Genomic DNA, 115,312 nt, shown 5'->3' on the forward strand with positions numbered 1-115,312 from the left:
AAAAGGAAATCCCGGCTTTAAAGCCGAGAAAATGGAAGATAAAATGGCGCTAAGAATTGTACAAAACGCCCTTATCACCCTAACCGATTGTAAAGTGCCCGAAAACGATAGGCTGCAGAAAGCAGATTCATTTAAAGACACCGCAAAAGTACTTCGTATGACGAGGGCCGGTGTAGCCTGGCAAGCTGTTGGTTGTGCTCGTGGCGCTTACGAGAGTGCTTTAAAATATACCAGGAAAAGAGAACAATTTGGAAGACCAATTGCTTCTTATCAATTAATCCAAAATCATTTAGTAGAAATGGTTTCTAATCTTACCGCGATGCAAACTTTGGTTTTCAGACTTTCTGAAATGCAGGATGCCGACTTACTTACAGATGAACACGCTTCTCTGGCCAAGGTATTTTGTAGTATGCGAACCAGAGACGTGGTAAGCCGGGCCCGTGAGGTTCTTGGCGGTAACGGTATTTTATTAGAACACGATGTAGCGCGATTTGTTGCAGATGCAGAAGCCATTTATAGTTACGAAGGAACAAAAGAAATAAATTCACTCATTGTAGGCCGTGCAATTACCGGTTACAGTGCATTTGTGAGTTAATATTAACCATACAAAAAATAGAAAAAGAATGTCATTATTAGTAGTTAGTCCGGGCAAAGACCCGAAAGCCTGGGTTGAAGCCTTAAAAGAACAACATCCAGGTTTAAATATCTATGTTTACCCAGAAGACCACGACAAAGAAGAAGTGGAATTCGCCTTAACCTGGAACCATCCCCGCGGAATTTTTCAAAATTACCCAAATCTAAAAGTTATTGCTTCTATGGGTGCTGGTGTAGACCATATTACAAGTGATGAAGAGCTTCCGGAAAACGTAAAGATTACCAAAGTGGTAGATGAGCGTTTGGAAGAAGATATGGGAACTTTTGTACTAAGCCTTGTTTTGGCTCACCAAAGAAACCTATTACACTACCGTGAAAGCCAAATAAATGAAAAATGGGATCCTATTTCCTATACTCGTAATAACGACGTTAAAGTTGGAATCTTAGGGATAGGTAATCTTGGACAAAGTGTAGCCAATAGTTTACTAAAAAACGGATTCCAGGTTATAGGGTTTTCCAACCATAAAAAGGAATTTGAAAATGTAGAAAGCTTTGCCGGAGAAGATGAATTAGATGATTTTCTAGCACAGTCAGATATTTTGGTAAATATGCTACCCCTAACTCCTAAAACTGAGAAAATTCTCAACAAAGAATTATTCGAAAAATTACCCGAAGGAGCTTATGTAGTAAATGTTGCCCGAGGTGAACATTTAGTAGAACAGGATCTACTGGCTAAAGTAGACGACGGTCATCTCTCTGGTGCAGCATTAGATGTATTTTGGGAAGAACCTATTAGAGATGAACATCCATTTTGGAAACATCCAAAAATTAGAGTAACCCCACACATTGCCAGTGTTACCCATCCAAATTCTGTAGTCCCTCAAATTATTGAGAACTATGAAAGATTACAGGAGGATGAAGAGCTTAAAAATGTAGTTGAAAGAGATAGAGGTTATTAATTAAAAAATTCAGCGTATGAAAATCTTCAAAAATATTCTTGTAGCAGTAGATTTTAACGATGCTGTGGGAGAACTGATGGCTTATGCTGAAAGTATTGCTGAAAAATTCGGGGCAAAGGTCTGGGTGGTCCATGTGGCTGCCCCAGATCCCGATTTTGTAGGTTATGATACCGGCCCGCAATACATTAGAGATATGCGCGCCGATGAACTTAAGGCTGAACATAAGGAATTGCAGCAAATTTGCGAAATGTTTCTTAGCAACGAGATTGACTCTGATGCGCTCTTAATTCAGGGGTCTACAGTAGAAACAGTGCTTGAAGAAGCCAAAAAATTAAAAGCAGATATGTTGATTGTAGGTACTCACAAACACAGCTTTTTCTATAATCTTTTTGCAGAAAGTGTAGCGGTAGAACTATTTAAAAATGCTGAAATTCCGGTGCTTTCCGTTCCTATTGAAGAGGAAAAATAAGTGATTATTCAAGCTTACATTTTAATTTTTACTCGATAATCGAGATTAAATGCTCCCGGGCTTGCCTCGAAATTATATTTTTCAATAATAATGCTTCGTGAGCTTGTTCCGAAGTTGTTTACTGAATAATTTGCATTAATTTTATTAGCAGAAACCGGTTATAATGATAAGTAAAGAGGAATTCACAAAACTACACTCAAAAATTGCAACCTATATTAAGCGCACGCCTATAATGCGATCACGTTTATTAAATGGTCTTGCCGAAACCGAAGTGTATTTTAAGTGTGAGAATTTTCAAAGAATGGGCGCATTTAAAATGCGTGGTGCTACTGCCGCAATCTTAGCGCTAAGCGCAGAAGAGCGAGCAAAAGGCGTGGTTACACATTCTTCGGGCAACTTTGCGCAGGCGGTTTCCCTTTCAGCAAAAAGCCTGGGAATTCCGGCCTATATCGTGATGCCTTCCTCTGCTCCACAAGTTAAAAAAGATGCCGTAAAAACTTATGGCGGCCAGATTACCGAGTGTGAACCCAATATAAAAGCCCGGGAAGCGGCCGCGGCAAAAATAGAAGAAGAAACCGGTGCTACTTTTTTACATCCTTCCAACGATCTTAATGTGATCTATGGCCAGGGAACTGCGGCAAAAGAATTTCTTGAAGATTTCCCCGAATTTGATGTGATCATTACTCCGGTTGGCGGTGGCGGGCTTTTAGCCGGAACTGCACTGGCAGTAGATTTTTATGCTGAAAACTGTAAAACCATAGGCGCAGAACCTTTTGAAGTTGATGATGCTTATCGCTCCCTGGAAAGCGGAAAAATTGAGTTCAATAAAACTACCAATACCATCGCAGATGGTTTAAAAACAAATTTGGGCGATAAGAATTTTCCTATTATTCAAGATAAAGTTTCCGAAATTATTCGTGTGGAGGAAGAAGAAATCATTACGGCTATGAAACTCATTTGGGAACGAATGAAGATTGTAGTTGAACCCTCTGCCGCTGTAGCTTTTGCGGCAGTGTTACGGGAAAAAGAAAAATTTCACGGAAAAAGAGTGGGAATAATCATCTCTGGAGGTAATGTAGATCTAAGCAATTTACCTTTTTAATTTTCCCTGTTCTCCATTAAAAAACTCACCGTTACCAAAAGTTGCCCCACGTGCCGCTGACTATGCTCTGCCGCGTGAAAAAGCAAGCCGATTACCGTTGAAGGCAGTTCCTTTCTGCCTACCGGTCTATATTCGGTTAAAATATTTTCAGGTGTATTTTTTAGAAAATCAATCGCCTCATCTACTTTTTCCCAGAAATTTTTTACAAGAAATGCACCCGATATTTCTTGATCTGGCTTTCCTTCATTTTTTAAATACTGAAACTGATTTTCCGATAATTTTTCGGCTTGCGCGTAAGTCAGCATTCTATCCATCACTCCGGTTAAATGTTGCAGGTGAAATCCTACTGAAGCACGACCGGCAGGCTTTTCCCAAAGCAATTCTTCTGGAAAATCCTGCATATATTTTTGCACCTCTTCGCCAGATTGTAATAGCGCGTGAGCGGCGGGCTGCAGCAAATTGGGTACACCTTCTACTTTTCCCCGCAACCAGACTTCGGGTTTATTAGTTTTCATTTTCAACAAATTTTATTCAGTAAAACATTCAAATCAAACTTAATAGAAAAGATAGTTTTAAGGGATAACATCTTCACAAAATCCTGGGAAAATTTAATTAAATAATCACTATTCTACTTTTTAAGCATTTCATAGTATATTTAGCCTCGTTAAAAAAGTATCTGATTAAGCATCTTTTACGGGTACGTCAGTTCGAGTAGATTTTTTAGCGATAGCATTAAAAAACCGTATCGAGAACAGATTGAAAGCAATTAACACTTCTCGATACGGTTCCGATTATCATCGGAAACCACTCGAAGTGACAGTTATTACACCTAATTAGCATAATTACAAATATTCATTAAAAACCACACTATGCTTAGAAAATTCCTCCCGGCTATTATTTTTCTACTGGCCACTCCAAACCTATTTTCTCAAGAAAAAGAAGAAGAAAAGAAATGGGATGTAAATGATCCCTATTCCGACGATTGGAACATTAAAGAAGTACCTCTAAAAACCGATGAAGGCACCTGGATAAACCTCGATGTTTCCCCAGATGGAAAAACTATTGTTTTTGACCTTTTGGGTGATATTTATAAAATGCCAATTAGTGGCGGAAATGCAGAACTTTTAAGAAGCGGAATGGCTTATGAAGTCCAACCACGATTTAGCCCAGATGGTTCTAAGATCTCTTTTACCAGCGATGCCGGAGGAGGCGATAACATCTGGATAATGGACACCGAAGGAGAAAATGCAAAGCAGCTTACCAAAGAAGATTTTAGATTATTAAATAATGCGGTTTGGACACCGGACGGAAATGCCGTTGTAGCCAGGAAACATTTTACTTCTGGTCGTTCCCTTGGGGCCGGCGAAATGTGGCTATACCACATTGGCGGCGAGGGAGGCTTACAACTTACCGAGCGTAAAAATGACCAACAGGATGTAAACGAACCGAGTATTTCTCCCGATGGACGCTATCTTTATTACAGCGAAGATATGTACCCTGGAGGAATGTTTCAGTACAATAAAGATCCCAATAAACAAATCTATGTTATAAAAAGATATGATTTTGAAACCGGTGAGAACAAGACTATTACCGGTGGTCCCGGCGGAGCAGCGAGACCTCAGGTTTCACCTGATGGAAAGAAGCTTGCTTTTATAAAACGTGTTAGAACAAAATCGGTTTTATTTATTCACGACCTGGAAACTGGCGAGGAATGGCCGGTGTATGACAAATTGAGCAAAGATCAGCAGGAAGCATGGGCTATTTTTGGGGTTTACCCCGGATTTAGTTGGATGCCCTCGGGAGAAGAAATTGTGTTTTGGAGTGAAGGAAAAATCAATAAGGTAAATATTGAAGATTATTCCTCTGAAATTATTCCTTTTGAAGTTCAAAACACCATAGAGATTGCAGAAACCCATAGAAGCGAACACCAGGTATTTTCGGAAGAATTCAACCCTAAAGTGATTCGTCACGCGGTGACTTCCCCTAACGGAAAAACTCTTGTTTTTAACGCGGTAGGTTATTTATGGAAAAAATCTTTACCAAACGGGAAACCTCAGCGAATCACCAATGGCGAAGACTTTGAATTTGAACCTGCATTTTCACCTGACGGCAAAGAAATAGTTTATGTAACCTGGAGTGATTCAAAAATGGGTGCATTAATGAAAGTAGGTTTAAATGGAAGAAATCCGCAAAAACTTACTTCAGAAAAAGGTATTTATAGAAATCCGGTGTTTTCAAACGATGGTAACCAAATTGTGTTTGTAAAAGAGGAAGGAAACAGCGACCAGGGGCAAACCTTTAGTAAAGAACCCGGGATTTATACGATTAGTGCTTCCGGAGAAAATAAAAAGAAGATCCACGATTCCGGAGATTTCCCAATGTTCAGTAAAGATGATTCCCGAATTTTCTTTCAAACCGGTGGCGCGCTTATGGGCAGCCTGGAAAAGAGTTTAAAGAGTATCGATCTAAGCGGAAATGACGAGCGTACACATATCAATTCAAAACACGCTAATCGTTTAGTGCCAAGTCCTGATAATAAATGGGTAGCATTTAGTCATTTGCACCAGGGGTATTTGGCTCCACTAACTTTAACCGGCAGGCCGCTGGATTTAGATAATAACACTAAAAGTATTCCGGTAACACAAATTACTAAAGACGCGGGAATGAACCTGCATTGGTCTAAAAACAGCCAAAATGTACACTGGACTTTAGGTGACGAATATTTTACTAATAAAGTTTCAGAGCGTTTTACTTTCCTGGAAAGTTCTCCCGATTCTATTCCCGATATTACTGAGGAAGGAACCAAAATAGGATTAAAACTAAAAACAGATGTTCCGGAAGGGCAAATTGCTTTCACAAACGCCAGGATTATCACTATGAATGGCGATAAGGTAATTGAAAATGGAAGTATTCTAATTAAAGAAAATAAAATTGTTTCAGTAGGTGAAGCTTCCGAAGTTAATATTCCCAATAGCGCGAAAGTTTATGACCTGGAAGGAAAAACAATAATGCCGGGGATTGTTGATGCCCACGCTCATATTGGCGCTTTTAGATATGGTTTAACACCTGAAAAGAACTGGCCTTTATATGCAAATATGGCTTTTGGAGTTACCACTGTTCACGATCCTTCGGCATTAAGTGAAAGCATTTTTAGCATGGCAGAAATGGTGAAAGCCGGTGAAATGGTAGGACCAAGAATTTACTCTACCGGAATTATTTTATACGGTGCCGAAGGCGATTTTAAAGCAGTAATTAATAGCCTTGACGATGCTAAATCGGCTTTAAGGAGAACAAAAGCCTTTGGAGCGACTTCGGTAAAAAGTTACAACCAGCCGCGCCGTGAACAGCGCCAGCAAATAATGCAGGCCGCAAAAGAACTGGAGATGAATGTAGTTCCTGAAGGTGGAAGTACCTTTTTGCATAATATGAATATGATTGTAGACGGGCATACCGGGATAGAACATAATATTCCCGTTGCCCCCGTTTACAAAGATGTGAAAACACTTTGGGGAAATAGCAATACGGGATATACGCCAACATTGATTGTAAATTATGGCGGGATAAACGGTGAATATTACTTCTATCAAAAAGATAATGTGTGGGAAAATGAACGTTTGCTGAATTTCACTCCGCGACAAATTGTAGATTCCAGATCAAGACACCGTACTAAACTTCCTGAAGAAGAATATAAAAACGGACCTATTTTGGTTTCAGAAACGGCCAAAGAACTTTCAGATCTTGGCGTAAAGGTCAATCTTGGGGCGCACGGACAATTACAGGGACTTGGCGCTCACTGGGAACTTTGGTTACTGCAAATGGGCGGAATGACCAATATGGAAGCTTTACAGGCGGCTACAATTAATGGTGCCGAATATATAGGAATGGGCAGCGAAATTGGATCTTTGGAAGAAGGCAAACTAGCCGACCTGATTGTTCTGGAGGAAAATCCGTTAGAAGATATTCGTAATTCTGAATCGGTTATTTACACGATGGTAAACGGCAGATTATATGATGCTGAAACGATGAACGAAATTGGAAATAACCCGAAAGAACGCGGTGATTTTTACTGGGAAGACAATAAATACAATGCAGCTTTCCCATGGCACGAAAGTACACAAAGCTTTACAGCACCCGGTTGTACCTGCCATAGGTTGACTAATTAAAAAACCAAAAGCACAAACTGGATAGTTGAAGTTAAGTTCTTGCTTAAACAAACCGAATTTGGTAACTTTTAAAGCAAATTAACTATCCAGTTTCCATGCTGAAATATGAAATTTTATGAGAAGGGTTAAATTTGGAAAGCTTTTCACTCACAGAAAGATAGATGAAAGCATTATTCGTGAACATCTTGCGCTAGAAAGAACTAAGCTCGCCAATGAACGTACGTTGTTGTCCTACACTCAAGCGGCTATGTATTTTCTGCTGGGGGGTTTGGCTTTAATTCAGCTTAAGGAATACCAGGAGATGCATTATATTGGCTACCTGGCGCTGGTTATTTCTGTATTGTTCCTTACTATTGGAATTTGGCGATTCATTGTACTAAAAAATAAAATGAAGGATCTTTTAAAGGGCAAAATAGAATCTTCAGCGGAAGAGGAAGAAGAGCCTGGAAACAATTAATAAATTTATTGAGATCCAGAGTTGGAAATTCTTTAGAAGCTTCATTTTATAAAAACTTCAATTGCAAACATTCACCCATTATTTTCTTCATTTTATAGCTATTGGTGCTATTGCCTGGTTTTATGATAAAAAGAACTGGAAAAGGAACTGGCTTATTTTACTCGCCACTATGGCCGTAGATCTTGATCATGTTTTTGCCACTCCATTATTTGATCCCATGCGCTGTGGAATTGGCTACCATCCCTTACATTCTCATTTTGCAATTATCGGATATGTTTTAGGGGTTCTTTTTATTAAAAATAAGCTTCTGAAGTTGATATTCATCGGTTTGCTCTTTCATATGCTTACCGATTTTATAGATTGTCTCTGGATGTTTTCTAAATGCGGTGAATGCTATACTTCTTCTGAAATCTATAAGTGGTTTAATTAAATTTTTCAGAGAAATTAAAACATCAAATTTTAGAGTCAAGCCTCGGAGCATTAAATCTCGATTATCGTGTAAAAAAACCTGAAAAACTGAATATTTAGGGTATAAACAGTTTTCAGGCATTGCTTAAGCAATAATTTAAGGGTTTAGATTTTTGTTCTCTTCGTCATTCAACATTCTCGATTTTATTAAAAAGCGATAACCGGTAGGAATATCTAGCGAGAAACTGCCACCCCTACCTTTTATAATATTTACGGTTAAGTGAGTATGTTTCCAATACTCAAATTGGTCGTGGCTCATATAAAAATTTACACCACCAACTTCCCCAAGTAGAATATCATTATCATCAATATAAAAATCCTCTTTTGGCAACAACATGGGCGAAGAACCGTCGCAACAGCCACCGCTTTGGTGAAAAATCACCTCGCCGTGCTGTTGCTTAAGTTCTTGCAGCAGTTTTTCTGCCTCAGGAGTTATTTCTACTCTTTTATAGTCCATTTCTAAAAGAATCCCAGTTTATTCTTATCATAAGAAATTAGCATATTCTTACTTTGCCTGTAGTGATTCAGCATCATTAAATGGTTTTCTCTTCCGAAACCAGATTTTTTATAACCTCCAAATGGTGCGTGCGCAGGATAATCGTGGTAGCAATTTACCCAAACCCGTCCTGCTTTTATTGCCCGTGGAATTTGATATAATTGATGCGCATCTCGCGTCCAAACTCCGGCGCCAAGACCATACATCGTATCATTTGCAATTTCAATAGCTTCGGCTTCATCTTTAAAAGTACAAACCGCTACCACAGGTCCAAAAATTTCTTCCTGAAAAACCCTCATTTTATTATGGCCTTTTAAAATAGTTGGCTGAATGTAAAATCCGTTAGCTAAATCTCCATCAAGTTTTGCTGCACCACCGCCGGCTAAAACCTCAGCGCCTTCATCCTTTCCTATCTTAATATATTCCAGAATCTTTTGGTGCTGATCACTGGAAGCCTGTGCGCCCATCATCGTAGACTCCTCAAAGGGATTACCCATCTTTATAGCTTTAGTGCGCTCTATCACCCGCTTAATGAATTCATCATAAATATCTTCCTGAATTAAGATCCTGGATGGTGCGGTACAAACTTCGCCCTGGTTAAATGCAAAAAGCACAGCGCCTTCAATACATTTATCAAGGAAAGCATCGTCGTGATCCATAATACTATTAAAGAAGACATTAGGCGATTTTCCACCAAGTTCCATGGTTACCGGATGCAGGTTTTTAGAAGCATATTGCATAATTAATTGTCCGGTAGTGGTTTCTCCGGTAAAGGCCACTTTATCTACATTTGGGCTGGAAGCCAAAGGCTTTCCTGCTTCAGGTCCAAAGCCATGAATAACATTAAAAACTCCCGGAGGTAAAAGATCTGCAATCTTTTCAGCTAAAAATGTTGCGGAAGCTGGCGTTTGTTCCGCAGGTTTTAATACCACGCAGTTGCCTGAAGCTAAAGCCGGAGCAACTTTCCAGGCAAGCATTAATAACGGAAAATTCCACGGAATAATTTGAGCAACCACGCCAAGTGGCTCGTTAATAATTAAGGAAAGAGTATTTTCGTTAAGTTCTGTAGCCGATCCTTCTTCTGCCCTAATCGCTGAAGCGAAATATCTAAAATGATCTACCGCCAGGGGAACATCGGCATTCATTGTTTCACGAATGGATTTCCCATTATCGGCGGTTTCCATTTGCGCAAAGGTTTCCAGGTTTTCGTGAATAACATCGGCTATCTTATGCAAAATCGCAGCCCGTTCTGAGGCCGAAGTTTTTCCCCATTCATGCTTTGCGTTATTAGCAGCTTCAATGGCGCTTTTTACATCTTTCTCGTTAGATCTTGGATATTTGGCTAATAACTTATTATCTACCGGCGAATGGTTTTCAAAATAAGCCCCATCAATAGGATCCTGAAATTTGCCGTTAATAAAGTTGCCATATTTTTCTTTAAATTTTGGTGCTGAGTAGCTCATAGAAATAATTTTTATAATTTACCATTCCAATATCTTCAATTTTAAGATTAATTAATTGAACTTTTCTATAAATAAATACTACATTACTACTATCTTATTAAATTAATCAGGTTTTGAATACTAATTTATCAAACTACAATCGCAATTTGAAGTTAAATACTTCAATAGAAAACAGGACGATCTATAGTGCTGATTATGCTGAATTGAATGTTTTTGAAACCCGGCAGGTAGCAGAAAGTGTAAACCTTCAGTTTAGTTTTCCTATTATTGCAAGTATGCTTACCGGTAAAAAAATAATGCACCTGGAAGGGATGAAATCTTTTGATTTTTTCCCGGGAGAATCTGTAGTGCTACCTTCAGATAAAAAGATGGTCATAGATTTTCCGCTGGCCAATTCAAAAAATCCTACGCGGTGCCTGGCCCTGGGAATTGATCCCGATAAAATAAAAGAAACCGTAGAAATCTTTAATGAAAATACGCGTATAGATTTTGAAAACGATCAACATAGCTTTGATGCCAGTGCAGTACACCTGGCCAATAACCAGCAGGTAAAATTTGTGTTAGATCGTATTTTTAGTACTTTCCTGGAAGATGGTAAAGCTAAAGATGCGTTGTTAGATTTAATGGTAAAGGAACTTATTATAAGGTTACTTCAAACTAAAGCAAAAGTAATGCTTCTGGACAATGAAACGCTTTTTGATAATAATAGAATGGCGTTTATCGTAAAGTATATGCGAGAACATCTTACCGAAAATATTCAGGTAGATAAGCTCGCAGATAAAGCCTGTATGAGTACTTCAAATTTTTACCGAAGTTTTAAAAATACGCTTGGTGAGAGCCCTATAGATTACCTAAATGGAGAACGTATAAAATTTGCAAAAAAACTTATTCAGAGAACAAACAGTAAGTTTGCCGATATCGCTTACAAGAGCGGGTTTAATAATACCAGCTATTTTAACCGCCAATTTAAACGCTTTGAAAAAATCACCCCAAATCAATACAGAAAGTTAGTTAATGATAATATTTCCTAATATTTTGAAGCATTCCTACTAAGGTTCTCCAAAGCATTTTTCATTGTTTCCAGCTCAGGAATATTATTGGTGAGTTTAAACCTTTCTGCTAAAAATGCTGGATCGTTATAAGAAATTTTCACCACGCCGGCCTCATCACGCCATACCAGAAATTTAACCGGCAACTCTAAGGCTATCTTTGCATTTTGCTGCATAATTGGAGTACCAATTTTTGGGTTTCCGAAAATTATTAATCGGGTTGGGCGCAATCCTAAATTTATCTCTTCAGCATTTTTAAAATGATCTATTTCTGAAAAAATTTTTAGATTAGGATTAGTTTCAATCGCAGATACCAGCCGCTCGTAGGTAGTATTGAAATCAAACTCACTTATTTCTGAAATAATCCCCTGGTGCTTCTCCAGCTTAAACTTGCCAGACTTTTTAACCCTGTTTCCTGAAGCTTTTGAGGCAATTTTTTTTAGCCCCTTATTGATCAGTCTAAGATTCTTTGCTTTTTTAAGCTCGTATCTTTTTTTTAAATAGTTAATACTACTATAGGTAATGTGCGTTTCATCATCTTTTGAATAAACCAAAATTTTAAGCGGAAGATCCAGACCTGATAATTGATCACATTGCATCAACAAAGTGCCCTGCTTTGGATTTCCGAAGATAAACAGGCTTTTTTCTGAAAGTTCTAGCCCGGCTTTTTCAGCTTGTTCTGAGTGCCGAATTTCTGTAAAAAGGCTAAGAGAATTATTTTGTTTCAAAGTTTGTCCCAGTCGTGAAGTTGTCTCATCAAAACTATAATCACTGCGGGTGAGCATCAGGTGGTCTTTATCTTTTTCCTGCGCCATTCCAAATTGAATTCCGCAGAAAAAAAACCAGAAAAAATATTTTAACAGGGATTTCATAGCCTTAAATTCTACTTTAAGTTAATCAATTTTAGGGAGATATAGAATCAAAAGCTTTAGCTTTTCAAGATTTATGACTAATTTGACAAGGTGTAAAAATTCAGAGAATCTTAATTCATGTATCTTTACATCCTCGCTTTTTAAAGCGGCCCTAACAACTATCTAATTATAACGAATTTATGCACGTAGCGATTGCAGGGAACATTGGCGCCGGAAAAACCACCCTCACCAAATTATTAGCAAAACATTACAACTGGGAAGCACAGTATGAAGATGTCTTGGAAAATCCCTATCTCGAAGACTTCTATAATAAAATGGAACGTTGGTCTTTTAACCTCCAGATTTACTTTTTAAATAGTAGGTTTCGGCAAATACTCCAAATTCGTGAGAGCGGAAAGAAAATTATCCAGGATAGAACGATCTACGAAGATGCGCACATTTTTGCACCTAACCTACACGCGATGGGATTAATGACCAATCGTGACTTTGAGAATTACAGCTCTCTTTTTGACCTTATGGAAAGCGTTGTGCAGGGACCAGATCTTCTTATTTATTTGAGAAGTAGTATTCCAAACCTGGTTTCCCAAATTCATAAAAGAGGGCGCGATTACGAAAACTCTATTTCTATAGATTATTTAAGTAGGTTAAATGAACGCTATGAAGCCTGGGTACATAATTATAACAAAGGCAATTTATTGATCATAGATGTAGATAATATTAACTTTGTAGATGATCCTGAAGATCTGGGAAATATTATAAATCGTATTGACGCTGAGATTCACGGGTTGTTTTAAAAAAACGAGAAGATGGAATCAACAAAACTTAAACGGCCAAAGCATAAGGGTTCTCCAAAGTTATTTGAAAACCCAATTTTAGAAAAACTTACGCATACGCATATTTCTTTTCCGCTGATTATTTTTGGAGTAATTGCAGTAGCATTAATTTATTACGGAATTATTGAAAAAGGTTTTGAAGCACCAATAATGGTAGGGCTCTTCGTAGCCGGACTTTTCTTTTTCACTTTTGTAGAATATATTATGCACCGTTACCTGTACCATATTCCTGCTACCAGCGAAAGAAAGAAAAAGATCTCTTACACCATGCACGGCGTGCATCACGATTACCCAAAAGATAAATCGCGATTAGCAATGCCACCGGTTTTGAGTTTAGTTGTGGCTACCGTATTATTTATATTATACCGGGCGGTTTTAGGGGATTATGTTTTTGGATTCCTGGCGGGATTTTTAATAGGATATGCTGCTTACCTGGCGGTACATTACTCGGTACACGCCTTTAAAGTTCCCAACAACTTTCTAAAGGTTTTATGGCAACATCACAGCATTCACCATTATCGAGAATCAGACAGAGCTTTTGGTGTTTCTTCACCACTCTGGGATCATATATTTAGAACAATGCCCAGAAAAACCACTGCCAGCAGAAAAACTGCCGTTGGGAATAGCATTGATGATTAAATAAATCCATGTTCCTTTGCGTGGGCCACAGCTTCCTGTGAAGTTTCCACCATAAGCACCGGCGTGGTTTCAAAATTATCTATAATACTTCGCACACGGTTCATTTGCTTTTTATGCTTTACACTTCGTAGGTAGATGGCCATAATCCTATCTGGATATTGTGCTGCAATTTCAGTATAAATTGAGGCATCGTGCTCCCCACTGTCTCCAATAAGGATAAAGTCCATATTCGGATACGTTTGTAAAATATTGGTGATCTCCTTCTGCTTATGCGGCTTTTCCGGTTTTATACTTCCATCAAATGGGGTTCTGAATTTCCGAAGTAAAATTGGCCCTTTCGGGAAAGCATTGTGATCTAAAAATAATTTGAGATATTCATATAAATTCCACGGACTGTTACTTAAATAAAAAATTGGATTATTAGGCGTACCGTCCCGGCCTTCGTGCAATTTCTGATAAAACTCAGCCGCTCCTTTTAACGGAATTCTATCATATGCATTGGTTAACAATGAATTTTTGAGCAATCTAAGTTTTAAAAATGAAGTAACACCGGTATGTAAAATGGTATCGTCTATATCGCTAATCACACCATATTCTGCTTCTGGATGCGGAATTAAAAAACTACCGGTAAAAGGATCTTCCAATAATTCAGTTTTCTTCCCCATTGGGCCTTTATAATAAAGATCGTAATCTAACCAGCCTTCTTCATCTGAGTGTTCTCCCAGGTTTTCCTTTATTTTATCTTCAAATAAAAAATAACCTTCAGCATTGGTTTCTGTACTCGTTTGTACTTTTCCGGGCAGGCTTAAATCTATTTTTGCTTCAGGGATTTCAAACGTATCAAACTGCTTATAAGTGGTTTTTATGGTTTTAAAAAAATTAGCATCCTGGGTAATTTTTAGCGGTTCATTATCCAATACACGTCCCTTAATATAAAGGTGAGAATGCGTGCCATAACTTCTATAAGGAGTAATTAAGACCTGATCTATTAATTTATACCTACCGGCAAGTTTGCGTATTCTTTTCTTCATTAATTTCCGCTTTTGGTCAAGTTAAAAATTATCAGGAAGTCGCGCCTTGCTTTTAATTAAACTTTAGGAAGATTCTAAGCTTTGCATAGCCTGCTCCATATCAATTCCTTTTTGGAGCACTTGTTTAAATAGATCACCTTTTTTCTGAATTCGTTGCGACATATTTTTAATGTTGAAATCCAGAATTTTGAGTCCGCTTTTTACTTCTTTCCATTCTAATGGAGCGGAAACAGGCGCACCAGGCTTTGGACGTGCACAATAGGCTGAAGCCAGGGTTTGTCCTCTTCGATTTTGTAAATAATCCAGGTAGATCTTGTCTTTTCGTTTCTTTTTAGCGCGATCCATACTGGTTATTTTTGGGACTTTATCTGCAATATAATAACACAGCAATTTGGTGAAATCGCGCGCCTCATCATAACTATAATTTCCGCCTAGCGGAATATAAATATGAAGTCCGCTGGAACCGGAAGTTTTACAGAAACCATCAACTTTGGCTAAATCCATTACCTCTTTCGCAGCCTGGGCAACTTCAATCACTTCATCAAAAGTATTTTTATCTGAAGGATCTAAATCTATCACCGTATAATCTGGATTATCCAGGTTATCAATTCTCGAATTCCATGGATTGATCTCTATACAACCCAAATTCGCCATATATAAAAGCGTAGCTTCGTTCTGGCAAAGTAAATATTCGATATCTTTTTCTGAAGATTCCGAATAAATCTCAGTAGTTGCTACCCAATCTGGTAAATTCCCCTCGTTATCTTTCTGGTAAAAGCCTTGTTTTTTAATTCCATTAGGATGCCGGTGTAAATTTTGTGGCCTGTCTTTTAAATAAGGCAACATCACTTCTGAAACCTGGATGTAATAATCTATTAAATCGTATTTCCTAAACCCGGAATCTGGCCAATACATCTTGTCCAAATTGGTAAACGGCACTTCTATACCATCTATCTCCAGGCTTTCGCCAGATTTCTTTGACGAAGCTTTTTTAGTTTTCTTTTCTTCGGAAGTTTTATTTTCAATAATTTCTTCAGCTGAAATTTCTTCGGGATCTTTATCTTTTCTAAGAGCTTTAAAAACGGGATGTCGCAGTTTTCCTGTTTTTGTAATTTCCGAATACTTTACCTCAGCAATCAAATCGGGGCGCATCCAAACCGGTTCTCTCCCTTTTAAATTTATTTTTTCTGAAAAAGGAGAGGTTTTACGTTCTCGGCTTTTAAACTTTTTCAACAATGCTTTCTGTTCATCATTTGAAAAACCGGTCCCGCAGTTCCCTATATATTTTAGTTCCTCATCCTCGTAAGCGCCCATAATCAAAGAACCAAAAACAGCGCCTTCTGAAGTGGTGTATCCGCAAATAAGCACTTCCCGGGAATTATCGGCCTTTATTTTTAGCCATTTTTCAGTTCTATAGCCGGGAGAATAGGTAGCATCGGCTTTCTTCGCAATCACACCTTCCATCCCTGAATCTATGGCTTTCTTATAAAAAGCGGTGCCCATACCTTCAATATGGTCGCAATAGTCAACCATGTCCAGGTCTTCCAATACTTCAGGGATTAAACTTTTTCGTTCTAAAAGCGGCAGATCTAACATAGAATGACCGTTAAGAAAAAGCATATCGAAGACATAGAAACGCAGGCTTCCGGGAGTATTTTCATCGTAATTTTGTAAAGCCTGAAATTGTGAAATTCCATCTTTATTTAAAACCACAATTTCGCCGTCTAAAATCACATTATTTTCTACCTTTTCTAAATCCTTTACCAGTTTTGGAAATTTAGAATTAAAGGAAATCCCATTGCGGGAATAGAGATCAACCTTGCCGTCTTCAATATGCGCCAGGGCGCGATAACCATCCCATTTTAACTCGTAAATCCAATCTGGATCGTTAAATATTTTCTTGCCGGTGGTAGCGAGCATCGGTTTTATAAATTCTGAAGGATTTATTTTTCTAACTTTTCCTTCAGGTTTTTTATCGGCTTTATTTTGGCTCTTTTTTTCAGTAAAAACTTCCGCATCATAATCCAGATCGGTAGAGTAATCATCGTTCTTTTTAATAAGTAGCCACTGGTTCTTTTTATCACCTCGCTTAGTTTTAACCAAAGCAAATTCACCTTTAATCTTGCTGCCGGTAAAAACGATTTTCAGGTTACCATCTTCCCATTGTGCTTCAAGGTTATCTTTGGTTTTTGCAGCGGCTTTAAAAGTGCCTTTATCCCAAATCTGCATCTCCCCTGCTCCATAATTTCCTTTTGGGATTGTACCTTCAAAATCTAAATATTTAACGGGATGATCTTCAGTTTCAATTGCCAGGCGTTTATCTTTAGGATTCATTGAAGGGCCTTTTGGCACGGCCCAACTTTTAAGAACGCCTTCCATTTCCAGACGTAGGTCATAATGCAATCGCGTGGCTTCGTGCCGCTGAATTACAAACCGCCCACGATTTTCGGTAGAAAAATCGGCGCCGGGTTCTGGCGTGTTTTTAAAGTTTCGCTTTTTTTTATAATCGGCTAAACTCATCTTTTAGGATGCTTTAGACTTTTTCTTTTTATCAAGACTGGCCTTTAATTTTGCCATAAGATCTTTTGCCTCTGTAGGCTCATCTCTAAATTTCTGTGGTTTAGGTTTTTTTCCGGTACTTTTAGATTCAATAATTTTCATTAATTGATCATTATAAACATCTTTATATTTATCTGGATCAAACTTCGTCGTGTATTGATCTATTAACGAAATAGCCATATCTACTTCTTTCTTGGCAACTTTGGCTTTGGGAAGTTTTATATCTTTTGTCTCCCTAATTTCTTCTGCAAACCTAATTACGTGTAAGACCAGGGCTTTATCGTAAACACCAACCAAACTCAAGTGTTCTTTTTGCCGCATTACAAAAGTAGCCACACCTAATTTTCCGGTTTTTTTAAGCGCATCACGAAGCAGATTATAGGATTTCCCACCCTCTTTTTGCGGCTCCAGGAAGTAAGGCTTTTTATAAAGAACTTCTGCCACTTCATCCTCTTCCACAAATTCTTCAATATCTATGGTTTTACTTTTTTTGAGGTTGGCATTTTCAAAATCTTCTTTCTCTAAAACCACGTAATCCTCATCGTCCCGCTTAAAGCCTTTTACGATGTCTTTCCATTCCACTTCTTTCCCGGTATCTTCATTTACCCTTTTGTAACGAATACGGGCGTTATCGTGCCGATCTAACATATCTAGATCGAGTTTTCTGCTTTCGGAAGCAGAATATAATTTTACCGGGATAGAAACCAGTCCGAAGCTAATAGAGCCATTCCATATAGATCTCATTCTAGTGGTTTCTAAGGGCTTTAATCAATTCATCCTTACTCATATCGCTTCTGCCTTCAATCCCAATTTCCTGGGCTTTCTCATACAGTTCCTCTTTGGTGCGCTCTTCATATTTATCGGCCTTTCCACCTTTCTTGCCAGATTTAGAATCATTGGCAATTCTTGCAGCTTTAGATTTGCTCATTCCCTCATCCCGAAGTTCCTCGTACTGTTCATCGTTTTTAATTGATGGTCCATGATCTTTAGCCATAATATTCAATTTTAATTTATGTTTCTTTTCTACTTAAAATTAAAGCAATTACCGCGGAAGCTTAGTTGTAGCTTTGTTAAAATTGAAAAGGCCTTCAGCTTCAAAACTTTAAGGAATAATCAACAAAGCTTTATCACTCATTTAACTTGGCTTAAACCACTTTGCACATAAATTTATCTAACAATTTTAACCATTAAATATCTAAATATGAAAAAGTTAGAAGATCTATTTGAACACCAATTAAAAGACCTTTACAGTGCCGAAAGCCAGTTAGTAAAAGCTTTACCTAAAATGGTGAAAGCTGCCAATGATGAAAAGTTAAAAAAAGCTTTTGAAGACCATTTGGAAGAAACCAAAGAGCACAAAAAGCGTTTGGAAGAAATTAGTAAAGAATTGGGCTTTAAGCCTACCGGCCAAGAATGTAAAGCTATGAAAGGTCTTATAGAAGAGGCTGAAGCTTTCTTAAAAGAAGATGCCGAAGATGATGTAAGAGATGCAGGAATTATTGCAGACGCCCAACGGGTTGAGCATTATGAAATATCAGGCTACGGTACTGTGGTAAGATACGCCAAAAAATTAGGCCATAAGGATGCAGCAAAAACATTGCAAAAAACCCTTGATGAAGAATATACCGCCGATGAAAACCTGAATAAACTTGCAGAAAAACGCGTAAATAAAAAGGCTAAATAACTCCTTTTTTAATAAGAAAAGAGGCTGTTTGAATCTTTGTGAAATCGTAATCCTGAACTTGTTTCAGGATCTAACATGATTATAAATTATTTCAAGTTAGAAGCTGAAACAAGTTCAGCTTGACGAAGACAAGAATAATCAAACAGCCTCTTTTATTTTTTAAAACCTGAAACTATCAGGCTTTATCTTTTAAGTCCTGTACCTGTTTTTCAACTTCAGCTTCAGTACCGATAAAGGTTTTTTGCTGAACTGTGGTTTTTCCTTTTTTAGTAGTGGTAATTCTTACTTTAGCAATAGTTTCACCTCCTTCGGAAGTCATATTCACCTGAACTTCTTTTGAAATATCTTCAGCTATAACTTCTGTATTTATAGTGTTTTCCATTCCTACAGAAATCTCCTCGTTAGGAATATCACCTTCGGTATGACCACCTAAAATTGGGGCGATCACTAAACCAATTAAACAGGTTAATTTTATTAAAATGTTCATCGAAGGGCCTGAAGTATCTTTAAAAGGATCACCAACTGTATCTCCGGTTACTGCCGCTTTATGGGCCTCAGAACCTTTGTAAGTCATTTCCCCATTAATCATTACTCCTGCTTCAAAAGATTTTTTAGCATTATCCCAGGCACCACCTGCGTTATTTTGGAAAATTGCCCAAAGCACTCCGCTTACCGTAACCCCGGCCATATAACCTCCAAGCATTTCAGCGATCAATACATTTTCATATCCAAAAAGCATTGGGATCAGGGCGATCGCGATAGGAAAACCAATGGTTAAAACTCCCGGCAACAACATTTCTTTTAAGGCTGCTTCGGTAGAAATAGCGACACATTTATCATATTCAGGTTTCGCAGTTCCTTCCATAATTCCGGGAATACTTTTAAACTGTCGTCTAACTTCTTCCACCATTTTCATCGCTGCTTTCCCAACAGATTTCATTGCTAATGCCGAAAAAACAACCGGCACCATTCCGCCAATAAACAACATCGCTAAAACAGGAGCTTTAAAAATATTGATCCCGTCAATCCCAGTAAAAGTTACGTATGCAGCAAAAAGCGCTAAAGAAGTAAGTGCTGCTGAAGCGATGGCAAAACCTTTACCGGTAGCTGCTGTGGTGTTTCCTACGGAATCCAGGATATCTGTACGTTCTCTAACTTCAGCTGGAAGTTCGCTCATTTCAGCAATCCCTCCTGCATTATCTGCAATAGGTCCAAAGGCATCAATTGCCAATTGCATGGCAGTAGTCGCCATCATTGCTGAAGCTGCAAGCGCAACCCCATAGAATCCGGCGAAAGCGTAAGAAGCCCAAATTGCGAACGCAAACAATAAAACCGAAAGAAATGTTGAAATCATCCCGGTAGCTAAGCCGGCAATAATATTTGTTCCGGCTCCCGTACTGGAATTTTGAACGATAGAAAGCACCGGTTTTTTCCCTAGTCCTGTATAGTATTCTGTTACTGCTGAAATTACACCACCAACAACAATTCCTACTAAACATGCATAAAACACTCTGATTGATGCGATATCCATATATTCAAAACCTTCGGCTCCTCCAACAAAAAAGCCCATAGTTAGGGTTTCTTTGGGAAGCATCCAGGTTACCAGAAAATAACTGGCCACCGCAACAAGAGCTATAGCCGTCCAGTTTCCAATATTTAATGCTTTTTGAACCTCGGCTTCTTTAGCCGAGTTACTGCTAATTTTCACTAATAAGGTTCCGATTATGGAGATTATAATTCCGGCGCCGGCAATAGCCATAGGCAGTAAAATAGGTCCAATTCCGCCAAATCCGGCATCGACGATATTTCCGCCCATATCTTCAATAATATAGTTTCCTAAAACCATCGCGGCAAGAACGGTCGCTACATAACTTCCAAAGAGATCGGCACCCATTCCGGCAACATCCCCAACATTATCCCCCACGTTATCGGCAATGGTTGCAGGGTTACGAGGATCGTCTTCAGGAATTCCTGCTTCAACTTTACCAACCAGATCGGCTCCAACATCGGCCGCTTTGGTGTAGATTCCTCCACCCACACGGGCAAACAAAGCTATAGATTCAGCTCCAAGGGAAAAACCGGCAAGGGTTTCCAGGACTACCGTCATTTGTGTAGTATTGGTCCATTCGCCCCCCATAAAATAATGAAAGAAAAGAATAAAAAAACCGGTAAGTCCCAATACTGCAAGACCGGCAACGCCAAGCCCCATAACGGTTCCGCCACCAAAAGAAACTTTTAATGCCTGTGGCAAACTTGTTCTGGCCGCCTGTGTGGTTCTAACATTAGTTTTTGTGGCGATTTTCATTCCCATGTTTCCGGCAAGGGCAGAGAAAAACGCGCCAAAGATAAAAGCAACGATAATCAGGTAATGCGTGGTTGGCACTACATAAGCAATAGCAGCTAGCGCAATACTGGCTCCTACCACAAAAAAACTAAGCAATTTATATTCTGCATTTAAAAAGGCGAGCGCCCCTTCGTAGATGTGTGAAGAAATATCTTTCATCTTGCCGTCTCCGGCATCCTGTTTAAGTACCCAGGAACGTTTGGCCCACATAAAAGCGAGGCCAACGACTGCAAGTATTGCAGGCATATAAATCATCATTGATTCCATATTAATTGTTAAGTTTTAGTTAATATGGCTAATGTAGTAAATCAATGATAATTAAAAAAGCAATAACTTTTTAAGGTTATTGCTTTTAAATCATCAAAATTATATGATTGAAATTATGGTTGTATTCCAAACTGGCCTTTATCACCATCAAAATTCTCAAATCGCTCTACACATTGTTTTATAATTTCACGAGCTTCTGATGCATCTCCCCAACCACCAACATCAACTTTCTTCTTTTCAAGATCTTTATAAACCTTAAAGAAGTGTTCAATTTCTTTAATCATGTGGCCATTTAATTCTTTTAGATCATTCAATCTATTCCAGATAGGATCTGAAATTGGCACACAAATAATTTTTTCATCCGGTCCTTTTTCATCGGCCATGTGGAAAACGCCAATTGGCTTTACTTCCATCACAACACCAGGGAAAGTTGGCTCACTTACCAATACCAAAACATCTAATGGATCGCTATCCTGCGCAAGGGTATTTGGAATAAAACCGTAATCGGCCGGGTACATCATTGAAGAAAAGATCATCCTATCGTAACGGACTTTCTTCAATTTAAAATCGTACTCATATTTGTTTCTACTCCCTTTCGGGATCTCTATTAATACATCAAAACTATCTGACATTTTCTTTCTTTTTTCTCATTTAAGGGCGGCAAATATAGTGAAAATCAATATTAATTCGGTGTATTTAGAAGTGAAAACCAAAGGAAGCTGTTACCGCAAAAGACCGCGACTCTGGAACATCGAAATAATTCCCTCTAAAATGGGCTTCAATACTTAAAAATTTAAGAATATTTCCTACTCCTACGCTATACTCGTAATAAGGTGCTTTACTTGGTGCCCGCAACGGAATTCCAGACGCATTTAAAGCTTTATTTTCTTCTGAAATCTCTCCCCAAACCGCTCTGGCACCTACCAATTCCCGTAAATTTAATTCTCGCAAAAGCGGAATTCTGGCAAATAACCGTCCGTTGAAATTATGATCAAAATGCGCTGAAATATAAGTATCGGTCACAAATTCATAGAAATTAAGCACCGGAAATGAATTATACATAGCGAAATAAGTTTGGTTCCCAGGCACCACGTTTAACAGTCCCAGCGGAACTTCGCCAAAAGTTTTTCCAGCTTCCAAACTGGCATTCGCTCTTCCAAATCCACCAATTCTAAGCGGCTGATCGTAAAAAAACTGCACTTTCTTATAATTGAAATCGCTATTTAATACGTTTTTTAAGCCCAAGGTGTAATTAAAGAAAAAGGTAGGAAATTCCTCTTCGTTTACTACATTTCGTTCAACTCCAAAACCAGAAGTTTGCCTGCCGGGAGTATAAGTTAAAATAGTAGAAATTTCTGTTTGATGTATGGTTGAAGCAGTTTCGGTTTGAGCTTCATTAGTATAATAATCTAAACTAAATGCCGGGGATGCCGAACTTAACTCGCGGTAAGAAGCACCAAACCGAACATTTAAATTATACCAGGGCTCAATTTCAAGATTTACGGTACTTAAATCTAAATTACTTAATTTATCATTATCGCCCACGCTTACCAAACCAGATGATGCCAAACTTCGACCTAAAACATCTGTAGTATTATTGGTTAAACTAGCCCCCAGTTGTTCTATATCACGCCTTTTTCCGCCAGAAATAATTAAACGTGACCTGGAATCTAAAAGCCATTTCCCAGAAATTCCATATTTAAATTTATCATCTTTAAAACCATAGGCTAAATAACCTTCAATTCGCCAGGGATCGTGCTGCCCAAAATAAGTTCTACCACCCACACGGGTTCTAAATCCTTCTACCTGATTATAGTCGAATAAAGAATACACAGGGCCAAAATCCCAGCCGTCAAATTCTACATAACCAGATTCTGCAATGGTGGCAATATCGTAAATTCTATTAAAGGCGGGGACGTTTGTTAAGCTATCCAGCATCACATAAATATCTTCCTCTTCCTTATTTAGCTCTTCCAAACGATTTTCTTTCCAAAATTCTTTGTCCCGTTTATAGACCTCTTCGTTGAATTTATAAGCTCGCTTATCGTAAAAATCTTCTGCTTTCTTTATGTTGAATTGATATTCATCAAAAACCCGGGTGCGTTTTGCATAAACTCCTTTTGAACTTTCTTTTTTGGTTAATGAGAAATTAGCCTGGAAATAATCTTTGGAAATCAGAAAAACCGAATCGTTAAGCACTTCAAATTCTTGTTCTATATACAGTTCTTTCACCCAATTTATATTGGCATCACGGGAAGCTTCCAGATTTATTTTCTTCACCGCCCAGGTAGTATCGTTTACCCAAAAATCTCCTTTAAAAGTTAATTCGTTCTCGCGACGCGGATAATAAATTATATTGTAACACCATTTATCTTCTATATACGTACTGTCGCTCAATACATAATTGTAGTTGTTGATGCCTGTTGTAGAAAGCGGACTTACAAAGCTCTTATCAAAAACCTTGATATAGTTGTTGTAGACATTATATTCATCATACACATCTTTTACCGCAGCAATTAGGTTTTGATTTTGCTCAAAACCGGAATTCTTATTTCCTAAGAGATCTTCCCGTTTTTCATTTTCAATATTATCGCCATAAACCTTAGAAACCGATTCATTAATAAAAACAGGCAGAATGGTTTTCCCCGAAATCCTATTGGTATCAGAATAGTCAAAAATGAATTCCATACCATGAAAAACCGGGTTTTTCACTACAGAGCTATCAATCCCATCTAAATCGAATTCCAGCTTTTCGTATTTTTTATACTGATATTGTTTAAAAGCAGAAACTCCATTATCGCGTTTATTTTCCCAGATCTTCTTTAGAATATCTATAGCGGGATTGCTCTTTTTTGAAGTTTTGCCCCTAACAATTTTAACCTCATCAAGACTGGAAGCTTCTTCCTGTAATTCGATTTCAAGAGATAGATTGGTTTTTTGCTGAAGCGGGATTATTTCAGTTTTATAACCGATAAAAGAAATTTTGAGTTCGGTATGGTTGTTTTCACTTTGCAAATAGAACTTCCCATTTTCACCCGAAGTTGTTCCTTCCGAAGAATTATTAAAGATCACATTTACAAATGGAAGCGCTTGGCCGTTTTGGTCTTTAACCACGCCGCCAACTTTGGTTTGTGCCATAAGCATGGTACAGCACATTAATAAGAATAGGGAAAGAAAATTTGCTTTCGTCATCTTCATTCTTCAGGGCAAAAAAAAACTTCATCGAATCAGCATCCGATGAAGTTTCAAATTTATAAGGATTTTCTATCTATTTGCAAGTTTGTCCCAATAATGGAATTACTCACAGACTTATAATTAACTGACTGTTTATTACTAATTTTTGCGTCCAGCATCATGCTGGTTTAGTCAATATACATAACCTGCTTCACTGCTTTAATAACATCGTCGCTGTTTGGCAACCATTCTTTAAGCAATACAGGAGAATAAGGTGCCGGAGTATCGGCAGTGTTTATTTTTACAATTGGTGCATCTAAATAGTCAAAAGCTTTAGACTGTACCTGGTAAGTAATTTCAGTAGAAATATTTCCAAAAGGCCATGCTTCTTCTAAAATCACCAAACGATTGGTTTTCTTAACCGATTCGATAATGGCTTCGTGATCCATTGGACGAATTGTTCTAAGATCTATAATCTCACAAGAAATATCGTCTTCCGCTAATTTATCAGCTGCCTTGTAAGCTTCTTTTATAATTTTTCCGAAGGAAACAATTGTTACATCACTACCTTCTCTTTTAATATCGGCTTTCCCAATTTCAATTACATACTCTTCTTCTGGCACTTCACCTTTATCACCATACATTTGCTCGCTTTCCATAAAGATCACAGGATCGTCATCTCTAATTGCAGCTTTAAGCAAACCTTTAGCATCGTAAGGATTAGAAGGAACAATAACTTTTAAACCCGGGCAGTTGGCAAACCAGCTCTCAAAAGCTTGTGAGTGCGTTGCACCTAACTGACCTGCTGAAGCGGTTGGCCCTCTAAAAACAATAGGAATATTAAATTGCCCACCACTCATTTGGCGCATTTTCGCCGCATTGTTTATTATCTGGTCAATTCCAACTAAAGAGAAGTTAAAGGTCATAAATTCAATGATTGGTCTGTTACCATTCATTGCTGAACCCACACCAATTCCAGAAAAACCAAGTTCTGCAATTGGAGTATCTATTACACGATCAGGGCCAAATTCGTCCAACATACCTTTAGAGGCTTTGTAAGCACCATTATATTCTGCTACTTCCTCGCCCATTAGATAAATAGACTCGTCTTTTCGCATCTCTTCGCTCATCGCTTGCTGAACGGCTTCCCTAAATTGAATTGTCTTCATTATATGCTATACTATTTAATATATCTTGAAAGAACAAAAATAGTAATTCAATAAAGTTTTCCCCACTAATAATCCACAAAAATTTACAGGTGAGCTACAGCCGCAGCATAAAGCGCTATTACAATTAATAAATAATCAATTTTTGGCATTATTTCGGGATTTCAATTGTGATTATTACGGTTTAATTAAGGATTCAATAAAATTTAAGGAAATAAAAAACCTGAATTTTATTATGCGTGCATAGCATTTTTTGAATTAAATTATGTAACTTCGTGAACGAAATCGTTATAAATTTTAAAAACTCGCTATAATGAAAATATTAGTATGTATTAGTCACGTTCCTGATACTACCTCAAAAATCAATTTTACCGACGGCGATTCGAAATTCGATACCAACGGAGTGAATTTTGTAATTAATCCAAATGATGAATTTGGACTTACCCGTGCCATGTGGTTTAAAGAAAAACAAGGCGCAAGTGTAGATGTGGTAAATGTAGGTGGTGCTGAAACTGAACCAACTTTAAGAAAAGCCCTGGCTATTGGAGCCGATAATGCTATAAGAGTAAATACTCCTGCAACCGATGGTTTCCAGGTAGCAAAACAATTAGCAAAAGTTGCTAAAGATGGTGGTTACGATCTTATAATTGCCGGCCGTGAATCTATTGACTATAATGGTGGAATGGTACCGGGAATGCTCGCCGGGATTCTTGACGCTAACTTCATTAATACCTGCATTAGTTTAGAGGTTGAAGGTGATAAGGCTACAGCAATTAGAGAAATAGATGGTGGTAAAGAAACCTTAACCGCATCCCTTCCATTAGTAATTGGAGGACAAAAAGGTTTGGTTGAAGAGAGCGATCTTAAGATCCCAAATATGAGAGGAATTATGCAGGCTCGTAAAAAGCCGCTTAATGTTGTAGAACCAGATGAGGCAGCTACTCATACCGAAGCTGTGAAGTTTGAAAAACCAGCTCCAAAAGGAGATGTAAAACTGGTTGATCCAGAAAATCTAGATGAATTAATAGATTTACTTCACAACGAAGCCAAAGCGATATAAATTAAAAAAAAAGATTTCCGCCTTTACTGAAATAAATGTGGGAATGAATAAAAAATAGATTTCCGCCTTCGCGGAAATGACACTTAAAAATTTAAAAATATGTCAGTTTTAGTATATACAGAAACCGAAGATGGCAAGTTTAAAAAAGCTGCTTTTGAAGTTGCTTCTTACGCAAAAGAAGTAGCCGGCGGCGATGAAGTAGTTGCAGTAAGCTTTAACGCTACTGATGCTTCTGAACTTGGAAAATATGGTGTTAGCAAAGTGCTGAACATCCAAAACGATAAACTAAGCAAATTCAACGCTGAAGCTTATGCTGATGCCTTGACACAAGCTGCAAAGAAAGAAGGAAGCAAAATAGTTGTGGTAAGCCAAAGCGCGAACAGCAAATATGTGGCTCCACTTTTAGCTGTGCATTTAAAAGCCGGTTATGCTTCAAACGTAATGGCAGCACCAGAAAGCACAGATCCTTTTACAGTAAAAAGAAGCGCTTTCACCAATAAAGCTTTTAATTTCACTAAGATCACTACCGATGTGAAAATTGTGGGATTATCTCAAAATGCTTTCGGCTTAAAAGAAAATGAAGGCGAGGCTACTGTAGAAGATTTCTCTCCTGAATTAAAAGATGAAGATTTTTCAGTAAATGTAGAATCTGTAGATAAAGCCAAAGATAAAGTAACTATCGCCGATGCTGAAGTTGTTGTTTCTGGTGGTCGCGGACTTAAAGGTCCGGAGAACTGGGGAATGATCGAAGAAATGGCCGATATTCTTGGCGCAGCTACCGCTTGTTCTAAACCTGTTAGTGATATGGGCTGGAGACCGCACAGCGAACACGTTGGGCAAACAGGAAAACCCGTAGCATCTAACCTATATATCGCTGTAGGTATTTCGGGAGCTATTCAGCACCTTGCAGGAATCAACGCTGCCAAGACTAAAGTTGTAATAAACAATGACCCTGAAGCGCCTTTCTTTAAAGCCGCAGATTACGGTGTAGTAGGCGATGCTTTTGAAATCGTTCCTAAGTTAAACGAAAAACTAAAGGAATTTAAAGCGAAAAACGCATAATTTTTATAACTTGCACCCCTTAAAAGGGCTGTCTAAAATACGGTGAAAGTCCTGCTTTAGACAGCCCTTTTTAATTGATGATATATGAGTTTAGTGCGCCTTAATATAAAAGGAATTTCTTATAGTCAAACCCAAAACGGAGCCTACGCTTTAATCTTAAGCGAGGCAGATGGAGAACGTAAACTTCCCATAGTTATTGGAGCTTTTGAAGCACAATCTATTGCCATTGCTTTAGAAAAAGAGATCAAACCTCCACGCCCGTTAACCCACGACCTTTTTAAAAATTTTGCCGATAGGTTTGAGATCACTGTTAAACAAGTGATTATTCATAAACTTGTAGATGGTGTTTTTTATTCCAGTCTTATTTGCGAACGCGATAAGATTGAGGAAATTGTAGATGCTCGTACCAGTGATGCTATTGCACTTGCCTTAAGGTTTGATGCTCCTATTTTCACTTACAAGAACATTCTTGATAAAGCAGGAATTTTCCTGAAAGGAGACGAAGGAGAACAGGCACCTTCAGAAAAACACGAAGAAGAAATAATTTCAGAAGAATTACTTCCTGACGATATTGATATAAAATCTGACGACACCAATTACAAAAAATTGTCTTTAGACGAACTAAAAACTTTGCTCTCCCAGGCCGTAAATAATGAAGATTACGAGAAAGCGGCACGCATAAGGGACGAAATTTCCAAACGCAAATAATGCCCCCATTTATGAATAAAACCTGGTTTTGCCTGATTTTAGTTCTATTAAGTGTTACCAGCACTTTTTCTCAAAACATTTCAAAAACCTGGACCTTAGACGAAGAAAAGGGAAATCCTGATCAAGAAATTTTTTCCGACGGAAATACCTTAAGTTTAAATGAGGGACTTTTTAGTATTAGCAAGGCCGAAGATACCCTGGCTAAGGGAGATTATATCTTCCAGAATAAGCTTCTTGTACTTTTCTATAACACTCCGCAAGACAGCATAGTAAACTACCGGGTTTCTGCACTTACAGATTCCAGCATGGCTATAATGCAGGCTAATCGGAAATTTCACTTTAAAGCCGAGGCTTTTAACGATCCCGAAGAAGTTATCCCGGCACCTATAGTAAAAGAAATGATACCCAGTGCAGGAATTTCTTTTAGCAGTATTTGGCGGGGAGCCCTGGGAATGTCCACTTTGCTACTTATCGCATTTTTATTTAGCAGTAACCGCAAAGCGATTAATTGGAAAACAATTGGAATTGGTCTTAGCGCTCAGTTATTACTAGCTGTAGGGGTTTTAAAGATCACTTTTATTCAGAAAATATTTGAATTTGTAGGAAATATATTCGTTTTAATCCTGGATTTCACCGCAGCGGGAAGCGAATTTCTACTTGGCGGAATGATGGATGTAGAAAGCTTCGGCTTTATCTTCCTATTCCAGGTACTACCCACAATAATTTTCTTTTCTGCCCTAACTTCGGTTTTGTTTTACCTGGGGGTGATACAAATTGTAGTAAAAGGTTTGGCTTGGGTTCTAACCAAATTATTAGGAATATCTGGTGCGGAAAGTTTAAGTGTAGCAGGAAATATTTTTCTTGGCCAAACAGAAGCTCCACTTATGATTAAAGCTTACCTGGAACGTATGACTCGTTCTGAAATCCTTCTGGTTATGATTGGCGGAATGGCCACGGTTGCCGGTGGTGTTTTGGCGGCATATATAGGATTTTTGGGTGGTGATGATCCCGAACTAAGACTTCAATTCGCGAAACACCTTCTGGCAGCATCAGTAATGGCTGCACCCGGCGCAATTGTAGTTTCAAAAATATTATACCCGCAACAGAATAAGATCAACACTAATGTTGATGTTTCTTCAGATAAAATTGGCTCGAACATTCTTGACGCCATTGCTAATGGTACTACCGAAGGTTTAAAACTTGCAGCCAATGTAGCGGCAATGCTTTTAGTATTTATCGCATTTATCGCAATGATCAATTACGTGCTAAACTGGACAGGATCCTGGACAGGGCTAAACGCAATTTTAGCCGAAAACACACCATATTCAGGTTTCTCTCTGGAATCTATTCTTGGGATCATTTTCGCTCCACTTATGTGGCTTATTGGCGTTGCAAAAGAAGATATGATGCTTATGGGGCAACTGCTGGGAATTAAACTGGCAGCCAGTGAATTTGTAGGATACGTTCAATTGGCCGATCTTAAAAATACTGCAAACGCACTTAGCCTTAATTATGAAAAATCGGTAATTATGGCTACTTACATGCTTTGCGGATTTGCGAATTTTGCATCAATAGGAATCCAAATTGGAGGAATTGGATCCCTGGCTCCCGGCCAGAGAAAAACGTTATCTGAATTTGGAATGAAGGCTTTAATTGGCGGAACTATTGCTTCTTTGCTTTCTGCAACCCTTGCTGGAATGATAATTGGATAATTTATAAAAGTTCGGTTCCGAATTTTATTTAAGAAGCTTATTTTAGCAAAACTAATCTTCTGCACCTTAGACTTATGAAACAATACCACGAACTTTTACAACATATTTTAGACAACGGTACCGACAAAGGCGATAGAACCGGCACGGGCACCAGGAGTATTTTTGGTCATCAGTTAAGATTTGACCTTAGCGAAGGTTTCCCAATGGTTACTACCAAAAAACTGCATTTAAAATCTATTATTTATGAATTGCTGTGGTTTTTAAAAGGTGATACTAACGTACAGTACCTAAAGGAAAACGGGGTTAGAATCTGGAATGAATGGGCCGACGAAAATGGGGATCTTGGTCCTGTTTACGGTAAACAATGGCGCAACTGGAATAACGAAGATATAGACCAGATCAAAGAAATCATTGAAACTCTTAAGAAGAACCCGAATAGCCGCAGAATGTTGGTTTCTGCCTGGAATCCTTCGGTATTACCTGATTCTTCTAAATCCTTTTCAGAGAATGTAGCTAATGGAAAAGCGGCACTTCCGCCCTGTCACGCATTTTTTCAATTCTATGTGAGCCCCCCAACCCCCAATGGGGGAGGAAAACCTAAATTATCCCTTCAGCTCTATCAAAGAAGTGCAGATGTTTTTCTTGGCGTGCCTTTCAATATCGCTTCTTATGCATTATTAACTATGATGATGGCCCAGGTTTGCGGCTACGAAGCGGGAGATTTCATTCACACATTTGGTGATGTTCATATTTACAGCAACCATATGGAGCAGGTAAAACTGCAGCTTTCCAGGGAACCCAGAGCTTTACCAAAAATGACCATCAACCCTGAAATAAAAAATATTTTTGATTTCGACTATAAAGATTTTAAATTAGAAGATTATAATCCGCATCCCGGAATAAAGGCCAAGGTTGCGGTCTAAATTAAATCAATAATTAAAAATTAAAGTTTATGAAAAAGTTAATGCTTATCGCATGTTTTGTAGTTGGAGGATTTGCAACCGCACAAGCTCAGCAAACTTCACCGGTTTGGCCAGGTTGTGAAGATGCCGAAGACGTAAAAGCCTGTTTTAATCAGAAACTATCTCAACACGTAAGAGAAAATTACGAATACCCACAAACCGAAGACGGTGATTATGTTCGCGGAAAAGTAGAAATTTCTTTTACAATTACTGAAGAAGGAAAAGCTGTAGTGAATTCGGTTGAGGGTCCTGAGCCAAAAGTAAATGCGGCAGCTAAGGAAATGATTCAGAAAATTCCTGATATGAAGCCTGGAACTTTACAAGGCGAGCCAGACGATCGTAACTTTACCGTTCCCTTCAATTTCTAGAGAACACGCCTAAACACCCTAACACCCCAGCTATGAAAAAATTAATGTTTTGTTTTTTTCTTTTAACCGGCACTTTTGCTTTTGCGCAAGAGGATGACGTTACTATTGAAGGAAACACGGTTACTGTAAAAGAGAAAGCACCGGTATGGCCGGGATGTGAATCCAGTGGAAATACAAAAAACTGTTTCGATCAAAAATTGATGGAACACGTTAAGAACAATTATAAATACCCTCGTAATGATAAAGGGGAATTTATAAGAGGAAAGGTAGTGGTGAAAATGCATATAGACGAAGACGGTAAAACAGTAGTGACCTCGGTAAAAGGAGATCAAAAACCTGTTATTGCTGCGGTAGAAAATATGCTGAAAAAAATGCCAAAAATGAAACCCGGCACTCGTGGTGGAAAACCCACAAAAATAAGTTATACCCTTCCCTTAAATCTATAGGAAGCAAGCTATACTTTAACTTGCCGTTAACTACCTAAGGTTTCAGACCGAACGAAAAAATTGTAAATTTGAGTGGTACCCAAAAAAGTACCACTCTTTTTTTATGCAATCACAAGAACAACTACTCGATTTTTTTAATGAAACCAGGGCGCATTCTGAACTTATTTGTTCGTTTCTGGAAACTGAAGATTATGTGGTTCAGCCAATAGAAGATGTTTCACCCCCAAAATGGCATCTTGGCCACACCACCTGGTTCTTTGAAGAATTCGTGCTAAAACCTAATGTAAATAACTACAAACTTTTTGATGAAAACTCGGCTTACATTTTCAACAGTTATTATGAAAGCGTAGGCGATAAAGTGATTAGAACCAATCGCGGTAATTTATCGCGTCCAACGGTAGCCTGGGTTTACGAATACCGAAATTATGTTTCTAAAGCGATGCACGAATTTTTGAAAAATGAAAAGATTTCAGAAGATCTATGCGGCGTTGTAGAAATTGGTTGTCACCACGAGAAACAACACCAGGAACTTCTTTTAACCGATATTAAATATATCCTGGGGAATAATCCTTTATTTCCTGAATATAACGATCAATTTAAAGAAAACCCTATCCAGGATTTTAAACAGGAATGGATTTCTATTTCTGAAGGCGTTTACGAGGTTGGCCATAAATCTGATGACTTTTGTTATGATAATGAGCAGGGCATCCATAAGGTTTACCTCAATGATTATAAAATTTCCAATAAACTGATCACTAATGCCGAGTTTATAGAATTTATTGAAGCCGGCTCTTATCAAGATGTATTACTGTGGCACGCTGAAGGCTGGGATTGGGTAAATTCTAATAATATTGAAGCGCCATTTTACTGGCATAAAGTTGATGGAAAATGGCATCAATACACACTAAACGGACTTAAGAAACTAATTCCTGAAGCCCCGCTAAGCCATATTTCTTATTTTGAAGCTTTTGCTTTTGCACAATGGAAAGGTTTAAGATTACCTACAGAATTTGAATGGGAAACAGCGCAGCAATATTTTAAATGGGGAGACCGCTGGGAATGGACAGAAAGTGCATATTCCCCCTACCCTAATTACACTAAACCAGAGGGCGCGCTTGGCGAATATAACGGCAAATTTATGGTTAATCAAAAAGTTCTGCGGGGAGCTTCAGTAGCCACTTCTCAAAACCATACTCGCCCAACCTATCGCAATTTTTTTCATCCACATTTACGCTGGCAGTTCACAGGATTAAGACTGGCCAAATAACCAATATACTTAAATGAAAACCACACCAACTACGTTTCAAACGGCTTTTGAGGAAGACGTTTATAAAGGCCTAACCAGCTTTCCTAAATATCTGCTTTCCAAATATATTTATGATCAAAAAGGCGATAAGCTTTTTCAGCAAATTATGGCCATGCCGGAATATTACCTCACCAATTGTGAGTTAATTATCTTAAAACACCATAAAGCAGCAATTGCCGATATTATTAACAAAGAAGGCGGCTTTGACCTTATTGAACTTGGCGCCGGGGATGGTAAAAAGACCAAGGTCCTTCTACAACATTTGGTAGATAAAAAGTACGACTTTAATTATTTACCCATTGATATTAGTCAGCACGTTTTGGAAGAGCTGGAAAGCTCTTTAAAGGATGAAATACCCGAAGTAAATGTGAAAATTCAACAGGGAACTTATTTTAAAACCCTGGAAAACCTGGCAGATTATAGCAACCGTAGAAAAGTGATCTTAGTTTTGGGTTCTAATATTGGTAATCTTTTACATGAAAATGCTATTGAATTTCTTAGGAATATTCAGGAAGCCATGACTGCGGAAGACAAGCTATTCATGGGCTTTGACCAGAAAAAAGATCCGCAAAAGATCCTTGACGCTTACAATGATAAAACGGGTATTACCGAAGCTTTTAATAAGAATTTACTGGCTAGAATAAATAAAGAACTAGATGCCGATTTTAATTTAGACAATTTTAAACACTGGGAAGTTTACGATCCCGAAAGTGGAACTGCCAAAAGCTACCTGGTAAGCAAGGTTCAGCAAAAAGTAGCGATCAATAAGTTAGAATTAGAAGTGAATTTTGATGCCTGGGAAAGCATACATACCGAAATTTCGCAGAAATACGATGATGCCGTGGTAGAATGGCTTGCGGAAGAAGCCGGTTTAGAGATTCAAACCAGTTTTCAGGATAATGAGAACTGCTATAAGAATTATATTTTCAGGAAGAAAAATTAAACCCCGAATTTCTTTAATTCCGTTATCAGGAAATCCAGTTCCTTTTCAGTATTGAAATAGTGAAAACTAACCCGTATACCCTCGCCCCGCTGGGATGCTATAATTTGTTTGCTTTTTAAATACTGGAATAATTTGTCCCCTCCTTTAATATTAAAGATAGAAGAATGTGTTTTTCGATTTACTACGCTTTCCTCCAGCAAATCCATTTTTGTGAATTCACTTTTCGCCATGGCACTTAAAGATTCAATTCTTGAGGAAATCTCGCTTATTCCAATTTTTTTGATCAATTTTAAGGCTTCAGCTAAGCTCCCGTAGTTTAAAGTGTCCTGGTGCCCGGGTTCAAATTTTCCTATAAAATTACCTTCGTGCGCTTTATATTTTCCCTGCAACGAACCAAATCCGAGCGCTTTTGGTGCGATTTTGCCTTCCACTTCTTTTTTAAACAGTATAAAGGCATTTCCGTAACCGGCATTCAACCACTTATAAGTACTGCAAATAAGCACATCAAGCCCACTTTCTTCAAAATTGAATTCTTCTGTTCCGCAAAACTGGGTTCCATCAGCAAAAAACAAAGTTTCGGGATATTTTTGTTTTAGTTTTTTTATAAAATCAAGGTCTATTTTTATCCCGTTAATATACTGCACAATGCTAAAAGCAAAAAAATCGGGTTGTTGTTTTTCAAAAGCTTCAGCTATATTTTTTTCCAGGTTTTGGTCAATTTCAGCATAAGAAATTTCAAAATTTTTGGATTCTACGGCCCAGTTTAGCGAGGGATAATCATTTTTTAGCAATAGTGCTTTTTGAGGTTTATCAAGTCCTTCCAAAAGCGTATTAAATCCGTAGGAAAAATTGGGCACCAAAGCCACCTGCGAAGGGGCACACTTAAAGAATTCGCCCACCAATTCCCGTGTATCGGTTAAAATATCTGCTTGTTTTTCTTTAAACACACTCCCACCAAGTAGAAAATCCAGGTCGTGATTTTGTCTAAACTCCCAAACCGCCTCCGGCAGTAAACCCGAAGCAGCCGTATTTAAGTAGGTATATTGCTCTAGAACCGGAAAGCCTTTTCTTAAAATCTCCATATTTCTCTGCTAATTGTTAACAAAAACTGTAAATTTGGAATAGACACTAAAGTACTTCTAATTATGTTTTCTAAAAAGAAAAACACTTCCAAACTCGATGCAGAGCAGCGTGAACTCTATGAAAATGCTCGCAAACGCACCCTCCAAAAAAAGAGGTTATTTCAGCATTTTATTATTTTTCTTATTGGCGCCGTATTCTTTATTGTTTTAAACGTAGTGATTGGTTACCAGGAAAATTTTATGCCACTGGGCTATAATTGGTTCGTTTGGGCAATCTTAATTTGGGCCTTTATACTGTTGGCACACGTTTTTAATGTTTTTGTTACCAATAAATTTTTAGGAAAAGAATGGAAAGACAGGCAAATGACTAAACTGGTACAGAAGCAAAAAGAAAAAATTGCTGAAATGCAGACTCAGGTAGAGAAAGATTTTCCTGCAAATACACCTCAGAAAAAAACTACGCCACAACCGGAAAGCAATCCTGAATTGAAAGCAGAAAACGACCGATTTAAACCGAAAACCAACGATCCAGAAAAACCGGATCAACCTTACAATACTTAGATATATGATTACAATGATTGCCGCTGCAGCGGAAAATAATGCCCTTGGAAAAGACCAGGATCTGGTTTGGCACTTACCGGACGATTTTAAACGTTTTAAAAAATTTACCACAGGGCATCATATAATTATGGGGAGGAAAACCTTTGAAACTTTCCCAAAACCACTTCCAAACCGTACACATATTGTAATTACAAGGAAAGATAATTACCTGAAAAAGGACGCCACGGTTGTTTCTTCGTTAGAAAAAGCACTGGAATTTGCTAAGAATGATGAGCAGCCTTTTATTATTGGCGGCGGAGAAATTTATGATTTAGGGATGGAAGTAGCCGACAAAATTGAGCTTACCAGGGTTCACGGGACTTTTGATGCCGATACCTTTTTTCCTGAAATAGATAAGGAAAAATGGGAATTAGTAGCCGAAGACTTTCACCCGAAAGACGAAAAACACGATTACGCTTTTACTTATCTCACCTATGTTAGAAAATAACATTCTAAATAAAATAGCTGAAGAACATAACCTAAACAAAGCGAAATTTAGCCGACTTACAGGTGGAGATATCAATGATGTTTTCCTAATTACTTCGGAAGAGAAAAAGCAGGTAGTAAAAATAAATAATACTGAAAAGTTCCCCGGAATGTTTGAAGCAGAAAAAGCCGGCCTGGAAGCTCTTCAAAAACCAAAAGTAATTGATGTTCCCAATATTCTGGGAATTGGTAAAATTGAAAATACTTCATATTTACTTTTGGAATACAAAGAGAGTACCGCCAAATCCTCTACTTTCTGGGAAGATTTTGGAAAGCAAATGGCCGCTTTGCATAGAACCACTTCAGAAGCATTCGGGTTTCACCAGGATAATTATATTGGTAGCCTTCCACAACAAAATAATGCTTCAGTCTCTGCAGCCGAATTTTATATTTCTAAACGTTTGGATCCACAGTTAAAAATGGCAAAAGACAAAGGCTATGATCTTGGTGTCACTAGATCGTTTTTCAGCAATATTTCAGCAATAATTCCAGATGAAAAACCAGCTTTGATTCACGGTGATCTTTGGGGCGGTAATTATCTGGTAAATGGAAATGGCGATCCCTGCCTTATAGATCCTGCCACAGCTTTTGCTCCGCGAGAAATGGATCTTTCTATGATGCAACTTTTTGGCGGATTTGATAAGGAGTTATTTAAAACCTACGAAAAAGAATTTCCTTTAGATTCAGGATTTGAAGAACGAATTCCGCTTTGGCAACTTTACTATTTATTGGTTCATCTTAACCTCTTTGGTGCCGGTTATAAAGCTCAGGTTACCAGTATTATTAAGCAATTCAGCTAATTTCACAATTCTTAACAGGAGACTTTATTCTTTTAGGAGTTTATTAGCGCAGATAGGCGTGGATACTCATTAAATTCAAACTTCCAACTTAAACTAAAAACAAATGAGTACTGAAAATTTGAATAAAGACGAGGCTTTAGATAAAATGAAGTCAATGGTAAAAGACATTAAAACCTGTATGTTCGTTACAGACTTTGGCAACAAACCCTTAAGTGCCGTACCAATGACCACCAAAGAGGTAGATAAAGAAGGAAATATCTGGTTCTTTAGCAGGTTGGATAGCGACCATAATGGGGATATCGCTAAAGATAACGATGTACAACTTTTATATAGTGACACCTCAGATATGGAATTTATAAGTATCTACGGTAAAGCAAGCATTGAAACCAATGAAGGAGTTTTGAAAGAATTCTATCATAAAATGGATGATGCCTGGTTTGACGGAGTAGATGACCCTAACTTAACCGCTATAAAAGTAGTTCCTAAAGAAGCTTATTTTTGGGATAACAAACAGAACAAATTTGTGACCTTCTTAAAAATAGGAGCTTCAGCAGTAACCGGAGATAAAAAAGATATTGGAGAAAAAGGTAAACTAAATCTTTAAAATCCTGTATTTGTTAGTGAAAAGACCTCGTAATAATTCATTTGTTATGAGGTCTTTTTTATTATTTCTATTTTAGCCGAATCTAAATTGAAAAATTATGAAAGCATATATTTTCCCAGGTCAGGGAGCGCAGTTTTCAGGAATGGGGTTAGACCTTTTCGAAAATTCTGCTAAAGCACAGGAACTTTTTAAGAAAGCCAATGCAATTTTAGGCTTTTCAATTACCGATATTATGTTTGAAGGCTCTGCCGAAGATCTAAAACAAACCAAAGTTACTCAACCGGCCGTTTTTCTTCATTCGGTTATATTGAGTAAAGTTATGGGCGAAGATTTTAAGCCCGATATGGTAGCAGGCCATTCGCTGGGTGAATTTTCAGCGCTTGTAGCAAATAATACGCTTTCTTTTGAAGATGGCTTGAAATTAGTTTATAAACGTGCTATGGCTATGCAGCAGGCTTGCGAATTAGAACCTTCTACAATGGCCGCAGTGTTAGGCCTGGAAGATGAAGTTGTGGAAGCTGTTTGTGCTGAAACAGAGGGAACCGTTGTAGCAGCAAACTACAACTGCCCCGGGCAATTAGTAATTTCGGGAGACGTAAAAGCTGTGGAAGCTGCATGCGAAACCTTGAAAGAACGGGGTGCTAAACGTGCTATGATCCTGCCGGTTGGAGGTGCGTTTCATTCTCCTTTAATGGAACCTGCAAGGAAAGAATTAGCTGCAGCTATAGAGAATACTACATTCAATACACCTACCTGCCCTATTTACCAAAACGTAAGTATGTTTGCTGTAACCGATCCAGAGGAAATAAAGAAAAATCTTGTTTTTCAATTAACAGCACCGGTAAAATGGACACAAAGTGTTCAAAATATGATAAAAGATGGAGCTACAAGTTTTACTGAAGTAGGTCCCGGAAAAGTTTTACAGGGTCTCGTGAAGAAAATAGACCGAAAAATGGAAACCGCTTCAGCTTCTATATAGGACTAAAAAAAATCATAATTAGAAGAGGTTTTTTGAAAAACCAGCTTTCGTCAAGCTGAACTCGTTTTAGCTTCTAATACTTTAGATCCTGAAATAAATTCAGGATGACGTTTAAAACACCCTGGATTTCAATAGACCGAAGAAATTCCTAAAAATAAAAAATCCTGAAGCTATGAACTTCAGGATTTTTTATTTCTATGTGTTTACAGACAAACTTCTCGAGTCCGCTCGAAGTGACAAGGAGATTTACTTTTTATATATCTTTCCTTCTTTCATCACAAATTTCACGTTTTTTAAAGTCTCTATATTTCCGGTTGGATCTTCATCTACTGCAATAATATCGGCATAAAAACCTTCAGCGATCTGGCCGATTTGATTTTTTTTCCTTAAAATCTTAGCAGCGGTAATTGTAGCACTCTGAATAGCTTCCATTGGCGGCATTCCGGCTTCGGTCATATAAACAAATTCCCGTGCATTCTCTCCGTGTTTAAAAACACCGGCATCGGTACCAAAAGCAATTCCTACACCGCTTTTATAAGCGCGCTCAAACATACCCTGAATTTGTGGACCAATTTCTCTGGCTTTCGGCACTACGAGTGCCGGATAATAGTTTTCAATTTCAGCATTTTGGGTCACTTCTTTCCCTGCTGTAATTGTAGGCACCAAATAAGCATCATATTCTTTCATCAAATCCATGGTTTCTGCGCTCATTTTGGTTCCGTGCTCAATAGTTTTTACGCCGGCTCTAATAGCACGCTGCATTCCCTCATCACCGTGAGCGTGGGCAGCTACGTGAAAATCATAATCATTAGCTGTTTTTACAATAGCTCTTATCTCTTCTTCGGTAAACTGTGGATTAGAGCTACTTTTCGCTACACTTAAAACTCCGCCCGTAGCTGTAATTTTTATTAAATCGGCTCCGTTTTTATAACGCTGGCGTACCGCTTTAGCCGCATCTTCCGGCCCGTTCACCACACCTTCTTTTGGCCCCGGATTCCCGGTTAGCTCACTATTCATCCCGTTCGTAGGATCGGCGTGACCTCCGGTTGTAGCGAGAGATTTTCCGGCAGTAAAAATTCTAGGTCCGGGGACTTTTCCCTGATCAATTGCATCTCGAAGCGCAATATTTACGCCGCTACCGCCTAATTCCCTAACGGTGGTAAAACCAGCCATTAAAGTTGTTTTAGCAAAACCTACCGAGTTAAATGCAGCGTCTGCCGGATCATTTATAAACCGTTCCATATATTTCTGGGGATTGGTTTCACTTTCCAGGTGAACGTGCATATCTGTCAATCCCGGTAGCACTGTTTTATCACGAAGATCAATTACAGAATCTTTTTCGCTTTCTGGATTTACAAAACCATTCTCCACACTTTTAATCCTTTCTTCGGAAACGATAATAGTTTTTTCAGTTAAGACTTTTCCAGATTTGGTATCTACCAACTTCCCGGCCTGTATGTATAAATCCTGTGCCTGAAGCCCCGCAGATAAAAATATTCCGAAGCAAAAGATTAAAAGTTTTTTCATTTTTAAAATTTATGAGTTTAAAAATTCTTTGATTGTTCCCGTAATATAATCAATTTGTTCACTATCAAGTTCGGTATGCATAGGAAGGGAAAGTACTTCCTGAACCAGTTGATTAGTTACCGGGAAATCGGCTTCATTATACCTGGAATCTACATAAGCCTTCTGCTGGTGTAATGGGATTGGATAGTATATTCCAAAAGGGATTCCTTTCTCCTGCAGGTGTTTTGCCAAAGCATCACGCTTTCCATTTTTAATCTTTAAAGTATATTGATGATAAACGTGCGTATCACAATCTCCTACTCTGTATGGAGTTTCTAAATGAGTTTCACCTTTGAAAGCATCATTATAAAGATTAGCCGCTTTTTTACGGGCCTCGTTGTATAAGTCTAATTTTGGAAGTTTCGCTCGTAAAACAGCTGCCTGTAAACTGTCTAATCGAGAATTAACACCAACAACATCGTGATGGTAACGCTCGTACATTCCGTGGTTTACAATACCTCGAATGGTATGCGCCAGTTTATCATCATTGGTAAAGATCGCACCCCCATCACCGTAACAACCTAAATTTTTAGAAGGAAAAAATGAAGTTGCACCAATATGGCCAACAGCTCCCGTTTTATAAGTTTTTCCATTTTTGGAATGATAATCTCCGCCAATGGCCTGCGCGTTGTCCTCTATTACAAACAAGTTATGTTCTTCGGCAATTTCCATGATCGCATCCATATTAGCAACCTGACCAAAAAGATGAACAGGAACAATTGCTTTGGTTTTAGGAGTAATTGCTTTTTTGATCGCTTCAGGATCTATATTAAAGGTATCTGGTTCTACATCTACCAAAACCGGTGTTAGTTGAAGAAGCGCTATCACCTCAACGGTCGCCGCAAAAGTAAAATCGGCGGTTATAACTTCGTCTCCCGGTTTTAAACCAAGACCCATCATTGCTATTTGCAGGGCATCGGTACCATTTGCACAGGGAATAACATTTTTAACCTGTAGATAATCTTCTAAATCTTTCTGAAATTGCTGAACTTCAGGACCATTAATAAATGCTGCATTCTCTATAACTTCCTGAAAAGAAGTATTCACCTGATCTTTTATCCCCTCATATTGACCCTTAAGGTCAACCATTTGTATCTTTTTCATCTGTTTTTTTTGAGTAGCACGAAAATACGAAATAAGCTTCCTATTGCCAATCAATTTTAATTAAAGGCCTATTTTCGCAATAGAAATCACTTAGTTTGAAACCACTTTACAACATAGCGACCAAAATTGCCGAAAAAGCACTCCCTTTGGCAGGCAGATTTAATGAAAAGCTCAAATTATTTACCGAAGGCCGCAAATCGGTTTTTAATGAACTGGAAGAGAAAATTAATCCTAACGAAGAATACCTTTGGTTTCACGCTGCATCTTTAGGAGAGTTTGAGCAGGCTTTGCCTATTATTGAAGAGATTAAAAAGGAATTCCCTAAATATAAGATCCTGGTGACTTTCTTTTCTCCTTCAGGATACGAAAACAAGAAGAACCACCCGCTGGCAGATGTGATAACCTATCTTCCGCTGGATACCAGGAAGAACGCAAAACGATTTCTGAAACTGGTAAAACCAAAAATTTTATTTTTTATTAAATATGAAATCTGGCCAAATTTTATGGCGGAAATAAAGAAACGAAACATACAAAGCTTATTGATCTCGGGAGCTTTTAGAGAAAACCAGATCTATTTTAAGCCTTATGGCGGTTTTATGCGGAAAGCGCTTCAAACTTTTGATCATATTTTTGTGCAAAATGAAGCATCAATCGCACTTCTTAAAAATATTGGGTTCAACAATACTACACTAAGCGGTGATACGCGGTTTGATAGGGTATCGAGGCAAATTCAGTATGACAATAAACTGGAATTTGCTGAAAATTTTATTGATAAAAAAACCTGTTTAGTGGCCGGAAGTACCTGGCCGGAAGATGAAGAACTTTTAATTCCTTTTATAAATGAGACTTCAGAAAAATTAAAAGTTATCATCGCTCCACACGAAATAAAAGAAGAAAAGATAAATGCGCTGGAGCATAAAATCAAAAAGAAATCTATTCGATATTCTCAGAGGGAAAGTCGTGATCTGAAAAGCTATGATGTATTAATATTAGATACTATTGGGCTGTTGGGGAAAATATACAGTTATGCGAATATTGCCTATGTAGGCGGTGCTGCCGGCACTACCGGTCTTCATAATATTTTGGAACCTGCTACCTTTGGGATTCCGGTGGTCATAGGAGAAAATTATACAAAATTCCCTGAGGCTGGGAAGCTTCGTCAACTAGCCGGTTTATATTCGGTAGCTAATGCCGAAGAATTCTCTAACATCACTAATAAACTAATTACCGATAAAGACTTTAGAGAAAAAACAGGGATGATTGCCGGACATTTTATAAATAGTAATACCGGGGCCACCCGAAGCGTAATGAATTACTTAAAGACTTTACCTGATTTTGCTAAAGTTTCTTAAAAAAGAAATATGGCCAGACTTTATATTGTAATTTCGATCTTCTAAATCAATAATAATTAAGATATGAAACGAGTATTTATTACAGGGATATTTATGTTGAGCATTCTAAGCTTAACCTCTTGCAGGGAAACCGTGGAAGAAAAAACCGTGGTAAAGGAAGTTGAAGTAGAGAAAGAAGAACCGGAAGTTGAAGAAAAGGAAGAAAAAGGACTTTTAGAACGCACCGGGGAAAAAGTAGATGAAAAAGTAAACAAAGAGATTGACGAAGAGATCGATAAAATTGACGATAATTAAATTTCACTCAGTCAATTAGCGCTTATTACAATCGAATCATTTGTTTTTTAAGAAAATTTTAATGCTATTTGTGTTAAAATACACATTTACATCTGTAATTTTGTTTTAGCAAACTAGAAACAACCAAATTATGAAAAGATCAATTTTAATGCTCGCTATGTTTTTTACCCTTAGTACAGCTTTTACTTCTTGCCGTGAGGTAAACGAAGAAGAAGACGAAATGGAAATGGAGGGCGAAGAAATGGAACGTGAGATGGAAGGCGAAATGCACGAAATGGATGATGATATGGATAATGTTGAAGAAGACATTGAAGATGCAGCTAACGATGCCGGTGATGCTGTAGAAAACGCAGCCAATGAAACCGGTGAAGCAGTTGAAGATGCTGCAAACGAAGTTGAGGAAGAAGTTGAAGGAGACGACGACTATTAATCCTTTTTTATCACTAAACTTAGAACTATGAAAAAATTAATTTTAATGCTGGCTCTTACCTTTAGTACCGCCGCGGTTTTCACTTCTTGTAGAGAAGAAAAATCTGGTGTGGAACAAGCAGCCGACGATGTAGAAGATGCGGCTGAAGATGCAGGCGATGAAATTGAAGATGCTGTAGATTAAACAGTAGACTTAAGAATTAACCAACCAAAGAAAAAATCCTTTTTGATTAGTTTCAAAAAGGATTTTTTTATTTATGCTTGTTTTTTAAATGTTCTAAGCTCACGTTTAAGATCTTCCATAGACTGTTTTAACTCTCTGAAAAGTCCGCTTTCTGAAGGATTATCCAGATTAAAAGTAAGCTTGGAATTTACCTGCCAGATCTCCTGAATTTCGTTAATGTTCACTTCAATAGGAAGATATTCTTCATTTAGAGAGATCAACAAAACTTTCGAAGAATCGGGTAATTTCTGAAGTTTTTTCACCAATACAGAATCCTGTAAAACCACTACATAGATCTTATTATTACTGGCCTGGTCAAGATCTGGCACAGCTTTAGCCAAAACCCATTCATTATGGTAATAATTTGGCAACATACTATCTCCTTCAATTTGAAAACCACGATAAGTAGCATTTCTAAATTCGGGAAGCGGAATATCAAAAGCCGGTAATTGCTGGTACCATTCTACATCCTGCACATTGTGAGGGTAACCGGCAGCGGCTTTCTGGTTTACCATTACCATATTTTCGTTATCTGAAGAATCTACGGTAACTACCTTTGGGCTAACATCGCCCTTGCTAAGTTGTAAAAACTTTTGCCCGCTTTGCCCAAACAGCCATAAAGGATTAATTCCAAATTGACTTAAGAGTTCGGCCACTACTTTTCCGGAAAGCTTTGTACGGCCACGTTCTATATCTGCCGTAGAATTTTTAATTCCTAAAAGATCGGCGAATTCAGCTTGGGTGAAGTTATTTTCCTCCCTAACTTCTTTAAAATGCTTAATTTCAATAGACGGTGGTTGCCCCATAATTTCTAATGTTTAGGAATTTATCCAATGATAGTCAAATTTATTGGATTATTTCCATATTCACAAAAGATTTATGTAGCTATTCTTTATCGGCAAGGATTTTTTCTATTCTCTCGGTAAGATCTTCCACCTCAAAAGGTTTTGCTATAAAATCGTTGGCCCCTGCTTTTTTACATTTTGGCCCGGCATCGTGAAGTGCTGACATCATTAGGACAGGTGTTTCTGAAATTTCAGGATTTTGCCTAATCCCGGCACAAACATCGGTGCCATCAACACCTGAAATGAGCATATCTAAAAGCACGATATCTATATTTTTCTCTTGAATTAATTCTTCTGCTTTAAGTGGCTTTTCGGTAACATATACTTCATACCCGTAAAATTCCAGTAATGTTTTTAACATTTCACCAATTCCCGAATCATCATCTACCACCAGAATCTTTGTAGTTTTCTCCATATAATTAAATTAAGAAGTAATTTGAGTTGCGTTCAAAATAAATGAAAATTCTGAGCCCTCACCCAATTCACTGTTCAGTTGTATTTCTCCGTTATGTCTCTCTATAATTTCGTTGGCCAAATATAAGCCTATTCCAAAACCTGAGTAGGTTTCTTCGCTTTTAACCCCAACACGATAAAATCTTTTAAAGATCTTTTTGTGGTTTTCCTGCCCTATTCCTATTCCAAAATCTTTTACGCTTACGCGCACCCTGTCTTCATCTTCCCTGGTAATTTTCACGTTTATCTCGTGACTACCGGGGGAATATTTAATAGCATTCATCACAAAATTGATAATTACCTGCCCAATACGATCACGATCTGCTACAACGTGAGCCTGCACCTTACTTTCTAAAGCTATTTTGTGTTGAGTATTGGTGTAATTTATATCCTGAATAGTTTCGGCAAGTAACTCGTTTAAATTGAATTCTTCACTCTGCAATTCCAATTGATTTTCCCTAATCCTGGATAGATCAAGTATTTCTGAAATTAAGCGGGTTAACCTGGTAACCTGGTGATTTATGCGTTCTAAAGAAGGCTGTAAAGGAAGCTTAGAAGCTTCTGCCGCTTCTTGTTGCTTCTTTAGTAAGCTCAACAAGAGTTGAACATAGCCTTTTATGGAGGTCACAGGTGTTTTTAACTCGTGACTAATCATTTTTAGAAATTCCTCTTTGCGTTTTTCTTCTTCCTTTATTTTATCGATCTCAGTATTGGCCGCAATCCACATTTTTACCGAACCATCATCTTCTTTTACAGCTTCACACCTGCTTAAATGCCATATATATTTGCCTTCTTTATTTTTAAGACGTAATTGCATTTCCAGATTGCAACCGGTATTTAAACAATCTTCCCAGGCTTTTAGGAAAGTTTCTTTTTCCTCGGGATGAATATATTCTACCCAACCAATTTCTTTTAGATGTTCGCTTCCTTTTCCCGTAAAATCAAGCCAGTTTTTATTGAAATAAATATCATCACCCTTGCCATCGGTTTTAGATACCATTCCCGGCATTAAATCTGCCATTTGCCTAAAATGGAATTCGCTTTCCTTAAGTAACATCTTAGAAGTAACAGATTCAGTAACATCTATGGCCATATTTAAAATTCCGTAGATTTCTCCGTTCTTATCTCTAAGAGGTTTGTATGTAAAGTTATAATAACCGGTTTGCATTTCACCGTCTATCATTAGATCTACCTTATCTTCTTTACCCCAGTATATTTCGCCTGTTTCCAGAACGTTTCTAAGCAAATCCAGAAAAGGCTGGCCATCTAACTCTGGCAAGGCTTTATGAAGCGGGGTTCCTATAACCGAATCGTCTTTACCCCAAAGCTTGATCATCGCATCATTAGCCAATTCGATATTCATCTCCCGGCCTGTGTAGATAGCTGTAGCTACAGTGGCTTCTTTTACAATTCCCTGTAAACGGTGGTCTTTTTCGCGAACCAGGTTTTCTTTTAGTCTTTCTTCGTGAACATCCATCACGGTACCAATCATCCCTTCGTAGTTGCCATCGGCATCAAATTTAGGACTGGCTTTATCTAAAACCCAGCGATAGCCGCCTTGTTTATTGCGCAACCTAAAACTTATACTATACGATTTTCTTTGGTTGTGTCCCTCCAGGAAAGCAAATTCCGCCATTTTCCTATCGTCAGGATGCGTGGCATTTAGCCATCCCATTCCTTTTGCATCTTCATTATCCTGGCCGGTATAGCTATACCAGTTTTTATTTAGGAAAACACTTTGCCCATCGGTATCTGTAATCCAAATAATAGCGGGTACCGTGTTGATCACAGATCGCAATCTTGCTTCACTGTCTTCTACATTTTTGCGGGCTGCCACCTGCTCACTTACATCTACAACGTGAACAAAAATTCCATCTATTTTTCCTTTCTTATCACGCGTAGGCTGATAAACAAAATTTAGATGAGAGTTTTTAAACTGCTCTTCGCCTACCTTAAGCTTTAAAGGCGTTTCATTCCCTATGTAAGGTTCCCCCGTAGAATAAACATGATCTAAAAGTTCTATAAACCCCTGGCTTTCTGCCTCGGGTATAGCCTCTATTACTGTTTTACCAATAATATCTCTATGCCCAATTAACTTTAAGTAATGCTCATTAGCAACCTCAAAAGTATGCTCTGGCCCTCTTAAAATGCAAATTGCCGCAGGAGCATTGGAGAGTATATTCTCTACTAATCTATTATAGACTTTTTCCTGCTGGGAAAGATCTCTAATATTTTTTAACTTTTTAAAGCTTAAAAGGATTATTGAATTTTCATCGGGTAACGGAAGTACAGATGCGTTCACCTTAAACCCTCTTTTTCCTTTCTGCGGAAGAGCTACCTGAATATTTCTTTCTGAAATGGAATTGCCTTCGGTTTGTAAATCATCAAGAATTTCCCGGAATTCCGGAGTATCAAGTTGCTCATTATTAAATTCAAATACGGAAACCCCCGCTTCAGGCTCCCCATTAACCTTGAATTTTTTCTTGAAATTACTATTTAAACCCACAACATTCTTATGCCGATCTAACACCAACAATGGCTCCCTAACAGTTTTAAAAAGACCTTCTGTGTAATTCTGAATAATATTTAATTCCTTTTTGGAAAGTTTTGATGTGTCAGATTCTAACATAAATGTGTAATAAATTCCCTGGAACGAGTCCACTAATTTGAGGGCACTAAAATACTATTTTTAAACAGTAATTTACTTTTCATTTTCTTATGAAAATCATAAAGTTATGATTGTAAAAAGGAATGCACATTTAAATAACAAAGCCGATAAATTTTCATTTTATCGGCTTGATCTATTCAAAGTTAAAAATTGTAATTCTACTGAGCCAGATAACCTCCATCTATTGGATAATAGGCACCTGTTGCAAAAGAAGCTCTTTCGCTAGCTAGCCAAACAAAAAGCTGAGCAACCTCATCTGCTTCGCCTAAACGGCCAATAGGATGAACATTTACCAACTGAGACAACAGCTCTTCATCAAGTCCTTTTAACAAAGGCGTTTTTATAAAAGCAGGGCCAACCGAATTCACCCTTATTCCTTTTGCTGAATATTCTAACGCAGCAGATTTTGTTAAGCCCACCACCCCATGTTTAGCTGCTACATAGGCTGCCGAATTTGCGAATCCTACACTCCCTAAGATGGAAGCTACATTTATTATACTTCCGGCACCATTTTTAAGCATCGCGGGAATCTGGTAGCGCATTCCGTAAAAAACCCCAGAAAGATTGATACTTATCACGTTATCCCAGGCTTCAATTTCATATTCACCCACGGGTTTCTGTGGCCCTCCAATACCGGCATTATTTACTGCGATGTCTAATTTCTCGAACTTTTTTATGCTTCAGCCACACTTTTTTCAGAATCCTTGGGTTGCGAAGTATCAGCTTTTAGGAAAGCAGCTTCTCCTCCAGATCCTTCGATTTTCTTTACCAGTGCTTTTCCATCTTTTTCATTGATATCGGTTAAAAAAACCTTTGCTCCTTCTTTTGCGAAAAGTAAGGCTGTACTCTCTCCAATTCCAGATGCTGCGCCCGTAATAAGAGCTACTTTCCCTTTTAATTCCATGACCTTTTTCTTTAGATTAATCATCTCAAAACTAATGCTTTACCGATCGATAAAATATGATGAAAATCAGAGAATAATATTTTAAGTAACTTGGCTTAAAATTTAGTAGAAATGAAAAGCTTAACCTACCTTTTACTTTTTCTAATTAGCCTAAATATAGGCCTGGCCCAGGAAAAAAATCTTCCCAAGGGCTTTGTTTATATTAAAGAACAGATCCCCGATATAAAACTTGATATTCGATATGCAGGCAGTAATAATTTTATAGGAAAACCCGTGAGTTCTTATCAGAAATCCGTGGGTATTTTAAGCAAACCTGCCACCGATGCTCTGGAGAAGATACAAAACGACCTGATGTCACAGGGATATTGTCTCAAAATTTTTGATGCATACCGTCCTCAAACCGCGGTAAACCACTTTATTGAATGGGCCAGGAATCCAGCAGATACCCTCACCAAAGCAAAGTTTTACCCAAAAATTGCTAAAAAAGATCTTTTTCAGCTAGGTTATATAGCCAGTAAATCTGGGCATTCTCGGGGAAGCACAGTAGACTTAACGATTATAGATGCTAAAACCGGAAAGGAATTAGATATGGGAAGTGGGTATGATTTCTTTGGGAATATTTCTCACCACAATACAGATAAGATCACAAAAGAACAAAAGGCAAATCGTTCTTTATTAAAACGAATAATGATTAAAAATGGCTTTAGGCCCTATCCAGAAGAATGGTGGCATTACACCTTGAGAAATGAACCTTACCCTGAAACCTATTTTGATTTTCCGGTACGATAAGTGTTAAGAGATCAAATCTAAAGTTTGATCGCAAGAGGTGTTTTCACCTTCTTCTAATTCTTCTTTAAATTCAAAATTAAAGGTGTTTCTTAAAACCTCCTGGTCCAAAATTTCGGAAAGTTCCTGAGTATCTAGAAATTTATCATAGTAACCAATAACGCGGCTGTATTTTAAAGCTCGCTCCTGGTCTGGTTCATACATAGAAGCACTTAGTATAATTACATAAATCGAATTTTTATATTCAAAATTTTCAAGAAAATCCAAAACATCCCAGCCATTTACACGTGGCATATTTAGATCTAAAAAAATAAGTTTTAGATGCTCTGAGTTTGCGGTTTGTTTTAGGTGATCTATTAATTCGCCACCTTGCCAGAAGCCTTTTATTGGGCAATTCACTAATTTCTTTAAACTTCTTAATTCCAACTTTAAAATAAGTGAATTGTCTTCAGCTAGTAAAATCTCATACTTGGGGGGCTTCTGCATATGCTCGCTTTTGGAGCTAAAGTTTATGGGTGACTTTAACGCCATAAAGATAAGCTGTAAAGCTTTCGCCACAATAATAAAACCGCAATATTTATGAGATTAACCACAAGAAAAGTCATTGTGAATTCTACAAAATAAAAACTCACTATGAAATTTAGTATTTTCACTAAAATTCTATTAAATCAATGAAGATAAAATTAGACGAGGAGAACAAGCAGCTAAAAATTGATGATAATATTAAAATCACCTATTGGATGCTGAAATTTGTAATGGTTTCAAATATATTTCAAATGGGACTCCGGGTTTTTAACACTCCGGTAGCTAACTGGGATTTTCTCACCTGGCTTTGGATTCCCATTGGTCTCGCATCCCTTCCTATATTATATTATTTTACTAAACTTAGCACTGAAGAGGTGATTCCTTTGGATGAAATTTAACATCCTATTCTAAAAAATTTCTTCGGAAGAAAACGCTTAAGCCTGAAACTTAAAAACGGCAAAACAAGACATATTCCAACCAATTTGATTAAAGAAATGGAACAAATTCAGAATTTTATAAACTCACCACAGACAGCAACAACTTAAATTCTGAAAATGATCCCGAAACGTCGGGACAGAATGATGAGTAAAAAATAAAACCCCGAAAAACGTTTATGCTTTTCGGGGTTTCTATTGATTTTCTGCTAAAAATTAAGATTCTACATCTAAGGCAGCATTGATCCTCGCAATTAAATCTTCCCAGTGATATTGGGTCAACGAATGGTTTGTTCCAGATTTTCTACGATTTATCTCACGCTTTAATGTTTGCATTTCACCGCGCATCAACGGCATAATATCAGATTTCAATAAAGCTTCGTTATCTTCAGCATTTAATTTTTGAAGATATTCTGAAGCAATATCTACATAAGAACGCTGAAGATTTCTCCGGTAAGCATCAACCTTATTTCTATTATAAAGTTCACTAAAAATACCTTTTCGTAAATCTTGCATTAAATTAACCGCCGTATAAGCCTTATTCCCATTTACCTCCTCGTTAGCGATCATTCGGTTTAAACGATCTTCATCCAGCAAACTACTTAAGGCACGAGTTTGTAAATTCCGCACTCGTTCAATAGCTCCCGAAGCTTCAATTCGGTTTAAAATTCCCTGGTTAAGCAACCAATCGGGAGTGGTAAAAGCTTTTTCTACCAGGAACTCAACTGCTTCTTCCTGCTTTTTCTTCGGTACATTTTCATAAACCACGCCATCCTGATTGGAGGTTTTACGGGTTTCATAAACCCCGCCAACATTGGTGACCACATGAGAAACATAACCTCGCCACATATAAGTCAGCTCTCTGTACACTTCTTCAAGATCGTCATAAGCATAACCGTCTTTAGAAGTCCATTCAATTAAGTTTGGAACTACTTTTTTAAGATTCGCCAATCCATATTCACTGGCTTTCACCTGGTCGGCACCCAAACTCTCTCGTTGGGATTGTGGATCTACTCCGCCATAACCGTTTCCAAATTCATACCACGGATTTCCAGCTTTTTCCAAAATCCATTCATCTAATTTTTCTTTCTCTGCTTCGGCAGACTCAGCTTCAGGCAAATATCGGTAACCCCAGTTGATGGCGTATAAATCGTATGGCCCCATCATTCTAATATATCTCACTCCTTCATCTTCCGGTTGCGCAACGTAATTTACACGTGCATAATCCATGATTGAGGGCGTTAAACCATATTTCTGGGTAAATTCTGCCGACCTTAAAGAATCTGTTGGGTAAGCTGAACTTGCTTTCATATTATGGGGTAAACCCAGCGCGTGGCCAACTTCGTGAGCAATTACCATACGCATCATTTCTCCAATTTCAGATTCGGGGGTGTTTAAAGTCCTGGCATCTTTGGTTTGCGCCCCGGCTTCAATCATATACCGGTTTCGGTAAGAACGCAAATGATTATGATACCAGATAATATCACTTTCAATAATCTCACCGGTCCGCGGATCGGTTACCGAAGGCCCCACCGCATTCCTGGTGGTACTGGCTACGTAACGAACCACGGAGTAACGCACATCTTCAGGGCTAAACTCTGGATCTTCTTCCTTTGTTGGTGGATCTTTAGCGATTATCGCATTTTTAAATCCTGCTTCTTCAAAAGCAACATTCCAGTCTTCAATTCCCTGCTTAAAATAAGGGCGCCATTTTTCAGGCGTGGCGGGATCTAAATAATAAACTATAGGCTCTTCAGGCTCTACCAGTTCACCACGCTTGTAAGCTTCAATATCTTTAGGCACTAATTGCCAACGACGAATCAATTCATAATCATCAGCTTTTAATTCATCTGAATTATAATCGTATTTATCTATGGTAAACCATCCCACTCGATGATCTGCAATTCTAGGTTGCATTTTATCGTCTGGCAACAGGATCATAGACTGGTTCATCATAATAGAAATTGTCCCGGCCTGGTCTCGTGTTGGCGGCTCTTCAGCCTCATATGTCATTACGTGTTTTACCTCCACGTTCTTTGGATAGGAACTTGCAGACTCGATATAAGATCTGCTCTGGTCTAGTTTCTTTACTTTATAACGTTTCCGAAGTGAAGAAGAAAGTCCGTTAATGGCTTGCACCTCGTTTTCAAACAAATCACTCACCTCAATTACCACACTTGTGGAATCTGCATTATAAGTTTTAATTTCTGAACTAAACAGAATTGGAAAATAATTATTGGCCTGTACCGATTTGTAAATAGGCGATTCTTCATCGCTCATATTTTCAAAACTAATCACCTTTACATCGATATTTCCTTTTCGTTTCGTCCATCGCACCACCTGTTCATTTACTTTAGAACCGGCATTCACATAACCGCCGCCATAACCATCTGGCACACCGGCAATACGGCTTACCAAAAGCATATCTTTATCCAGCAAATCTACCGGAATTTCAAAGTAAAGTTTATCATCCACAAAATGCGTAGTAAAAAGTCCTTCATCAGATTCAGCTTCTGATGTGATGACCTCATCGTAGGATTTGAGTCCGTTTGTAGATTTTTTTGAAGTGTTTTCAGCCGACTTCTCTTTGCTGCCAAAAACAGATTTCTCACTTCCGCAGCCAGCTGCAAGTATTGCGGCCAACCCCAGAATAGGTAATTTTTTTATCATGAATTTTTTATTTTGGCTTCAAGATAAGGAAACCTGATAAATGGTTGAAATAATCAGAAGGGAAGAATCTAAATTAGCAATACCGTCAAGCTGTCCCGAAACTTCGGGATTGTTTCAGCTTCTAACATACTTAAAATGTTCACATCTTAGATCCTGAAACAAGTTCAGGATGACGTATAAAAGCTTTCAAAATTAGCTTTTCTTACTCAGAAGAAATCTTAGACCTGCTTTCAGTATTCATCCATCTATCCCAGAAGGTGAAATAAAGTCCGAAATTGGTTTTGAACTCGGCGTGGTGAAAATGATGATGCGTAGCACCAATAAACATTTTTCCGAAGCGGCTTTTCATAAAAGCTTTTGGGTAAATCTCAATATCCAAATGATTTATCACACTGCTAAGCGTCATAAAAATTAAATAAAAGCCAATTACAATTGGATGAACAGGCAGGAAGAGCAGAATTACCGGAACTACTATAGCTTCGACCAGTGATTCCCAGGGATGAAAGGAAAAAGCCGTCCATGGGCTGGGCACTAAACTATCGTGATGTACTTTATGAATTTTCCTAAAAACCTTTGGATTATGCATCCAGCGATGCACCCAATAATAATAAGTTTCGTGAAGCAGAGAGAGTAAAATGAAGCTCACTAGTAAATACCATAATCCAAATTTATCAAGATCCAGATAAATTGCGGTAAAGCCTTTTTGCCATAGGAAATAAGTGATCGCGCCAAAAAACCCAAAAATTACCGAAGACCACATACTCCAGTAAATCTCCTTTTTTAACTGCCCTTTTCTAAAACCGCGTTTACTTAATCTTTTACTGCTGAATTTTTCACTTTTCAGTCTGTAATAATACCAGTAGAATATTCCTGCAGAAACCAGGTACCTGAGAAAAACTGCTGCAAAAAAGATAAGCACACAAACAAAGAAAAGCCCCGGATTATTAATTTCAAAGAAAATCATAGTCTACTAAAATAGTAAAGATAAAATATGCGTGAATTTAAATCTTTCAATTTTTTATAAAAACTACCTCCAGAGCTACTTTTCCATGATTTTTCTCTATTGATCGTCTAAAGTTACTGCATCTGGATCTACCCCTAACTTTTCTAAAATATCTCCTATCTCTTCCGTCATTTTAGGAGGACCACATACATAGAATTTTTCATCAAAATCTTCTATATGTTTCTTTAAGAAATCTTCATCAATATAAGCATTGGTAAACTGGGTGTCTTTCTGGTCGGTAATTACATACGTGGCATTTTTTCCTAACATAGCATCTAATTCCTCTTTCAGAATAATATCTTTATCAGATTTATTAGAGTAAAATAATTTAATGCCATCTAATTTATTCTTTTTCTTTAGCTCACGAAGCATCGCGATATAAGGTGTTATTCCTGCACCTCCAGCGATAATATATCCGGGCCCTTTATATTCTATGGCGCCCCAGGTATCGCGAACAATCAATTCGTCTCCCGGTTTTAATTTACCTAACTGTTCAGTTACTCCATCGTGATCTGGGTAGATCTTAATAGTAAATTCTAAAAAATCGTCTTCATTTAAACTGGTAAATGTAAACGGTCTTTTTTCATTTTTCCATTTTTCGGTATTTATAGAAACCTCGGTAGCGTGCCCCGGCGTAAATTTATAACCATCTGGCTTTTCTACGATAAACTGTTTCACATCGTGAGTTACCGGCTTAACTTCTTTAATTTTTACTGTCTTTTCCATTTCCTCTTTTTAAATTCTTTATGTTGAATTTACCGGTTTATAAAGTTGGTTTCAAGACATTTAACCTTCTTTAAAGAGTTTAAGCTCCAGTTTTAAGGAAGCTTTATAAATCTCAACCTGCAAAAGCCTTTAAAGAAAACTAATAAGCCCGGGCGATAAAAACAATTTCTTATATTCGACTTTAGTTTGAAATCGTGAATCCATGAAGCCAACCATCCCAATTAACAAGGTTTTTATTATTTTTTTGCTTTTGCTTTCCGGCTCAAGTATTCAAGCCCAGTTTCCTTTATCAACTAATCAGGATAAGGAACAGGAAACAGAAAAAATTCCTGACGATCCATTGGGAAGAAGAACTCCCCGTGGCACCGTAAATGGATTTATAGATGCTATGGCAGGGTTAAATTATAATAGGGCAGCCAGGTTTCTAAATTTTCCGGTCGGTATCTCCACACAGGAAGAAAAAGAGAAAATTATACAAATCCTGCAGCGTTTATTTGATCAAAAAGGAAACATTGAGCCTTATTATGCCATTAGCAATAAGCCTAGCGGAGAAATAGATGACGGTATAAATGAAGACCTGGAAAAAATTGGAAGTGTAAAATCCGAGGATGGTGAAAAAATAGATATTTTTCTTGAAAAATACGACGACGAAGAGGGCTACCCCATTTGGCTTTTTTCTGACGAAACTACACGGGCCATCAGCACTCTTAACACTGCAAACCCGGCATTAATTGACCAAATATTACCTGATAGCTTTAAAAAATATCTTTGGGGTGGGGTTCCCGCGGGACAATGGATAATTGCCCTGGTACTACTCGCTCTAAGTTATTTTATTTCTCTATTAATAGTTTCAATTATAATCTTTCTACTGAGAAAATTATGGAAGAAAGCGAGGCATTCACCAGTTTCAGGAATTATCACGACCTTAAAACTACCTGTAAAGCTTTATTTAGCAGTATGGATATTCGTATCGCTTTCAAGAAATCTTGAACTCTCCATTATTTTAAGGCAAAAATTTAGTGCCATTACCATAACCGTAGGAATAGCGGCCATCCTTATTCTTTTGTGGAGGTTATCAGATTTTATTGGTAAAATAACCCAGGAAAAAATGGTGTTAAGGGGTAATCCCGCCGGAGTTTCCATAGTTCTTTTTCTACAGCGTGCCGCTAAGATCGCAATTGTGGCTTTTGGTATTATCGCTATTTTGGGAGCAGTGGGAATTGACGTAACTACTGGGCTTGCTGCATTAGGAATTGGTGGTATTGCGCTGGCTCTTGGCGCCCAGAAAACTATAGAAAATTTTGTTGGAAGCGTTACTTTAATAGCCGACAGGCCTATTAGGGTTGGGGATTTTTGTAAGGTAGGAGAAGTTACGGGTCACATTGAAAAAATAGGCATTCGTTCTACCCGAATTCGCACTTTAGACCGAACGGTAGTAACGATTCCCAATGGTGCTTTTTCATCTGATACTATTGAAAATTATGCACATCGCGATAGGTTCAGATTTGTAAGCGTTTTAAATTTTAGATACGAAACCTCATCAGATCAATTGCGTTTTTTACTTACAGAACTTCGAAAAGTACTTTATGCGCATCCAAAAGTATACGAAGAGCCGGCAAGAATAAGATTTATAGGTTTTGGCGCACATTCATTAGACCTGGAAGTTTTTGCCTATTTAGATGCGCGTAATTATGACGAATTCCTGGAAATACGTGAAGATCTTATGCTAAGAATGATGGAAGTTGTAGACCGCAGTGGCACCGACTTCGCCTTCCCTTCTCAAACTATTTACTTCGGAAAAGACAAGGGGCTTTCTAAAGAGAAATCGGCTGAAGCTGAGGCCGAAGTTGAAAACTGGAAAAAGGAGTGGGAAATGCCACTTCCGCAATTTACCCGGGAACAAATTGACGCACTTAGAAACAAAAGCAGTTATCCTCCCGAAGGTTCGAGTACGGGAATTGAAAAAAGTAAAACCTAAATAAATTAAAATATTTTTCAATATATATTCATTGAATATAGAAGCATTTTTAAATACCCAGAGCCATTAGAGATGAGTGAAACGAAGAAAAAAAGAAAATACCGTGGAGAAGAAGCAAAATGGCCTCATCAAATTCCGTTTTCTGGGTGGATAGATATTGGAAAACGTGTTTACAAGGAAATGAAATTTGATCATGTGCAGATAATTTCGGCAGGAGTTGCCTTTTATTTCTTTCTTGCTATTTTTCCCACTATCGTCGCCGCCATCTCAATTTATAGTCTTGTACTGGAACCTGCCCGAATTGAAGAACAAATTTCATACTTAAATTTAATTTTACCCGACCAGGCTTTTGGGATGATGACCGATTTCCTGGAACCCGTTCTGGAACGTTCCAAAAAGGAAATTGGCTGGGGATTATTCATAAGTATTATGATAAGTATTTGGAGTGCCAATAAGGGAACAAGTGCACTTTTGCAAGGTATTAATATTGCTTACGATGAAATTGATGGCCGGGGAATTATCATGAAAAATCTGCTTAGCCTGCTTTTTACCCTGGGAGGTTTAGTGATAGGACTTATTAGCTTATTAATTGTGATCTTCTTTCCGTTACTCGTAAAAAACCTGGGCTTAACTCCTCAATTAGAAAACATGTTAAACTGGTTACGCTGGGTTTTCCTGGGACTCATTTTAATTTTTAATTTAAGCATGATCTATAAAATTGCTCCTTACAGAACAAACCCAAGATTTGGTTGGGTAAGCTGGGGCGCAGTAATTGGCTCTTTGTTCTGGCTGGCCGGTTCTATATTATTTTCGTGGTATGTAGCGAATTTTGGAAGTTATGACGATCTCTACGGAAGTTTTGCCGCGGTAGCAATTTTAATGCTATGGTTATTTCTTACTGCTTTTATCATCTTAATGGGAGCCGAAATAAATTCAGAAATGGAACATCAAACCCGTTACGACACCACAATAGGATTAGAAAGACCAATGGGAGAAAGAAACGCCTACCACGCAGATCATTGCGCGGTAGAAAACCCCGATGAGGATTGTTAATGAATCAGAGAAAAATCACAAGTCAAATCCAAAATCCTCTTCCTCTAATTCCTCTGCTTTTGCAAGGTCTTGAATAAATTCGTCAATTTGGTTTTTAGTAACATTAGGCATACAGATAATATGTGACACCTCACCCTCGGTAGCCAATTGCCATTTTTGCTTTACCGCATCAGGCGTTCTTGGCATCACAACGGTTAGCGACCCCGGATTGCTCCATGCTTCCACTCCTATTTCTTTAAGCTGATTTTTGCAATATTCCGCAACTTCAAGTCCGTGTAGGTAACGGGCTTTCATCCCTTCTTCCCCCAACTGCTTAAGGGCATACCAAAGAAACAAAGGACTATGTCCATATCGTCGTATCTAAAGAACCTATATAAGAAATACCTTTCGCAATACGATCTCTATGACCTCTTTTGGTGATGATTACTCCGCAAGGAATAGGTGAACCTACGAATTTATGGCCGCTAATAGATATACTATCTGCGCCATCTTTAAAATCAAAAGGCACTCTTGGCTCCATAAAAGCGCCATAACTTCCGGAAAGGGCCGCATCACAATGAATGTAGTGATCTTGTACCGCAAGATTTCTTAGAATACCTTTTATTCGAGAAACATCATCTTTAGCCTCTTTCATCGTGGTTCCAAAAGTGGTAAGCACTATAGCAGGTTTATGCCGATTCATTCTCAAGGTATTCTCAAAATCTTCATAATCTATCTCCCCATTCTCCTGCGACCTTATCACAATACTCGGAATATTTAGCAGATGAATATTCTTGCGCACACTGTAATGAGTAGATTCTGAATAATACACCATTGCCTTAGGATACATTTCCCGGGCCAGGTAAAGACCATACAAGTTACTTTCAGATCCTCCATTGGTAACATAACCCCAATAGTCTTTTGGGTGAGCTCGAAAAAGTTTGGCAAAGAAAGCCACTACTTCCTTCTCCATTTCGTGTGTTTGCACTTTCCAGGTTCCCTCTTCAAAAGGATCGCCAAGGTTATTAATTGGATATTGTAAAAATGGGGTAAGCTCAGAATAATCGAAGTCTTTAGAAACCGGATATCCAAGGAAAGTGTCTCTCGATTTCCCTAAGCTTTCCTTTAAATTTTCTAATCTTTCTCTGTCTTTTTCTGCTAAATTTCGCTTGGTCACCACTATTTTACTGTTTTTGAAAATTTGCGTGAAAGTAGCTATTCTTTAAGAGTTCCCGTAAATTTTGGAATTAAATTTAACTGAAAGAAAGTTAGAAACCGATAAAAATACGGCATCAATGTTTTAAAAACAAAAAAGCCTTGAAAATCAAAGGATTAACAAGGCTTTAAGTACTCGGGACGGGACTTTAACCTAAATATATTCAAGCGATCTTATTCCACTACAATATTCATAATAAACTGATTTACAGTATATAATATCTCATTCTATTTAAGGTTTCGTATTGCATTAGATTGTTATCGGTTGACTAAAGTTGTCGATTGGTTGACTAGAAGTTGACTAAGCTATATATTTGCTAATCAAAATTGATTATTATGGCATCACTCAAATTTCAAATCCAAAGCAAATCTACCTCAGCACCAATTTACGCTAGACTATCTTTAGGAAGAAAACAAGTTTTCAAGCGTAAAACAGGACTTTTTATTAGCGCTAAAGATTGGAGTAAGTCAACCGGGTTTCCAAAAGCAAAAGACAAACAAGGAAAAGAATTAAAGAACCAACTAAAACAATTAGAGGCTTTTCTTCTAGAAAAGATTACAAAAGATAGCGCAAAGGGTATTGAAATAAATAGTGATTGGGTTTTTCACAATATTAATCTTCATTTTAAAAGGGTTTCTGATAACGAGGGAAAATCTGAGTTACTTATTGATGCGGTACAAGAATTTATTGATTCAGCTCCTTTACGAAGCAATTCGAAGGGTGGCACCGGGCTTTCAGATAGCCGAATAAAAGCTATAAAACGTTTTAAGAGCATACTACAGGAATTTCTAGGAAAAAGAAAATGCAAGGTCTCCGAGGTAGATCTCAACTTCGCGAGAGAATTTTCAACCTGGCTGCATAATAAAAAGCAATTTTCCAAAAGCTATACCCTCAAAACAATTGACAACTTAAAAACGATTTGTAATGATGCTGAGGTAAACGGAATTAACGTAAACCCTCAATTAAAAAACGTAAAAGGTGGCAAGGTGAAAAGCGAAACCATCCTCTACTTATCAAAAACAGAACTTAAAAAGATTAAAGAAGTTGATCTTAAATCAAAAGCTTTGATGAACGCTCGAAAGTGGTTGATACTAGGCTGTAATATAGGGCAACGCGGTAGTGATCTTCTAAACCTTAATGAAAGTAATTTAGGTTCTAAGGGCGATATAGTCCTAATCGAATTGACTCAGCAAAAAACCGGGAAACATGTTTACATCCCTTTAAATAGAGATGCAAAAGAAGTTATCCAAGACGGCTTCCCTACCAAAATTTCAATGCAAAAATTTAATGACTATATAAAGCTTATTGGTAAAGAAGCTGAAATAAATGAAAAAGTTATAGCAGGAAAGGTTTCCATGGTTCCCGAATCAAAAAATTCGGATGTTAAGATTAAAAGAAAAGTTATTAAGGAATACGAAAAATGGGAAGTGATGGCATCCCATATTTGCAGAAGATCCTTCGCTACAAATTTATATGGCGAATTACCTGCATCATTGATAATGAGTATTACTGGACATAGTACTGAGAAAATGTTTTTAAATTATATTGGCAAGACCTCGGTTGACCATATAGCCTCAATTAATGCTTTTTATAACAAACAAGACAAGGAACAGAACAAGGAAATAAAACTTCAAGTTATATCCAACAAGGCTGCCAATGGATAATTAACGAGTTATATGAATCTTAAGGACTACCTCATACAATACACTCAAGAACCTGACAGAAATTTTCGAAATTTTCCTAAGGAAAAAACCGAGAAATTATTTCTGGAATTCAAGTCTCTATGTTATAATCCGCAAACTTATAAATGGAGTAGAATTAAAGATTGTACCGCCTATATCAAAAGCGAAAACATTGACCCTGAAATTTTCATTCGATTCTCTCACTACCTCATCAATCGGTATTATAAACTAGTTCATGTGCATAATAGCAAAGGAAAGAACGCCGCATTCACATTCCTGAAAAAGCTTCAAGCATCTAAAAAATTAACTTCTAGAAATGGCAAGAAAATAAAACTATCTGAAGGAGTAAATAAGATTGACTTTTTGCTTGAAATGAAAACTCTAAATAAATTTCTAGATCTCACTAATGAGGAATGGGTGGATTTTATACTTTCAAATTTTGAATTAAACCTTTCAAAAGCAACACTCCTCAAATATTATTACACAAAATAGTTGAATTTTTTCACGAAATTTTCTTCAGAAAAAAGCAAAAATAGGTTAACCTAATATAACCTGATATAACCTAAATAAGCCTAAATCAACCTTACACCATCATTCAGCTCCTTGTTATACGCCTAGATCAACGTAAATAAGTTTCTATCCACCTCTACACTTCACTTTAGCTTTGGCGTTCAAATAGGAGAAAGACTCCTATCAACGTTAAAAATGAGATCTAGCTCAAATAGATCTAAATATTCTTTTTATGAAAAAAGTTCAATTAGTAGAAATTACTCCCGAACAATTTCAAAAAATGCTAGCAGTAGAAATAGCCGAAAAGATAGAGGAACTAAAAGAAGTACTAAAGCCTGTGGAAAAGACAGAATACCTTACAAGAACCGAAGTAAGTGAGCTTTTGAAAATTAATTTATCCACTGTCCACAAATGGACAAAACAAAACTATCTCCATGCCTACTATTTAGGCAACCGCGTATATTATAAACGGAGTGAAATTGAAAACACTCTTTGTAGTGTTTAAACTAAACAAGCCCTTAATCTAAGCTCTATCAACATAAAAAAATAAACTTTGGTTGACTACACCAAATTTGAACTTCCCTCATATTTTGAGAAAATCCTCAAAGAAAATAGCCTCCTTGAATTTCAAGCGAAGGTTGATTTGAATGGCGGTTTAATTGGTGATCGTTCAATCGCCTATTATAGAGGTTTAACTTTCACGATTTATGAGTCTAAACGAATTACAGTAGCCGGTAGCTTGCATAAATATTGGAACAAAGGAAAACATAATTTCAATGACTTCAGTACAGAAAACCTATTGGAAGTTTTAAATGATCTCAAGAATAAGTTTAAAATTACTCCTGATGTTTGCGATATAAAACAACTAGAAATTGGAATAAACTTTCGACCTCCCTATACAACAAAAGAAATCTTAGCCTCTTGTCTCCTTCATAAAACCTCACAACTTAAATGGATTTTCACTCCTGATGAGGGAAACTATAAGCAGGTTATGCACAGGAATTACTATATTAAAGTATACGACAAACAAAAGCATTATACTCAACAAGGCTACAAAATTCCTTCTGAGCTGATGAGGTTCGAAATAAAGTATAGACGTAACAAGTTAAATAATCAACTCGGCATAACTGGTAAAATAATCCTTCAAGATATTCTTGATTATAACTTTAAATATTTTACAGACGCATTAATTAAAGAGTGGAGAAATATTCTTTTTTACGACTGGACTTCTTTAGAAAATAGCTCCTATAAGGATCGTTATAGTAATGACGAGTATTGGCTCAATCTCAAGCAAGAAAACTTCAAATATCATCGTAATAAGCTCAATAAAATTATATCCGCGAACCCCAACAACCTTAAGAAGGATATTGAAGCAAGAATAGAAGCTAAATGCAAGCTTCTAACAGCTCCGACTACCCGAATTAGCACTTTATATATAGAGACAGTTTAGGTAGTGCTATTCCGCCTATATTAAACTGTAAGCTTCTCAACTCACCTCAATTTATATCAGCAGCACTTAAAAGTCAGTATAATTTTTTATTTCGATCCCATTTGTAAAAACCGAAACTTTTTTAAACCTTTTGGATATAAAGCCAGCCCATACCTCTCGACAATTAATTTACACCTGGAGACAATCACGTCTGAAAACCATAACAGACTCAAACCCCCGACCACAGAAAAATTTTCAGTTCTTTTTAGTAATTTCCCGATAGTAAGATGACCTATACTATAACATCGAGAATCCTCTTCACTATTCCATATTTATAAAATACACACTACTATCACACAGTAACCTACTACTACTGACCACAGCTATTCGATTGTGTTATTTTAGTTTGCGCGTAAAGAAAAACCAGCCAGTTACTAACCAGAGAAAGAACACACAAAGAAGAAGTGAATTTTTAAACAAAAACTTCCTATAAAGAACTTGAGCTTTTATTGACCCATTTGCAGAGACATTTCTATCTTTAAGGAAATTTTAACCAAATAAACAGTATGCCTCTTAGCTGGAATGAAATTAAATCCCGATCAATTACCTTCTCTAAAGAATGGGAAGGAGAAACAAGAGAACGAGCCGAAAAAGATACCTTCTGGAATGAATTTCTTAACATCTTCGGTATAAGTAGAAGACGTGTTGCTACCTTTGAAAAGGCGGTTAAAAAGCTTAATGAAAATCAAGGTTACATAGACCTATTCTGGCCGGGCACACTATTGGTTGAGCATAAATCTGCAGGTAAAGACCTAGACAGCGCTTTTTCCCAAGCTCTGGACTACTTTCCCGGATTAAAAGAACACGAACTTCCACGTTACATTATAACGTCTGATTTTACTCAGTTTAAAGTATATGATCTGGATAAAAGTCAGGAACACTTTTTTTCCCTGTCTGATTTAACGAAAAATATTCATCTCTTTGGATTCGTTGCTGGCTATGAAAAGAAAACATTCAAGGAAGAAGATCCAGTAAACATTGATGCAGCTTATTTGATGGGGAGACTTCATGACCGATTAGAAGAGGTTGGTTATAAGGATCATGATTTAGAAGTTTATTTAGTACGCATTTTATTCTGTCTCTTTGCAGAGGACACGAATATTTTTGAAAAAGGAATTTTTCAGGAATATATAGAACTACATACTAAAGAAGATGGTTCAGACCTAGCAATTCATCTTGCCCACATCTTTCAAACTCTTAATACAAGAAAAGAAGAAAGGCTTACTAATCTAGATGAAGCCTTAGATCAATTTCCTTATGTAAATGGTCAACTATTTTCGGAATCCTTAAAATTAGCTTCCTTTGATAGCGGCATGAGAGATATGTTACTAGATGCATGTGGATTAGGTTGGGGAAAGATTTCACCAGCTATTTTCGGCTCAATGTTTCAGGCGGCGATGAATCAAGAAGAAAGAAGAAATTTAGGAGCTCATTACACCTCTGAAAAGAACATTCAAAAACTCATAAAACCCCTTTTTTTAGATGAACTACACAAAGAGTTTAAAAAAGCAAAGGGGAGCACAAAAAAGCTGAAAGAACTTCATGAAAAAATTGCCAGTCTTAAATTTTTAGATCCCGCTTGCGGCTGTGGTAATTTTTTGATTATAACATATAGAGAGTTAAGAGAACTGGAAATTCAGATCCTAAGAGAGCTGAACAAGAAAGGTTTGGGATATTTAAACATTGGAGATATTATAAAAGTAGACATTGATCAATTTTACGGTATCGAATATGATGAATTTCCTGTTAGAATTGCTGAGGTTGCTATGTGGCTGATTGATCATCAAATGAATATGAAGGTTTCTGAGGAATTTGGACAATATTTTGTTAGACTGCCTCTGAAAAAATCAGCAACTATATTGCATGGCAACGCTCTCAAAACAGACTGGAAGAACCTCATATCGAATAATGAATTAAGTTTCATCTTAGGAAATCCACCTTTTTATGGTTCCAAATTACAATCAGAAGAGCAGCGACAAGATTTAGAGGAAGTATTTGGCAGCGATGTCAAAGATGCTAAAATAATGGATTATGTTTCGGCGTGGTACATTAAAGCAGCCCGATACATACAAGATACAGGAATTACCGTTGGTTACGTTTCTACTAATTCCATAACTCAAGGAGAACAAGTAGGGGTTCTATGGACAGAACTTCTGGAGAAATATAATGTAGAAATTCATTTCGCCCATAAAACCTTCAAATGGACAAATCAAGCTAAAGGCAAAGCCGGTGTTTATTGCGTAATTATTGGTTTTGGTCAAGATAAAGTTAAGCAAAAAACTCTTTTCGAATATCAGGAGGTTACCGGGGAACCTCATTCAGTTGTTGCAAGCAACATTAACCCTTACCTAGTTGACGCTCAAAACGTACTAATTAGAAAAAGAACCACCCCTTTAACTAAAGTTCCCCCAATGAGCTTTGGAAATATGCCGTTAGATGGAGGTAACCTCTTACTATCCAATGAAGAAAAAGAAAAAATTTTAGAAAAGGAGCCCGCCCTCAGTCCATACATAAAGCCTCTAATAAGCGCAAGGGAATTTCTGAATGGGCAAAATAGATGGTGTATCTGGTTGAAAGATGAGTCTCCAAAAGTTATAAAAACTTCAAGTTTCCTGCTGGAACGGATAAAAGCTGTGAAAGAATTTCGCCTTTCAAGTAGAGCTGCATCCACAAGAAAGCACGCCGAAACTCCGTGGCTTTTTAGAGACAAAAGCAACCCAGAGTCATTTATAGTTATTCCGAGCACTACATCGGAAAACAGAGAATATATTCCCTTTGGTATTTTTGATAAAAATTATATCGCCAATAATAGTTGCCACATAATACCAAATGCTAATCTTTTCCTTTTCGGAGTACTGAGCTCCCAAATGCATTTAGCTTGGGTAAAATACGTGTGTGGAAGACTAGAAAGCAGGATTCGATATTCAAAAAATATTGTTTACAACAATTATCCTTTCCCTGTAAATGCCACACGTCCCAACCAAAGCAAAGTAGAAAAATCTGCACAAAAACTATTGGATGCTAGAATGAAATTTAGTGAAAGCAGCTTATCTGATCTTTATGACCCTTTAATAATGCCCAAGAGCCTCAGAAAAGCTCACACCGAATTAAATAAGGCAGTTGATCTTTGTTATCGACCTCAGCCCTTCCCGGACGAGAGAAGAAGAATGGAGTTCTTATTTGAGCTTTATAATAGCTATATTAAAAACAAGAAAGAACTGGTTGTCTAAACAAACACACAATTATCAGTTTGAAGTAAAAAGAAGCATTTTAATTCCAGATTTCAGTTCCCTACAACCCCATATCTGATAATAATTTTTTAGTGAAGAATAATAAACAAATTCAACTTAATCGAGCAAACAAAAGATTCCAGAGAAGGTTGACTTCCAATGCCAAGAGAAAAAGAAGAAGGAAAGAGGAACTAGGATTAAGCCGGGTTGAAAAACTCAGATTTAGGCATTATAAGAAGTTCAGAGGGTTCAAGAAAGTAAAAGCACCAGTAAACTTTTCTTTAGTGGAGGAACCGGAGGAGATGATAAAATTTGCCAAAAATATAAAAAAACTATATAGAAAGAAAAAGAAGGTATTTGTTATCTTCAAGGATACTGAGCATATAGGTTATGACGCTCTTGTACTCTTATTATCTATTCTTATTCGTTTTAGATCAAAAAGGATAAAATTTGACGGTGATTTCCCCACTAACCCTGAAGCCAAAAAAATTCTTCTTGATTCTGGCTTTTTTGAATACTTATATAAGAATATTAAGGAGGAAGATAGATACTCCTTTATAAAAGGGGGAACCATAGCTACACACGCCTATAAAAAAGTAGATCCCAAGCTAACCAGTGAAATAATTTCCGATGCTTCACGCACAATTTGGAAAAAAAATAAAAGATGTCAAGGGGTGCAAAGGTCTTTAATTGAATTAATGCATAACACAAATAACCACGCCGCTTATGACAAGGAAGGCGACAAACTTTGGTTTTTATCTGTTCAGCATAGAAAAAAGGAAGGAATTGTAAGCTTTTCCTTCCTAGACTTTGGCGTAGGTATATTCGAAAGCTTAAATAATAAAGGAAAAGATAGTAAGTGGTATAATTGGGAACGAAGTTTAGCAAAATTATTTACCTATGAGAATAATAAAGAACTTCTAAAATTAATACTTAACGGAGAGCTTCATAGGACAGTTACAGGGAAAGCTTATAGAGGTAAAGGTTTACCGGGTATATATGGGGCATTCAAGCGAAACCATTTTAATAAATTACATATTATCTCGAATGACGTCTATGCGGATATAGAAAATAACAAATTTTTATCACTGAAGAATGCATTTAGTGGTACTTTTGTTTATTGGGAAATAAGCTCAAATAATTTTAATACAGATGGATTCAATTAAGATTAAAGTTGCTAAAGATTTTTCTCCCTTTCCTGGATCAAGGTATGAAAAAGAAGGAGAAAACTCCGGAGAGAAGTTTCGGAGAGATTTTTTAGCGCCTGCTTTTAAAAAGGCAATTGATGAAGATAAAAAAGTTCTAGTAGATCTAGACGGAACAGCTGGTTACGGAACCTCTTTCCTAGAAGAAATTTTCGGAGGTTTGGTGAGGGATAATGATTTCGATTATAAAGAAATAAAAAAAAGGCTTGATATTATTTCACTAGAAGAAGAGTACTTGGAGGAGGATGCATGGGAGTTTATTGATGATGCTCATTCTGCAAAAAAATCTTCCGATGAAGCTTCTATTTAATGCCCTTCTAATTCTTTCTTGCCTTGCTATAGGTTTTGCAGCTGCTAAAATTTATTCAATTCCTTATTTTAGTATTAAGAATGAACTTGATCCTATTGCTCTCTTTTCTGCTCTGGTGTCAGTTCTTGTTCTTTATTTTCTTTATACTTTCATTGATAAGGACAAAGAAGATAGGGTAAGGGAGAAAGATTTAATTCTAGGAAGAATAGAAGAAATCTACCAACTTATAAAATCTCAATCATTCGAATTTGGGTCGTCTAGCATAGAATATAGCACTGCTGCTGCTAATACGAAGAGAGTAAGAGTCCTGTTACTTAGCATTGAAGACCTTTTAAAAGAGGTAGGTGTTAATCATCATAAAAAAGAGCTTGATTCAATTCTACTTGAAATCAGAAAGCTTAATAATCTTTTGACTTACTACCGCCCTCCCGAGACCGGCGAAATTATGCACGATTATATTCCAGATATTGTTGTGAGAGATAATATCGCCCATTATTCAACTAATCGTTTGAAACAGATCAATAGTTCTTACGATAAATTAAAAACCCAAGTCTTAGCCTACCAGCTCAAAATAAATCGAGCATAAACTAATGGTTGACTAAAAGTTGACTAAAACAACTTCCTAAAAACAAAAAAGCCTTGAAAATCAAATGATTAACAAGGCTTTAAGTACTCGGGACGGGACTTGAACCCGTACGGACACATTGTCCATTGGATTTTAAGTCCAACGTGTCTACCAATTCCACCACCCGAGCGTGGTAATATTATGTATGAGCGAAAAACGGGATTCGAACCCGCGACCTCCACCTTGGCAAGGTGGCGCTCTACCAACTGAGCTATTTTCGCGTTTTTAAAAGAACTTCCACGTTTAACGTGGCTGCAATAGCGTATTGCGGATGCAAATTTAATATAAATCTTATAATGTCAAAGGCTTTTTCAAAAAAATAAAGAAAATCTTAAATAAAAAATTCCTTCAGTAATTCAGTCCCAACTTTAAAAAATTACAACTCATTGTTTACCAATACTTACCGATCTACTTTCCTATTTTTTACTGAAAACCCACAACCGAGAACTTCAGACTGCTTAAGCTTTCGTTTTCGCTTTTTCCTTTCCAACTAAGGTTCTTTTAATCTCGTTTAGCTTCATCAAAGCTTCTACAGGCGTAAGCGTATCAATATCTATATGTAACACCTCTTCTTTTAATTCCTGCAGAATAGGATCATCAAGATTAAAGAAGCTAAGCTGCATTTCTTCTTCGGCCGACTTCTTTAAAAGCTCACTGGAGTCTTCCATTTTATGTGATTTCTCTAATTTCTTTAGAATTTTATTTGCGCGATGTAAAACCTGTTGTGGCATTCCGGCCATTTTGGCTACGTGAATTCCAAAGCTATGCTCGCTGCCTCCCGGCACCAGTTTCCGAAGAAAAAGCACATTATCTTTTAACTCTTTTACCGAAACATTAAAATTCTTGATCCGCTCAAACGTATCGCACATTTCATTGAGCTCGTGGTAATGCGTAGCGAAAAGTGTTTTAGGTTTGGCGGGATGTTCGTGCAAATATTCACTAATCGCCCAGGCAATAGAAATCCCATCGTAAGTACTGGTACCGCGTCCTATTTCGTCCAAAAGCACCAAACTTCTATCTGAAATATTATTTAGAATACTGGCTGTCTCGTTCATTTCTACCATAAAAGTAGATTCGCCCATAGAAATATTATCGCTGGCGCCAACCCGGGTAAAAATCTTATCTACCAAACCTATATTTGCCGCTTTTGCCGGCACAAAACTTCCCATTTGCGCCATTAACACAATAAGTGCAGTTTGCCTCAAAATAGCCGATTTACCACTCATATTAGGCCCGGTGATCATAATTACCTGCTGGTTTTCGCGATCTAAAGTAACATTATTGGTCACATAAGATTCGCCAATAGGCAATTGCTTTTCAATAACCGGGTGCCGCCCTTCTTCAATATTTAGATCGTGATGTTCTTCAATTTCAGGCTTACAATAATTTTCGGCTTTGGCTTGTTCAGCAAAAGAACATAAACAATCTAGCTGGGCAATAAGTTGTGCGTTTTGCTGTACCGGCTGAATATAATCGTTCATCCAATTTACCAATTTACCAAAAAGTTGCTGTTCCAGGTGCAAGATCTTTTCCTCAGCCCCTAAGATCTTCGCTTCATATTCCTTTAATTCTTCGGTAATATAACGTTCGGCATTTACCAGGGTTTGCTTTCTAATCCAACTATCGGGGACTTTGTCTTTATGCGTATTGCGAACTTCTATATAATAACCGTAAACGTTGTTACTGCCTATTTTAAGCGAAGAAATTCCGGTGATTTCGGTTTCCCGTTTCAACATATTATCAAGGTAATCTTTTCCTGAAAAAGCTATTTTTCTAAGCTCATCCAGTTCTTCCGAAAAACCTTCAGCAATACAATTTCCTTTTAAAATATTTACCGGCGCATCTTCATGCAAACTTTCAGTAATCTTACTACGCAAAACCTCGCATGAATGTAAATTATCACCAATCACTTTAATGGCTTCATTTTCACTATTCAGCGCGAGCTCTTTTATAGGAATTATGGCTTGTAAAGAATGATTAAGCTGAAGTACTTCCCGAGGTGTAACCTTTCCTGTAGCGACTTTAGAAATAAGCCGTTCCAGGTCACTTATCTTTTTGATGTTTTGCTGAATTTCAGCCAAAACTGAAGGATTTTCTAGTAAAAAACCAACTACTTCGTGGCGCTTTCTAACTTTCTCGGCATTTTTTAAAGGCAATGCAAGCCAGCGCTTTAAAAGCCTTCCGCCCATTGGGGAAATTGTCTTATCTATAACATCCAGCAAGGTTACGGCGTTGGCCGCGTTAGAATGATACAACTCCAGGTTTCTGATGGTAAACCGATCCATCCATACATATTCCTCTTCAGCAATACGATTTATAGCAGTAATATGCTGCAGTTTTCGATGTTGGGTTTCCGCGAGGTAATGTAAAATAGCCCCGGAAGCAATAATCCCTTCTTCCAGGTGTTCTACGCCAAAACCTTTTAAAGATTTGGTTTGAAAATGTTCATTTAAAGTTTCGTAAGCGAAATCCTGTTTAAAAACCCAGTCTTCCTGGTAGAACGTATGGAAATCTTCGCCGAAGATCTGCTTAAAGTCTTTCTTATTCTTCTTCGGAATCAAGACCTCACTCGGACTAAAATTTTGAAGCAACTTATCTATATATTCTGAATTTCCCTGCGCGGTGAGAAATTCGCCGGTAGAAACATCTAAAAACGAAACTCCAAAGATTTTCTTTCCGAAGTGAATAGCACATAAAAAATTATTCGATTTACTCTGAAGCACCTCATCGCTTAACGCTACACCCGGAGTTACCAATTCGGTCACGCCACGTTTTACGATGGTTTTGGTCATTTTAGGATCTTCCAACTGATCGCAAATAGCTACCCGTTCCCCGGCTTTTACCAATTTTGGCAAATAAGTATTTAGAGAGTGGTGAGGAAATCCCGCCAGCTCGGTACGCTCGCTCCCATTATTTCTATTGGTGCAAATAATATTAAGAATCCTGGCTGTCTTAACCGCGTCTTCCCCAAAAGTCTCGTAGAAATCGCCCACCCGAAACAACAATAAGGCATCAGGATACTTTGCCTTGATGGCATTGTATTGTTTCATTAACGGGGTAACTTTCTGAGGTTTTTTTGCTGCCAAAATTCTGGAGTTTTAGGTTTGCTAAAATACGGATTAGGCAGTTTGCTTAAAAATTATAACCCGAAATTTTAAGAATTAGACTACCAAGAAACAAAAGTGACCATAAGAAAGTTCGCCACCAATTTTTCACTTCTAAACTACGGGTTATTTTTTCGCAAGACTGGTTTGGAGAAATAGAATTATGCAAAGGCACAAAGACTAAAAAAGTCATCGCCCAGATAATAGCGATAATAAGCATGCTGCCCCAGGTATAAAAATTTGGCTGATGCCATAATTGCCAGGAGGCTACAAACAATTGCGCAATCATTAATGGCCCGACGATTATGCCTATACGCCCGGTATAAATTTTATGCCATTTCCCCAGATCTTCATTTTTATAATAACACAAGCTGGGATAAATCACCAGTTGTACCACCCAAATTAAGACCATTAAACCGAAATCGAGTAAAAGGCGTATTAATTCAATATTCATGTTTTTTATGTTAGTAAGCGAAATCTTTTACTGATATCCCTGCGCCTGTAGGTTGAACAATTCGGCATAAAGCTTATCATTTTGCATGAGCTCCTGATGTGTTCCAATTTCCAGAACAGCACCATTTTTTAAAACCATAATTCTATCGGCAATTCTAACCGTGCTAAAGCGATGGGAAATAATAACGGCAGTTTTACCTTCAGTTAATTTTATAAACCGATCAAAAGCTTCGGTTTCGGCGCGCGCATCTAATGCTGAAGTTGGTTCATCTAAAATTAAAACTTCAGCATCTTTCATATAAGCGCGGGCAATCGCGATCTTTTGCCACTGCCCGCCAGAAAGATCTTTTCCCTGCTTAAAACGTTTTCCCAGTTGCTGATCATAACCGCGCGGTAAACCGGTAACCACTTCATTTGCCAAACTTTTCTCGGCAGCACTGTCTATTCTTTCCTGGTTTTTAATTTCTTCAATTTCACCCATCGCAATATTCTCCCGAAGCGTAAGTTCAAATTTTACAAAATCCTGAAAAATCACTCCGAAGTACTGCTGGTATTGAGTTTGATCATATTCTTTTACCGGAATATCGTCCAATAGAATTTCTCCTTCAGTAGGTTCATAAAACCGAAGTAATAATTTGATAAGCGTGGTTTTCCCGGCTCCATTTTCACCTACAAAAGCTAATTTTTCGCCAGCTTTTAATTCAAAATTAATATTGCGCACCACCCAGGCTTTTCCTATCATAGACTTCACCGCTCTTGATCACAGTATTTATCTTTTTTAAATTATCGATACTTTTCAGCGGATTTTTATCCAAAATTAAAATATCGGCCACTTTTCCTGTAGCAATACTTCCATATTCATTACCAAGATTAAGAAATTGCGGACCATTAACTATAGAAGTTTTTATAACCTGGGCGTTACTTAAGCCTGCTTTAGAAAGGGCATTTAATTCCCCGTGCAAAGATTCGCCGGGATAAACATAAGAATTAAAGGCTCCACAATCTGACCCTGCTAAAAGCTTAACTCCTGCATTTTGCATTGGCTGAATCATTCGGGCACTTATTTCTTCCATTTTCTCACGCATCTTGCTGCCGGAAGCTTTTGCTCGTTTTGCTCCTTCTATCCTGCCCTGGTAAGTTTTTTGAATACCGGGACCAATGTATTTTAGCAATGAATCCTGCTGGTGATCTACATCTAAAATTTCTGAAAGGGTTTTACCTATATAAAGTGTGGGAGTTACATATACATTTTCTTCACTCATTTTAGCAAAAACCTCAGCCGCAAGTTCGGGATCGTAAGTGTCTATTAATGGTTCTATCATTCCGTAGCCCAGGTCTAGTTTTGTCAGGCTATCGGCAATGGGAGAACAGGCTTTTAGCGGATAATACATATGCTCGGCACCATCAAGGCCCAGGGATACGGCTTTCATAAAATCGGCGCTCATCGGCATATGTCCGGTGACTTTTAGCCCACGCTTTTCGGTTTCTTCGATAATGTTGTAATAATTTTCTGCGGAAAGATTTCCATCATAAGTCTTTACATAATCTACCTCAAGGCTTTCCAGCGAATCCAGGGCAGCAAACACCTCAGCTTCGCTAGTGACTTTAATAGAACCAGGCCAGGCCGGTTTATCGCCATCCAGTTTGGGACCCGAACTAAAAATTGTGGGACCATCTAATTCGCCATTAGCAATTTGATCTTTCCATTCTATTACACTCGGAGTGATATCGCCACCGGCATCGCGTACAGTGGTAATTCCGTAGGCTAAAAAAAGTGGCAAGAGATCTTTGTTTTCTTCTACCAAAGTGTCACCCCCTCTAAAATGAACATGATTATCCCAAAGTCCCGGCATCACAAATTTCCCATTAGCATCAATAAGGCGATCAGCAACAAATTTTTCTTTATCAATGCTTTTTCGAACCTCCACAATTTTTCCGTTAGAAATAAAAATTGATTGACCTTCGCTTAGGCTTTCACTCTCTGCATCTATAATTTGAGCATTATAAATAACAAGATCGTAGGCTTTGGTTTCTTTATTCTTGCAAGATGACAGGGTAATTGCTAATAATAAGAAATATATGAGTTTATTCATTTTTATAAGACTTTTGGACGGGAACCTGGTAATTCAAATTCCCGCTTTCTAAATTTATGTTTAGTCGCAAGAATATTAGTTATCAGTTTTATCAGGATATACCGGGGAAGGTACATCTTTCGGCGGGTTGGCCTCCAACTGTTTCAGCACAATCTCGATAGCTTTTTCCAGTTGAGGATCTCTACCTTCAATTACTTCTTCCGGCCATTGTTCTACTTCAACATCTGGGGCCACTCCTTCGTTTTCCACACTAAAGCCTTCTTCAGTATAAAAAGCCACATTTGGTGCGGTAACAGAGCCTCCATCTATAAATTCAGGATAACCTAAAACGCCTACCAGGCCGCCCCAGGTAGTTTTTCCAACGATAGTTCCAAGATCAAATTTTCTAAACATCCAGGGCAGGTAATCACCTCCTGAACCGGCAGTTTCATCGGTAATCATCACCTTGGGACCTTGAATAGAAGCACTTGGCGATTTTAGATCTTTTCCATAACGGAATCTCCAGTGCGCCTGCTCTGGTTTTTTAAGGATATCTATAACATAATCTGCCAACTGGCCACCGCCATTAAAACGTTCGTCTACTATAATGGCCTGCTTATTTGCCTGCGGAAAGAAGTAGCGTTTGAAGTACTCATGGCCCTCCGTGGCAGTATTTGGCACATAAACATAGGCAACCCGGCCATCGGTAGCTTCGTGCACTTTTTGAATATTGCCTTCTATCCAATCGCGGTTTCTTAAAGCAATTTCATTTTCAACCGGAGTTACTTTAATTTTTCTTGAATTCTTCATATTAGGATTAGGACCCACGGTGAGCATCACTATTTTCCCGGCTGTATTTTCAAATAACTTATAGATATTATCACTAGCCTCTAGCTCTTCTCCATCTACTGCCAAAAGATAATCGCCTTCTTTTACATCTACTCCGGGTTCGGTAAGGGGAGAACGCAAATTAGGGTTCCAGTTAAGTCCGCCATAGATTTTCTCGAATCTATACCTGTCATTTTCTATGCTGAAATCTGCTCCCAGGAGACCTCCTTTTACAGATTCTTTAGAATGAAGCCTGTCACCTCTACTAGAGAACCGGTGATGCCCTACTCCAAGTTCGCTAAACATCCATTCCATTACCCGGTAGAGATCGCTTCGGGAAGTAACATCTCCTATAAAAGGTTCGTATTTTTCTTTCATTTTATCCCAGTCTACGCCGTGCATACCCGAGTCATAAAAGTAGTCCCGGTTAACTCGCCAGGCTTCATTAAAAATATTCGGCCACTCAGCTACGGGATCAATCTTCACCTGAATATCACCGGTATTAAGCGTTCGCTTATCTTCAATTTTATCAACTTCAGCGATACCCCATTTTTCTTCTGCCTTATAAAGAATCTTTTTTCCATTGGCTGAGATCTCGTAAGAAGTGGCAGGCATTATCTCCTTATTCTCCCTTTCTTTAAGATCATACAGATTTAGAGTTCCTTTATTCTGCTCGTGAGGAGGATAAGCTAAATAATAGAGAGTTCCTTCCTTTGGTGAACTTAGGTTCGCATATTTACCGGCCGGAAGCGGCACATCTACGATCCTGTTTTCTATTCCCTCGAAATCAATTTTTAGATCGGGAACTTTCACTTCTTTATCCTCTTCTTCTGCCTTTTTCTTTTTTTCTTCTTCTTTTTCTGCCTTCTCAATCTTTTCAACATCATTTTCTTTGGCAAATGGAGATTCCACATCCTTCTGCAAAGTCACCAGGTAAATCGAACTGCTCATTTCCATATCCTGGTTAGACTGATCAAACCAATTTACCACGGGCCCCGCATCTGTAGAAGCTAGCATATATAGATATTTTCCGCTGGGGTCAAAAACCGGACTTGAGACGCTGGAAAAGCCATCGGAAATTGCATAGGATTTATCTTCTGAAAGGGAATACACATAGGCTTGTTCAAAACTGGTTCCAGTTACTATGGTATAACTAATCCAATTAGAATCATGAGACCAGCTACCAAATAAGTCTCGAAAAATTCCCGGTATATATCGTTCATCCTGTGAAACTTTTGTCACTTTCCCGGAATCTATGTTTAACACATAAAGATTACGCCCATTATCTACAAAACTTATTTTCTTAGAATCTGGAGACCACTTTGGATAAGCGTAAAAACCTGCACCCTCAAGTTTAAATTTTTCAGCTTCTTCTTGTTCGCTTTGATCGTGCACATGAAGTGCATATTCCCCACTTTCATCACTAAAATACGCGATGAATTTTCCATTCGGAGACCACACAGGATCTTGTTCATGTACACCTGAGGTTTCAGTTATATTAACCACATCCCCTTTTTCAGCGGGCACCGTTACTATTTCTCCTCTAAAATCCATTACAACTCTCGCCCCGGTAGGCGAAACAGAGGCGCTGCGGATATACTCATCACCCTTTACAAAGCGCGGGCGCAATTCAAGAAGATCTGTTGCGATCCCAACCTCGATTTTTTCAGTAGAATCACTTTCCGGATTATAGGTATGCAGATATCCTGCCTGCTCAAAAATTATTTCATCTTTTCCTGCGGAAAGATCTAAAACCGGGAAATCTTCATAATTGGTAAGTTGAGTAACCTCCTGGGAATTCATATCGTAACTGTACAAATTGAATTCGCCATTCCTATCACTTCTGAAATAAACTTTATCTCCCAGCCATTGAGGTCTGGTATCGTTGCTTCCGCTTTCCGGTTTTGGGACCTCGGTTACAGAATGGTCATTGGTATCATAAATCCAGATTCGGGAGGCCATACCACCACGATAATACTTCCACTGATTAAAAGCCTCATAAAGCGGCGTATAAGCAATGTATTTTCCATCATCAGAATAATCTGCCCAAAAAGCATTGGGAATTTCCAATTGCTTAACCTGGCCACCGTTTACTGAAACCTCAAAGAGTTCTGCATACCGCCTGGTAAAAACATTTCGTTGCGATATAAAAAGAACAGCAGAACCATCTGGTGTAAAACCACGAACCAAGTCGCTCCCGGGGTGCCAGCTAAGGCGCTCAGGCACGCCACCATTAGCAGGCACCACATATACATCGGTATTTCCATCATATTCTGCATTAAAAGCTATTAAACTTCCGTCTGGGGAAAAAACAGGATTAGATTCAATCCCATCATCTACTGTAAGTCTTCTTGGTGAAGAGCCATCTTTATTTGCCACCCAAAGATCTTCGGCATAAATAAAAGCGATTTGAGAATCACTCATCGCGGGTTTTGAAAGTAAACGGGTATCTTCTTTATTAATATCCTGGGCTGCAAGAGTGAAGGACAGGAAGAAAAAAAGTAGCAGGGAAGTAGTTTTATATATCATACTAGAGGAATATTTTATCATTTACTAATATAAAACTAAAATGTAAATAACCTATCAAACCCGTAATTACGAAAGATTCGAATTAAAAATCCCTCTTATCAACTCCAGTCTTTTTAATGATAAATTAATTAATTTCCTCGCATTCTTATTAATTTTGCGCCTATGAAAAACCGAAAATCAAAAAACAGCGAACTGGATCGTAAATCAGTTGAAGAATTTAAGGAAGCTGAAAAAACACCTATTATTGTGATTCTAGATAATATTAGAAGCTTAAATAATATTGGATCGGTTTTTCGTAGTGCCGATGCTTTCCTAATCGAAAAGATTTATCTCTGTGGCATTACCGCGCAACCACCGCATAAAGATATTCAGAAAACCGCTTTAGGCGCGACCGAAACCGTAGCCTGGGAATATGCAGAAAATACACTGGAGGTGTTGGAAAAGCTTCAACAAGAGAAAACAAAGGTTTTTTCTATTGAGCAAGCCGAAGGTTCGGTGATGCTAAATGATTTTAAAGCCCAGCCGGGTGAAAAAATCGCCGTGGTTTTTGGTAACGAGGTAAAAGGCGTTCAACAAAAAGTGGTTTCGGCAAGCGATGGCATTATTGAAATTCCGCAATTGGGCAGTAAACATTCATTGAATATTGCGGTTAGTGTGGGCGTGGTTCTATGGGATCTATTTTCTAAAATAACCACAAATAATCGAGAACAATCTTATATGGCTCACTAGAGACACTTCCTATTTCCAGGAAATTATCAGGCTTTGATCTCTTCTAAAATCGACAAATAATCCAGGCGGTTGTTTACAAAATCTTTACCTGAAATATCTATGATCTGTACCTTCATATTGGTTTGGGTCTTTATAAAATTCAGGTAGCTTTTATTGATTTCCACCAAATAATCTGGCTGAATGTTTTGCTCGTAATCACGACCGCGAGCCTTGATATTTTCCAGCAGTCGATCTGTATTCTGGTAGAGATAAATGTATAGGTCGGGCTTTACCAATTCCTTATACATTAAATGAAAGAGCTTATGGTATAAGGCATATTCATCTTCGTGCAGCGTGATTTTAGCAAAAATCAATGACTTAAAAACATCATAATCTGAGATCACAAAATCTTTAAAAAGATCATACTGAGCCAAATCGTCTGAAAGTTGCTGGTAGCGGTCGGCCAGAAAAGACATTTCCAAGGGAAAAGCATATCGCTCTTTGTTCTCGTAGAATTTTGGCAGAAACGGATTGTCTTTAAACCTTTCTAAAATTAGTTTTGCATTAAAATCTTCGGAAACCATGGTAGAAAAACTGGTTTTCCCCGCTCCAATATTTCCTTCAACCGCGATATAATTCAGTTTATTTAAATTGAAGGCTTTTTTAGGAATCTCAAGCTTTTCAGGAATCGCTTTTATTTCGGAATTGTCCTCAACCCGCTTCAGTAATTTTTCAATAGAGACTTTAAAAATAGGATGGGTTTCCTTAGCAGCGATATCGGCTAAGGGTAACAACACAAATTTTCGGTTTTGCATTGCAGGATGCGGCACTATCAAATCTGCGGTTTCTAAAATTTCATCTTCGAAAAGAAGAATATCCAGATCCAGGCTTCGGTTTTGGTAATTTTTAGCATCAGAGCGCACCCGGCCGGCATCAGCTTCGATCTTCAATAATTTCCGAAGAATTTCTTTCGCAGAAAATCTGGTAGAAACGGCAATACAGGCGTTTAAAAAAGCATTGCCTTCAAAACCCCAGGCAGGTGTTTCATAAACCTGCGATACCTGTTGCACCTCGCCAATTTCTAAATATATTTTATGCAGTGCATTTTGCAGAAGCTCAAAGCGGTTGCCCACATTGCTTCCCAGGGCGATATGTACTATTTTTGGGGAATTCAAACTAACTGAAGAAAAATTATTAAAGCTTATCCTGTAAATTTCACAGCAAATTAAGTAAAACAAAATCACATACCCCTAATTTTGTAGGAAGACTTAAAAAATAAATTTGGCTAAACTTTTACTGAAAGACAAACTCGCGGCACAGCGCGTATATTTAATATTGGCCGGGCTTTTTATCGCCTCCCTGGTTGTTTCGAACCTAATATTTCAGAAATTCTTTAGCTGGGATTTTTTTGGGCTCTATACGTTTGAAATTTCTGTGGGAATTTTACCATATCCGGTTACTTTTTTGATCACCGATATTATTAGCGAGATCTACGGTAAGAAAAAAGCCAACCAGGTAGTAACAACGGGAATTTTTGCATCGTTCTTTTCTTTGTTGATAATTTACACTGCAGATGCCGTGCCCGCTACCGAATGGTCACCCATAGGCGACGCCTTGTTTACCCAGGTTTTTGGTGCTACCACTATCGCAGTCTTTGCCTCAATGGTCGCCTATTTACTGGCGCAGTATATAGATATTCAGTTATTCCATTTTTGGAAAAGATTGACCAAAGGAAAACATTTATGGCTACGGAATAACTTTTCTACCTTTCTGTCACAATTTGTAGATACGTTTTCGGTCTTGTTTTTGCTCTGTAGTTTTAATAAAATTGAATGGGACTTATTTGGCGCACTTTTACTTAGCGGATTTTTATTTAAAGTAATCGTGGCCGCCTTAGATACGCCTCTGCTCTACGCTTCGGTTTTTGCTTTTAGAAAGCGATTTAACCTGAAGCAAGGCGAAGAATTAAAATATGATTAATGTAAATAAACCAGCTTAATTGGTTTGAATTAAATAATATAGAAATGAAACCAGCATGCTGCTGGACCCAAAGATTGGTAATTCACAGGATAAAAATAAAAGCCTGTGTCTAATTCCAGGATTGGGATAAAAATTTTTAAGTGATGAAGAAAGTATTTAAAATAATTGGTATTGTATTGCTGGTAATTGTAGTAATACTGGTTGCCGCTCCATTTTTGTTTGAATCACAAATAAAAGATTATGTTCGAAAAACCGCTAATGAGAGTGTGGATGCACAGGTTGAATTTAGCGACATAAGCCTTAGCTTTTTTAGGAGTTTTCCCCAAGCTACGGTGGTAATTGAGAATTTCAGCGTGATCAATAATGAACCTTTTAAAGGTGATACGCTTGCCATTGGGGAGGAAGCTCAACTGGAAATGTCTATTAAAGAATTATTTAAAGGCGCCGATGAGCCAAAAATTTTAGACAATATTAAAGTCAATAACACTTATCTAAATATTAAGGTAGACTCCATTGGCAATGCCAATTACGATATAGCAGTTGAAGATACCACAGCTACAGCTAAAGATTCGGTTTCAACCGGATTCAGTTTCGATTTAAAACATTACGAGATTAATAATTCCCGGGTAAAATATTTAGACGAAGGCCAGAAACTGTTACTGGATGTAGAAGAGCTGCATCACGAAGGAACCGGAGATTTTTCTTTAGCTGAAAGCGAACTGGACACCAAATCTAACGCCCTGGTTTCTCTAGATTACGATGGCACAAATTACCTGAACCGAAATAAGGTTTCCCTTGATGCCGTGATCCAGATGGATCTGGAAAATATGCGTTATACATTTCTTGAGAATGAAGCAATGATCAATCAATTACCGTTAACTTTTGAAGGATTTGTGCAGGTAAATGAAGATAATAACGAGATAGATCTAAGTTTCCAAACGCCTTCTTCAGACTTTAAAAACTTTCTAGCGGTAATTCCTGCTACCTATGCAAAAAACATTGAAAATGTAGAAACGAGCGGAGATTTCATTGTTAATGGGAAAATCCAGGGAATTGTAGATGAAACCTATATTCCTAAAATGGATATTAAAGTAAGTTCAGATAATGCCTCCTTTAAATATCCAGATCTACCAAAAAGTGTACAGGATATCAACATAGATCTCCAGATATTGAACGAAACCGGGATATTTGAAGATACTTACCTAACTTTTGATAATGTAACCTTCAGAATAGACCAGGACAGGTTTGCCACCAACGGAAGTATAAAAAACCTAATGGGAAATATGCTAGTTGATATGGCGCTCCAGGGAACTTTAAACTTAGCGAACCTGGACCAGGCTTATCCGTTAGACCTTGAACAGGATCTAAACGGAATTTTAACTGCCGATGTTACCACACAATTTGATATGAATTCTATTGAAAAAGAACAATATCAGAATGTAAAAAGTAATGGTACAGCCAGTATTAAGAATTTCAGTTATAAATCGCCCGAGATTCCTAACGAGGTAAAGATCGCTAATGCCAGATTGAATTTCAATCAGGGGAATGTTCGTGTTCCTGAATTAAAACTTACCACCGGGCAAACCGATATTACGGCTTCGGGAAATATTGAAAACCTGATAGGATTTTTGTTTACCGATCAAAATCTAAAAGGAAGCTTTAATGTAAACTCCAATGTTTTTGCCATCAACGACTTTATGATCGCTGAAACCGAAACCGGAACTGAAGAAACCACAAGCCAAAGTTCTACGCCAACTACAAGCGAGGCGGTTAAAATACCTTCATTCCTGGATACTGAACTAGCTTTCAATGTAAACACCGTAATCTATGATAACCTGGAGCTTAAAAACGCCACAGGAACTATTATCTTAAGAGATGAAACCGCTACTTTACAAAATATCACTACCGATATCTTTGGCGGAAATATCAATTTGGCAGGAAATGTTTCTACAAAAGGAAGCACTCCCACTTTTGATATGGATTTGGCACTGAATTCTTTAAATATTGCCGAGTCTTTTACCAGTTTAAAAATGCTACAGGCATTAGCACCGGTTGCTAAAGCATTAGAAGGTAAACTACAAACCAATCTTCAGTTAACAGGAAATCTAAACGAAGATCTTACACCACAGTTATCTACTCTGGCCGGTAATGCTCTTGCAGAAATTCTTACTGCAGAGGTTAATCCCGAGAAACTACCATTACTTTCAAGTCTTGACCAACAATTGAATTTTATAGACTTAAACGATATTGATCTTGATAAACTAAAAACTCGTTTAACGTTTAAAGATGGAATGGTCCAAATTGAACCTTTCAACTTTAATGTAAAAGGAGTAGGTGTGCAGGTTTCCGGTAGCCACGGATTTGATATGAATATGGATTACACTTTAAACTTAGATGTACCGGCCAGAATGTTGGGTAGCCAGGTAGGCAGTGCTTTAAGCCAATTAAGCGGTGACGAACTTAAAAATATGACGGTAGCATTGCCAATAGGTTTACAGGGAACTTTTCAAAATCCGCAGGTAAATGTAAATATGCAGCAAGCGGTAACTAATCTTACGCAAAGAATAGTTGCAAAGCAAAAAGAGAATCTTAAAGAACGTGGCCAGGATGCGATTAGAGATATTATTAATAAGCAAACCGGGCGAAACCAACAGCAGGAAACCGATACTACCGCGGTAGAAGATTCTACGCAAACCCAAACTCCTAAAACCGAAGAAAAACCTAGAAGCCAGGAGGAGCAGGTTAAAGATGCAGCCAAAGATATTCTAGGTGGTATTTTGGGAAAAAGCAAGAAGAAAAAAGATACTACCAATAATTGAAGGATTGTAGAGGCTTTCTTAATGAAGTCTAATTTCATCAAGCTGAACTTGTTTCAGCTTCTAACGTGTTTTTAATTATCATCATGTTAGATGCTGAAATAAATTCAGCATGACGTTCTTTCAAAAATTTGAATCAGTTTATTAGCTCACTCCCAATTCCACCACAAAACCTTCGTGTGCTCGAACGTTAAAAACGGTGCCGTCTTCAAAAATTAAATACTGGCCTTTAATTCCTTTTAAAACTCCTTCGTAGAATGGATTTTTACCAAGATTAAGGGTTTTTATTTTCTTCGGAAACTCCAAAACAGGAAATTCTATTTCAAGCTCTTTTCTATCGCCCAGGTAATATTCTTTCGCTTCGTCGGGAATAAACTCTTTAAGCTTATCGCGTTCTTCAGCCAAATTAAGATCCAAAACTTCGTTGGTCAACATTTTTCGCCAATTGGTTTTATCTGATACGTGATCTTTTAGAGCCACTTCCGTTATTCCTGCCAAATACCGGTTAGGCACCTCAACTATTTCAATAGCTTCGTGCGCTCCCTGGTCTATCCAACGTGTAGGAATTTGCGTTTTTCGGGTTACACCAACTTTTACATTACTGGAATTAGCCAAATAAACCACGTGTGGCTGTAATTGTGCCTGTTTTTCAAAATCAAGGTTGCGGTCTTCTTCATCTAAATGAGCTTTGCTTAGCTCTGGTTTCATTATCCAATCTCCGGCTTGAGGGATAGATGTAAAACAATCGTAACAATAGCCCTGACGAAAAATCTTCTTCTCCAGCCCGCAGTTTAAACATTGAAAACGAAGAAAATTAAGGCTTATTTTTTTACCGAGAATTTGATTCATATTTATAAAATCATCCTCAAAAACCAGGTAATACTGAACTTTATCGGTGATCTCGGTTCTCATTTTCCTAAACACTCCTTCGTATCTCATCTTTTTTTCCCTATTTTTAACCGAAGTTGATTTGCAAGCTTCGAAGTTTAAATTATTTTTATCCAGCCAACCAGCTGAAGCATTGTCAGCGCATAAAGATATAAAGAATAATGCCAATTCCATTAGTAAACTCCGTGGCCTCGTGGTTCCTTAAGAAGCGAATTCATCAAATGGAGTTGTTTATAAAATACCCTCACGAAGTTCAGCATGAGTTGCTTAGAAATTTGCTTTCCAAAGCCAAAAACACTGAAATTGGCAAAAAATATAACTTTTCAGAAATTAAAAACCACAGCCAGTTTGCGAGCCGGGTTCCAATCCAAAAATATGAAGATTACGAAGCTTGTATTGAACGCAGCCGTCAGGGAGAAAACAATATATTTTGGCCAACTCCTATAAAATGGTTCGCAAAATCCAGCGGAACTACCAGTGCAAAAAGCAAATTTATACCGGTGAGTGAGGACTCCCTGGAAGATTGTCACTATAATGCGGGGAAAGACCTGCTATGTATGTATTTGAATAATAATCCGCAATCCCAACTTTTTACAGGAAAGAGCTTAAGGTTGGGCGGAAGTAAGGAAATTTATAAGAATAACGGTACGGCTTACGGAGATCTTTCGGCGATTTTGATTGCTAATATGCCTTTTTGGGCAGAATTTAGCAGCACGCCAAGTAATGAGGTTTCCCTAATGAACGACTGGGAAGTAAAAATGGAGGCGATCGTTAACGAAACCATTAAAGAAAACGTGACCAGCCTGGCCGGTGTGCCCAGTTGGATGCTTGTTCTTCTTAATAATATTTTAGAAACCACAGGAAAAGAAAATCTATTTGAAGTTTGGCCTCACTTAGAAGTTTATTTTCACGGCGGGGTAAGTTTTGATCCTTACGCACCGCAATATCAAAAGATATTACCCAAGGAAGATTTCAGGTTTTACGAGATCTATAATGCTTCGGAAGGATTTTTTGCCTGCCAGGACCAAAATGATTCCAAGGAGCTTCTATTGATGCTGGATTACGGAATCTACTATGAGTTTATTCCTATGGATAGCTACGGAAGTGAAAATGAAAAAGCAATTCCCCTGGCTGAAGTTGAAACCGGGAAAAATTATGCAGTGGTAATCACAACGAACGCGGGGCTTTGGCGCTATAAGATAGGCGATACCGTTAAGTTCACTTCTACCAGCCCTTATCGTATAAAAGTTACGGGGAGAACAAAGCATCACATAAACGCATTTGGGGAAGAATTAATTATTGAAAATGCTGAAGAAGCTTTAAAAAAGACTTCTCTGGTAACTAATTGTGAAATTGTAGATTATACCGCAGCGCCCATTTTTATGGAAGGAAAAGAAAAAGGTGCACACGAATGGATTATAGAATTTAAAAATCCGCCGAAAGATTTTGAAAAATTCAGGTATGAACTCGATTTGGCTTTACAACAGGTTAATAGCGATTATGAGGCCAAGCGCTATAATAATATGACGCTAAATATGCCGAAAATTCACCAAGCACGAGAAAAACTTTTCTACGACTGGCTCAAAAAAAATGATAAACTTGGCGGACAACATAAAATACCCAGACTTTCTAACTCCCGGAATTACGTTGAAGAATTATTGGGAATGAATTCTTAGTAAAACATCTTACCTTTTTTAAAATATCCAGATTAAGCGTATTTCACTTTAGAAGCTGAAATCCTTTATGTTAGATCCTGAAATAAATTCAGGATGACGCTTGCTGAAACCAGTTCAGGATGACGTTGAAAAAGTAGACTACTTCGGAGCAAGCTCACGAAGCATTATAATTGGAAAATACAATTTGATTTCGAGGCAAGTCCCGGAACATTTAATCTCGATTATCGAGTAAACCTCACAGGTTTTGGAAACCTGTGAGGCTTATTTGTTTTACAATGTTTTCGAAACTTTATCTACAGTTTCAATGGTCTTATCTAAATCTTCATAAGAAAGAGCATCACTTATAAACCAGGTTTCATAGGCGCTTGGTGCGATATAAATTCCGTTTTCCAACATTCCGTGAAAGAATTTATTGAAAGTACCAAGATTTGCAGATGTTGCCGCAGAAGCAAAATCGGTTACGGGTTCTTTTCCAAAATGTACCGAGATCATAGAGCCGACTCTATTTATGGTAAAATCGATATTATTTTGAGTCAGCACTTTTTCCATTCCTTCGTGAAGGTATGCAGTCTTTTTTTCTATGCTTTCAAAGATCTCTCTTTTACTATCGAGTTCAGTAAGCATGGCCAAACCTGCAGCCATCGCCAGCGGATTACCACTAAGTGTTCCGGCCTGGTAAACTGGCCCAACCGGCGCCAGGTAATCCATAATTTCATTCCTGGCTGCAAAAGCACCAACCGGCAGGCCACCACCAATCACTTTTCCAAAGCAAGTAATATCGGCATTCACTCCCATTCTTTCCTGCACTCCTCCCGGGGCAAGTCTAAATCCGGTCATTACCTCATCAAAAACAAGTAGAATTCCGGTTTCATCACAGATCTTTCTTAATCCTTCCAGAAAACCTTCAGCAGGTGGAATGCATCCCATATTTCCGGCGACAGGCTCCAGAATAATACAGGAAATCTCATCTTTATTCGCTTCTACCAACTCTTTTACATTATCAAGATCGTTGTATTTAGCAAGCAAGGTATCTTTTGCCGTTCCTTGTGTAACTCCGGGGCTGTTTGGTGTACCAAAAGTAACCGCACCACTACCGGCCTGGATTAGGAAAGAGTCGCTATGCCCGTGATAACACCCGGCAAACTTGATAATCTTTTCTTTTCCGGTAAATCCGCGAGCCAGTCTAACGGCACTCATAGTAGCTTCGGTCCCGGAATTCACCATTCTTATCTTATCGATATTCGGCACCATTTTTACCGCCAATTCAGCGATTTTGGTTTCAATCTCGGTTGGAGTTCCAAAGGAAGTTCCCTTTTTTGCTATATCTATTACCGCATCAATTACCGGTTTATGGGCGTGACCTAAAATTAATGGTCCCCACGAATTTATATAGTCTATTAATTTATTTCCGTCTTCATCATACAAATAAGGTCCTTCGGCTTTTTTAATAAAAATGGGATCGCCTCCCACTGCTTTAAATGCTCTTACCGGGGAATTAACTCCGCCGGGAATTACTTTTTGTGCCGAAGCGAACAATTCGCTACTTCTCTTATAGATCATATTATTTTATTCTGGAGAGATAATTACCAAGGTTTGCCCAACGGCTATATTGGTATCTCTTAAATTATTAAATCGCTGTAAATCTTCTACAGTTGTATTGTGCTTTTTGGCAATAGCATATAAAGTATCTCCCTTTTTAACCCTGTAAGTAACCGATTCCGGCTCTTCGGGAGTGTAAGTGTAACTTGGAGATGGTCTTTTAAGTACATCTGCATCAAATTGATAAAGCTTATACCGCTCTATTAAACCAATTAATTTATCTGGGTAACGCCTATCTGTTGCATAACCTGCTTTTCTTAAACCTCTTGCCCATCCTTTATAATCATCTTTATCTAAATCAAAAAGCTCGGCATAACGTTTTCTTTCGGTTAGAAAAAGTGAATGGTCCCTATAAGAATAACGAGCATCTTTATATTTTCTAAAACACTCTCCACGGGCATCATCATCGTGATAAACCCGGGCTCCCTGCCAGTCGTGACATTTTATTCCAAAGTGATTATTGGCTCGCATAGTAAGATCGCCTTTTCCACCGCCAGATTCTAATATTCCCTGCGCCAGGGTAACACTTGCTGGTATATCATAGAGTCGCATTTCTTCCATTGCAACCGCGGCAAAATCCCTAATATAATCTTCTACAGTATAAAGTCTTGGACTTACCGGCGGTAATTTTGGTGTTCCTTCTAAAGGCTTAACCCCTTCAATCTTTCTATTTCCAGAAGATTCAGTAATCACTCCTTCTCTTTCTGAATTCTTTTTAGTGGTGATCACTTTTTTCTTGTTTCCGCAGGAAACCGCAAATAATGCGCAGAAAAACAAAATAAAAAACCGGTTAAATCTCATTTTAGTAACTGATTAAAGGCAAATTTTTCTTTTTTAAAACGCTGTTCATTCCCGGGATTCCCTGTAAACCTCCTGTATGTATTACCAGGACCTTACTTCCGGAAGGAAAATATCCGGTTTTTATAAGGTCAAAAATACCAAAAACTAATTTTCCCGTATATACCGGATCTAACTGAATTTGATATTTTTCTTTGAATTTATTAATAAAATTTATCAAATGCGAATCTACCTTAGCATAACCGGCAAAATGGTAGTTTAGTATTAATTCCCAATTATTCTTAGTGCTGTACTTTTTAATTTCTTCGGAAAGAAAATCACCTTTTAAAGCCGGAAAACCCAGTATTTGCTGATTTTTGGTTGATGCATTTATCAAGCCCGAAAGTGTTCCTCCTGTTCCTACCGAAGCAGCTATAAAGTGGAATTCTTTATCTTTCTCGTTTAAAATTTCCTCACAACCTTTTATCGCTAATTGGTTAGTGCCACCTTCGGGCACCAAATAAAACTCACTCAATTCTTCATTAAGTTTCTTCTGAAACTCCAATGTTTCTTTATCCCGATAATCTTCCCTGGAAACAAAGCTGAATTGCATTCCGCAGGAATGAGCAAAATTTAAAGTTCTGTTTTGGGTCAAAGTTTTTTCGAGATTTTGCCCTAATTCTTCTCCCCTAATAATTCCTATAGTTTTTAAGCCCGAAATTTTTCCAGCCGCTGCAGTAGCAGCAATATGGTTAGAATAAGCGCCGCCAAAAGTTAACAAGGTCTTCTTTTCGTGTTTTTGAGCTTCAAGAATATTGTACTTAAGCTTCCGGAATTTATTCCCTGAAACTTCAGGATGCAGCAAATCTTCCCGCTTTAAGTGAAGGGAAATTCCATTGGAGAATTCAGCTATAAATTGATTTTCCGAAGAAATTTCAGCATTAAAATTTAAGGGATTCGGCATAGAGCAAAGGTCTTAATTATGTGATTAACCACCTATATAAATTGCAAAAATGCCCAGAATTTACGCTCCTTTATATAATTCTCTTTCATTTCCTGGGTGTAAGCTTCCCGCTCAAAACTAATATTTTTATAAGCTAAAAAACGATCCTTATACTGAATTAAGCGCAGCAGATATTCTAACAAATACCAGATATAAAAAGGGAGAATAAGCATTTCTATTTGTTGCCTAAGATGAATCTTTTCGTGATTTATAAAAGTTTCATCTTTCTTAAGTTTCGGGTTTTTTAAAATCACAAAAGGCCATAAACTCACACCTTTAAAAGATTTCCCCAGGAGATATTTGTTAACGATTAGAATCACGTGTGGAAGTTAAGAAATTGTATTTTTGCCCTATGAGTTTTTTCAAAAAAAGAATTCCGTTAGAAGAAGGAGATTACTACACCACTCCTGAAGGTTATCGCTGTTTTACCGAGCAATATCACTTAAAGCGCGGTTATTGCTGTGAGAGCGGTTGCCGGCATTGCCCTTATGGTTATGATAAAAAAACCGGCAAACAGTCATAAATTATTGGTTTTAGTAAGTCGGTATTTTATAGCAGAATCGCCCATTACTTTAGATTCATCCTTAAAAACCTGCAACAGATAATTCTCACTTACCTGAAAATAAAGCTTTTGGCTTTCTCCCAAACTAATGGTATTCCCCTGCTTATTCCACTCAAATTTTCCGGTTTCGTTAAGATTGTTTTCTTCAACTTCTGTTCTTCCCAAATAATGTTGCGAGAGGACATAATCTAAATTTTTCTTTAACCTAATACTGGTTTCAATTCCCTCGCAATCTTCACAAGGCAACACCCCTTCATAAACACCGTCCCAATCTAAAGAGTTTTGAGAATTATGGGCATTGTCTGGCTTAGTGCTTATTTCTTCCGCAGAACTTTCTAACGAATTACTTCCTGCTGTTTTCTCCTGATCCTTACAGGAAATAAGACAAACAAGTGCAAGAAGAATTATAATAGATTTCATAATTTATTTCTTTAAAAGAGCGCTAAATTTATAGAAAATGTATTTTATAACTTCTTAATTTAACATTTCTTCCTAATATTGAAATCTATTGCAAACAAAAAATAAAATGGACTTTAAAGCGAAAATACTACAGGGAATTCCCAGTGAACTTCCGCCCAAAAAAGAATACGATACTTCGGCAAATCACGCTCCTAAACGAAAGGCTATTTTAAATGCCGAAGAAAAACAATTAGCACTTCAAAATGCCCTGCGTTATTTTGAAGAAAAACATCACCAGGAATTGCTACCTGAATTTAAGGAGGAATTAGAGAAATACGGGAGAATTTATATGTATCGCCTGAAACCGGATTATGATATATATGCCCGAAATATTGAAGAATACCCGGGAAATAGCACGCAAGCAAAAGGAATCATGCTAATGATCCAGAACAACCTGGATCCTAAAGTAGCACAGCATCCCGATGAATTGATCACTTACGGTGGCAACGGGGCGGTTTTTCAAAATTGGGCGCAATACCTGCTCACTTTGCAATATTTAGCAGAAATGGAAAATGACCAGACTTTGGTGATGTATTCTGGCCATCCTATGGGCTTATTCCCCTCTCACGAAAATGCTCCCCGAGTGGTAGTTACTAATGGAATGATGATCCCAAATTATTCGAAACCCGATGACTGGGAAAAATTTAATGCGCTTGGTGTAACTCAATACGGGCAAATGACGGCTGGAAGTTATATGTACATTGGTCCACAAGGAATCGTACACGGTACCACGATCACAGTTTTAAACGCCGGCAGAAAAATATCAAAATCGGGAGAAGGTCTGGAAGGCAAATTATTTGTGACTTCCGGTCTTGGCGGGATGAGCGGTGCGCAACCCAAAGCCGGAAATATTGCAGGTTGCATTACCGTTTGTGCTGAAGTAAATCCAAAAGCTACACAAACCCGACATAGCCAGGGCTGGGTAGACGAAGTGATCTCAGATTTAGAAAAACTTGCTAAAAGAGTGCTGGAAGCTAAAGCGAACAAGGAAGTAGTTTCTATCGCTTTCCAGGGAAATATCGTAGATGTTTGGGAATATTTTGAAAAAGAGAATATTTATATCGATTTGGGAAGTGACCAGACTTCCTTGCACAATCCCTGGGCCGGCGGTTATTACCCGGTAGGTTTGAGTCTAGAAGAAGCCAATACGATGATGGCTGAAGAACCTGAAAAATTCAAACAAAAAGTACAGGAAAGTTTAAAAAGACAAACTGCAGCGATTAATAAACATACCGCTAAAGGCACCTATTTCTTTGATTACGGAAATGCTTTCCTATTAGAAGCCTCCCGGGCAGGAGCAGATATTTTAGCTGAAAACGGAAAAGATTTTAAATACCCGAGCTATGTGCAGGATATTATGGGACCTATGTGTTTTGATTACGGTTTTGGGCCTTTTAGATGGGTTTGCGCTTCCGGAAAAGAAGAAGATCTGGATAAAACCGATAAGATCGCGACTGAAGTTTTAGAAGAACTTAAAAGGAATTCCCCGGAGGAAATTCAGCAGCAAATGGCTGATAATATTCAGTGGATAAAAGGCGCAAGGGAAAATAAACTGGTAGTAGGATCTAAAGCCAGGATTCTCTATGCCGATGCCGAAGGCCGAATGAAAATTGCCAAAGCTTTCAATGATGCTATTGGAAATGGAGAAATAGGAACGGTTATTTTAGGTCGAGATCATCACGATGTTTCCGGAACAGATTCTCCTTACCGGGAAACTTCAAATATTTACGATGGGTCCCAGTTCACAGCCGATATGGCAATACAAAATGTAATTGGAGATAGCTTTAGAGGCGCCACCTGGGTGAGTATTCACAACGGCGGTGGCGTTGGTTGGGGCGAGGTAACAAACGGTGGATTTGGTATGATTCTTGAAGGAAATAAAGCATCGGAGGAGCGTTTAAAGTCTATGCTTTTCTGGGATGTTAATAATGGAATTGCCCGCCGCAGCTGGGCCCGAAACAAAGAAGCGGTCTTCGCTGCAAAAAGGGCTATGCAAATGGAACCAAAACTAAAAGTAACTATCCCAAACCTGGTAGATCCGTCTCTTTTTGACACTAACACCTAAAATAATATTTTATGAAAGTCTTAAAAATTACACCGGTTCTCTTACTGCTAGCTATCCTGGTAACGTCCTGTAGCAGCGTGAGAGTTGCTTCAGATTACGACAGGGAAGTAAATTTTAAACAATATGAAAGTTATGCGTTTTTTAAACCCGGAATAGATAAAGCTGAAATATCAGATCTAGATAAAAAACGAATCCTAAGAGCCATAGAAGCTGAAATGCAGCGTAAAGGTTTCACCAAATCTGATGATCCAGATCTTTTAGTAAGCATTTTTACAAAAACCAATGAAAATATAAATATCTACCAGAACAATATGATGGGCTGGGGATATGGTTGGGGATGGCATCCCTGGTATTGGGGTTCAGGTTTTAATACCGTAAACCGCACCAGTGAAGGCACTCTTTATATAGATCTAATAGATGCTGAAGGAAAAGAACTGGTTTGGCAGGGAATGGGAACAGCTGCTTTAGCCAGTGATGTGAATAAAAAACAAAAAAGGATAAACGAAATTGTTTCTGAAATACTTGAAAAGTATCCGCCAGAAATAAAGAATTAGCCCCACAAATTTTTCAACTAAAATGCTCCTCTTGTAGGAGCATTTTTATTTTTACACGGCTTTAGTTATCATTTTATGAATTTCAGCTTAATTTCTTATCTTTATATTGAATTTTAGTTAATCATAATTATGCTCGATAAAGTTGAATCTAATGCGATTTTAGACCGCTTGCCGGCCCATCTTCAGCAATATATAAAACCACAGAATTACGACGATTATTCCCCGATAAACCACGCGGTTTGGCGCTATGTAATGCGTAAAAATGTAGATTATCTAAGCAAAGTCGCCCACGAATCTTACCTTGATGGTTTAAAACAAACCGGTATTTCTATAGATCATATTCCCAATATGTATGGGATGAACCGAATTTTAAAAGAAATTGGATGGGCTGCTGTAGCTGTAGACGGGTTTATTCCGCCGGCTGCTTTTATGGAATTCCAGGCTTTTAATGTTTTGGTAATTGCCAGCGATATTCGTCAGCTCGAGCATATAGAATATACTCCTGCACCCGATATTATTCACGAAGGTGCCGGTCATGCCCCTATTATCGCTAACCCCGAATATGCAGAATACCTTAGACGCTTTGGCGAAATTGGCTGTAAAGCGATTTCTAGCGCTAAAGATTATGAAATGTACGAAGCCATAAGGCATCTTTCTATTATTAAGGAAGCTGAAGATACACCTCAGCAAGAAATTGAAGAAGCCGAAAAGAAAGTAGATTACCTGCAAAATAATATGGGGAAGCCCAGCGAAATGGCGCAAATAAGAAATTTGCACTGGTGGACCGTTGAATATGGGCTGATAGGAAGCCTGGAAGATCCCAAAATATACGGTGCAGGCTTACTCTCTTCTATTGGAGAAAGCGCCTGGTGTATGACAGATAAAGTAAAGAAGATTCCATATTCTATTGAAGCTTGCAAACAGGAATTTGATATTACTAAACCTCAGCCTCAGCTTTATGTAACGCCAGATTTTGCTCATTTAAGCTCAGTTCTGGAGGAATTTGCCAATAAAATGGCTTTAAGAAAAGGCGGTCTGGAAGGAATTCAGAAATTAATAGATTCTAAAAACCTTGGAACTATAGAATTAAGTACCGGTTTACAGATCTCAGGAGATTTTTCAAAAGTTATAGAACACGATGGCAAACCAATTTACATACAAACTTCAGGTAAAACTGCCCTTTCCCATCGGGAGAAGGAACTGGTCGGTCACAGTGTGAAAAATCACCCTAACGGATTTGGCTCACCAATTGGTTCTTTAAAAGGAATCAATTTAGCGATTGAAGATATGAGTCCGCGGGATCTTAGGGCTTACGATATCTACGAAGGCGAAAAGATTGAATTTGAATTTGAAGGTGGGATAAAAGTAAAAGGTGAAATCATTACCGGCACCAGGAATCTCCAGGGGAAAATAATCATTATTAGCCTAAAAGATTGTACTGTTACTTATGGCGAGGAAATTTTATTTAAACCGGAATGGGGCAAATATGATATGGCGATTGGCAAGGAAGTTATTTCAGCATTTGCCGGCCCGGCAGATAATCTTTCTTTTGATCTAATTAATCACAAAACCTCAACTACTACAATAAAAAGTAAAAGCACGCCAGAACGTGAAGAACTTGCGTCTTTATATGCTTCAGTTAGAAATATAAGAGAAGGGAAAAATGCGAAATTTTCATTAGACGCTGCTTTAGAGCTTGTAAAAAAACATCACCCGAAAGACTGGTTGCTTTTTGTAGAGATTTATGAACTAGCAGTAGGAAAAGATGAAAAACTCGCTAAGGAAGCTTTAAGTAATTTACAGGATGTAAAATCTCGTAGACCAGATATCTCTCATCTAATTGATGGCGGAATAAGCCTTATAAACGGCCAATTGGTAAGTTAATACTGCAATCGAATTTCAAATTTCGAAAAAGTTGATTAGAGTTTTATTTTTTCGAATTCTTCGGAATCATTAAAATTCTGGTCGTTGTATTGCAGCGTCCAACCCATAGAATTGGTTAAAATATAGATCTTTTGTAATTCGCTAATTAGCCTGTTTTCAGCATTAGATTTCAGTGAAGAAGCTTCTACCTTTTCTCTAATGGATTTTTCTATTCGGCCCTTAATTTTATTGTGATCTTCAGCATCAAACTGGTTTAAATAATCCTGGGTAACATCGTAATATTTTATCTCGGGATTTATTGTAATTTCTTCCTTTGGAATAGAGGTGATGCGTACAATTTTATTTTCTTCATCAATTTCGGTTTCTAATTTACTTAGATCGTAAGCCACCGTTGCCGTAGCATTTACAATGATAAGCGCTTTCTTTCTTGCCGAAAATATATCGAGATAAAACTTCTTTGAATTCTTATAAGAATAAACCTGGGAAAAAGTGCCTTCGGTCACTACTAGCTTACCAACATTTTTTATTTGTTGCTGCAATAAAGCGGTACTTTCTTCTAATTCGTCGCGCTCCTGGTTTCTATTTTCACAATAACGCACGCCAAAAACAACCAATAACACTAAAAATGCTCCGATAAGGAAATTTCTCATTCTTCAATTTTTTCTAAAGGTACAAAGATTGTGAGTTTTGAGGTTTTTGAAGAAAACACTGGCGTCATAAAATACTTATGGACGGCCCCACCCGTCCATAAGCTTTTAAAATTTCTAAAATCTACCCCAACAAATTTTAGAAAACGAATTAAGACATTTGTCAAAACCTTTGGGCTTTTCAGCCTTTCGTTCTCAACGACTTATATCTCGAATTCTAAAATAAAAGTACAAAATAATTCTATACAAAGTCAAGATAAAAATTATATTAAAGATTATTTTACGCAAATTTAATTTAGAAATCCAGGTGAGGAAATCGCATCTTAAGTGCTGAAATTTGAGTTTCCAGTTTTTCTAAAAAGCGCAAATGTGCTTCAGAATCAGGATTAAACGGACGATGCGCTAATCCTTTTTGAATATTTTCCACTTTATTTAAAACCGAAATCGAATCTTCTGAAAACCAGGTTTCTATAAATCGCTTCCAAATATAATCTATGGCTGTTTGGGAAGGGTGCAACATATCTTCGGTATAAAACCGATAGTCCCGAAGTTCATCCATCATCAATTCGTAGGATGGGAAATAAAGCCCCCTAACCCCCAAAGGGGGAATTGATTTTCTATTTTCCAATAGATTATGAATTGCGGTAATTAAATGCGCTTTGCTACGCTGATTTTCAACAAATCCGTCCTTGATATGGCGAACCGGAGAAACGGTAAAAATAACCGCAGCATCGGGGTTTATTTGGCGTACAACCCCTACAATCTCATTTAAAGCTCGTTCAATTTCTTCTGTAGATTGTAATTCTTTCCTGAAAGATTTCTGCGGAACTTTATGACAGTTGGCTACACTCTGCTTGCTTTCCAAATGATAATAACTCCATGCAGTGCCCAAAGTGATGACCAAATGTGAGCTTTGCTGAAGAAACTCACGAGCGTTTCTTAATGCGGAATTAAGGTTTTTTAGCAAAATCACCGCCTTAGGATCACTTAAAGAAGAGTGGGCGTCAAAACAATGCCAGCGCTCCTGGTGCTGAAAAATATCCTTCTCAGTATACATTGCATCCTCCCTAAGTTTTCGAAAAAACTTTGCTATGGCTAAGGGATGAAAAAGAATTCCGAAAGGATTCTGCAAATTTTGCAGCTTATAGAAATCCAATTTATTACCAATATTCTCTACAAAACAGGAACCAATAAGAAAGACCTTAGATTCGTAATCTATCTTAGGTTCAGCCTCTTTTATGGGTATTTTGGTCCTGAATTCCATATAATTATATAAGCTGTCTGAAAAATTTTAAAACCGTCATCTTGAATTTATTTCAAAGCCTGTCCCGATTTTTTATCGGGTATCTAACTCAATGATAATCAGTTAACATATTAGAAGCTGAAACAAGTTCAGATTGACGAAAATAGACTTTTTAGACAGCCTTGTGCTTTATTTTAAATAAGCCTGCGCTTCTTGCAAAGCCTCGTTAATTCCTTCCGGTTTTTTACCGCCGGCAGTTGCGAAAAACGGCTGGCCACCGCCACCGCCCTGGATATATTTGCCCAGGTCTTTTACGATTTTCCCTGCGTGCAGGTCTTTTTCTTTTGCCAGGTCTTTAGAAATATAGCAGCTTAAAAGTGCTTTCCTATTCTGCTCGGTTCCGAATAATAAAAACAGATTTTCAAATTCATCTCCTAACTGGAAAGCAAGGTCTTTTATTCCGCCTGCATCAAGATCTACTTTCTTAGCAAGGAAATTCACTCCGTTTATTTCAGAAATTTCAGACTTTAATTCGGTTTTCAGATTTTTGGCTTTATCCTTTAGCAAAGCTTCTACCTGCTTTTTTAAAGCTATATTTTCGTCCTGCAAAGTATTCACCGCTTTTACTGGATCTTTGGCGTTTTTCAATTCGGCTTTTATTTGCTCTAGAACCTCATCCTGGTTAGCAAAATATTCTTTTACAGCTTCCCCCGTAATTGCTTCAATTCTTCTAATTCCAGAAGCAACAGCACCTTCAGAAGTGATTTTAAAATGCCATATTTCCGAAGTATTCTTTACGTGGATTCCCCCGCAAAGCTCCATAGATTCTCCAAAACGAATGGCGCGAACAGCATCCCCGTATTTTTCACCAAAAAGCGCCAAGGCTCCTTGGTTTACAGCTTCTTTAAACGGAATGCTTCGTTGTTCTTCTAAAGGTAAGTGCTCGTTAATACGTTGGTTTACAAGCTTCTCAACTTGCTCGAGTTCCTCTTTAGTTACTTTGCTAAAATGCGAAAAATCGAAACGCAAGTAATCACCTTTAACCAGAGAACCTTTTTGTTCTACGTGAGTTCCCAAAACTTCCCGAAGGGCCTGGTGCAATAAGTGCGTGGCCGTATGGTTAGCCGCAGTAGCCGAGCGATTTTTTGAGTTTACAACCGCCTTAAATGTATCTTTTGGATTCTTAGGTAGTGATTTCGCAAAATGAACAATTAAGTTATTTTCCTTTTTTGTGTCGGTAATTTCTATTTTGTTGTTTTCGCTATCAATGAGAAAACCTTTATCTCCAACCTGTCCACCACCTTCAGGGTAAAATGGAGTTTGCGAAAGCACAATTTGATATAATGCACCTTTTTTGCTTTCTACTTTTCGGTAACGGGCAATTTGAGTTTCAGCTTCTAATTGATCGTAACCCACAAAGGCTTCAGCATTTACCGGGTTTATTTCTTCCCAGTCGCCGGCAGTAACCTGAGTGGCCGCACGAGACCTGTCTTTTTGCTCCTTAAGTTGAGCTTCAAATTCTTTTTGATCAAGATCAAATCCGCGTTCTCGTAAAATTAGCGCGGTTAAATCTATAGGAAAACCAAAAGTATCGTAAAGCTCAAAAGCCTTTTTCCCTGAAACCGTTTTCCCTTTAGTTTCTGAAATTATATTTTCCAGTAAAATCAGCCCCTGATCTAAAGTTCTCAAGAAAGATTGCTCTTCTTCCCTAATTACATTTTCACATAAAGTTTTTTGAGATTTAAGTTCAGGAAATGCTTCGCCCATTTGCTTACTTAACACCCCAACAAGCTTATAAATAAAAGGTTCTTTGGTATCTAAAAAAGTAAATCCGTAGCGAATGGCACGTCTTAAAATCCTTCTAATCACATAACCGGCGCCGGTGTTTGATGGCAGTTGTCCATCGGCTATAGAAAAAGTTACCGCTCTCACGTGATCGGCAATTACCCGAATCGCGATATCGGTTTTTTCAGATTTTCCGTAAGGGGAATTGGTGATTTTTTCCAATTCAGCAATTAGTGGCGTAAAAACATCGGTATCGTAATTAGATTGTGTTCCCTGTAAAACCATACAAAGGCGTTCAAATCCCATCCCGGTATCTATATGTTTTGCCGGAAGTTCTACTAAAGAACCATCGGCTTTACGGTTATACTGCATAAAAACCAGGTTCCAGATCTCTACCACCTGCGGGTGATCTGCATTTACCAGTTCTTTTCCCGGTTTTTTAGCTTTTTCAGCTTCAGATCGAATATCAATATGAATTTCAGAGCAAGGTCCGCAAGGTCCCTGGTCACCCATTTCCCAGAAATTGTCTTTTTTATCGCCGTAAACTATTCGATCTTCAGGAACAATCTTTTTCCAAAGTTGCAGGGCTTCGGTATCCAATCCTAATTTATCTTCTTTGCTTCCTTCAAAAACAGAAACATAAAGATTTTCAGGAGCAATTTTAAAAACTTCAGTAAGTAATTCCCAGGCCCAGTTTATGACTTCTTCTTTAAAGTAATCCCCAAAACTCCAGTTCCCTAACATCTCGAACATCGTGTGATGGTAGGTATCCATTCCCACTTCTTCCAAATCGTTATGTTTTCCGCTTACGCGAAGACATTTTTGGCTATCGGTAATACGCGAGCTGGAAGGCTCACTATTTCCCAAAAAATATTCCTTGAATTGAACCATCCCCGCATTGGTGAACATTAGCGTGGGATCGTCTTTTAGCACCATGGGCGCTGAAGGAACGATTTTATGAGATTTGGACTTAAAAAATTCTAAAAACTGGTTTCTTATTTCCTGAGATTTCATCTACTTAATCTAATCTAAAATTATTAATTGTGTTGGTGCTGAAACAATTTCCTATATTTGTTCGTTTACCAGACTAAACTTAGCACGGTAATTGCTTAGTATTGTTGGCAAAAATAGCATAAATTTGACTCATGTCGAAGGTTAAATATCATTACGATAGCGAGACGCAATCCTATAGAAAAATCGAGCGCCGAAAAGGCCGCCGCACAGGGATTGTATTGCTTAGTATCTTAGGATCTTTCCTGGCCGGTTTTATCTTACTGGTTATTTATTTGAACATTCCGCAGATTGAAACCCCTAAAGAAAAAGCGCTAAAACGCGAACTTCAAAATATGGAGTTACAATATGGCTTACTAAATAAAAAAATGAGCCAGATACAAAATGTACTGGCGAATATTGAAGATAGAGACAATAATATTTACAGGGTTTATTTTGAAGCCAATCCTATCCCTGAAGAGCAAAGGCTCGCAGGATTTGGTGGTATAAACCGCTATAAAGACCTGGAAGGTTTTGACAATTCTAAACTGATTATTGAAACCAGCAAACGAATGGATATTCTTACCAAGCAGTTGGTGGTGCAATCTAAATCGCTTGATGAAATTGCCAATTTGGCGAAAGAGAAAGAGAGTTTATTATCTGCCGTGCCCGCGATACAGCCTGTAAAAAATGAAGATCTAAGCAGAATTGCTTCCGGTTACGGTTGGAGAACAGATCCGTTTACCAAAGTAAGAAAATTCCATCACGGGATGGATTTTAGCGCCCCTCGTGGCACACCGGTTTATGCTACCGGGAATGGACGTATTAAAAGAGCCGATAATAGATCTACCGGGTATGGGAATCATATAAGAATAGATCACGACTATGGTTACACCAGTCTTTATGCTCATTTATATAAATATAATGTGCGAGTTGGCCAGCGGGTACAACGTGGTGATATTATAGGTTATGTAGGCAGCACAGGAAGATCCCAGGGCCCGCATTTACATTACGAGATCTTTAAGGATGACCGCCGAATTAACCCGATTAACTTTTACTATGGCAACCTATCTCCCGAAGAGTTTGATAAGGTTCTGGAAAAAGCACAACAAGAAAACCAATCGCTGGATTAATGCACCTCAATTTACCAGATAAAAGATACTACGGAATTGGCGAAGTTGCTGAAGCCTTTAAGGTGAACACTTCCTTAATTCGTTTTTGGGAAAAGGAATTCGATGTAATTCAGCCTAAAAAAAATGCCAAGGGAAATCGCAAATTTACCCCAGAAGATATTAAGAATTTAGAGCTTATTTATCACCTGGTTAAAGAACGCGGCTTCACCCTTGAAGGTGCAAAAACACATTTAAAAGAAGAAAAACACAAAACTCTTAGCAACTTCGAAATAATTCGTAAGTTGGAAGGAGTAAAAGCAAAACTAATCAATCTAAAAAATCAGTTGTAGAAATGAAAAAATGGTTAATCCCTGTAATAGTTATTGTAGTTCTGGGTATTATAGTTTACAGCCTTACGGCCGGAGTAAATAACACCGCAGTAGAGTACGAAGAAAGCGTTTTAAAGAATTGGGCCGATGTTGAAAATGCCTATCAGCGTAGAAGTGATCTTATCCCGAATTTAGTTAGTACCGTAGAAGGTTCAGCCGATTTTGAACGTGGAACACTTACCGATGTAATTGAAGCTCGTGCTAAAGCTACTTCAGTAAATGTTGATGCCGGAAATTTAAATCCGGAGCAAATTCAGCAATTCCAGCAGGCTCAAGGCGGACTATCTTCAGCATTATCAAGACTTTTGGTTTCTGTCGAAAGATATCCAGATATAAAATCGAATCAAAACTTCCTTCAATTACAATCACAATTAGAAGGAACAGAAAACCGTATTAGTGTAGCGAGAAATCGTTATAATGAAGCGGTAAGACAATACAATACTTATATTAGAAAATTCCCGAATAACATTTTTGCTGGAATGTTCGGCTTTGAAAGAAAAGCAACTTTTGAAGCTGAAGAAGGTGCAGAAAACGCCCCCGATGTTGAATTTGATTTTTAAAAGAGATGAGCAAAGTTGAAGATTTTTTAAATAAAAAGGACGAAGAAGAGATCATTGAAGCCATTAGAAAGGCCGAGAGCCACACCTCTGGTGAGGTAAGGGTTCACCTGGAAAAAACTACCGGCGAAAAAGATATTTTTGATCGCGCAATGGAAGTTTTTCATATGCTAAAGATGGATAACACTAAGCACGCTAACGGAGTGCTTATTTATGTTGCCGTAGAAGATCATAATTTTGTGATCTATGGTGATAAAGGCATTAATGATGTAGTTCCAGATGATTTTTGGGAAAGCACCAAAGATGCTATTGTAGAAAAATTTAAAAAAGGAGAATTCAAGCAAGGCTTGGTAAACGGTATTTTAACTGCAGGCCAGCAGCTCAAAGAACACTTCCCGTGGAGTGAAGACACACGAGACGAACTCTCCAACGAAATTTCAAAAGGATAAATGCCACAATTCACTAAAAGATTCAAATTACTATTTCTGTTTTTCCTCGTTTTTTCGGGGTTTATATATGCACAGCGTGATGTTCCGCCTAAACCATCGGAGGAAACCAGCGTTTATGATGAAGCCGATATTTTAACTTCTTCGGAAGAAAAGCAATTGGAGCAGAAGTTGATTAACTATGCTGATACGACTTCAACCCAAATTGTAGTCGCGAGTATTAATTCCTTTCAAGGAGAAAATCAGAGTGATTATGCAGTGAAATGGGCCCACGAATGGGGAATTGGACAAAGTGCAGAAGATAATGGCTTACTGGTTATTGTAGCTGAAGAAGATAAAAAGATTTGGATTACTAATGGTTATGGGCTTGAAGAGTATATGACTGATGCCCGTACTCGTCAAATAATTGAGCAGGTAATTCTCCCTGAATTTAGGAATGGTAGTTATTACAACGGGCTGGATGCCGGAACCACCGCAATTTTCCAGGTATTAGCAGGCACGTTTGAAGGCACACCACAATCCCGGAATTCGGAAAGAAGCTTTCCACTCCAGGGAATTGTTATGCTTATTATTTTTGTGGTCATTATTATTTCGTTTTTCAAGCGACGTGGTGGTGGAGGTCGCAACGGTGGCCGAAGAAGCGCAGGAGATACTTTTCTTGACGCTATTATATTAAGCTCTCTTGGACGTGGCACTTTTGGCGGAGGCAGCTCCGGTGGAGGTTTTGGCGGCGGAGGCGGCTTTGGCGGAGGTTTCGGTGGCGGAGGTTTCGGCGGCGGCGGTGCCGGTGGAAGCTGGTAATTTCCAGTTAGCAGTAATTCAGTAGGCAGTTAGCAGTATTCTTAACTGAAAAATCTATATAAATAAAGACTGTTTGAGAGGTTCGTTTAAATCGTCATCCTGAACTTGTTTCAGGATCTAAGTTGTTGGTAATCTAACCATGTTAGAAGCTGAAACAAGTTCAGCTTGACGGAACTAAAACATCCCAAACAGTCTTTTCATTTCCAGAAGAAGTTAAAACTATCTCCCTCTCTTATTATTAGGATCTTTTCCGCCAAACTTGCTTATTTTATAAGTAAAACTCAGCATAAAATATTGTTCCAAAACCAGTTCCTGGGTATCCTGAATAAAATCGTCTCCGGTAAATCTTCTAGTTGCTATATTTTGATCCAGCAAGTCGAAGACTTTAACCTTTAGCGTTCCATTATCTCCAAGAATTTCATAGCCTAAACTGGCGTTCCATAAGTAGAATGAATTCTGAAATCCCGGCGAAGCGTTCCCGATAGACTGGTAGGCGATATCGCTTCCTATTACAAATTTCTCTGGCCAGAAAGAGGTAAGCGCCAAAGAAATGTTCTGATTCTTATAATTCTCTTCCCTGTTATTAAAACTATATTCAGCATCCACAAACTCTACGCTGTAAAAAGGTTCTAAAGTCACCAGGTCTCTAAAATTATATTCTACACTTAAACTTGGCGTCAAGTTTAAACTTTTAGAGAAATAGCGTTGCTCGTTAGTGAAACCTATATTTTTATTGAAATTCCCATAAATTCCACCTCTAATTTTTATAGAACTTTCATTTTCCAATTTAAAGGTTTTATCCATACTTCCACCCCCAAAGTAATTATAAGCGCCGTCTACATTCGTGTAAGTAGTAGTTCTTACTAAATCCTCATCTACAGTACTACGAGTCACCACCTGGTCATTAGTGAAGTTTCCTCCTAAATAAGCATAAAACCCTGAACGCGTTTTAAAATCAAAATTATTAAAGTTGACATAAAACCTGTGCCTCAAAGCCGGTCTAAGATCTGGATTACCGGTAATGATGTTCAGCGGATTTATAGTATTGGTAACCGGCTGTACTTGAGTAAGTGAAGGTGTATCCCAGGAGTTGTTATAATTAAAATAAATAGATTTTCCCTGTGATAAACTATACCTGAAATAGGCGTTGGCAAATAAATTTTCGTAAGTATTATCTATACTCGTTTCAGTGAAAAGATCCCTATTTTTTAATCGAAGACTTTGAAAACCTCCTGAAAGACTGGCTCTTAATTTTTCATCGTTATAAACAAGGCCTAAACTTGGGCGATGTTCAAAAGATTCAGAAACAAAATCGTTACTTAAGTCATTATCAAGTAGGGTATAATCACCTTCCTCGTTTACATCGTAAACCAGGCGCTCGTTTCGGCCATCTTCCTTATCAAAATCATAACTTACATCCAGCATTAATTTTTCAGTAATGGGAAAACGGGCACCTAGATCAATACCATAATTATTATCCCTATTTTCTTCTGAAATTAACTGATCCTGAACATCGGTATTTACCAGTTCTCCTTCCTGGTTATAGATCTCCCTTTCTGAAAAGAAATTATCATCCTGAGAACGGGTGTTATTTTCATTATTGAAACTAAGGCTGTAATAACCACCATTTTCACCGAATTTACGTGTAAAATTTAATCGATTAGAAAAATTCACGCTATGTACTTCAGAATAATTATCGGTTAAAGCCGTGTTTATTGGTGTACCATCCTCTTTAACAGATTCTGTAAAAGACTGGTTAGAAGAGCGACCGCTATTGGTATTAATATTTGGTCTAACTGAAATTCTGGTTAAAGTATCTGGCTGAATTTCAAAACTCAGACTAAAACGGTGATTATTATTAAGTCTATTGCTACTGGATTCTGAATTATTAAAAAATCTTCTATTGGGCAGAATATTTTCTCTTTGGGTTTTGGTTTCGGTGATATTATCGGCGCGGCTATAAAAATAATTGGAAGAAAGTTCGGTTTCCTGCGGCCATTCGTTTACTAAACTAAAGCCGGCATTATCAGATTTTGTGATCCCATTACCTGATCCAAAACTATTACCGTTTATACTAAAATTCCCACCACGACTCCTGGTTATAGAATAGGCATTACGGCCCATAGCATCGTAGATCTCGTCAAAAGAAAACCCGGAAGAATTGATATTGTTTGAACTCGCCAAAAGACTAACGCGAAAATCATTTTTAAAATAGTTTCCAATTCCGCTTAATTCATACCGATCGTTGGTTCCGCCACCGGCAGTAAGCCTCGAGAAAAATCCGCGATTCTTATCTTCATCAATGGTAATATTGATCGTCTTATTTTCAGCATCACCTTCTTTTCCGGTAAATTCTTCAGATTTTGTTTTACTATCTACCACCTGGAGTTTATTAATTAATTCCTTTGGGAGGTTTTTAGTAGCAATTTTAGGATCATCCCCAAAGAATTCCTTTCCGTTCACTTTAATTTGAGAAACCTGGGTGCCGTTTACCGTTATACTTCCGTCCGTCGCTACTTCTACCCCGGGAAGTTCTTTTAGTAATTCTTCAAGGTTTGCATCTTTACGTGTTTTAAAAGAAGCAGCATTAAATTCCAGAGTATCTTTCTTTATCGTTACCGGTGCGCGAGAAGAAGTAATTGTTATTTCATCTAAAGCATTATCGGCCACCTGCATTTTTATCGTACCTAAATTGAGTTTTTCATCAATTTCTAATTTTTGGCTATGCGTTTTAAATCCGGCGTAGGAGATAAGTAAATTAGCGACTTCGAGCCCGCCATTTCCAGCAAGTTGAAATCCCCCAGAATTATCCGAAATAGTATAGGTAACCAAACTACTGTCTGCAGGTTTTTCCAGGTACACCGTAGCTGATTCCAGCGGTTCCCCCTGCGGGCCGGTTACTTTACCATTAATTTCAAAATTTTGGGCAGTTAAATTTCCTGCCAGGAAAAGCAAGACAAGGGAAAGTAAAATTCTCATTTAGAGTATAGGTGTTAAACGTTGAAAAAATCAGGACAAAGAAATGCCTCACTAACTATATTGGTAGTTAGACTCTCGATTTGTTACAAAGTTTAACAGGAAACTTATTTTTTTCTGAAATACACTGAAATTGGCACTCCAGTTAGATCAAATTCCTTCCTTAACTTATTCTCTATAAATCGTTTGTATGGATCTCTAACGTATTGCGGAAGATTACAGAAAAATGCGAATTGCGGCTGTGGCGTAGGTAATTGCGTGCAAAACTTAATTTTCACATATTTTCCTTTATAAGCCGGCGGCGGATTTTGCTCTATTATTGGAAGCATTACATCGTTAAGTTCACGGGTTTTAATTTTTTTACTGCGGTTTTCAAAAACAGTAACTGCAGTTTCAATAGCTTTAAAAATACGTTGCTTGGTAAGCACAGACATGAAAACAATCGGCACATCGGTAAAAGGCTCTATTTCGCGTCTTATCATTGCTTCATAATCACGCATACTATTGGTCTCTTTCTCTTCAACCAAATCCCATTTATTAACCAGGATCACGATTCCTTTTCGGTTTCTTTGCGCCAGCCAGAAAATATTTTGAACCTGACCATCAAATCCACGAGTGGCATCTAAGATTACCAGGCAAACATCACAGTTTTCTATGGCACGCACAGAACGCATTACCGAGTAAAATTCGAGGTCTTCCTTAACCTTCGATTTTCTTCTAATCCCGGCAGTATCTACCAGGTTAAATTCAAACCCGAATCTATTATACTTGGTATCCATAGCATCGCGGGTAGTTCCCGCAATGTCTGTTACGATATAACGTTCTTCGCCTATTAGCGCATTTATAAAAGAAGATTTCCCCGCGTTAGGACGACCTACTACAGCAAATCTTGGTAATTCTGTTTCTTCTACGGCTTCATTTACCGGCAAAGCTTCAATTAGAGCGTCCAGCAAATCTCCTGTTCCACTACCATTTGTACTGGCAATAGGAAAATATTCACCAAGACCTAAAGAATAAAATTCGACTGCATTCTCCAGCCTTTTATTATTATCTACCTTATTTACCGCTAAAAGAACGGGCTTATCTATTTTTCTAAGCAGTTGTGCTACATCCTCGTCCATTGGAGTCACGCCACTTTCAACGTCTACCATAAAAATAATGGCATCGGCTTCATCTATTGCAAGTTCTACCTGCTTATCTATTTCGGCTTCAAAAACATCGTCGCTTCCTACTACATAACCACCCGTATCTATAAGGGAGAAATGACGCCCATTCCAATCAGATTTTCCATAATGACGGTCGCGAGTAACCCCACTAACCGAATCTACAATCGCCTCGCGGCGTTGAATTAATCTATTGAAAAAGGTAGATTTCCCAACGTTTGGCCTTCCTACAATGGCTACAATATTGCCCATAATATTATTATTTAATCCCTCATTGAGGTTTTATTCCCTGAATTTATTCAGAGAATTTAATTGTTTGCAAAATTAGTGTAAAAATTCGGGTTTACCCGAAACTTAGAAAACGGAAGTTTCCAGGGCAGGAAATTGAAGTTTTTTGAATTGAATTTCCTGTAATAAACTTTAAAATTTTAGTTCAGAAAAAATTATTCATTATATCCGAAACGCTTTAACTGGCGCTGGTCGCTTCTCCAGTTTTTATTCACTTTCACATAAAGTTCTAAATGAACCTGTTTTCCGAAGAATTTTTCAAGGTCTTTCCTTGCTTCTACTCCAACCCTTTTTAGAGCCGCTCCTTTATGGCCAATGATGATACCTTTCTGGGTATCACGCTCTACCATGATCACGCTTCGCATTCTAATAATTTTCTCTTCCTCAAAAAATTCCTGGGTATCAATTTCTACTGCATAAGGAATTTCCTTTTTATAATGCATTAAGATCTTTTCGCGAATAATCTCATTTACAAAGAAACGTTCAGGCTTATCGGTAAGTGTATCTTTTGGATAAAATGCGGGAGATTCTGGAAGTAGTTCTATAATTCGGTTAAAAACTTCGGCAACATTAAAACCTTCCAGGGCCGAAATCGGGAAGATTTCAGCATTAGGCACCTTCTCTGTCCACATCTGCACCTGACTTTCCAATTCTTCCTGGTTAGATTTATCAATTTTATTCAGCAATAAAATAACAGGAATATCGGTTCCAATTATTTTATTGAAAAAGGCTTCATCTTTAAGTTCCTTTTCACCAATTTCCACCATATACACCAACACATCGGCATCTTCAAAAGCAGATTTAACGAAACCCATCATAGATTCCTGCAACTCGTACGCCGGTTTTATAATTCCCGGGGTATCACTAAGAAGCATCTGGAAATCTTCCCCATTTACAATTCCAAGAATTCTGTGACGCGTTGTTTGCGCTTTAGAAGTAATAATGGAAAGTTTTTCGCCCACAAAAGCGTTCATCAAGGTAGATTTTCCAACATTTGGGTTCCCTATTATATTTACAAATCCTGCTTTATGTTCCATTTTGATAATTTTAGTGATGCAAAGGTAAGACGATTAGACAACAGTTAACTTCTTTTGATTCAAATTTATTTACCAGCCTGAATTCTTATTATCCAAATAACAAAAATTATTATTAAATTGATAATCAGACGCGTTCATATTAACAAAGCATTAAAAATTCACACTTAAATTGTCCCGGACTTTTCTATTAAAAATAATTAGCTAATTTTGCCGCCTCCAATGAAACATGCAAGAAGCATACAACCCTCTCAACTTACTCCGCCCTAGGTAGTTAAGCACACTTGCGTTATTGTTCAAAATTTTCCGCGGAAATAATCCGTATTCCAATATTTATTTAAATTTTATTCAGATGAAAAAGATCTTCAACCTGTTTGATTTTTCACAAAAAGTAGATTATAAAAATGAAATCTTAGCCGGACTTACTGTTGCCCTGGCTTTAATTCCTGAAGCCGTAGCCTTTGCCCTAATTGCAGGACTTTCGCCTTTAACCGGTTTATATGCCGCATTTGTAGTTGGTTTGGTAACCGCTGTTTTAGGAGGGCGCCCGGGAATGATATCGGGTGCCACCGGTGCCGTAGCTGTTGTTATTGTAGCTCTTGCTATTTCTCACGGCCCAGAATATGTTTTTGCGACCGTTGTTCTTGCCGGTTTAATTCAAGTCCTGGCGGGAGTTCTGAAACTCGGTAAATTAATTAGGCTGGTACCACATTCGGTTATTTTTGGCTTCGTAAACGGTTTGGCGATCATTATTTTTATGTCTCAATTAAACCAATTTAAAGTACCAAACGCAGCAGGAGAATTAGAATGGATGACAGGCACCCCGCTTTACACTTATCTTGGCCTGGTAATTACTGCAATTCTAATAATTTGGTTATTACCTAAGCTTACAAAAGTGGTTCCCGCTACCCTTGTAGCAATTTTAGTGGTTTTTGGGATTGTTGCTGCATTTGGAATAGACACCAAAACAGTTGGAGATATCGCCTCTATTAAAGGTGGTTTTCCTCCTTTTCATATCCCAATGGTACCTTTTAATCTGGACACTTTGATGCTTATTTTGCCTTATGCTGCTATTATGGCTGGCGTGGGACTTATTGAAAGCCTGCTTACCCTAAATATTATAGACGAAATTACCGAAACCCGAGGAAGCGGGAATAAAGAATGTGTAGCGCAGGGAACTGCAAACGTGCTTTCAGGCTTTTTCTCCGGGATGGGAGGTTGTGCTATGCTTGGCCAAAGTTTAATTAATGTTTCTTCTGGTGCAAGGGCTCGCCTTTCTGGAATTGTAGCTGCTGTAAGTTTATTGATCTTTATCATGTTTGGCTCTGGAGTTATTGAGTTGCTACCAATGGCTGCCTTAACCGGGCTTATGATCATGGTCGCGGTTGGCACCTTTGAGTGGGCGAGTTTAAGAACTTTTAGAAGAATGCCGAAATCTGATATTTTGGTAATGGTATTAGTAACTGTAGTTACCGTAATTCTTCACAACCTTGCACTAGCGGTATTAATTGGAGTTATAATCTCTGCCCTGGTATTTGCCTGGGATAATGCAAAACGTATTCGCGCAAGAAAAAGAATTGATGAAGAGGGAGTTAAACATTACGAAATTTATGGCCCACTTTTCTTTGGATCTGTACAGGCGTTTAACGATAAATTTGACGTTCTAAATGACCCAAAAGAGGTGATCGTGGATTTCTCAGAAAGCCGTGTTGTAGATATGTCTGGAATTGAAGCTTTAAATAAACTTACCCAAAGATACCATAAACAGGGCAAAACACTTCATTTAAGGTATTTAAGCCAGGATTGCCGAAGACTATTGAGCAATGCCGATGCAATTATTGATGTAAATATTTTAGAAGATCCAACCTATAAAGTTGCAGTAGATAAGGCTTAAGTTTCTTAACTTTAGACTTCAAACTAAAAATGCACGATACAATGTCTATAATTGCTGAAGGAGAAAAGAAGTTTGAAGAAGTAACTTCCGTTCAAAACAAGGCGATGCGCCTTAATTTGAACGAAAATATTTACGGGACCTTTGCTGAAATTGGCGCAGGTCAGGAAACAGTTCGTCATTTCTTTAGGGCAGGAAATGCGTCTGGCACCGTGGCTAAAACATTAAGCGCCTACGATAAAGATTTTAGCGATGCTATCTACGGAATGGAAGAGGATAGTCGCTACGTTACCGAGGCACGCTTAACCAGTATGATGCGTTATGAAACGGGACTTATTGAAGACCGTATTTCCCGGCTGAAGCATCCAAATAAGTTATTTTTTAGTTACGCGAATACCGTAGCTACAATAGACTGGGCAAAAAAATATAAAGGTCACGGCTGGTTGGGAATTAGATTTCAAACCGAACCCGGAGGAGATTATAATGAAATTGTTTTACACGTTCAATTTCACGAAAACAATGCGGCTCACCAGCAAATTAGTTTAGGGACTATGGGAGTAAACCTTATTTATAGTGCATTTTATCACCATGATAATCCCAAAAAGCTACTCAAACATTTATTTGACCACCTGAGTACCGATAAACTTGAAATTGACGCGATAAATTTTACCGGCCCTGCTTTTAAAGATGTTGATAATCGATTAATGAGCCTGGAATTAGTGAAGGACGGCATTACAGAAGCCATTATGTTCGCTCCAGATGGAAATAACATTCTACCGGCAAGTATACTCTATAAGAAAAATATTTTAACCCTTCGTGGAAGCTTTAGGCCGGTTACCAAAGTAAATATGGCGATGTATGAGAAATCTCTGGAGCTTTTTCTCAACGAAAAAAAGGTAGATAAAGATAATACCGTGGTTATCTTCGAAATCACACTTTCCAACCTTAAAGGTGAGGGCGAAATAGATGAACAGGACTTCCTGGACCGTGCAGACTTACTGGGTTCTCTAGGCCAAACAGTAATGCTCTCTAACTTTCAGGAATATTACAAAGTAGTAGAGTATTTTGGACAGCATACTAAAGAAAGAATGGGCTTAACTATGGGTGTGAGTACTTTTCGCGATATTTTTGACGAAAGATATTACCGCCACTTAAGCGGAGGTATTCTTGAAGCTTTTGGAAAACTGTTCTTTAAAAGTCTTAAGGTATATCTTTATCCACTTAAAGACGAAGAGACTGGCGAGATTATCACCAGTGAAAATTTAAAAGTTCATCCCAGGATGCAGGAACTTTTCCAATATTTCAAAGATAATGGTCGTGTTGTAGACATTAAGGATTATGAAACCGATACTTTGGACATTCATTCCAGGCAGGTTTACCAAATGATTAAAGAAGGAAAACCTGGTTGGGAACCTATGCTTCCAAAGAGTACTGTAAAGATGATCAAAGAGAAAAACTTATTTAAAAACAAGTAAATATAAAAGCTGCAGAATTCCTGTTTTCAGTAAAATCAGGATTTTTGCTGTTTTTTATTGAGCACAGTTTACACACAGCAAACTTTCAGGACGAATCATAAGCCGCCCAACGGGAATTGGTTTTTTGCAACGAACACATATTCCAAAATCTTCACTTCCGGCTTTTTCAAACACTTTTTTTAGACTTTTAAATTTCTGCTCTGCCTGTCTTAAAGCAGACTCATTTATGCTTTTATTGTTAATGGCATCCATTCGGGAGACACGACCTATTGCATTTTCTGGCGAGATTGGTTTTGTGAGTTCTCTATAATGAATTATTTGTGCTTCCGTTTTTTCAATTTCAGCCCTAATCTTATCTATTACTTCCTGATTGTCCATTTATTGCTACTTTAATTTATTCCCAAGAGATCCTGATTTCATAATTCAGGATAGTTTAAAAATACAAAAAGCTATCCGAAATAAATCGAATAGCTTTCCGTATAAAAGCTCAAACCTAAGAGATTTTGACCCTTAAATGAGTTTAATCCTCGTAAAAAGATTTTGGCCAGGTATCGTTACCTGCATTTACGTCTGGTAAAATTTTATCGGGATCTAATTCTACATTTTCGATAGATTTATCTGTTCTGTGTAAATAATTCCAGGAATCCCCACGTTGCCAGATCTCTACCGGAAGGGTCACATTTTCTGAAGAACCATCTTGGTAGCTAATTTCCATTTTAACCGGCATTGGAATCTCTCCTCTATTTGCAACAGAAATTATATAGTTATCTTGATATTGCCTCACGCCATCTATACCCAGGTCTATATTACCGGTACCATAGAACCATTTGCTAAAAAACCAGGATAGATTTTCACCTGAAACATTTTCCATATGGTTAAAGAAATCTGCAGGTTGGGGGTGCTTGTAAGCCCAGGTTTCAATATAAGACTTAAAAGCATTATCGAAACGCTCTTCACCTAAAATATACTCTCTAAGTAATAATAAGCCAATAGCAGGCTTGTAGTAAGCGATCATCCCAAGGTTTCTTAGGTTTGAAACATCTGGATAAGTATCTATACCTTCGCGCTGCTCACTGGTAAACCAGCCCGTCATATTCCTGGTTTTATTTAACCTCGCAGGATATTCACCGTCATTAAAATCTAAAGTACTGTAATAGTTGATAAAAGTATTAAAACCTTCATCCATCCAGGCGTATCTTCTTTCGTTAGTTCCAACAATCATTGGGAACCAGTTGTGGCCAAATTCGTGATCCGTAACGCCCCAAAGAGAAGCACCTTCACTTTTCCAACTACAAAAGTTTAAACCGGGATACTCCATTCCACCTATATCAGCAGCCACATTTACTGCTACCGGGTAAGGATAAGGAAACCATTTCTCAGAATAATGTTCTACGGAAGCTTTAGAATATTCAGTAGAACGGCTCCAGGCGCCCTGGCCATCACTTTCCTTAGGATAAGCCGATTGTGCCATAGCTTTTTTTCCGCCAGGTAGATCTATTTTAGCGGCATCCCAGATAAATGCTTTTGAAGAACCAAAAGCTACATCACGAGTGTTTTCCATCTTAAAATGCCAGGTAAGGGTTCCCTCCTGCTTTGCACGCAAAGACATATCGTTTACTTCTTCTGGCTTGATTAAATAAACGGTAGAATCGCTTTTAGACGCTCTATCCATTCTTTCCCTTACCGTAGAAGATAATACCTGTCTTGGATTCTGCAATTCTCCTGAGGATACCACAATATGGCTAGCTGGAGCAGTAATTTTAAAATCATAGTCGCCATAATCTAGGTAGAATTCACCAGCACCAAGGTACGGCTCAATATTCCAGCCTTCTACATCATCAAAAACTGCAGCTCTTGGAAACCATTGCGCTAGAGCATAAATAGTTCCATCCTCTACATCAAGTCTTCCCATACGGTCCATACCATCTACCGGAATTTTATATTCAAAATTCATAGAAACAGTAGCTTCTCCACCATTAGCAGGAATTGGATCTTCAAAGAAAACCTGCATCCTGGTATCGGTTATTAGATAATCTGAAGAGGAACTTCTTTTTACTTTTGCTTCCAGGTGAGAAATAGTGTACCCGCCATCTATATCACCATTATAACGATTTCCCTGAATTGGAGTGGTTAAAGTTCCACGGGAATCTTCGGTAAAACGGTTTTGCTCCAAATGCATCCAGATGAATTCTAATTCCTGAGGACTATTATTGGTATAAGTTAGTTCTATTTGTCCTTTTATGGTGTGATCTTCATCATTCAAGGTTGCTTCAATCTTGTAATCGGTTTCATTTTGCCAGTATTCCGGGCCAGGTTTACCTGAAGCTGTGCGGTACATATCACCGCTACGATCCATAAATTCATTAAAATCTTTTTGGTTGTTTTCCACAACCTCCTGTGCTTTAGCGCCGGTAGAAAATAAACCAGCAACGGCCAGGCCAAGCATAGCTCTGGATAAGTATCTCATTCTTTTAAGTTTTTATTGTAATTGGCGCTAATTTAACCAAACTGATTAAAAATTCCAGATAAAATGGAGCTTATAAATCTATTGAAATAGGAATCAGGTAGAAAATTTTGATTTACTACTACGATCATACATAATAATACTTCCAGCAACAGAAACGTTTAAGCTTAAAGTTGATTGAAATTTAACCAGGAAATGAGATTTTTCAATGGCCTCTTTTGAAAGTCCGTGATCTTCTGCTCCAAGTAAATAAACGCAACGTCTTGGATGGGTAAAGGTTTCCAAAGCCTCTGCATTTTCAGTAAGCTCAACACCTACAAGCATAGCACCTTTTGGTAAATGCGCATAGAAATCTTCAAAGGTTTCGTAATGAAAATAAGGCATTGCCCCAACAGCTTTATGGGTATCGCAGGCCTGCTTTGCATAGCGATTTCCAATAGTATATATAAAACTTGCGCCCATATTTTGCGCGGAGCGCCAAAGCACGCCTAAATTCTCCGGAGTTTTTCCGTTTTGTATTCCAATTCCAAAAAAGCCCTGTTCTAAATTGTTTAATTTCATAAGTGCTTCAAAAATAATAGAATTAATCTTTCTGCGGAATTCCTCCTGAATTAAACCTGATATTTATCATTTTAAAATTTACAGCTGGAGTTTAACTTTATGGAAAATAAGCGTCATGAAATATATACTCGTACCAACCGATTTCTCTGAATCTGCCAATAATGCTTCAGAATTTGCGATTCAAATAGCCAAATCGCTGCAATACCCTATACGCTTTTTACATAGTGTACAAACACCGGTAGAATGGTCTAAATTAAATATTCAGGACGAAAAAAAGTATCCTGAAACTAAAGAACGGATAAACTCTGCAAAAGATCAATTAAAAATATGGGAGCAAAAAGCAACTGACAAAGGGGTTGATGCAGAGCATAGTTTAATTTACAACACAGGGATGGATGAGCTTGTAAATTATGTTAAGCCAGAAAATTATGAATTAGTTATTATGGGAACCCACGGCGCCAAAGGTTTTGAAAAAATAATGGGTTCAAATACACAAAAACTTATTCGCCACTCGAAGGTGCCGGTAGTAGCTATAAAGCATAAATTTAATTTCAATCAATTAAAGAACATCCTAATTGCAAGCGATCTAAAAGAAGAATCTCAAAAAGCATTTAAAAAAGTCTATGGAATTTTAGAAAAGTTAAATACTAAAGTTGAACTGGTTTATATAAATACACCGTATAATTTTAGAGAGACTGACCAAATAGATGATATGGCAGCTGAATTCTTAACCAAAACTGAAATTAAGGAATTAAAACTGCGATGCTTAAATGCCAATAATGAAGCCCGTGGAATAGGAATGGCACTCAATAAATTACATCCAGATCTATTTACAAGCATTACTCACCAGCGTACGGGATTTGATACCATTTTTAGCCCTAGTATTACGGAAGAAATTATTAATAATTACGAGTTGCCGGTTGTAAGTATAAACCGTGAGATATAGGTTAAGTATTTGATACTGTTATAATCAATCACCTTCTTATACAGCGCTGAAAATCCTTAACTTTCGGGTATAAAAAAACCCTTCATCGAGATGATGAAGGGTTCCAAAAAAAGGCGGTGACATACTCTCCCACAAATAGCAGTACCATCTGCGCTAACGGGCTTAACTTCTCTGTTCGGAATGGGAAGAGGTGAGCCCCGTTGCCATAACCACCTTAAGTCTTTAGTATGCAGTTTACAGTCTATAAGTTCGCAGTATTACTGCTTACTCTTTTACTTACAACTGCCTACTCTAATAAGTTGACATATTTAAGAAACAAAGAATATAGATAAACTTGGGTAAAGCATTCAAGTCCCCACACCTTTGCAGGCGTGGGAATCGCATCAAGCTTTACGGATTATTAGTACCACTCGGCTATGAC

The 115,312-nt window shown here is 37.8% G+C and carries 102 protein-coding genes, 2 tRNA genes, 1 rRNA gene and 1 pseudogene (1 of these 106 only partly in view); 56 read left to right on the plus strand and 50 right to left on the minus strand.

Going from position 1 to position 115,312, the window contains the following annotated elements; translation table 11 throughout:
• The 4 genes from B5440_RS03775 to B5440_RS03790 form a co-directional block, all read left to right on the plus strand.
• Positions 1-595 carry the 3' end of an acyl-CoA dehydrogenase family protein gene (locus tag B5440_RS03775; protein ID WP_070054889.1) on the plus strand. 770 nt of this gene lie to the left of the window's left edge, so 595 of the gene's 1,365 nt are visible here — the last part of the coding sequence; its start codon lies off the left edge, out of view; the stop codon is at positions 593-595.
• Positions 596-623: 28 nt separating this feature from the next.
• The gene (locus B5440_RS03780) at positions 624-1,553 is read left to right on the plus strand and encodes a 2-hydroxyacid dehydrogenase (protein ID WP_070054888.1); all 930 of its coding nucleotides are present in this window, start codon (positions 624-626) and stop codon (positions 1,551-1,553) included.
• Positions 1,554-1,569: 16 nt separating this feature from the next.
• Positions 1,570-2,022 (plus strand): universal stress protein, encoded by a 453-nt coding sequence (locus B5440_RS03785; protein WP_070054887.1) that lies wholly within the window; start codon positions 1,570-1,572, stop codon positions 2,020-2,022.
• Positions 2,023-2,185: 163 nt separating this feature from the next.
• Positions 2,186-3,124, plus strand: coding sequence for a pyridoxal-phosphate dependent enzyme (locus B5440_RS03790; protein WP_070054886.1), 939 nt, complete (start codon positions 2,186-2,188; stop codon positions 3,122-3,124).
• On the opposite strand, the gene B5440_RS03795 is transcribed toward B5440_RS03790, so the two are convergent.
• Positions 3,121-3,639 carry a DinB family protein gene (locus B5440_RS03795; RefSeq protein ID WP_070054885.1) on the minus strand — a complete coding sequence of 173 codons (519 nt, stop codon included), beginning with the start codon at positions 3,637-3,639 and terminating at the stop codon, positions 3,121-3,123. The genes B5440_RS03790 and B5440_RS03795 overlap by 4 nt on opposite strands.
• A gap of 354 nt (positions 3,640-3,993) precedes the next feature.
• Between B5440_RS03795 and B5440_RS03800 the strand changes: the two genes are divergently transcribed.
• The 3 genes from B5440_RS03800 (at position 3,994) to B5440_RS03810 (ending at position 8,174) form a co-directional block, all read left to right on the plus strand.
• The gene (locus tag B5440_RS03800) at positions 3,994-7,287 is read left to right on the plus strand and encodes an amidohydrolase family protein (RefSeq protein WP_070054884.1); all 3,294 of its coding nucleotides are present in this window, start codon (positions 3,994-3,996) and stop codon (positions 7,285-7,287) included.
• 115 nt (positions 7,288-7,402) lie between these two features.
• Complete coding sequence (locus B5440_RS03805) at positions 7,403-7,744, plus strand: DUF202 domain-containing protein (RefSeq protein WP_070054883.1); 342 nt, start codon at positions 7,403-7,405, stop codon at positions 7,742-7,744.
• Between the two features lie 61 nt (positions 7,745-7,805).
• On the plus strand, positions 7,806-8,174 hold the full coding sequence (locus tag B5440_RS03810) for a DUF6122 family protein (protein WP_070054882.1): 369 nt from the start codon (positions 7,806-7,808) through the stop codon (positions 8,172-8,174).
• Between the two features lie 135 nt (positions 8,175-8,309).
• On the opposite strand, the gene B5440_RS03815 is transcribed toward B5440_RS03810, so the two are convergent.
• Positions 8,310-8,669, minus strand: a complete 360-nt coding sequence (locus B5440_RS03815) for a DUF779 domain-containing protein (RefSeq protein WP_070054881.1) — start codon at positions 8,667-8,669, stop codon at positions 8,310-8,312.
• A 2-nt stretch (positions 8,670-8,671) separates the two neighbouring features.
• A complete protein-coding gene (locus B5440_RS03820) occupies positions 8,672-10,171 on the minus strand; it encodes an aldehyde dehydrogenase family protein (RefSeq protein WP_070054880.1) in 1,500 nt (499 codons plus the stop codon).
• Positions 10,172-10,284: 113 nt separating this feature from the next.
• Here B5440_RS03820 and B5440_RS03825 point away from each other — a divergent pair, with 113 nt between their 5' ends.
• On the plus strand, positions 10,285-11,202 hold the full coding sequence (locus tag B5440_RS03825) for an AraC family transcriptional regulator (RefSeq protein ID WP_070054879.1): 918 nt from the start codon (positions 10,285-10,287) through the stop codon (positions 11,200-11,202).
• Here B5440_RS03825 and B5440_RS03830 read toward each other — a convergent pair.
• The gene (locus B5440_RS03830; protein WP_079711060.1) at positions 11,199-12,092 is read right to left on the minus strand and encodes a DUF302 domain-containing protein; all 894 of its coding nucleotides are present in this window, start codon (positions 12,090-12,092) and stop codon (positions 11,199-11,201) included. The genes B5440_RS03825 and B5440_RS03830 overlap by 4 nt on opposite strands.
• Before the next feature lie 179 nt (positions 12,093-12,271).
• Here B5440_RS03830 and B5440_RS03835 point away from each other — a divergent pair, with 179 nt between their 5' ends.
• Positions 12,272-12,886, plus strand: a complete 615-nt coding sequence (locus B5440_RS03835; protein WP_057480549.1) for a deoxynucleoside kinase — start codon at positions 12,272-12,274, stop codon at positions 12,884-12,886.
• Positions 12,887-12,898: 12 nt separating this feature from the next.
• Positions 12,899-13,564 (plus strand): sterol desaturase family protein, encoded by a 666-nt coding sequence (locus B5440_RS03840; protein WP_070054878.1) that lies wholly within the window; start codon positions 12,899-12,901, stop codon positions 13,562-13,564.
• Here B5440_RS03840 and B5440_RS03845 read toward each other — a convergent pair.
• The 4 genes from B5440_RS03845 to B5440_RS03860 all read right to left on the minus strand — a co-directional run bounded on the left by B5440_RS03845 (position 13,561) and on the right by B5440_RS03860 (position 18,148).
• Positions 13,561-14,595, minus strand: coding sequence for an App1 family protein (locus B5440_RS03845; RefSeq protein ID WP_070054877.1), 1,035 nt, complete (start codon positions 14,593-14,595; stop codon positions 13,561-13,563). The genes B5440_RS03840 and B5440_RS03845 overlap by 4 nt on opposite strands.
• Before the next feature lie 63 nt (positions 14,596-14,658).
• Positions 14,659-17,115, minus strand: a complete 2,457-nt coding sequence (gene ligD / locus B5440_RS03850) for a DNA ligase D (RefSeq protein ID WP_070054876.1) — start codon at positions 17,113-17,115, stop codon at positions 14,659-14,661.
• Positions 17,116-17,118: 3 nt separating this feature from the next.
• Complete coding sequence (ku, locus tag B5440_RS03855; RefSeq protein ID WP_070054875.1) at positions 17,119-17,898, minus strand: non-homologous end joining protein Ku; 780 nt, start codon at positions 17,896-17,898, stop codon at positions 17,119-17,121.
• A gap of 1 nt (position 17,899) precedes the next feature.
• Complete coding sequence (locus tag B5440_RS03860; protein WP_070054874.1) at positions 17,900-18,148, minus strand: DUF7218 family protein; 249 nt, start codon at positions 18,146-18,148, stop codon at positions 17,900-17,902.
• A gap of 207 nt (positions 18,149-18,355) precedes the next feature.
• Between B5440_RS03860 and B5440_RS03865 the strand changes: the two genes are divergently transcribed.
• Positions 18,356-18,838, plus strand: coding sequence for a YciE/YciF ferroxidase family protein (locus B5440_RS03865; RefSeq protein WP_070054873.1), 483 nt, complete (start codon positions 18,356-18,358; stop codon positions 18,836-18,838).
• 175 nt (positions 18,839-19,013) lie between these two features.
• On the opposite strand, the gene B5440_RS03870 is transcribed toward B5440_RS03865, so the two are convergent.
• From B5440_RS03870 to B5440_RS03885, 4 genes are all read right to left on the minus strand, one after another.
• Complete coding sequence (locus B5440_RS03870) at positions 19,014-21,449, minus strand: sodium-translocating pyrophosphatase (protein ID WP_070054872.1); 2,436 nt, start codon at positions 21,447-21,449, stop codon at positions 19,014-19,016.
• 113 nt (positions 21,450-21,562) lie between these two features.
• The gene (locus B5440_RS03875) at positions 21,563-22,081 is read right to left on the minus strand and encodes an inorganic diphosphatase (protein ID WP_070054871.1); all 519 of its coding nucleotides are present in this window, start codon (positions 22,079-22,081) and stop codon (positions 21,563-21,565) included.
• Positions 22,082-22,145: 64 nt separating this feature from the next.
• A complete protein-coding gene (locus B5440_RS03880) occupies positions 22,146-24,647 on the minus strand; it encodes a DUF5686 and carboxypeptidase-like regulatory domain-containing protein (RefSeq protein ID WP_079711061.1) in 2,502 nt (833 codons plus the stop codon).
• 164 nt (positions 24,648-24,811) lie between these two features.
• The gene (locus B5440_RS03885; protein ID WP_070054869.1) at positions 24,812-25,792 is read right to left on the minus strand and encodes a pyruvate dehydrogenase complex E1 component subunit beta; all 981 of its coding nucleotides are present in this window, start codon (positions 25,790-25,792) and stop codon (positions 24,812-24,814) included.
• 310 nt (positions 25,793-26,102) lie between these two features.
• Here B5440_RS03885 and B5440_RS03890 point away from each other — a divergent pair, with 310 nt between their 5' ends.
• The 9 genes from B5440_RS03890 (at position 26,103) to egtD (ending at position 34,356) form a co-directional block, all read left to right on the plus strand.
• Positions 26,103-26,849, plus strand: coding sequence for an electron transfer flavoprotein subunit beta/FixA family protein (locus B5440_RS03890; protein ID WP_057480559.1), 747 nt, complete (start codon positions 26,103-26,105; stop codon positions 26,847-26,849).
• A gap of 99 nt (positions 26,850-26,948) precedes the next feature.
• The gene (locus tag B5440_RS03895; RefSeq protein WP_070054868.1) at positions 26,949-27,911 is read left to right on the plus strand and encodes an electron transfer flavoprotein subunit alpha/FixB family protein; all 963 of its coding nucleotides are present in this window, start codon (positions 26,949-26,951) and stop codon (positions 27,909-27,911) included.
• An 84-nt stretch (positions 27,912-27,995) separates the two neighbouring features.
• On the plus strand, positions 27,996-28,619 hold the full coding sequence (locus B5440_RS03900) for a bifunctional nuclease family protein (protein WP_070054867.1): 624 nt from the start codon (positions 27,996-27,998) through the stop codon (positions 28,617-28,619).
• Positions 28,620-28,630: 11 nt separating this feature from the next.
• Positions 28,631-30,331 (plus strand): NupC/NupG family nucleoside CNT transporter, encoded by a 1,701-nt coding sequence (locus tag B5440_RS03905; RefSeq protein WP_070054978.1) that lies wholly within the window; start codon positions 28,631-28,633, stop codon positions 30,329-30,331.
• Between the two features lie 74 nt (positions 30,332-30,405).
• Entirely contained in the window at positions 30,406-31,254 is an 849-nt protein-coding gene (locus tag B5440_RS03910) for a thymidylate synthase (protein ID WP_070054866.1), read from the plus strand.
• A gap of 29 nt (positions 31,255-31,283) precedes the next feature.
• Positions 31,284-31,661, plus strand: a complete 378-nt coding sequence (locus tag B5440_RS03915; RefSeq protein ID WP_070054865.1) for an energy transducer TonB — start codon at positions 31,284-31,286, stop codon at positions 31,659-31,661.
• Between the two features lie 32 nt (positions 31,662-31,693).
• Positions 31,694-32,107, plus strand: a complete 414-nt coding sequence (locus B5440_RS03920) for an energy transducer TonB (protein ID WP_070054864.1) — start codon at positions 31,694-31,696, stop codon at positions 32,105-32,107.
• Between the two features lie 103 nt (positions 32,108-32,210).
• Positions 32,211-33,374, plus strand: a complete 1,164-nt coding sequence (gene egtB / locus B5440_RS03925; RefSeq protein WP_070054863.1) for an ergothioneine biosynthesis protein EgtB — start codon at positions 32,211-32,213, stop codon at positions 33,372-33,374.
• A gap of 13 nt (positions 33,375-33,387) precedes the next feature.
• A complete protein-coding gene (egtD, locus tag B5440_RS03930) occupies positions 33,388-34,356 on the plus strand; it encodes an L-histidine N(alpha)-methyltransferase (RefSeq protein WP_070054862.1) in 969 nt (322 codons plus the stop codon).
• Here egtD and B5440_RS03935 read toward each other — a convergent pair.
• Complete coding sequence (locus tag B5440_RS03935) at positions 34,353-35,438, minus strand: aminotransferase class V-fold PLP-dependent enzyme (protein ID WP_070054861.1); 1,086 nt, start codon at positions 35,436-35,438, stop codon at positions 34,353-34,355. The two genes, egtD and B5440_RS03935, sit on opposite strands and share 4 nt — an antisense overlap.
• A 63-nt stretch (positions 35,439-35,501) precedes the next feature.
• Between B5440_RS03935 and B5440_RS03940 the strand changes: the two genes are divergently transcribed.
• The 5 genes from B5440_RS03940 to fabD all read left to right on the plus strand — a co-directional run bounded on the left by B5440_RS03940 (position 35,502) and on the right by fabD (position 38,907).
• The gene (locus tag B5440_RS03940) at positions 35,502-35,999 is read left to right on the plus strand and encodes a 2TM domain-containing protein (RefSeq protein WP_070054860.1); all 498 of its coding nucleotides are present in this window, start codon (positions 35,502-35,504) and stop codon (positions 35,997-35,999) included.
• Positions 36,000-36,003: 4 nt separating this feature from the next.
• Complete coding sequence (locus tag B5440_RS03945; RefSeq protein ID WP_070054859.1) at positions 36,004-36,486, plus strand: dihydrofolate reductase; 483 nt, start codon at positions 36,004-36,006, stop codon at positions 36,484-36,486.
• The gene (locus B5440_RS03950; RefSeq protein ID WP_070054858.1) at positions 36,473-37,324 is read left to right on the plus strand and encodes a fructosamine kinase family protein; all 852 of its coding nucleotides are present in this window, start codon (positions 36,473-36,475) and stop codon (positions 37,322-37,324) included. The genes B5440_RS03945 and B5440_RS03950 overlap by 14 nt, the downstream gene beginning before the upstream one ends.
• Positions 37,325-37,427: 103 nt before the next feature.
• Positions 37,428-37,928 carry a pyridoxamine 5'-phosphate oxidase family protein gene (locus B5440_RS03955; protein WP_070054857.1) on the plus strand — a complete coding sequence of 167 codons (501 nt, stop codon included), beginning with the start codon at positions 37,428-37,430 and terminating at the stop codon, positions 37,926-37,928.
• Between the two features lie 97 nt (positions 37,929-38,025).
• The gene (gene fabD, locus B5440_RS03960; RefSeq protein ID WP_070054856.1) at positions 38,026-38,907 is read left to right on the plus strand and encodes an ACP S-malonyltransferase; all 882 of its coding nucleotides are present in this window, start codon (positions 38,026-38,028) and stop codon (positions 38,905-38,907) included.
• A 246-nt stretch (positions 38,908-39,153) separates the two neighbouring features.
• On the opposite strand, the gene B5440_RS03965 is transcribed toward fabD, so the two are convergent.
• Both B5440_RS03965 and B5440_RS03970 read right to left on the minus strand, forming a co-directional pair.
• Positions 39,154-40,434 (minus strand): metal-dependent hydrolase family protein, encoded by a 1,281-nt coding sequence (locus B5440_RS03965; RefSeq protein WP_070054855.1) that lies wholly within the window; start codon positions 40,432-40,434, stop codon positions 39,154-39,156.
• Positions 40,435-40,443: 9 nt separating this feature from the next.
• Positions 40,444-41,577, minus strand: coding sequence for a DegT/DnrJ/EryC1/StrS family aminotransferase (locus B5440_RS03970; protein ID WP_176728216.1), 1,134 nt, complete (start codon positions 41,575-41,577; stop codon positions 40,444-40,446).
• 95 nt (positions 41,578-41,672) lie between these two features.
• Here B5440_RS03970 and B5440_RS03975 point away from each other — a divergent pair, with 95 nt between their 5' ends.
• The 4 genes from B5440_RS03975 (at position 41,673) to B5440_RS15590 (ending at position 43,836) form a co-directional block, all read left to right on the plus strand.
• The gene (locus B5440_RS03975) at positions 41,673-42,929 is read left to right on the plus strand and encodes a 3-deoxy-D-manno-octulosonic acid transferase (protein ID WP_070054854.1); all 1,257 of its coding nucleotides are present in this window, start codon (positions 41,673-41,675) and stop codon (positions 42,927-42,929) included.
• Positions 42,930-42,992: 63 nt separating this feature from the next.
• The gene (locus B5440_RS03980) at positions 42,993-43,223 is read left to right on the plus strand and encodes a hypothetical protein (RefSeq protein ID WP_070054853.1); all 231 of its coding nucleotides are present in this window, start codon (positions 42,993-42,995) and stop codon (positions 43,221-43,223) included.
• A 130-nt stretch (positions 43,224-43,353) separates the two neighbouring features.
• Positions 43,354-43,653: a hypothetical protein gene (locus B5440_RS03985; RefSeq protein WP_070054852.1), complete on the plus strand. Its 300-nt coding sequence runs from the start codon at positions 43,354-43,356 to the stop codon at positions 43,651-43,653.
• 27 nt (positions 43,654-43,680) lie between these two features.
• Positions 43,681-43,836 (plus strand): hypothetical protein, encoded by a 156-nt coding sequence (locus tag B5440_RS15590; RefSeq protein ID WP_169929146.1) that lies wholly within the window; start codon positions 43,681-43,683, stop codon positions 43,834-43,836.
• A gap of 71 nt (positions 43,837-43,907) precedes the next feature.
• Here the strand turns inward: B5440_RS15590 and B5440_RS03990 are convergent, their stop codons facing one another.
• The 5 genes from B5440_RS03990 to B5440_RS15885 form a co-directional block, all read right to left on the minus strand.
• Positions 43,908-44,681 (minus strand): XRE family transcriptional regulator, encoded by a 774-nt coding sequence (locus B5440_RS03990; protein WP_070054851.1) that lies wholly within the window; start codon positions 44,679-44,681, stop codon positions 43,908-43,910.
• A gap of 79 nt (positions 44,682-44,760) precedes the next feature.
• Complete coding sequence (locus B5440_RS03995; protein WP_070054850.1) at positions 44,761-45,135, minus strand: response regulator; 375 nt, start codon at positions 45,133-45,135, stop codon at positions 44,761-44,763.
• 9 nt (positions 45,136-45,144) lie between these two features.
• A complete protein-coding gene (locus B5440_RS04000; protein ID WP_070054849.1) occupies positions 45,145-47,802 on the minus strand; it encodes a PAS domain-containing sensor histidine kinase in 2,658 nt (885 codons plus the stop codon).
• Positions 47,803-47,999: 197 nt separating this feature from the next.
• Positions 48,000-48,518, minus strand: a complete 519-nt coding sequence (locus B5440_RS04005) for an SDR family NAD(P)-dependent oxidoreductase (RefSeq protein WP_394365391.1) — start codon at positions 48,516-48,518, stop codon at positions 48,000-48,002.
• Positions 48,515-48,769, minus strand: a complete 255-nt coding sequence (locus B5440_RS15885) for an SDR family NAD(P)-dependent oxidoreductase (RefSeq protein ID WP_394330419.1) — start codon at positions 48,767-48,769, stop codon at positions 48,515-48,517. The genes B5440_RS04005 and B5440_RS15885 overlap by 4 nt, the downstream gene beginning before the upstream one ends.
• An 87-nt stretch (positions 48,770-48,856) precedes the next feature.
• Here B5440_RS15885 and B5440_RS04010 point away from each other — a divergent pair, with 87 nt between their 5' ends.
• Complete coding sequence (locus tag B5440_RS04010; RefSeq protein ID WP_079711062.1) at positions 48,857-49,534, plus strand: M15 family metallopeptidase; 678 nt, start codon at positions 48,857-48,859, stop codon at positions 49,532-49,534.
• 3 nt (positions 49,535-49,537) lie between these two features.
• Here B5440_RS04010 and B5440_RS04015 read toward each other — a convergent pair whose 3' ends face one another.
• The gene (locus B5440_RS04015; protein ID WP_070054848.1) at positions 49,538-50,017 is read right to left on the minus strand and encodes a response regulator; all 480 of its coding nucleotides are present in this window, start codon (positions 50,015-50,017) and stop codon (positions 49,538-49,540) included.
• A gap of 185 nt (positions 50,018-50,202) precedes the next feature.
• Here B5440_RS04015 and B5440_RS04020 point away from each other — a divergent pair, with 185 nt between their 5' ends.
• Complete coding sequence (locus B5440_RS04020; RefSeq protein WP_070054847.1) at positions 50,203-50,454, plus strand: hypothetical protein; 252 nt, start codon at positions 50,203-50,205, stop codon at positions 50,452-50,454.
• 252 nt (positions 50,455-50,706) lie between these two features.
• Here the strand turns inward: B5440_RS04020 and B5440_RS04025 are convergent, their stop codons facing one another.
• The 3 genes from B5440_RS04025 to B5440_RS04035 all read right to left on the minus strand — a co-directional run bounded on the left by B5440_RS04025 (position 50,707) and on the right by B5440_RS04035 (position 54,889).
• On the minus strand, positions 50,707-53,160 hold the full coding sequence (locus B5440_RS04025) for a zinc-dependent metalloprotease (protein ID WP_070054846.1): 2,454 nt from the start codon (positions 53,158-53,160) through the stop codon (positions 50,707-50,709).
• A 202-nt stretch (positions 53,161-53,362) separates the two neighbouring features.
• Positions 53,363-54,124: a sterol desaturase family protein gene (locus B5440_RS04030; protein WP_070054845.1), complete on the minus strand. Its 762-nt coding sequence runs from the start codon at positions 54,122-54,124 to the stop codon at positions 53,363-53,365.
• A 96-nt stretch (positions 54,125-54,220) separates the two neighbouring features.
• Complete coding sequence (locus B5440_RS04035; RefSeq protein ID WP_070054844.1) at positions 54,221-54,889, minus strand: FAD-binding oxidoreductase; 669 nt, start codon at positions 54,887-54,889, stop codon at positions 54,221-54,223.
• Between the two features lie 202 nt (positions 54,890-55,091).
• Between B5440_RS04035 and B5440_RS04040 the strand changes: the two genes are divergently transcribed.
• A complete protein-coding gene (locus B5440_RS04040; protein ID WP_070054843.1) occupies positions 55,092-56,867 on the plus strand; it encodes a mechanosensitive ion channel family protein in 1,776 nt (591 codons plus the stop codon).
• 72 nt (positions 56,868-56,939) lie between these two features.
• Positions 56,940-57,920 (plus strand): YihY/virulence factor BrkB family protein, encoded by a 981-nt coding sequence (locus B5440_RS04045; protein WP_070054842.1) that lies wholly within the window; start codon positions 56,940-56,942, stop codon positions 57,918-57,920.
• Between the two features lie 15 nt (positions 57,921-57,935).
• Here B5440_RS04045 and B5440_RS15695 read toward each other — a convergent pair whose 3' ends face one another.
• Both B5440_RS15695 and B5440_RS04050 read right to left on the minus strand, forming a co-directional pair.
• A complete protein-coding gene (locus B5440_RS15695; RefSeq protein ID WP_232756028.1) occupies positions 57,936-58,214 on the minus strand; it encodes a PLP-dependent aminotransferase family protein in 279 nt (92 codons plus the stop codon).
• Between the two features lie 46 nt (positions 58,215-58,260).
• Positions 58,261-59,076 carry a histidine decarboxylase gene (locus tag B5440_RS04050; RefSeq protein WP_232756027.1) on the minus strand — a complete coding sequence of 272 codons (816 nt, stop codon included), beginning with the start codon at positions 59,074-59,076 and terminating at the stop codon, positions 58,261-58,263.
• Positions 59,077-59,450: 374 nt separating this feature from the next.
• Between B5440_RS04050 and B5440_RS04055 the strand changes: the two genes are divergently transcribed.
• From B5440_RS04055 to B5440_RS04090, 7 genes are all read left to right on the plus strand, one after another.
• The gene (locus B5440_RS04055; protein WP_070054841.1) at positions 59,451-60,779 is read left to right on the plus strand and encodes a tyrosine-type recombinase/integrase; all 1,329 of its coding nucleotides are present in this window, start codon (positions 59,451-59,453) and stop codon (positions 60,777-60,779) included.
• A 760-nt stretch (positions 60,780-61,539) separates the two neighbouring features.
• Positions 61,540-61,812 carry a helix-turn-helix domain-containing protein gene (locus B5440_RS04065; protein ID WP_070054839.1) on the plus strand — a complete coding sequence of 91 codons (273 nt, stop codon included), beginning with the start codon at positions 61,540-61,542 and terminating at the stop codon, positions 61,810-61,812.
• Positions 61,813-61,860: 48 nt separating this feature from the next.
• Positions 61,861-62,757, plus strand: a complete 897-nt coding sequence (locus B5440_RS04070) for a hypothetical protein (RefSeq protein WP_070054838.1) — start codon at positions 61,861-61,863, stop codon at positions 62,755-62,757.
• Positions 62,758-63,302: 545 nt separating this feature from the next.
• The gene (locus tag B5440_RS04075; protein WP_070054837.1) at positions 63,303-66,026 is read left to right on the plus strand and encodes a class I SAM-dependent DNA methyltransferase; all 2,724 of its coding nucleotides are present in this window, start codon (positions 63,303-63,305) and stop codon (positions 66,024-66,026) included.
• Positions 66,027-66,118: 92 nt separating this feature from the next.
• The gene (locus tag B5440_RS04080; protein ID WP_079711064.1) at positions 66,119-67,192 is read left to right on the plus strand and encodes a hypothetical protein; all 1,074 of its coding nucleotides are present in this window, start codon (positions 66,119-66,121) and stop codon (positions 67,190-67,192) included.
• Positions 67,179-67,541, plus strand: a complete 363-nt coding sequence (locus tag B5440_RS04085; protein WP_070054835.1) for an STAS-like domain-containing protein — start codon at positions 67,179-67,181, stop codon at positions 67,539-67,541. Before B5440_RS04080 ends, B5440_RS04085 begins: the two co-directional genes overlap by 14 nt.
• Positions 67,525-68,127 (plus strand): hypothetical protein, encoded by a 603-nt coding sequence (locus B5440_RS04090; protein ID WP_070054834.1) that lies wholly within the window; start codon positions 67,525-67,527, stop codon positions 68,125-68,127. The genes B5440_RS04085 and B5440_RS04090 overlap by 17 nt, the downstream gene beginning before the upstream one ends.
• Before the next feature lie 84 nt (positions 68,128-68,211).
• Here B5440_RS04090 and B5440_RS04095 read toward each other — a convergent pair.
• The 7 genes and pseudogenes from B5440_RS04095 to B5440_RS04125 all read right to left on the minus strand — a co-directional run bounded on the left by B5440_RS04095 (position 68,212) and on the right by B5440_RS04125 (position 77,152).
• Positions 68,212-68,296: transfer RNA gene (locus B5440_RS04095), tRNA-Leu, on the minus strand.
• A gap of 18 nt (positions 68,297-68,314) precedes the next feature.
• Positions 68,315-68,387, minus strand: a tRNA-Gly gene (locus B5440_RS04100).
• Positions 68,388-68,624: 237 nt separating this feature from the next.
• A complete protein-coding gene (gene mutS, locus B5440_RS04105) occupies positions 68,625-71,216 on the minus strand; it encodes a DNA mismatch repair protein MutS (protein WP_070054975.1) in 2,592 nt (863 codons plus the stop codon).
• Between the two features lie 82 nt (positions 71,217-71,298).
• A complete protein-coding gene (locus B5440_RS04110) occupies positions 71,299-71,724 on the minus strand; it encodes a hypothetical protein (RefSeq protein WP_070054833.1) in 426 nt (141 codons plus the stop codon).
• Positions 71,725-71,751: 27 nt separating this feature from the next.
• Positions 71,752-72,447 (minus strand): annotated as a pseudogene (locus tag B5440_RS04115) (ABC transporter ATP-binding protein); the annotation flags it as partial.
• Positions 72,431-73,816: an amidohydrolase family protein gene (locus tag B5440_RS04120; RefSeq protein WP_070054832.1), complete on the minus strand. Its 1,386-nt coding sequence runs from the start codon at positions 73,814-73,816 to the stop codon at positions 72,431-72,433. The gene B5440_RS04120 and the pseudogene B5440_RS04115, both read right to left, overlap by 17 nt.
• A 75-nt stretch (positions 73,817-73,891) precedes the next feature.
• Positions 73,892-77,152: a S41 family peptidase gene (locus B5440_RS04125; RefSeq protein WP_070054831.1), complete on the minus strand. Its 3,261-nt coding sequence runs from the start codon at positions 77,150-77,152 to the stop codon at positions 73,892-73,894.
• Between the two features lie 162 nt (positions 77,153-77,314).
• On the opposite strand from B5440_RS04125, the gene B5440_RS04130 reads away from it, so the two are divergent.
• Complete coding sequence (locus tag B5440_RS04130) at positions 77,315-77,881, plus strand: RNA methyltransferase (RefSeq protein WP_070054830.1); 567 nt, start codon at positions 77,315-77,317, stop codon at positions 77,879-77,881.
• A 26-nt stretch (positions 77,882-77,907) separates the two neighbouring features.
• Here the strand turns inward: B5440_RS04130 and folK are convergent, their stop codons facing one another.
• Entirely contained in the window at positions 77,908-79,035 is a 1,128-nt protein-coding gene (gene folK / locus B5440_RS04135; protein WP_070054974.1) for a 2-amino-4-hydroxy-6-hydroxymethyldihydropteridine diphosphokinase, read from the minus strand.
• A 106-nt stretch (positions 79,036-79,141) separates the two neighbouring features.
• Between folK and B5440_RS04140 the strand changes: the two genes are divergently transcribed.
• Both B5440_RS04140 and B5440_RS04145 read left to right on the plus strand, forming a co-directional pair.
• A complete protein-coding gene (locus B5440_RS04140) occupies positions 79,142-79,840 on the plus strand; it encodes a queuosine precursor transporter (RefSeq protein ID WP_070054829.1) in 699 nt (232 codons plus the stop codon).
• A gap of 143 nt (positions 79,841-79,983) precedes the next feature.
• A complete protein-coding gene (locus B5440_RS04145) occupies positions 79,984-82,659 on the plus strand; it encodes an AsmA-like C-terminal region-containing protein (RefSeq protein WP_070054828.1) in 2,676 nt (891 codons plus the stop codon).
• 141 nt (positions 82,660-82,800) lie between these two features.
• On the opposite strand, the gene B5440_RS04150 is transcribed toward B5440_RS04145, so the two are convergent.
• Positions 82,801-83,595: a DUF2797 domain-containing protein gene (locus B5440_RS04150; RefSeq protein WP_070054973.1), complete on the minus strand. Its 795-nt coding sequence runs from the start codon at positions 83,593-83,595 to the stop codon at positions 82,801-82,803.
• Between the two features lie 110 nt (positions 83,596-83,705).
• Between B5440_RS04150 and B5440_RS04155 the strand changes: the two genes are divergently transcribed.
• Complete coding sequence (locus tag B5440_RS04155) at positions 83,706-85,220, plus strand: GH3 auxin-responsive promoter family protein (RefSeq protein WP_070054827.1); 1,515 nt, start codon at positions 83,706-83,708, stop codon at positions 85,218-85,220.
• Between the two features lie 270 nt (positions 85,221-85,490).
• Here B5440_RS04155 and hemL read toward each other — a convergent pair whose 3' ends face one another.
• The 4 genes from hemL to B5440_RS04175 are packed head-to-tail and all read right to left on the minus strand — an operon-like array spanning position 85,491 to position 88,919.
• A complete protein-coding gene (hemL, locus tag B5440_RS04160) occupies positions 85,491-86,780 on the minus strand; it encodes a glutamate-1-semialdehyde 2,1-aminomutase (RefSeq protein WP_070054826.1) in 1,290 nt (429 codons plus the stop codon).
• Between the two features lie 6 nt (positions 86,781-86,786).
• The gene (locus tag B5440_RS04165; RefSeq protein ID WP_070054825.1) at positions 86,787-87,620 is read right to left on the minus strand and encodes a glucosaminidase domain-containing protein; all 834 of its coding nucleotides are present in this window, start codon (positions 87,618-87,620) and stop codon (positions 86,787-86,789) included.
• 1 nt (position 87,621) lies between these two features.
• Positions 87,622-88,560 (minus strand): 1-aminocyclopropane-1-carboxylate deaminase/D-cysteine desulfhydrase, encoded by a 939-nt coding sequence (locus B5440_RS04170; RefSeq protein WP_070054824.1) that lies wholly within the window; start codon positions 88,558-88,560, stop codon positions 87,622-87,624.
• Between the two features lie 32 nt (positions 88,561-88,592).
• Positions 88,593-88,919, minus strand: a complete 327-nt coding sequence (locus tag B5440_RS04175) for a hypothetical protein (RefSeq protein WP_070054823.1) — start codon at positions 88,917-88,919, stop codon at positions 88,593-88,595.
• Positions 88,920-88,951: 32 nt separating this feature from the next.
• Here B5440_RS04175 and B5440_RS15550 point away from each other — a divergent pair, with 32 nt between their 5' ends.
• Positions 88,952-89,122 (plus strand): C1orf53 family protein, encoded by a 171-nt coding sequence (locus B5440_RS15550; RefSeq protein ID WP_157823650.1) that lies wholly within the window; start codon positions 88,952-88,954, stop codon positions 89,120-89,122.
• Here B5440_RS15550 and B5440_RS04180 read toward each other — a convergent pair.
• A complete protein-coding gene (locus B5440_RS04180) occupies positions 89,117-89,581 on the minus strand; it encodes a copper resistance protein NlpE (RefSeq protein ID WP_070054822.1) in 465 nt (154 codons plus the stop codon). The two genes, B5440_RS15550 and B5440_RS04180, sit on opposite strands and share 6 nt — an antisense overlap.
• Before the next feature lie 106 nt (positions 89,582-89,687).
• On the opposite strand from B5440_RS04180, the gene B5440_RS04185 reads away from it, so the two are divergent.
• The 3 genes from B5440_RS04185 to B5440_RS04195 all read left to right on the plus strand — a co-directional run bounded on the left by B5440_RS04185 (position 89,688) and on the right by B5440_RS04195 (position 94,123).
• Positions 89,688-91,685, plus strand: coding sequence for a urocanate hydratase (locus tag B5440_RS04185; protein ID WP_070054972.1), 1,998 nt, complete (start codon positions 89,688-89,690; stop codon positions 91,683-91,685).
• 11 nt (positions 91,686-91,696) lie between these two features.
• The gene (locus B5440_RS04190; protein ID WP_070054821.1) at positions 91,697-92,239 is read left to right on the plus strand and encodes a DUF4136 domain-containing protein; all 543 of its coding nucleotides are present in this window, start codon (positions 91,697-91,699) and stop codon (positions 92,237-92,239) included.
• 129 nt (positions 92,240-92,368) lie between these two features.
• Positions 92,369-94,123 (plus strand): aromatic amino acid hydroxylase, encoded by a 1,755-nt coding sequence (locus B5440_RS04195; RefSeq protein WP_070054777.1) that lies wholly within the window; start codon positions 92,369-92,371, stop codon positions 94,121-94,123.
• 35 nt (positions 94,124-94,158) lie between these two features.
• On the opposite strand, the gene B5440_RS04200 is transcribed toward B5440_RS04195, so the two are convergent.
• The 3 genes from B5440_RS04200 to alaS all read right to left on the minus strand — a co-directional run bounded on the left by B5440_RS04200 (position 94,159) and on the right by alaS (position 98,812).
• Positions 94,159-94,773, minus strand: a complete 615-nt coding sequence (locus tag B5440_RS04200) for a DUF4230 domain-containing protein (RefSeq protein ID WP_070054778.1) — start codon at positions 94,771-94,773, stop codon at positions 94,159-94,161.
• Positions 94,774-95,065: 292 nt separating this feature from the next.
• Positions 95,066-96,034, minus strand: a complete 969-nt coding sequence (locus tag B5440_RS04210; protein WP_070054780.1) for a GSCFA domain-containing protein — start codon at positions 96,032-96,034, stop codon at positions 95,066-95,068.
• Positions 96,035-96,202: 168 nt separating this feature from the next.
• Positions 96,203-98,812, minus strand: coding sequence for an alanine--tRNA ligase (alaS, locus tag B5440_RS04215; RefSeq protein WP_070054781.1), 2,610 nt, complete (start codon positions 98,810-98,812; stop codon positions 96,203-96,205).
• Positions 98,813-98,943: 131 nt separating this feature from the next.
• Here alaS and B5440_RS04220 point away from each other — a divergent pair, with 131 nt between their 5' ends.
• The 5 genes from B5440_RS04220 to B5440_RS04240 are packed head-to-tail and all read left to right on the plus strand — an operon-like array spanning position 98,944 to position 102,093.
• The gene (locus B5440_RS04220; protein WP_070054782.1) at positions 98,944-99,921 is read left to right on the plus strand and encodes a M23 family metallopeptidase; all 978 of its coding nucleotides are present in this window, start codon (positions 98,944-98,946) and stop codon (positions 99,919-99,921) included.
• Positions 99,921-100,250: a MerR family transcriptional regulator gene (locus tag B5440_RS04225; RefSeq protein WP_057480627.1), complete on the plus strand. Its 330-nt coding sequence runs from the start codon at positions 99,921-99,923 to the stop codon at positions 100,248-100,250. Before B5440_RS04220 ends, B5440_RS04225 begins: the two co-directional genes overlap by 1 nt.
• A 2-nt stretch (positions 100,251-100,252) precedes the next feature.
• On the plus strand, positions 100,253-100,849 hold the full coding sequence (locus tag B5440_RS04230; RefSeq protein ID WP_070054783.1) for a LemA family protein: 597 nt from the start codon (positions 100,253-100,255) through the stop codon (positions 100,847-100,849).
• Positions 100,850-100,854: 5 nt separating this feature from the next.
• Positions 100,855-101,295, plus strand: coding sequence for a TPM domain-containing protein (locus B5440_RS04235; protein ID WP_070054784.1), 441 nt, complete (start codon positions 100,855-100,857; stop codon positions 101,293-101,295).
• The gene (locus B5440_RS04240) at positions 101,296-102,093 is read left to right on the plus strand and encodes a TPM domain-containing protein (protein WP_070054785.1); all 798 of its coding nucleotides are present in this window, start codon (positions 101,296-101,298) and stop codon (positions 102,091-102,093) included.
• A 219-nt stretch (positions 102,094-102,312) separates the two neighbouring features.
• Here the strand turns inward: B5440_RS04240 and B5440_RS04245 are convergent, their stop codons facing one another.
• From B5440_RS04245 to era, 3 genes are all read right to left on the minus strand, one after another.
• The gene (locus B5440_RS04245) at positions 102,313-105,072 is read right to left on the minus strand and encodes a TonB-dependent receptor (RefSeq protein WP_070054786.1); all 2,760 of its coding nucleotides are present in this window, start codon (positions 105,070-105,072) and stop codon (positions 102,313-102,315) included.
• Positions 105,073-105,176: 104 nt separating this feature from the next.
• Positions 105,177-106,484, minus strand: a complete 1,308-nt coding sequence (gene der, locus B5440_RS04250; RefSeq protein WP_070054787.1) for a ribosome biogenesis GTPase Der — start codon at positions 106,482-106,484, stop codon at positions 105,177-105,179.
• 191 nt (positions 106,485-106,675) lie between these two features.
• Positions 106,676-107,557, minus strand: coding sequence for a GTPase Era (gene era / locus B5440_RS04255; protein ID WP_070054788.1), 882 nt, complete (start codon positions 107,555-107,557; stop codon positions 106,676-106,678).
• Between the two features lie 349 nt (positions 107,558-107,906).
• Between era and B5440_RS04260 the strand changes: the two genes are divergently transcribed.
• Together B5440_RS04260 and B5440_RS04265 are read left to right on the plus strand one after the other, a co-directional pair.
• A complete protein-coding gene (locus B5440_RS04260) occupies positions 107,907-109,448 on the plus strand; it encodes a SulP family inorganic anion transporter (RefSeq protein WP_070054794.1) in 1,542 nt (513 codons plus the stop codon).
• 29 nt (positions 109,449-109,477) lie between these two features.
• Positions 109,478-110,920, plus strand: a complete 1,443-nt coding sequence (locus B5440_RS04265; RefSeq protein WP_394330417.1) for a TonB-dependent receptor — start codon at positions 109,478-109,480, stop codon at positions 110,918-110,920.
• 54 nt (positions 110,921-110,974) lie between these two features.
• On the opposite strand, the gene B5440_RS04270 is transcribed toward B5440_RS04265, so the two are convergent.
• From B5440_RS04270 to B5440_RS04280, 3 genes are all read right to left on the minus strand, one after another.
• Complete coding sequence (locus B5440_RS04270; RefSeq protein WP_070054790.1) at positions 110,975-111,298, minus strand: TraR/DksA family transcriptional regulator; 324 nt, start codon at positions 111,296-111,298, stop codon at positions 110,975-110,977.
• 142 nt (positions 111,299-111,440) lie between these two features.
• A complete protein-coding gene (locus tag B5440_RS04275) occupies positions 111,441-113,387 on the minus strand; it encodes a M1 family metallopeptidase (protein WP_070054791.1) in 1,947 nt (648 codons plus the stop codon).
• Positions 113,388-113,480: 93 nt separating this feature from the next.
• Complete coding sequence (locus tag B5440_RS04280) at positions 113,481-113,945, minus strand: RNA methyltransferase (RefSeq protein ID WP_070054792.1); 465 nt, start codon at positions 113,943-113,945, stop codon at positions 113,481-113,483.
• Between the two features lie 115 nt (positions 113,946-114,060).
• Between B5440_RS04280 and B5440_RS04285 the strand changes: the two genes are divergently transcribed.
• Positions 114,061-114,891: a universal stress protein gene (locus tag B5440_RS04285; protein ID WP_070054793.1), complete on the plus strand. Its 831-nt coding sequence runs from the start codon at positions 114,061-114,063 to the stop codon at positions 114,889-114,891.
• 108 nt (positions 114,892-114,999) lie between these two features.
• On the opposite strand, the gene rrf is transcribed toward B5440_RS04285, so the two are convergent.
• Positions 115,000-115,108, minus strand: a 5S ribosomal RNA gene (gene rrf / locus B5440_RS04290).
• Positions 115,109-115,312 lie beyond the last annotated feature (204 nt).

Origin of the sequence: Salegentibacter salarius, from assembly GCF_900168265.1 — a bacterium.
GTDB classification, from domain to species: Bacteria; Bacteroidota; Bacteroidia; order Flavobacteriales; family Flavobacteriaceae; genus Salegentibacter; species Salegentibacter salarius.

Bases quoted from the DNA above. Each gene is read 5' to 3' on its own strand.
- B5440_RS03780 (WP_070054888.1), top strand. From the start codon at position 624: ATGTCATTATTAGTAGTTAGTCCGGGCAAAGACCCGAAAGCCTGGGTT.
- B5440_RS03785 (WP_070054887.1), top strand. From the start codon at position 1,570: ATGAAAATCTTCAAAAATATTCTTGTAGCAGTAGATTTTAACGATGCT.
- B5440_RS03790 (WP_070054886.1), top strand. From the start codon at position 2,186: ATGATAAGTAAAGAGGAATTCACAAAACTACACTCAAAAATTGCAACC.
- B5440_RS03795 (WP_070054885.1), bottom strand. From the start codon at position 3,639: ATGAAAACTAATAAACCCGAAGTCTGGTTGCGGGGAAAAGTAGAAGGT.
- B5440_RS03800 (WP_070054884.1), top strand. From the start codon at position 3,994: ATGCTTAGAAAATTCCTCCCGGCTATTATTTTTCTACTGGCCACTCCA.
- B5440_RS03805 (WP_070054883.1), top strand. From the start codon at position 7,403: ATGAGAAGGGTTAAATTTGGAAAGCTTTTCACTCACAGAAAGATAGAT.
- B5440_RS03815 (WP_070054881.1), bottom strand. From the start codon at position 8,669: ATGGACTATAAAAGAGTAGAAATAACTCCTGAGGCAGAAAAACTGCTG.
- B5440_RS03820 (WP_070054880.1), bottom strand. From the start codon at position 10,171: ATGAGCTACTCAGCACCAAAATTTAAAGAAAAATATGGCAACTTTATT.
- B5440_RS03830 (WP_079711060.1), bottom strand. From the start codon at position 12,092: ATGAAATCCCTGTTAAAATATTTTTTCTGGTTTTTTTTCTGCGGAATT.
- B5440_RS03835 (WP_057480549.1), top strand. From the start codon at position 12,272: ATGCACGTAGCGATTGCAGGGAACATTGGCGCCGGAAAAACCACCCTC.
- B5440_RS03840 (WP_070054878.1), top strand. From the start codon at position 12,899: ATGGAATCAACAAAACTTAAACGGCCAAAGCATAAGGGTTCTCCAAAG.
- B5440_RS03845 (WP_070054877.1), bottom strand. From the start codon at position 14,595: ATGAAGAAAAGAATACGCAAACTTGCCGGTAGGTATAAATTAATAGAT.
- ligD (WP_070054876.1), bottom strand. From the start codon at position 17,115: ATGAGTTTAGCCGATTATAAAAAAAAGCGAAACTTTAAAAACACGCCA.
- ku (WP_070054875.1), bottom strand. From the start codon at position 17,898: ATGAGATCTATATGGAATGGCTCTATTAGCTTCGGACTGGTTTCTATC.
- B5440_RS03860 (WP_070054874.1), bottom strand. From the start codon at position 18,148: ATGGCTAAAGATCATGGACCATCAATTAAAAACGATGAACAGTACGAG.
- B5440_RS03865 (WP_070054873.1), top strand. From the start codon at position 18,356: ATGAAAAAGTTAGAAGATCTATTTGAACACCAATTAAAAGACCTTTAC.
- B5440_RS03870 (WP_070054872.1), bottom strand. From the start codon at position 21,449: ATGGAATCAATGATGATTTATATGCCTGCAATACTTGCAGTCGTTGGC.
- B5440_RS03875 (WP_070054871.1), bottom strand. From the start codon at position 22,081: ATGTCAGATAGTTTTGATGTATTAATAGAGATCCCGAAAGGGAGTAGA.
- B5440_RS03880 (WP_079711061.1), bottom strand. From the start codon at position 24,647: ATGAAGATGACGAAAGCAAATTTTCTTTCCCTATTCTTATTAATGTGC.
- B5440_RS03885 (WP_070054869.1), bottom strand. From the start codon at position 25,792: ATGAAGACAATTCAATTTAGGGAAGCCGTTCAGCAAGCGATGAGCGAA.
- B5440_RS03890 (WP_057480559.1), top strand. From the start codon at position 26,103: ATGAAAATATTAGTATGTATTAGTCACGTTCCTGATACTACCTCAAAA.
- B5440_RS03895 (WP_070054868.1), top strand. From the start codon at position 26,949: ATGTCAGTTTTAGTATATACAGAAACCGAAGATGGCAAGTTTAAAAAA.
- B5440_RS03900 (WP_070054867.1), top strand. From the start codon at position 27,996: ATGAGTTTAGTGCGCCTTAATATAAAAGGAATTTCTTATAGTCAAACC.
- B5440_RS03905 (WP_070054978.1), top strand. From the start codon at position 28,631: ATGAATAAAACCTGGTTTTGCCTGATTTTAGTTCTATTAAGTGTTACC.
- B5440_RS03910 (WP_070054866.1), top strand. From the start codon at position 30,406: ATGAAACAATACCACGAACTTTTACAACATATTTTAGACAACGGTACC.
- B5440_RS03915 (WP_070054865.1), top strand. From the start codon at position 31,284: ATGAAAAAGTTAATGCTTATCGCATGTTTTGTAGTTGGAGGATTTGCA.
- B5440_RS03920 (WP_070054864.1), top strand. From the start codon at position 31,694: ATGAAAAAATTAATGTTTTGTTTTTTTCTTTTAACCGGCACTTTTGCT.
- egtB (WP_070054863.1), top strand. From the start codon at position 32,211: ATGCAATCACAAGAACAACTACTCGATTTTTTTAATGAAACCAGGGCG.
- egtD (WP_070054862.1), top strand. From the start codon at position 33,388: ATGAAAACCACACCAACTACGTTTCAAACGGCTTTTGAGGAAGACGTT.
- B5440_RS03935 (WP_070054861.1), bottom strand. From the start codon at position 35,438: ATGGAGATTTTAAGAAAAGGCTTTCCGGTTCTAGAGCAATATACCTAC.
- B5440_RS03940 (WP_070054860.1), top strand. From the start codon at position 35,502: ATGTTTTCTAAAAAGAAAAACACTTCCAAACTCGATGCAGAGCAGCGT.
- B5440_RS03945 (WP_070054859.1), top strand. From the start codon at position 36,004: ATGATTACAATGATTGCCGCTGCAGCGGAAAATAATGCCCTTGGAAAA.
- B5440_RS03950 (WP_070054858.1), top strand. From the start codon at position 36,473: ATGTTAGAAAATAACATTCTAAATAAAATAGCTGAAGAACATAACCTA.
- B5440_RS03955 (WP_070054857.1), top strand. From the start codon at position 37,428: ATGAGTACTGAAAATTTGAATAAAGACGAGGCTTTAGATAAAATGAAG.
- fabD (WP_070054856.1), top strand. From the start codon at position 38,026: ATGAAAGCATATATTTTCCCAGGTCAGGGAGCGCAGTTTTCAGGAATG.
- B5440_RS03965 (WP_070054855.1), bottom strand. From the start codon at position 40,434: ATGAAAAAACTTTTAATCTTTTGCTTCGGAATATTTTTATCTGCGGGG.
- B5440_RS03970 (WP_176728216.1), bottom strand. From the start codon at position 41,577: ATGAAAAAGATACAAATGGTTGACCTTAAGGGTCAATATGAGGGGATA.
- B5440_RS03980 (WP_070054853.1), top strand. From the start codon at position 42,993: ATGAAACGAGTATTTATTACAGGGATATTTATGTTGAGCATTCTAAGC.
- B5440_RS03985 (WP_070054852.1), top strand. From the start codon at position 43,354: ATGAAAAGATCAATTTTAATGCTCGCTATGTTTTTTACCCTTAGTACA.
- B5440_RS15590 (WP_169929146.1), top strand. From the start codon at position 43,681: ATGAAAAAATTAATTTTAATGCTGGCTCTTACCTTTAGTACCGCCGCG.
- B5440_RS03990 (WP_070054851.1), bottom strand. From the start codon at position 44,681: ATGGGGCAACCACCGTCTATTGAAATTAAGCATTTTAAAGAAGTTAGG.
- B5440_RS03995 (WP_070054850.1), bottom strand. From the start codon at position 45,135: ATGGAGAAAACTACAAAGATTCTGGTGGTAGATGATGATTCGGGAATT.
- B5440_RS04000 (WP_070054849.1), bottom strand. From the start codon at position 47,802: ATGTTAGAATCTGACACATCAAAACTTTCCAAAAAGGAATTAAATATT.
- B5440_RS15885 (WP_394330419.1), bottom strand. From the start codon at position 48,769: ATGATTAATCTAAAGAAAAAGGTCATGGAATTAAAAGGGAAAGTAGCT.
- B5440_RS04010 (WP_079711062.1), top strand. From the start codon at position 48,857: ATGAAAAGCTTAACCTACCTTTTACTTTTTCTAATTAGCCTAAATATA.
- B5440_RS04015 (WP_070054848.1), bottom strand. From the start codon at position 50,017: ATGCAGAAGCCCCCCAAGTATGAGATTTTACTAGCTGAAGACAATTCA.
- B5440_RS04020 (WP_070054847.1), top strand. From the start codon at position 50,203: ATGAAGATAAAATTAGACGAGGAGAACAAGCAGCTAAAAATTGATGAT.
- B5440_RS04025 (WP_070054846.1), bottom strand. From the start codon at position 53,160: ATGATAAAAAAATTACCTATTCTGGGGTTGGCCGCAATACTTGCAGCT.
- B5440_RS04030 (WP_070054845.1), bottom strand. From the start codon at position 54,124: ATGATTTTCTTTGAAATTAATAATCCGGGGCTTTTCTTTGTTTGTGTG.
- B5440_RS04035 (WP_070054844.1), bottom strand. From the start codon at position 54,889: ATGGAAAAGACAGTAAAAATTAAAGAAGTTAAGCCGGTAACTCACGAT.
- B5440_RS04040 (WP_070054843.1), top strand. From the start codon at position 55,092: ATGAAGCCAACCATCCCAATTAACAAGGTTTTTATTATTTTTTTGCTT.
- B5440_RS04045 (WP_070054842.1), top strand. From the start codon at position 56,940: ATGAGTGAAACGAAGAAAAAAAGAAAATACCGTGGAGAAGAAGCAAAA.
- B5440_RS15695 (WP_232756028.1), bottom strand. From the start codon at position 58,214: ATGAAAGCCCGTTACCTACACGGACTTGAAGTTGCGGAATATTGCAAA.
- B5440_RS04055 (WP_070054841.1), top strand. From the start codon at position 59,451: ATGGCATCACTCAAATTTCAAATCCAAAGCAAATCTACCTCAGCACCA.
- B5440_RS04065 (WP_070054839.1), top strand. From the start codon at position 61,540: ATGAAAAAAGTTCAATTAGTAGAAATTACTCCCGAACAATTTCAAAAA.
- B5440_RS04075 (WP_070054837.1), top strand. From the start codon at position 63,303: ATGCCTCTTAGCTGGAATGAAATTAAATCCCGATCAATTACCTTCTCT.
- B5440_RS04085 (WP_070054835.1), top strand. From the start codon at position 67,179: ATGGATTCAATTAAGATTAAAGTTGCTAAAGATTTTTCTCCCTTTCCT.
- B5440_RS04090 (WP_070054834.1), top strand. From the start codon at position 67,525: ATGAAGCTTCTATTTAATGCCCTTCTAATTCTTTCTTGCCTTGCTATA.
- mutS (WP_070054975.1), bottom strand. From the start codon at position 71,216: ATGAAACAATACAATGCCATCAAGGCAAAGTATCCTGATGCCTTATTG.
- B5440_RS04110 (WP_070054833.1), bottom strand. From the start codon at position 71,724: ATGAATATTGAATTAATACGCCTTTTACTCGATTTCGGTTTAATGGTC.
- B5440_RS04120 (WP_070054832.1), bottom strand. From the start codon at position 73,816: ATGAATAAACTCATATATTTCTTATTATTAGCAATTACCCTGTCATCT.
- B5440_RS04125 (WP_070054831.1), bottom strand. From the start codon at position 77,152: ATGATATATAAAACTACTTCCCTGCTACTTTTTTTCTTCCTGTCCTTC.
- B5440_RS04130 (WP_070054830.1), top strand. From the start codon at position 77,315: ATGAAAAACCGAAAATCAAAAAACAGCGAACTGGATCGTAAATCAGTT.
- B5440_RS04145 (WP_070054828.1), top strand. From the start codon at position 79,984: ATGAAGAAAGTATTTAAAATAATTGGTATTGTATTGCTGGTAATTGTA.
- B5440_RS04150 (WP_070054973.1), bottom strand. From the start codon at position 83,595: ATGAGATACGAAGGAGTGTTTAGGAAAATGAGAACCGAGATCACCGAT.
- B5440_RS04155 (WP_070054827.1), top strand. From the start codon at position 83,706: ATGCCAATTCCATTAGTAAACTCCGTGGCCTCGTGGTTCCTTAAGAAG.
- hemL (WP_070054826.1), bottom strand. From the start codon at position 86,780: ATGATCTATAAGAGAAGTAGCGAATTGTTCGCTTCGGCACAAAAAGTA.
- B5440_RS04165 (WP_070054825.1), bottom strand. From the start codon at position 87,620: ATGAGATTTAACCGGTTTTTTATTTTGTTTTTCTGCGCATTATTTGCG.
- B5440_RS04170 (WP_070054824.1), bottom strand. From the start codon at position 88,560: ATGCCGAATCCCTTAAATTTTAATGCTGAAATTTCTTCGGAAAATCAA.
- B5440_RS15550 (WP_157823650.1), top strand. From the start codon at position 88,952: ATGAGTTTTTTCAAAAAAAGAATTCCGTTAGAAGAAGGAGATTACTAC.
- B5440_RS04180 (WP_070054822.1), bottom strand. From the start codon at position 89,581: ATGAAATCTATTATAATTCTTCTTGCACTTGTTTGTCTTATTTCCTGT.
- B5440_RS04185 (WP_070054972.1), top strand. From the start codon at position 89,688: ATGGACTTTAAAGCGAAAATACTACAGGGAATTCCCAGTGAACTTCCG.
- B5440_RS04190 (WP_070054821.1), top strand. From the start codon at position 91,697: ATGAAAGTCTTAAAAATTACACCGGTTCTCTTACTGCTAGCTATCCTG.
- B5440_RS04195 (WP_070054777.1), top strand. From the start codon at position 92,369: ATGCTCGATAAAGTTGAATCTAATGCGATTTTAGACCGCTTGCCGGCC.
- B5440_RS04200 (WP_070054778.1), bottom strand. From the start codon at position 94,773: ATGAGAAATTTCCTTATCGGAGCATTTTTAGTGTTATTGGTTGTTTTT.
- B5440_RS04210 (WP_070054780.1), bottom strand. From the start codon at position 96,034: ATGGAATTCAGGACCAAAATACCCATAAAAGAGGCTGAACCTAAGATA.
- alaS (WP_070054781.1), bottom strand. From the start codon at position 98,812: ATGAAATCTCAGGAAATAAGAAACCAGTTTTTAGAATTTTTTAAGTCC.
- B5440_RS04220 (WP_070054782.1), top strand. From the start codon at position 98,944: ATGTCGAAGGTTAAATATCATTACGATAGCGAGACGCAATCCTATAGA.
- B5440_RS04225 (WP_057480627.1), top strand. From the start codon at position 99,921: ATGCACCTCAATTTACCAGATAAAAGATACTACGGAATTGGCGAAGTT.
- B5440_RS04230 (WP_070054783.1), top strand. From the start codon at position 100,253: ATGAAAAAATGGTTAATCCCTGTAATAGTTATTGTAGTTCTGGGTATT.
- B5440_RS04235 (WP_070054784.1), top strand. From the start codon at position 100,855: ATGAGCAAAGTTGAAGATTTTTTAAATAAAAAGGACGAAGAAGAGATC.
- B5440_RS04240 (WP_070054785.1), top strand. From the start codon at position 101,296: ATGCCACAATTCACTAAAAGATTCAAATTACTATTTCTGTTTTTCCTC.
- B5440_RS04245 (WP_070054786.1), bottom strand. From the start codon at position 105,072: ATGAGAATTTTACTTTCCCTTGTCTTGCTTTTCCTGGCAGGAAATTTA.
- der (WP_070054787.1), bottom strand. From the start codon at position 106,484: ATGGGCAATATTGTAGCCATTGTAGGAAGGCCAAACGTTGGGAAATCT.
- era (WP_070054788.1), bottom strand. From the start codon at position 107,557: ATGGAACATAAAGCAGGATTTGTAAATATAATAGGGAACCCAAATGTT.
- B5440_RS04260 (WP_070054794.1), top strand. From the start codon at position 107,907: ATGAAAAAGATCTTCAACCTGTTTGATTTTTCACAAAAAGTAGATTAT.
- B5440_RS04265 (WP_394330417.1), top strand. From the start codon at position 109,478: ATGCACGATACAATGTCTATAATTGCTGAAGGAGAAAAGAAGTTTGAA.
- B5440_RS04270 (WP_070054790.1), bottom strand. From the start codon at position 111,298: ATGGACAATCAGGAAGTAATAGATAAGATTAGGGCTGAAATTGAAAAA.
- B5440_RS04275 (WP_070054791.1), bottom strand. From the start codon at position 113,387: ATGAGATACTTATCCAGAGCTATGCTTGGCCTGGCCGTTGCTGGTTTA.
- B5440_RS04280 (WP_070054792.1), bottom strand. From the start codon at position 113,945: ATGAAATTAAACAATTTAGAACAGGGCTTTTTTGGAATTGGAATACAA.
- B5440_RS04285 (WP_070054793.1), top strand. From the start codon at position 114,061: ATGAAATATATACTCGTACCAACCGATTTCTCTGAATCTGCCAATAAT.